General features: G+C 64.8%; 106 protein-coding genes and 1 tRNA gene (1 of these 107 running past the window's edge). 86 read left to right on the top strand and 21 right to left on the bottom strand.

Annotated elements, in window-relative coordinates:
• Positions 1-208, top strand: the end of a protein-coding gene (locus ACCD11_RS10775; RefSeq protein ID WP_007835208.1) for a sulfite oxidase heme-binding subunit YedZ. Its footprint begins 449 nt before the window's first position; only the last 208 of its 657 coding nucleotides appear in the window; its start codon lies off the left edge, out of view; the stop codon is at positions 206-208.
• 10 nt (positions 209-218) lie between these two features.
• On the opposite strand, the gene lysA is transcribed toward ACCD11_RS10775, so the two are convergent.
• Together lysA and lptM are read right to left on the bottom strand one after the other, a co-directional pair.
• Positions 219-1505 (bottom strand): diaminopimelate decarboxylase, encoded by a 1287-nt coding sequence (gene lysA / locus ACCD11_RS10770; RefSeq protein ID WP_413313836.1) that lies wholly within the window; start codon positions 1503-1505, stop codon positions 219-221.
• Positions 1502-1774, bottom strand: coding sequence for an LPS translocon maturation chaperone LptM (gene lptM, locus ACCD11_RS10765; RefSeq protein ID WP_413313835.1), 273 nt, complete (start codon positions 1772-1774; stop codon positions 1502-1504). The genes lysA and lptM overlap by 4 nt, the downstream gene beginning before the upstream one ends.
• A 12-nt stretch (positions 1775-1786) precedes the next feature.
• Here lptM and cyaY point away from each other — a divergent pair, with 12 nt between their 5' ends.
• Positions 1787-2119 (top strand): iron donor protein CyaY, encoded by a 333-nt coding sequence (gene cyaY / locus ACCD11_RS10760; RefSeq protein WP_007835211.1) that lies wholly within the window; start codon positions 1787-1789, stop codon positions 2117-2119.
• Between the two features lie 16 nt (positions 2120-2135).
• Here cyaY and ACCD11_RS10755 read toward each other — a convergent pair whose 3' ends face one another.
• Positions 2136-4550: a penicillin-binding protein 1A gene (locus ACCD11_RS10755; RefSeq protein ID WP_413313834.1), complete on the bottom strand. Its 2415-nt coding sequence runs from the start codon at positions 4548-4550 to the stop codon at positions 2136-2138.
• Positions 4551-4790: 240 nt separating this feature from the next.
• Here ACCD11_RS10755 and ACCD11_RS10750 point away from each other — a divergent pair, with 240 nt between their 5' ends.
• The 32 genes from ACCD11_RS10750 (at position 4791) to hisA (ending at position 36969) form a co-directional block, all read left to right on the top strand.
• Complete coding sequence (locus ACCD11_RS10750; RefSeq protein ID WP_007835214.1) at positions 4791-5870, top strand: pilus assembly protein PilM; 1080 nt, start codon at positions 4791-4793, stop codon at positions 5868-5870.
• Positions 5867-6487: a PilN domain-containing protein gene (locus tag ACCD11_RS10745; RefSeq protein ID WP_007835215.1), complete on the top strand. Its 621-nt coding sequence runs from the start codon at positions 5867-5869 to the stop codon at positions 6485-6487. The genes ACCD11_RS10750 and ACCD11_RS10745 overlap by 4 nt, the downstream gene beginning before the upstream one ends.
• A gap of 6 nt (positions 6488-6493) precedes the next feature.
• Complete coding sequence (locus ACCD11_RS10740) at positions 6494-7171, top strand: type 4a pilus biogenesis protein PilO (RefSeq protein ID WP_007835217.1); 678 nt, start codon at positions 6494-6496, stop codon at positions 7169-7171.
• Positions 7168-7707 carry a pilus assembly protein PilP gene (locus ACCD11_RS10735; protein WP_007835218.1) on the top strand — a complete coding sequence of 180 codons (540 nt, stop codon included), beginning with the start codon at positions 7168-7170 and terminating at the stop codon, positions 7705-7707. The genes ACCD11_RS10740 and ACCD11_RS10735 overlap by 4 nt, the downstream gene beginning before the upstream one ends.
• Entirely contained in the window at positions 7704-9854 is a 2151-nt protein-coding gene (pilQ, locus tag ACCD11_RS10730) for a type IV pilus secretin PilQ (protein WP_413313833.1), read from the top strand. The genes ACCD11_RS10735 and pilQ overlap by 4 nt, the downstream gene beginning before the upstream one ends.
• Before the next feature lie 23 nt (positions 9855-9877).
• Positions 9878-10426, top strand: coding sequence for a shikimate kinase (locus tag ACCD11_RS10725; protein ID WP_042673659.1), 549 nt, complete (start codon positions 9878-9880; stop codon positions 10424-10426).
• Between the two features lie 35 nt (positions 10427-10461).
• The gene (aroB, locus tag ACCD11_RS10720; RefSeq protein ID WP_413313832.1) at positions 10462-11574 is read left to right on the top strand and encodes a 3-dehydroquinate synthase; all 1113 of its coding nucleotides are present in this window, start codon (positions 10462-10464) and stop codon (positions 11572-11574) included.
• Entirely contained in the window at positions 11571-12701 is a 1131-nt protein-coding gene (locus ACCD11_RS10715) for a deoxyguanosinetriphosphate triphosphohydrolase (protein ID WP_007835227.1), read from the top strand. Before aroB ends, ACCD11_RS10715 begins: the two co-directional genes overlap by 4 nt.
• Positions 12698-13945, top strand: a complete 1248-nt coding sequence (locus tag ACCD11_RS10710) for a CynX/NimT family MFS transporter (protein WP_413313831.1) — start codon at positions 12698-12700, stop codon at positions 13943-13945. Before ACCD11_RS10715 ends, ACCD11_RS10710 begins: the two co-directional genes overlap by 4 nt.
• Positions 13942-14517: a DUF1415 domain-containing protein gene (locus tag ACCD11_RS10705; RefSeq protein ID WP_413313830.1), complete on the top strand. Its 576-nt coding sequence runs from the start codon at positions 13942-13944 to the stop codon at positions 14515-14517. Before ACCD11_RS10710 ends, ACCD11_RS10705 begins: the two co-directional genes overlap by 4 nt.
• Positions 14514-15401: a class I SAM-dependent methyltransferase gene (locus tag ACCD11_RS10700; RefSeq protein WP_007835234.1), complete on the top strand. Its 888-nt coding sequence runs from the start codon at positions 14514-14516 to the stop codon at positions 15399-15401. Before ACCD11_RS10705 ends, ACCD11_RS10700 begins: the two co-directional genes overlap by 4 nt.
• A 134-nt stretch (positions 15402-15535) precedes the next feature.
• A complete protein-coding gene (locus tag ACCD11_RS10695; protein ID WP_007835236.1) occupies positions 15536-16231 on the top strand; it encodes a transposase in 696 nt (231 codons plus the stop codon).
• A gap of 185 nt (positions 16232-16416) precedes the next feature.
• Positions 16417-21171, top strand: a complete 4755-nt coding sequence (locus tag ACCD11_RS10690) for a glutamate synthase-related protein (protein WP_007835238.1) — start codon at positions 16417-16419, stop codon at positions 21169-21171.
• A 170-nt stretch (positions 21172-21341) separates the two neighbouring features.
• Entirely contained in the window at positions 21342-22820 is a 1479-nt protein-coding gene (locus ACCD11_RS10685) for a glutamate synthase subunit beta (RefSeq protein ID WP_413313829.1), read from the top strand.
• Positions 22821-22886: 66 nt separating this feature from the next.
• Positions 22887-23750: an ABC transporter ATP-binding protein gene (locus ACCD11_RS10680; protein ID WP_413313828.1), complete on the top strand. Its 864-nt coding sequence runs from the start codon at positions 22887-22889 to the stop codon at positions 23748-23750.
• Complete coding sequence (gene mlaE / locus ACCD11_RS10675; RefSeq protein WP_007835242.1) at positions 23747-24529, top strand: lipid asymmetry maintenance ABC transporter permease subunit MlaE; 783 nt, start codon at positions 23747-23749, stop codon at positions 24527-24529. Before ACCD11_RS10680 ends, mlaE begins: the two co-directional genes overlap by 4 nt.
• Positions 24530-24665: 136 nt before the next feature.
• Positions 24666-25157 (top strand): outer membrane lipid asymmetry maintenance protein MlaD, encoded by a 492-nt coding sequence (gene mlaD / locus ACCD11_RS10670; protein WP_007835243.1) that lies wholly within the window; start codon positions 24666-24668, stop codon positions 25155-25157.
• Between the two features lie 26 nt (positions 25158-25183).
• A complete protein-coding gene (locus tag ACCD11_RS10665) occupies positions 25184-25924 on the top strand; it encodes a VacJ family lipoprotein (RefSeq protein WP_413313827.1) in 741 nt (246 codons plus the stop codon).
• A gap of 162 nt (positions 25925-26086) precedes the next feature.
• Complete coding sequence (locus ACCD11_RS10660) at positions 26087-26743, top strand: phospholipid-binding protein MlaC (protein ID WP_413313826.1); 657 nt, start codon at positions 26087-26089, stop codon at positions 26741-26743.
• A 12-nt stretch (positions 26744-26755) separates the two neighbouring features.
• Positions 26756-27031 carry a lipid asymmetry maintenance protein MlaB gene (locus ACCD11_RS10655; protein ID WP_007835246.1) on the top strand — a complete coding sequence of 92 codons (276 nt, stop codon included), beginning with the start codon at positions 26756-26758 and terminating at the stop codon, positions 27029-27031.
• A 164-nt stretch (positions 27032-27195) separates the two neighbouring features.
• Complete coding sequence (locus tag ACCD11_RS10650) at positions 27196-28143, top strand: ABC transporter ATP-binding protein (protein ID WP_007835247.1); 948 nt, start codon at positions 27196-27198, stop codon at positions 28141-28143.
• Positions 28144-28234: 91 nt separating this feature from the next.
• Entirely contained in the window at positions 28235-28990 is a 756-nt protein-coding gene (locus ACCD11_RS10645) for an ABC transporter permease (protein ID WP_042673676.1), read from the top strand.
• Between the two features lie 20 nt (positions 28991-29010).
• Positions 29011-29253 (top strand): BolA family protein, encoded by a 243-nt coding sequence (locus ACCD11_RS10640; RefSeq protein ID WP_007835251.1) that lies wholly within the window; start codon positions 29011-29013, stop codon positions 29251-29253.
• Between the two features lie 41 nt (positions 29254-29294).
• Entirely contained in the window at positions 29295-30596 is a 1302-nt protein-coding gene (gene murA, locus ACCD11_RS10635; RefSeq protein ID WP_007835252.1) for a UDP-N-acetylglucosamine 1-carboxyvinyltransferase, read from the top strand.
• On the top strand, positions 30593-31234 hold the full coding sequence (hisG, locus tag ACCD11_RS10630; RefSeq protein ID WP_007835253.1) for an ATP phosphoribosyltransferase: 642 nt from the start codon (positions 30593-30595) through the stop codon (positions 31232-31234). Before murA ends, hisG begins: the two co-directional genes overlap by 4 nt.
• 11 nt (positions 31235-31245) lie before the next feature.
• Positions 31246-32568 carry a histidinol dehydrogenase gene (hisD, locus tag ACCD11_RS10625; protein WP_413313825.1) on the top strand — a complete coding sequence of 441 codons (1323 nt, stop codon included), beginning with the start codon at positions 31246-31248 and terminating at the stop codon, positions 32566-32568.
• 38 nt (positions 32569-32606) lie between these two features.
• Positions 32607-33440 (top strand): hypothetical protein, encoded by an 834-nt coding sequence (locus ACCD11_RS10620; RefSeq protein WP_413313824.1) that lies wholly within the window; start codon positions 32607-32609, stop codon positions 33438-33440.
• A gap of 5 nt (positions 33441-33445) precedes the next feature.
• Entirely contained in the window at positions 33446-33793 is a 348-nt protein-coding gene (locus tag ACCD11_RS10615; RefSeq protein WP_157632216.1) for a hypothetical protein, read from the top strand.
• Entirely contained in the window at positions 33790-34881 is a 1092-nt protein-coding gene (gene hisC / locus ACCD11_RS10610) for a histidinol-phosphate transaminase (RefSeq protein WP_413313823.1), read from the top strand. Before ACCD11_RS10615 ends, hisC begins: the two co-directional genes overlap by 4 nt.
• The gene (gene hisB / locus ACCD11_RS10605) at positions 34878-35486 is read left to right on the top strand and encodes an imidazoleglycerol-phosphate dehydratase HisB (protein WP_413313822.1); all 609 of its coding nucleotides are present in this window, start codon (positions 34878-34880) and stop codon (positions 35484-35486) included. The genes hisC and hisB overlap by 4 nt, the downstream gene beginning before the upstream one ends.
• Before the next feature lie 19 nt (positions 35487-35505).
• Positions 35506-36165 (top strand): imidazole glycerol phosphate synthase subunit HisH, encoded by a 660-nt coding sequence (gene hisH / locus ACCD11_RS10600; protein ID WP_413313821.1) that lies wholly within the window; start codon positions 35506-35508, stop codon positions 36163-36165.
• 63 nt (positions 36166-36228) lie between these two features.
• Positions 36229-36969 carry a 1-(5-phosphoribosyl)-5-[(5-phosphoribosylamino)methylideneamino]imidazole-4-carboxamide isomerase gene (hisA, locus tag ACCD11_RS10595; RefSeq protein ID WP_007835261.1) on the top strand — a complete coding sequence of 247 codons (741 nt, stop codon included), beginning with the start codon at positions 36229-36231 and terminating at the stop codon, positions 36967-36969.
• A gap of 256 nt (positions 36970-37225) precedes the next feature.
• Here hisA and ACCD11_RS10590 read toward each other — a convergent pair whose 3' ends face one another.
• Positions 37226-38149 carry an amino acid ABC transporter substrate-binding protein gene (locus ACCD11_RS10590; protein WP_413313820.1) on the bottom strand — a complete coding sequence of 308 codons (924 nt, stop codon included), beginning with the start codon at positions 38147-38149 and terminating at the stop codon, positions 37226-37228.
• A gap of 8 nt (positions 38150-38157) precedes the next feature.
• Positions 38158-39462: a dicarboxylate/amino acid:cation symporter gene (locus tag ACCD11_RS10585; protein WP_413313819.1), complete on the bottom strand. Its 1305-nt coding sequence runs from the start codon at positions 39460-39462 to the stop codon at positions 38158-38160.
• A gap of 173 nt (positions 39463-39635) precedes the next feature.
• On the opposite strand from ACCD11_RS10585, the gene ACCD11_RS10580 reads away from it, so the two are divergent.
• The 9 genes from ACCD11_RS10580 to tatC all read left to right on the top strand — a co-directional run bounded on the left by ACCD11_RS10580 (position 39636) and on the right by tatC (position 44516).
• Positions 39636-40469, top strand: a complete 834-nt coding sequence (locus ACCD11_RS10580; protein WP_056586058.1) for a D-hexose-6-phosphate mutarotase — start codon at positions 39636-39638, stop codon at positions 40467-40469.
• A gap of 22 nt (positions 40470-40491) precedes the next feature.
• The gene (hisF, locus tag ACCD11_RS10575; RefSeq protein WP_007835271.1) at positions 40492-41277 is read left to right on the top strand and encodes an imidazole glycerol phosphate synthase subunit HisF; all 786 of its coding nucleotides are present in this window, start codon (positions 40492-40494) and stop codon (positions 41275-41277) included.
• A gap of 41 nt (positions 41278-41318) precedes the next feature.
• The gene (hisI, locus tag ACCD11_RS10570) at positions 41319-41708 is read left to right on the top strand and encodes a phosphoribosyl-AMP cyclohydrolase (RefSeq protein ID WP_413313818.1); all 390 of its coding nucleotides are present in this window, start codon (positions 41319-41321) and stop codon (positions 41706-41708) included.
• Entirely contained in the window at positions 41705-42097 is a 393-nt protein-coding gene (locus tag ACCD11_RS10565) for a phosphoribosyl-ATP diphosphatase (protein ID WP_413313817.1), read from the top strand. Before hisI ends, ACCD11_RS10565 begins: the two co-directional genes overlap by 4 nt.
• 13 nt (positions 42098-42110) lie before the next feature.
• Complete coding sequence (locus ACCD11_RS10560; protein WP_007835277.1) at positions 42111-42500, top strand: DUF4870 family protein; 390 nt, start codon at positions 42111-42113, stop codon at positions 42498-42500.
• Positions 42490-42849 (top strand): histidine triad nucleotide-binding protein, encoded by a 360-nt coding sequence (locus ACCD11_RS10555; protein ID WP_007835279.1) that lies wholly within the window; start codon positions 42490-42492, stop codon positions 42847-42849. Before ACCD11_RS10560 ends, ACCD11_RS10555 begins: the two co-directional genes overlap by 11 nt.
• A 65-nt stretch (positions 42850-42914) precedes the next feature.
• Positions 42915-43157, top strand: coding sequence for a Sec-independent protein translocase subunit TatA (tatA, locus tag ACCD11_RS10550; RefSeq protein WP_007835282.1), 243 nt, complete (start codon positions 42915-42917; stop codon positions 43155-43157).
• 16 nt (positions 43158-43173) lie between these two features.
• The gene (gene tatB / locus ACCD11_RS10545) at positions 43174-43641 is read left to right on the top strand and encodes a Sec-independent protein translocase protein TatB (RefSeq protein ID WP_007835284.1); all 468 of its coding nucleotides are present in this window, start codon (positions 43174-43176) and stop codon (positions 43639-43641) included.
• Between the two features lie 65 nt (positions 43642-43706).
• Positions 43707-44516: a twin-arginine translocase subunit TatC gene (gene tatC / locus ACCD11_RS10540; RefSeq protein WP_056586067.1), complete on the top strand. Its 810-nt coding sequence runs from the start codon at positions 43707-43709 to the stop codon at positions 44514-44516.
• Between the two features lie 27 nt (positions 44517-44543).
• Here the strand turns inward: tatC and ACCD11_RS10535 are convergent, their stop codons facing one another.
• Positions 44544-45710: a trypsin-like peptidase domain-containing protein gene (locus ACCD11_RS10535; RefSeq protein ID WP_007835300.1), complete on the bottom strand. Its 1167-nt coding sequence runs from the start codon at positions 45708-45710 to the stop codon at positions 44544-44546.
• 296 nt (positions 45711-46006) lie between these two features.
• Here ACCD11_RS10535 and ACCD11_RS10530 point away from each other — a divergent pair, with 296 nt between their 5' ends.
• The 3 genes from ACCD11_RS10530 to pdxA all read left to right on the top strand — a co-directional run bounded on the left by ACCD11_RS10530 (position 46007) and on the right by pdxA (position 49231).
• Positions 46007-47356 (top strand): MFS transporter, encoded by a 1350-nt coding sequence (locus tag ACCD11_RS10530; RefSeq protein ID WP_413313816.1) that lies wholly within the window; start codon positions 46007-46009, stop codon positions 47354-47356.
• Complete coding sequence (locus tag ACCD11_RS10525; protein ID WP_007835304.1) at positions 47353-48126, top strand: Nif3-like dinuclear metal center hexameric protein; 774 nt, start codon at positions 47353-47355, stop codon at positions 48124-48126. The genes ACCD11_RS10530 and ACCD11_RS10525 overlap by 4 nt, the downstream gene beginning before the upstream one ends.
• Before the next feature lie 64 nt (positions 48127-48190).
• Positions 48191-49231 (top strand): 4-hydroxythreonine-4-phosphate dehydrogenase PdxA, encoded by a 1041-nt coding sequence (gene pdxA, locus ACCD11_RS10520; RefSeq protein ID WP_413313815.1) that lies wholly within the window; start codon positions 48191-48193, stop codon positions 49229-49231.
• Here the strand turns inward: pdxA and mscL are convergent.
• Positions 49228-49659 carry a large conductance mechanosensitive channel protein MscL gene (mscL, locus tag ACCD11_RS10515; protein ID WP_413313814.1) on the bottom strand — a complete coding sequence of 144 codons (432 nt, stop codon included), beginning with the start codon at positions 49657-49659 and terminating at the stop codon, positions 49228-49230. The genes pdxA and mscL overlap by 4 nt on opposite strands.
• Before the next feature lie 537 nt (positions 49660-50196).
• Between mscL and ACCD11_RS10510 the strand changes: the two genes are divergently transcribed.
• From ACCD11_RS10510 to ACCD11_RS10420, 19 genes are all read left to right on the top strand, one after another.
• Complete coding sequence (locus ACCD11_RS10510) at positions 50197-51273, top strand: polysaccharide biosynthesis/export family protein (RefSeq protein WP_413313842.1); 1077 nt, start codon at positions 50197-50199, stop codon at positions 51271-51273.
• A 130-nt stretch (positions 51274-51403) separates the two neighbouring features.
• The gene (locus tag ACCD11_RS10505; protein ID WP_413313813.1) at positions 51404-52705 is read left to right on the top strand and encodes a nucleotide sugar dehydrogenase; all 1302 of its coding nucleotides are present in this window, start codon (positions 51404-51406) and stop codon (positions 52703-52705) included.
• A 24-nt stretch (positions 52706-52729) separates the two neighbouring features.
• Positions 52730-53677, top strand: a complete 948-nt coding sequence (locus tag ACCD11_RS10500; protein ID WP_413313812.1) for a Gfo/Idh/MocA family protein — start codon at positions 52730-52732, stop codon at positions 53675-53677.
• A gap of 17 nt (positions 53678-53694) precedes the next feature.
• Positions 53695-54285: a DapH/DapD/GlmU-related protein gene (locus ACCD11_RS10495; RefSeq protein ID WP_413313811.1), complete on the top strand. Its 591-nt coding sequence runs from the start codon at positions 53695-53697 to the stop codon at positions 54283-54285.
• Entirely contained in the window at positions 54282-55367 is a 1086-nt protein-coding gene (locus ACCD11_RS10490) for a DegT/DnrJ/EryC1/StrS family aminotransferase (RefSeq protein ID WP_413313810.1), read from the top strand. The genes ACCD11_RS10495 and ACCD11_RS10490 overlap by 4 nt, the downstream gene beginning before the upstream one ends.
• Positions 55368-55374: 7 nt before the next feature.
• Positions 55375-56799 (top strand): oligosaccharide flippase family protein, encoded by a 1425-nt coding sequence (locus ACCD11_RS10485; RefSeq protein ID WP_413313809.1) that lies wholly within the window; start codon positions 55375-55377, stop codon positions 56797-56799.
• Entirely contained in the window at positions 56799-58094 is a 1296-nt protein-coding gene (locus ACCD11_RS10480; RefSeq protein WP_413313808.1) for a hypothetical protein, read from the top strand. The genes ACCD11_RS10485 and ACCD11_RS10480 overlap by 1 nt, the downstream gene beginning before the upstream one ends.
• A 66-nt stretch (positions 58095-58160) precedes the next feature.
• Complete coding sequence (locus tag ACCD11_RS10475; protein ID WP_413313807.1) at positions 58161-58898, top strand: AAC(3) family N-acetyltransferase; 738 nt, start codon at positions 58161-58163, stop codon at positions 58896-58898.
• A gap of 4 nt (positions 58899-58902) precedes the next feature.
• A complete protein-coding gene (locus tag ACCD11_RS10470) occupies positions 58903-60045 on the top strand; it encodes a hypothetical protein (protein WP_413313806.1) in 1143 nt (380 codons plus the stop codon).
• Positions 60039-61145 (top strand): glycosyltransferase family 4 protein, encoded by a 1107-nt coding sequence (locus ACCD11_RS10465; RefSeq protein WP_413313804.1) that lies wholly within the window; start codon positions 60039-60041, stop codon positions 61143-61145. The genes ACCD11_RS10470 and ACCD11_RS10465 overlap by 7 nt, the downstream gene beginning before the upstream one ends.
• A 21-nt stretch (positions 61146-61166) precedes the next feature.
• Entirely contained in the window at positions 61167-62645 is a 1479-nt protein-coding gene (locus ACCD11_RS10460) for a hypothetical protein (protein ID WP_413313803.1), read from the top strand.
• Positions 62646-62656: 11 nt separating this feature from the next.
• Complete coding sequence (gene wecB / locus ACCD11_RS10455; RefSeq protein ID WP_413313802.1) at positions 62657-63748, top strand: non-hydrolyzing UDP-N-acetylglucosamine 2-epimerase; 1092 nt, start codon at positions 62657-62659, stop codon at positions 63746-63748.
• Positions 63745-64962 carry a glycosyltransferase family 4 protein gene (locus ACCD11_RS10450; RefSeq protein WP_413313801.1) on the top strand — a complete coding sequence of 406 codons (1218 nt, stop codon included), beginning with the start codon at positions 63745-63747 and terminating at the stop codon, positions 64960-64962. Before wecB ends, ACCD11_RS10450 begins: the two co-directional genes overlap by 4 nt.
• Positions 64963-65100: 138 nt before the next feature.
• A complete protein-coding gene (locus ACCD11_RS10445) occupies positions 65101-66258 on the top strand; it encodes a DegT/DnrJ/EryC1/StrS family aminotransferase (protein WP_413313800.1) in 1158 nt (385 codons plus the stop codon).
• A complete protein-coding gene (locus tag ACCD11_RS10440) occupies positions 66258-66851 on the top strand; it encodes a sugar transferase (protein WP_413313841.1) in 594 nt (197 codons plus the stop codon). The genes ACCD11_RS10445 and ACCD11_RS10440 overlap by 1 nt, the downstream gene beginning before the upstream one ends.
• A 72-nt stretch (positions 66852-66923) precedes the next feature.
• Positions 66924-67292 (top strand): VanZ family protein, encoded by a 369-nt coding sequence (locus tag ACCD11_RS10435; protein ID WP_413313799.1) that lies wholly within the window; start codon positions 66924-66926, stop codon positions 67290-67292.
• Between the two features lie 240 nt (positions 67293-67532).
• Positions 67533-67967, top strand: coding sequence for a low molecular weight protein-tyrosine-phosphatase (locus ACCD11_RS10430; RefSeq protein ID WP_413313798.1), 435 nt, complete (start codon positions 67533-67535; stop codon positions 67965-67967).
• Positions 67964-70222, top strand: a complete 2259-nt coding sequence (locus tag ACCD11_RS10425) for a polysaccharide biosynthesis tyrosine autokinase (RefSeq protein WP_413313797.1) — start codon at positions 67964-67966, stop codon at positions 70220-70222. Before ACCD11_RS10430 ends, ACCD11_RS10425 begins: the two co-directional genes overlap by 4 nt.
• Positions 70223-70419: 197 nt before the next feature.
• A complete protein-coding gene (locus tag ACCD11_RS10420) occupies positions 70420-72414 on the top strand; it encodes a polysaccharide biosynthesis protein (RefSeq protein ID WP_413313796.1) in 1995 nt (664 codons plus the stop codon).
• A 60-nt stretch (positions 72415-72474) separates the two neighbouring features.
• Here the strand turns inward: ACCD11_RS10420 and ACCD11_RS10415 are convergent, their stop codons facing one another.
• The 3 genes from ACCD11_RS10415 to ACCD11_RS10405 all read right to left on the bottom strand — a co-directional run bounded on the left by ACCD11_RS10415 (position 72475) and on the right by ACCD11_RS10405 (position 76618).
• Entirely contained in the window at positions 72475-75492 is a 3018-nt protein-coding gene (locus ACCD11_RS10415; protein WP_413313795.1) for a YjbH domain-containing protein, read from the bottom strand.
• Positions 75489-76115, bottom strand: coding sequence for a YjbF family lipoprotein (locus tag ACCD11_RS10410; RefSeq protein WP_413313794.1), 627 nt, complete (start codon positions 76113-76115; stop codon positions 75489-75491). Before ACCD11_RS10410 ends, ACCD11_RS10415 begins: the two co-directional genes overlap by 4 nt.
• Before the next feature lie 134 nt (positions 76116-76249).
• Positions 76250-76618 carry a hypothetical protein gene (locus ACCD11_RS10405; RefSeq protein ID WP_413313793.1) on the bottom strand — a complete coding sequence of 123 codons (369 nt, stop codon included), beginning with the start codon at positions 76616-76618 and terminating at the stop codon, positions 76250-76252.
• Positions 76619-76940: 322 nt separating this feature from the next.
• Between ACCD11_RS10405 and ACCD11_RS10400 the strand changes: the two genes are divergently transcribed.
• The 7 genes from ACCD11_RS10400 to ACCD11_RS10370 all read left to right on the top strand — a co-directional run bounded on the left by ACCD11_RS10400 (position 76941) and on the right by ACCD11_RS10370 (position 82319).
• Positions 76941-77672 (top strand): LuxR C-terminal-related transcriptional regulator, encoded by a 732-nt coding sequence (locus tag ACCD11_RS10400; protein ID WP_413313792.1) that lies wholly within the window; start codon positions 76941-76943, stop codon positions 77670-77672.
• Positions 77673-77871: 199 nt separating this feature from the next.
• Positions 77872-78489 carry a ubiquinol-cytochrome c reductase iron-sulfur subunit gene (petA, locus tag ACCD11_RS10395; RefSeq protein WP_007835356.1) on the top strand — a complete coding sequence of 206 codons (618 nt, stop codon included), beginning with the start codon at positions 77872-77874 and terminating at the stop codon, positions 78487-78489.
• 14 nt (positions 78490-78503) lie between these two features.
• Positions 78504-79940 carry a cytochrome b gene (locus tag ACCD11_RS10390; RefSeq protein WP_007835358.1) on the top strand — a complete coding sequence of 479 codons (1437 nt, stop codon included), beginning with the start codon at positions 78504-78506 and terminating at the stop codon, positions 79938-79940.
• A 35-nt stretch (positions 79941-79975) separates the two neighbouring features.
• Positions 79976-80752 carry a cytochrome c1 gene (locus tag ACCD11_RS10385; RefSeq protein ID WP_007835359.1) on the top strand — a complete coding sequence of 259 codons (777 nt, stop codon included), beginning with the start codon at positions 79976-79978 and terminating at the stop codon, positions 80750-80752.
• A 95-nt stretch (positions 80753-80847) separates the two neighbouring features.
• On the top strand, positions 80848-81459 hold the full coding sequence (locus ACCD11_RS10380) for a glutathione S-transferase N-terminal domain-containing protein (protein WP_007835362.1): 612 nt from the start codon (positions 80848-80850) through the stop codon (positions 81457-81459).
• Between the two features lie 157 nt (positions 81460-81616).
• Complete coding sequence (locus ACCD11_RS10375) at positions 81617-82192, top strand: ClpXP protease specificity-enhancing factor (RefSeq protein ID WP_413313791.1); 576 nt, start codon at positions 81617-81619, stop codon at positions 82190-82192.
• 51 nt (positions 82193-82243) lie between these two features.
• A tRNA-Thr gene (locus ACCD11_RS10370) sits at positions 82244-82319 on the top strand.
• A 40-nt stretch (positions 82320-82359) separates the two neighbouring features.
• On the opposite strand, the gene ACCD11_RS10365 is transcribed toward ACCD11_RS10370, so the two are convergent.
• From ACCD11_RS10365 to ACCD11_RS10330, 8 genes are all read right to left on the bottom strand, one after another.
• Positions 82360-84516, bottom strand: a complete 2157-nt coding sequence (locus ACCD11_RS10365) for an SWIM zinc finger family protein (RefSeq protein WP_413313790.1) — start codon at positions 84514-84516, stop codon at positions 82360-82362.
• Positions 84513-85637, bottom strand: coding sequence for a VWA domain-containing protein (locus ACCD11_RS10360; protein WP_413313789.1), 1125 nt, complete (start codon positions 85635-85637; stop codon positions 84513-84515). Before ACCD11_RS10360 ends, ACCD11_RS10365 begins: the two co-directional genes overlap by 4 nt.
• Positions 85634-88072: a DUF5682 family protein gene (locus tag ACCD11_RS10355; protein ID WP_413313788.1), complete on the bottom strand. Its 2439-nt coding sequence runs from the start codon at positions 88070-88072 to the stop codon at positions 85634-85636. Before ACCD11_RS10355 ends, ACCD11_RS10360 begins: the two co-directional genes overlap by 4 nt.
• A 144-nt stretch (positions 88073-88216) precedes the next feature.
• Positions 88217-89353 (bottom strand): ATP-binding protein, encoded by a 1137-nt coding sequence (locus ACCD11_RS10350; RefSeq protein WP_413313787.1) that lies wholly within the window; start codon positions 89351-89353, stop codon positions 88217-88219.
• A 122-nt stretch (positions 89354-89475) separates the two neighbouring features.
• Positions 89476-93624: a WGR and DUF4132 domain-containing protein gene (locus tag ACCD11_RS10345; protein WP_413313786.1), complete on the bottom strand. Its 4149-nt coding sequence runs from the start codon at positions 93622-93624 to the stop codon at positions 89476-89478.
• A gap of 187 nt (positions 93625-93811) precedes the next feature.
• On the bottom strand, positions 93812-94621 hold the full coding sequence (locus ACCD11_RS10340) for an SDR family NAD(P)-dependent oxidoreductase (protein ID WP_413313785.1): 810 nt from the start codon (positions 94619-94621) through the stop codon (positions 93812-93814).
• Positions 94622-94753: 132 nt separating this feature from the next.
• Entirely contained in the window at positions 94754-96565 is a 1812-nt protein-coding gene (gene recJ / locus ACCD11_RS10335; RefSeq protein WP_413313784.1) for a single-stranded-DNA-specific exonuclease RecJ, read from the bottom strand.
• On the bottom strand, positions 96562-97524 hold the full coding sequence (locus tag ACCD11_RS10330) for a hypothetical protein (RefSeq protein ID WP_413313783.1): 963 nt from the start codon (positions 97522-97524) through the stop codon (positions 96562-96564). Before ACCD11_RS10330 ends, recJ begins: the two co-directional genes overlap by 4 nt.
• A 142-nt stretch (positions 97525-97666) precedes the next feature.
• Here ACCD11_RS10330 and ACCD11_RS10325 point away from each other — a divergent pair, with 142 nt between their 5' ends.
• The 3 genes from ACCD11_RS10325 (at position 97667) to ACCD11_RS10315 (ending at position 100386) form a co-directional block, all read left to right on the top strand.
• Positions 97667-98923 carry a lipoprotein-releasing ABC transporter permease subunit gene (locus ACCD11_RS10325; RefSeq protein WP_413313782.1) on the top strand — a complete coding sequence of 419 codons (1257 nt, stop codon included), beginning with the start codon at positions 97667-97669 and terminating at the stop codon, positions 98921-98923.
• Entirely contained in the window at positions 98916-99677 is a 762-nt protein-coding gene (gene lolD / locus ACCD11_RS10320) for a lipoprotein-releasing ABC transporter ATP-binding protein LolD (protein ID WP_007837479.1), read from the top strand. Before ACCD11_RS10325 ends, lolD begins: the two co-directional genes overlap by 8 nt.
• 94 nt (positions 99678-99771) lie before the next feature.
• Positions 99772-100386: an ATP-dependent Clp protease proteolytic subunit gene (locus ACCD11_RS10315; protein ID WP_413313781.1), complete on the top strand. Its 615-nt coding sequence runs from the start codon at positions 99772-99774 to the stop codon at positions 100384-100386.
• Between the two features lie 17 nt (positions 100387-100403).
• Here the strand turns inward: ACCD11_RS10315 and ACCD11_RS10310 are convergent, their stop codons facing one another.
• Complete coding sequence (locus tag ACCD11_RS10310) at positions 100404-100793, bottom strand: RidA family protein (protein WP_007837475.1); 390 nt, start codon at positions 100791-100793, stop codon at positions 100404-100406.
• A 191-nt stretch (positions 100794-100984) separates the two neighbouring features.
• On the opposite strand from ACCD11_RS10310, the gene ACCD11_RS10305 reads away from it, so the two are divergent.
• The 9 genes from ACCD11_RS10305 to ACCD11_RS10265 all read left to right on the top strand — a co-directional run bounded on the left by ACCD11_RS10305 (position 100985) and on the right by ACCD11_RS10265 (position 110556).
• Positions 100985-102562: an ABC transporter substrate-binding protein gene (locus ACCD11_RS10305; RefSeq protein ID WP_413313780.1), complete on the top strand. Its 1578-nt coding sequence runs from the start codon at positions 100985-100987 to the stop codon at positions 102560-102562.
• 31 nt (positions 102563-102593) lie between these two features.
• Entirely contained in the window at positions 102594-103535 is a 942-nt protein-coding gene (locus tag ACCD11_RS10300; RefSeq protein ID WP_007837473.1) for an ABC transporter permease, read from the top strand.
• Positions 103536-103538: 3 nt separating this feature from the next.
• Positions 103539-104378: an ABC transporter permease gene (locus ACCD11_RS10295; RefSeq protein ID WP_007837472.1), complete on the top strand. Its 840-nt coding sequence runs from the start codon at positions 103539-103541 to the stop codon at positions 104376-104378.
• Positions 104378-105415: an ABC transporter ATP-binding protein gene (locus ACCD11_RS10290; protein WP_413313779.1), complete on the top strand. Its 1038-nt coding sequence runs from the start codon at positions 104378-104380 to the stop codon at positions 105413-105415. Before ACCD11_RS10295 ends, ACCD11_RS10290 begins: the two co-directional genes overlap by 1 nt.
• A 157-nt stretch (positions 105416-105572) precedes the next feature.
• Positions 105573-106556 (top strand): ABC transporter ATP-binding protein, encoded by a 984-nt coding sequence (locus tag ACCD11_RS10285; RefSeq protein ID WP_413313778.1) that lies wholly within the window; start codon positions 105573-105575, stop codon positions 106554-106556.
• Entirely contained in the window at positions 106553-107854 is a 1302-nt protein-coding gene (locus ACCD11_RS10280; RefSeq protein ID WP_413313777.1) for an amino acid deaminase, read from the top strand. Before ACCD11_RS10285 ends, ACCD11_RS10280 begins: the two co-directional genes overlap by 4 nt.
• A 10-nt stretch (positions 107855-107864) precedes the next feature.
• Positions 107865-108776 carry a MurR/RpiR family transcriptional regulator gene (locus ACCD11_RS10275; RefSeq protein WP_007837465.1) on the top strand — a complete coding sequence of 304 codons (912 nt, stop codon included), beginning with the start codon at positions 107865-107867 and terminating at the stop codon, positions 108774-108776.
• Entirely contained in the window at positions 108773-110245 is a 1473-nt protein-coding gene (locus ACCD11_RS10270) for an N-acyl-D-amino-acid deacylase family protein (RefSeq protein WP_413313775.1), read from the top strand. The genes ACCD11_RS10275 and ACCD11_RS10270 overlap by 4 nt, the downstream gene beginning before the upstream one ends.
• A gap of 125 nt (positions 110246-110370) precedes the next feature.
• On the top strand, positions 110371-110556 hold the full coding sequence (locus tag ACCD11_RS10265) for a hypothetical protein (RefSeq protein WP_007837463.1): 186 nt from the start codon (positions 110371-110373) through the stop codon (positions 110554-110556).
• Positions 110557-110579: 23 nt separating this feature from the next.
• Here ACCD11_RS10265 and ACCD11_RS10260 read toward each other — a convergent pair whose 3' ends face one another.
• Positions 110580-111503, bottom strand: coding sequence for a LysR family transcriptional regulator (locus ACCD11_RS10260; RefSeq protein WP_007837462.1), 924 nt, complete (start codon positions 111501-111503; stop codon positions 110580-110582).
• Positions 111504-111643: 140 nt separating this feature from the next.
• Here ACCD11_RS10260 and ACCD11_RS10255 point away from each other — a divergent pair, with 140 nt between their 5' ends.
• Positions 111644-112540 (top strand): transporter substrate-binding domain-containing protein, encoded by an 897-nt coding sequence (locus ACCD11_RS10255; protein ID WP_007837461.1) that lies wholly within the window; start codon positions 111644-111646, stop codon positions 112538-112540.
• A gap of 3 nt (positions 112541-112543) precedes the next feature.
• A complete protein-coding gene (locus ACCD11_RS10250; protein WP_413313774.1) occupies positions 112544-113839 on the top strand; it encodes an aminotransferase class V-fold PLP-dependent enzyme in 1296 nt (431 codons plus the stop codon).
• Positions 113840-113901: 62 nt separating this feature from the next.
• On the opposite strand, the gene ACCD11_RS10245 is transcribed toward ACCD11_RS10250, so the two are convergent.
• The coding region (locus ACCD11_RS10245) for a SulP family inorganic anion transporter (protein WP_413313773.1) at positions 113902-115343 on the bottom strand (1442 nt) is incomplete at its 5' end.

Here is a 115343-nt window from a genome sequence, read left to right as displayed (position 1 = left end):
CAAGCTGGTCTACGTGATCTCGGGGCTCGGGCTGCTGCACTTCTTCTGGATGCGCGCGGGCAAGAACAACTTCGCGGAAGTGTTCGTCTATGCCGCGATCATTGCCGCGCTGCTCGCGTGGCGGGTGTGGAATTTCGCGAGCAAGCGCAAGGCGAAGCCGCCCGTGGTGGCGGTGCGCGGCAGCGAGAAGCCGCTGCGCACCGGCTGAGCACCGGCAATCAGCCGTCGATCTCGGCGCGCAGCTGGTCTTCCATCGTCTCGCGGCGGCGGATCAGCTTGGCGGTGGCGCCGCTCACCAGCACTTCGGCGGCACGGCCGCGCGTGTTGTAGTTGCTGGCCATGCTCATGCAGTACGCGCCGGCCGACAGCACGGCCAACAGGTCGCCGGCCACCACGTTGAGCGCGCGGTCGCGGCCGATCCAGTCCCCGCTTTCGCAAACCGGGCCGACCACGTCGTAGGTCGGTGCATCGCCGGCGCGGCTGCGCAGCGGCACGATGCGCTGGAAGGCCTGGTACATCGCGGGGCGCGGCAGGTCGTTCATGGCCGCGTCGACGATGCAGAAGTTCTTGTCTTCACCGGGCTTGGTGTAGAGCACCTCGGTCACGCAGACGCCGGCATTGCCGACCAGCGAGCGGCCGGGTTCGATCACCAGCTTGCGCTGGCCGAAGTTGCGTGCGTCGAGCTTGGCGAGCAGCTGCCGCCAGAGCGCATCGGCCTTGGGCGGCGCTTCGCCGTTGTAGTCGATGCCCAGGCCGCCGCCGAAGTCCAGGTGATGGATCGGCACGCCGGCTGCCTCGATCGCCTCGACCAGGTCCAGCACGCGATCGCAGGCGTCCAGGTAGGGCGAGGCTTCGGTGATCTGCGAGCCGATGTGGCAGTCGATGCCCACCACCTCCAGGCCCGGTAGCCGCGCGGCGTGCCGGTACGCCTCGACCGCGCGGTCGTGCGCGATGCCGAACTTGTTGCCCTTGAGGCCGGTGGAGATATAGGGGTGCGTCTTGGGATCGACGTTCGGATTGATGCGGATGCTGATGGGCGCGCGCTTGCCCTCGGCCAGCGCCACCTCGTTGAGCACGTCGAGCTCGGCTTCGCTCTCGACGTTGAAGCAGGCGATGCCGGCGGCAAGGGCCTCGCGCATTTCCGCGCGGGTCTTGCCGACGCCCGAGAAGATGATCTTCTTCGGATCGGCGCCCACGGCCAGCACGCGTGCCAGCTCGCCGCCCGAGACGATGTCGAAGCCGCAGCCGGCCTGCGCGAACACGCGCAGCACGCCGAGAGACGAGTTGGCCTTCATCGCATAGCAGATGAGGGCGTCGCGGCCCTCGAAGCCGCGCTGGTAGGCCGCGAGGGCATCCAGCATCCATTGCTTCGAGTAGACGAAAAGAGGGGTGCCGTGCTCGCGCGCCAGCGCTTCGAGCGCGACGCCTTCGACGTGCAGCGCGCCGTCGCGTTGCGCAATGTGCGGCTGGCCGGGCAGGGCGATGGAGTTGATGCCGGCACTCATTTGCGCGGTTCCGTGCTGTTGCTGGCCGGTGCGCTGGCGGCCGCGGCCGGTGCGGGCGCTGCCTCGCTGGAGCTGGACGAAGAGGACCGCAGGCTCTCGGGCGTCATGAGCTGCGGCAGCGTGGCTCGTCCGGCGGCGGCAGGATCGGTCGGCAGGTACAGCGCACCGCGCTGTCCGCAGGCAACCAGGGCGGTGGTGCCTGCAGCGAGGCAGACCATGAGCGCAGCGCGGGCGCGGGTGCTCACTAGAATTTGGCGAACGTTCAACATAGCGAAATTGTAATGACCGACACCGAGTACATGGACCGCGCCGAAGCCGCGCTCGCCGCCATTGAGCAGGGATGCGACCGCATCAACGATGCGACCGACGCCGACGTCGACAACCAGAGGGTGGGCGGGATGATCACGATTTCATTCCGCAACGGCAGCCAGTTGATCGTGAACCTGCAGAAGCCCCTGCAGGAAATCTGGCTTGCCGCGCGTTCCGGCGGCTACCACTACCGCCACGACGGCCAGGCGTGGGTCGATACCAAGACCGGGGAAGAATTCTTCGGCAACCTGTCGCGTGAAGCGACCCTGCAGGCAGGCCAGCCGCTGACGTTCGCGGCCGCCTGACTCTTCTTCTTCGTCGTCAGTTGCGGAACAGGTCGAGGATGCGGTTGCGCTCCTCGGGCGGGGCCGGCGGGCTCACCGGGGCGCCGGTCAGGGCTTCCACCGGCGCCGCAGTCGCGGATTCCACGCCCAGGCTTGCCACGCCGCGTCCCGGCGCGTAGTCGTCGTAGTACCACTCGCCGCCCACGTTCACGATGCCGGAAGGCGGTGCGGTGGCGATGTCGGTCACGGGGATGCCCTTGATGGCGGTCTCCATGTAGGCGATCCAGATCGGCAGGCTCAGGCCACCGCCGGTTTCGCGGTCGCCCAGGTTGCGCGGCGTGTCGTAGCCGATCCACGAAATGGCCGTCATGGTGGGCTGGAAGCCCGCGAACCACGCGTCGAGCGAGTCGTTGGTGGTGCCGGTCTTGCCGTACAGGTCGGGGCGCTTGAGCGTCGCCTGTGCCTTGGCGGCGGTGCCGGCACGGGCCACCGACTGCAGCAGCGTGTCCATGATGAAGGCATTGCGCTGGGGAATCGCGCGGTTCGCCTCGTTGAGCACCGAGGGTTGCTTGTCGACCAGCACCTTGTCCTTGTGGTCGGTGATGCGGGTCACGAGGTACGGATTGACGCGGTAGCCGCCGTTGGCGAACACCGAGTAGCCCACCGCCATCTGCATCGGCGTGACCGAGCCGGCACCCAGCGCCATCGGCAGGTAGGCCGGGTGCTTTTCCTTGTCGAAGCCGAAGTTGGTGATCCACTCCTGCGCGTAGCGCGTGCCGATGGACTGCAGGATGCGGATCGACACGAGGTTCTTCGACTTCATCAGCGCGGTGCGCATCGACATCGGGCCGTCGTAGCCGCCGCCGTAGTTCTTGGGCTCCCACGGCTGGCCGCCGGTGGTGCCGGCGTCGAAGAAGAGCGGGCCGTCGTTGATGACCGTGGCGGGGGTGAAGCCCTTCTCGAGCGCCGCCGAATAGATGAACGGCTTGAAGCTCGAGCCCGGCTGGCGCCAGGCCTGCGTGACGTGGTTGAACTTGTTCTTGCCGAAATCGAAGCCGCCGACCAGTGCCTTGATGGCGCCGTCGCGCGGGTCCATGGCGACGAACGCGCCTTCCACTTCGGGCAACTGCGTGATCTCCCAGGTGTTCTTGGGCGTCTTCACCACGCGGATGACTGCGCCGCGGCGGATCTTGATGTTGGGCGGGGCCTTGTCGGAGAGGCCGGACTGCGCGGGCTTGAGGCCCTCGCCGGTGATCTGCACGGGGTCGCCGTTGCCGCGCACGGCATCGATCTGCTTGAGCGTGGCCTTGAGGACGACCGCGGCCATCACGTCGCCGTTGTCGGGGTGGTCGTTGAGTGCATCGTCCACGGCCTCGTCGAGGTCCTTGGCGTCGTTGGGCAGGTCAACGAACTTCTCGGGGCCGCGATAGATCTGGCGACGCTCGTAGTCCATGATGCCCTTGCGCAGCGCCTTATAGGCCGCGGCCTGGTCGGCTGCCACCAGCGAGGTGTAGACCTTGAGGCCGCGCGTATAGGTGCTGTCGCCGTACTGCGCGTACATCAGCTGGCGCACCGTTTCGGCCACGTATTCGGCATGCAGGCGGTTCGGGTCGGCGGCGTCGCGCAGGTGGAGTTCCTCCTTCTTGGCTTCGGCGGCCTGCTCGGCGGTGATGAAGCCGGCTTCCTGCATGCGGTCGATCACGTAGAACTGGCGGCCGCGCGCGCGTTGCGGGTTGTTGACCGGGTTGTTCGCGCCCGGCGCCTTCGGCAGTCCGGCCAGCATGGCAGCCTGGGCAATCGTGAGGTCCTGCAGCGGCTTGCCGAAATACGCTTCGGAAGCGGCGGCAAAGCCGTAGGCGCGGTTGCCGAGGTAGATCTGGTTCAGGTAGATCTCGAAGATCTGGTCCTTGGTGAGCAGGTGCTCCAGCTTGAAGGTCAGCAGCACCTCATAGATCTTGCGGGTGAGCGTCTTCTCGGAGCTCAGGTAGACATTGCGCGCCACCTGCATCGTGATGGTCGATGCGCCCTGGCTCTTCACGCGGTTCATGTTCGCCAGGCCCGCGCGCACCATGCCCTTGTAGTCGACCCCGCCGTGGTCGTAAAAGCGCGAGTCTTCGGCCGCGAGCACGGCGTCTTTCACGACCTTCGGAATGGCCGAGATCGGGGTGAGGTTGCGGCGCTCCTCGCCGAACTCGCCGATCAGGGTGCCTTCGGCCGAGAAAACCCGCAGCGGCAGCTTGGGCCGGTAGTCGGAGAGCTCACTGATGTCGGGCAGGTTCGGGTATGCGACCGCCAGGGCCACCGCCACCACGCACAGCACCGCGAGCACGCCGGCAGCGGCAATGCCGAACCCCCAGAAGAAAAAGCGCAACAGCCATTTCAGCCAGGTCGGGCGCTGGGACTTGGGGGAGGGGGTCTTGGCTGGCCCTTTGGGGCTTGAGGTTTCTTGCATGGAGGGCCGGAGAGTCACCCGACATTATAAAAAGCCGCTCTCTTTGCACGATCCGATCTTTTGTTGCTGCTGCATCGCTCTAATTCAAAAGTTACAAAATGCAGATTTGACGTCAGGTTTTGACAACGCTTGAGGGTTTTGCCCCCCGCGGTTGCTTGGTTGCCGCCACGCCTGCTGCTAGCATGCAACCGAACGCATTTTTTTCTATTGGTTACAAATACAGGGGGAGAGGGACCTAACTTGGCTGCTCTTGGATCATTGTTTCGTCGTCAGAACGCTCCCCTGCTGGGGCTGGATGTCAGTTCGTCCAGCGTCAAGCTGGTCGAGCTCGGCCGTGAGGCCAGCGGCAAGCTGGTTCTGGAACGCTGCGCCATCGAACCCCTGGAACGTGGCTGGATCACCGACGGCAACGTCGAGAAGTTCGACGAAGTGGCGGAAGCCGTCCGGCGCGTCGTCCGCAAGAGCGGCACGCGCACCCGCAACGTGGCGCTCGCGCTGCCGCCCTCGGCCGTGATCACGAAGAAGATCATTCTTCCGGGCGGCATGAGCGAGCAGGAACTCGAGATCCAGGTCGAGTCCGAAGCCAACCAGTACATCCCGTTCTCGCTGGACGAAGTCAGCCTCGACTTCTGCGTCACGGGGCCGAGCACCACGTCCGCAGGCGACGTGGAAGTGCTGATCGCCGCGTCCCGCAAGGAAAAGGTGCAGGACCGCGAAGGCTTGGCGGAAGCCGCCGGCCTGAAGGCGATGATCCTCGACGTCGAGTCCTATGCCTCGCGCCTGGCGACCGCCCGCCTGATCGAACAGCTGCCCGGCAAGGGCGTGGACTCGATCGTGGCGCTTTTCGAAGTGGGCGCCTTCACCACCAGCATGCAGGTGCTGCGCAACCAGGAAGTGCTGTACGACCGCGATCAGGCGTTCGGCGGTGCCCAGCTGACGCAGCTGATCGTGCGCCAGTACGGTTTTTCCGCCGAGGAAGCCGAAGCCAAGAAGCGCAGCGGAGACCTCCCCGACGACTACGGCTCCGGCGTGCTCAAGCCCTTCGTGGAGGGCATCGCGCAGGAAATCGCGCGTGCGCTTCAGTTCTTCTTCACGAGCACGCCGCACAACCGCGTCGACTACGTGCTGCTGGCTGGCGGCTCGGCGTCGCTGCCGGGCCTGACCAACGCAGTCACGCGGCAGACCTCGTTTGCCTGCTCTCTGCTGAACCCCTTCGACGGCATGGACTTCAGTTCGAACATCCGTGAAAAGAAGGTCCGTCGCGAAGCGCCGTCCTACCTGACCTCTTGCGGGTTGGCCATGCGGAGGTTCCTGCAGTGATCCTCATCAATCTGCTTCCGCACCGCGAAGCTGCACGCAAGCGGCGGCGCGAGGCCTTCTTTGGCACCTTGGGTGCTGCAGCGGTGCTCGGCCTGCTGATCGCCGGCCTGGGCTACCTCTGGTTCGAGGCCCAGATCTCGGCGCAGCAATCGAAGAACGGCTTTCTCCAGGCCGAGATCAAGAAGCTTGAAGTCGAGATCAAGGAGATCTCGACGCTGCAGGAAGAAATCGCAGCGCTGCGCGCGCGCCAGCAGGCCGTCGAAGACCTGCAGGGCGACCGCAACCTGCCCGTGCACCTGCTCAACGAACTGGTTCGGCAGCTGCCCGACGGCGTCTACCTGACCAGCATGAAACAGGACAACCAGACGGTCACGCTGCAGGGCATGGCGCAGTCGAACGAACGGGTTTCGGAACTGCTGCGCAACCTGGGCAACAACAGTCCCTGGCTGGTCAAGCCGGAGCTGGTCGAGATCACGTCGGCGAACGTGAACCTGACCCCGCGCGACCAGCGCCGCGTTGCGAACTTCACGATGCGCATTGGCCTGAAACGCCCCACCGATGCTCAAAAGGCCGCTGCCGACAAGGCCGTGGCTGCGGCGGCGCAATCCAAGGGGTAACGGAACATGGCAAGCAATCGCCCCTCCCAGAAAATAGATGTCGGCGCTGCATTGCAGCGTTTCGGCGAGCAGTTCCGCGGGCTCAACCCGAACGATCCGTCGATGTGGCCAGCGGTGCCGCGGTACGCGCTTTGCCTGGCGGTCACCGCCCTGGTGCTGGTCGCCCTGTGGTTCGTCTGGCTGACCAACTCGAACGACGAGCTCGAGAGCGAGCGTTCCAAGGAAGTCGCGCTGAAGGCCGACTACCAGAAGAAGGTGGCCCAGGCGGCCAACCTCGAACTGCTGAAGAAGCAGCGTGAACAGGTGCAGCAGTACGTGACCCTGCTCGAGAAGCAGCTGCCCAGCAAGGCCGAAATGGACGCCCTGCTGTCGGACATCAACCAGGCAGGCCTCGGTCGCAGCCTTCAGTTCGAGCTGTTCCGTCCGGGGCAGGTGTCGGTCAAGGACTATTACGCCGAGCTTCCGATCGCCGTTCGCGTGACCGGGCGGTACCACGACATGGGCGCCTTTGCCGCCGACGTCGCGGGCCTCTCGCGCATCGTGACGCTGAACAACATCACCGTCACCCCGCAGAAGGACAAGGACGTGCTGACGATGGACGCCACCGCGCGCACCTTCCGCTACCTCGACGAAGACGAGCGGGCTGCGCAGAAGCGCGCCGCCGCACCGAAGGCGAAGAAATGAAGATCGCCGCCAAAGTACTGTGGCTGACACTGGCCGCGCTGGGCTTGAGTGCCTGCGACTCCGGGCAGGACGACCTGCAACGCTGGATGGCCGAGCAGCGCGCCCAGGTGAAGCCCTCGGTGCCGCCCATTTCAGAGCCCAAGAAGTTCACGCCGCAGACCTACACCGAGGCCTCGTCGTTCGAGCCCTTCAACATCCTGAAGCTGACGCAGGCGCTGCGCCGCGAATCGAACCAGCCGAGCACTTCGGAGCTGATAGCGCCCGAACTGGCACGCCGCAAGGAGGCGCTCGAAGCCTTCCCGCTCGACTCGATGGCAATGGTCGGCAGCATGAACCGCAACGGCCAGCCAGTGGCGCTGGTCCGTGTCGACAAGCTGCTCTACAAGGTTCGCGTCGGCGAATACCTGGGACTCAACTACGGGCGCATCACCCGTATCAACGAAACCGAAGTCGCCTTGCGTGAGATCGTGCAAGACGCCGCCGGTGAATGGATCGAACGCGTCGCGACGCTGCAGCTGCAAGAGAGTGCGAAATGAACCAAAAGAAATCAACGATGGCACAGTGGCTGCGCGCTGCCGGCCTGGGTCTGCTGGCCTTCGGTGCATTGGCCGTGGCCCATGCGCAAAACGCCATCCAGGCCGTGACCAGCTCGACCCAGTCGGGCGCGGAAGTGATCCGCATCGATCTGGCGCAACCACTCACGGCGGTGCCTGCCGGGTTCGCCGTCCAGACGCCGGCCCGCATTGCGCTCGATTTTCCGGGCGTCACGAATGCCATCGGCCGTTCCGCGATCGAAGTGAACCAGGGCAACCTGCGTTCGGTGAACGTCGTCCAGGCCGGTGAACGCAGCCGCGTGGTGCTGAACCTGAAGCAGGCCACCGCGTACAAGGCCGAGATCCAGGGCAATTCGCTGCTGGTCATTCTCGAGCCGGTGGCCGGCTCGGCGCTCGTCGCGTCTGCCGGCACGACCTTCGCGGAAAACCGCAACCGGGACATGCTGCCGCTGCGGGACGTCGATTTCCGCCTTGGCGCCGACAGCACCGGCCGGGTCATCGTCGATCTTCCGAACAACCAGGTCGGCGTCGACGTCAAGCAGCAGGGCAAGAACCTCGTCGTGGAGTTCACCAAGTCGACGCTGCCCGAGGGCCTGCGCCGCCGCCTCGACGTGGCCGACTTCGGAACGCCGGTCCAGCTGATCACTTCGCAGCAGTCGGGCGACCGCGTGCGCATGACGATCGAGGCCAAGGGCGACTGGGAGCACAGTGCCTACCAGAGCGAGAACCAGTTTGTTGTCGAGGTCCGCGCCCGCAAGGTCGATCCGACCAAGTTGACGCAAGGCGTGGGCTACAACGGCGAAAAGCTGTCGCTCAACTTCCAGAACATCGAAATCCGTTCGCTGCTGCAGGTGATTGCCGACTTCACGAACTTCAACATCGTGACCTCGGATTCGGTGAACGGCGCGCTGACGCTGCGGCTGAAGGACGTGCCCTGGGATCAGGCCCTCGACATCATCATGCAGGCGAAGAACCTGGGGATGCGCAAGAACGGCAGCGTGCTGTGGATTGCGCCCAAGGATGAAATCAACGCCAAGGAAAAGCTCGAATTCGAGGCCAAGGCCGCGATCGAGAACCTGGAGCCGCTGCGCACCCAGTCGTTCCAGCTCAACTACACCAAGGCGATCGCGATTGCGCAGGGGCTGACCGGCACGGGTGCCTCGTCCGGCGGCGGTGGCGGTGGCGGTACGACGACTCGCATCCTGAGCCCTCGCGGCAGCGTCATCGCCGAGTCGCGCACCAACCAGCTCTTCGTGTCGGACGTTCCGTCGCGCCTGGCCCAGATCACCGATCTGATCCAAAAGCTGGACATCCCGGTTCGCCAGGTGTTGATCGAGGCCCGCATCGTCGAAGCGTCCGATACCTTCGGCAAGTCGCTCGGCGTGCGGCTGGGCGGCGGCATCGCTGGCGAGCGCTTCGCATCGTCCGCCGGCAACCGCGCATTCGCCAACCTCGGCGCGATGCCCGTCGTCACGGCGGGCACCAATGGCGGAGCCAGCACGGCCACCTCCACGTTCACCAACTCCAACTTCATCAACCTCCCGGCGGGCGATGCGGGCGGCACGGGCAACGCGGCAGGCACCTTCGCGATCTCGCTGTTCAATTCGAGCTTCTCGCGCATGCTGAACCTCGAAATCTCGGCGCTCGAAGCCGACGGCAAGGGCAAGCTGGTGTCCAGCCCCCGCGTCATCACGGCCGACCAGACCAAGGCGCTGATCGAGCAGGGCGAGGAAATTCCGTACCAGCAGGCCACGTCCAGCGGCGCCACCTCGATCTCGTTCCGCAAGGCGGTGCTGAAGCTGGAAGTCACGCCGCAGATCACGCCGGAAGGCAACATCATCCTGACGCTGGACGTGAGCAAGGACGCCCGGGGCGTGAACACGTCGGCGGGTCCGGCCATCAATACCAAGCACGTGCAGACCGAAGTGCTGGTCGAGAACGGCGGCACGGTCGTCATCGGTGGTATCTTCGAGCTCACCGAAACCAATGACGAATCGCGCGTGCCGGTGCTGGGTGAAGTGCCCTACCTGGGGGCACTGTTCCGCAAGCGCGAACGCGTTGCCAACAAGACCGAAATGCTCGTCTTTATCACTCCGAAGATGATTACCGACCGCAACGCCGCGCGCTGACGCGCGGGCGTAGCAGCCACCGCGTGGCGGTCGCACTCGTCGGCTTGCCCGGCGCCGGAAAATCCGCAGTGGGCCGGCGCCTGGGGATGCGGCTGGATCTCCCCTTCATCGATACCGATCACGTGATCGAGCAGCGCATCGGCTGCTCGATCCGCGATTACTTCGAGCGCGAAGGCGAGGTGGCTTTCCGGGATCTCGAGCAAACCGTCATTGCCGAGCTGGCGGCCAATGCCCACGGCGTGCTGGCCACCGGCGGCGGTGCGGTGCTGCGGGAGGCCAACCGCAACCAGCTGCGCGATCACTTCCACGTGATCTACCTGCGCTCCTCCCCCGAAGACCTGTTCCGGCGCCTGCGCCACGACGTCAAGCGCCCCCTGCTGCAGGTGGCTGACCCGTTGGGACGGCTGCGGGAACTGCACGATGCGCGCGACCCGTTCTACCGGGAAACCGCTCACGACGTGGTCGATACCGGCCGTCCCACGATCGCGATGCTGGTGAACATCATCGTGATGCAGCTCGAGCTGGCGGGCATCGTCGAGCCGGGCGCCCATCCGGAAGAGCCCACTGCCTGAACCTGTGCCGGCTGCAGCGCCTAAACTCGCTGCCCATGTCCCTGCCCGTACTTTCCGCCCCGACCGAACGCGTCGACATCCAGCTCGGCGACCGCAGCTACCCGATCCTGATCGGTGCCGGCCTGCTGGACGATCCCCTTAGCTTCGCCGCCACGCCCGCCGCCGCCACGGCCCTGATCGTCAGCAACACCACGGTGGCGCCGCTCTATGCCAAGGCGCTGCAGGGTGCCCTGGCGGGCCGTTTCCGCACGGTCCACCTGCTGGAGCTGCCCGACGGCGAGGTGCACAAGAACCTGCAGACGCTGAACCTGATCTTCGACGACCTGCTGGGTCACGGCAGCGACCGCAAGACCGTGTTGTTCGCCCTGGGCGGCGGCGTGGTGGGCGACATGACGGGCTTTGCCGCCGCCAGCTACATGCGCGGCGTGCCTTTCGTGCAGGTGCCAACCACGCTGCTGGCGCAGGTCGATTCCTCGGTCGGCGGCAAGACGGCCATCAACCACCCGCTCGGCAAGAACATGATTGGCGCGTTCTACCAGCCGCAACTGGTGGTCTGCGACCTGGCCACGCTGCAGACCCTGCCGCCGCGCGAACTCAGTGCCGGATTGGCCGAAGTCATCAAGTACGGCCCGATCCACGACATGGCGTTCTTCGACTGGATCGAAGCCAACATCGACGCCCTCGTCGCGCGGGAGCCGGCCGCGCTGGCCTATGCCGTCAAGCGCAGTTGCGAAATCAAGGCGCTGGTGGTCGGGCAGGACGAGCGCGAAACCGGCCTGCGCGCGATCCTCAATTTCGGCCACACCTTCGGCCACGCGATCGAGTCGGGCCTCGGCTATGGCGAATGGCTGCACGGCGAGGCCGTGGGCTGCGGCATGGTCATGGCGGCACGGCTGTCGCAGCGGCTCGGCGGCGTCGATGCCGCCTTCGTCGAACGGCTCACGCGCCTGATCGAGCGGGCTGGCCTGCCGATCGTGGGTCCTGCGCTGGGCGCGGACCGCTACCTGGAACTGATGCGCGTCGACAAGAAATCGGAGGCCGGCGAGATCCGCTTCGTGGTGATCGACCGGCCCGGCTCCGCCCTGGTCCGCAGCGCACCCGACGCGCTCGTGCGCGAAGTGCTTGCGCAGAGCTGCGCGGCGCAATGAGCCTCGCGGCCTATGCCTGCCTGCCCGCGCGGTCGCGCGGCCGCCGGCATGCCGAGCCGCCCGCGCCCACGCGCGACGCTTTCCAGCGCGACCGCGACCGCATCGTGCATTCCACGGCCTTTCGCCGGCTGGTCTACAAGACGCAGGTGTTCCTGAACCACGAGGGCGACCTGTTCCGCACCCGGCTCACGCACTCGCTGGAAGTCGCCCAGCTCGGCCGTTCGATCGCACGGGCCCTGCGCATCAACGAAGACCTGGTCGAGGCGATCGCCCTGGCGCACGACCTGGGCCACACGCCCTTCGGCCATGCGGGCCAGGACGCGCTCAACGAGTGCATGGCTGCGCACGGCGGCTTCGAGCACAACCTTCAGAGCCTGCGCGTGGTCGATGCGTTGGAGCATCGATATCCGCAGTACGACGGACTGAATCTCAGCTTCGAGACCCGCGAAGGCATCCTCAAGCACTGCTCGCGCGCGAACGCCGAACGCCTGGAGGCGGCCGAACCGCACGGCGTGGCCCGGCGTTTCCTCGACCGCACCCAGCCGGGGCTGGAGGCGCAGCTGTGCAACCTTGCCGACGCCATTGCCTACAACGCCCACGACATCGACGACGGCGTGCGCTCGGGGCTCATCGGCGTCGAGCAGTTGTCCGAAGTCGAGCTGTTCGAGCGCTACCGCCGCGAGGCGCTCGCCGAGCATCCGCAGCTGCAGGGCCGCCGCGTGCTCTACGAGACCATCCGGCGCATGCTGAGCGCGCAGGTCTACGACGTGATCGATGCGACCCGCGCGGCGCTCGAGGCCCTCGCACCGGCCGACGCCGACGCGGTGCGCAAGGCTCCGCCTGTCGTCGCATTCAGCGCCGCCATGCAGGCCCAGTCGGAAGACCTCAAACGCTTTCTTTTCCGCAACCTCTACCGGCATCCCCAGGTCGCCCAGACCACCGACCAGGCGCGCGACGTGGTGCAGGAGCTGTTCGAGGCCTATCTCGAGCGCAGTGCCGAGATGCCTGCTTCCTATGCCGAGCGCCACGACAGGCACCGTGCCGTGGCCGACTACATCGCCGGCATGACAGATCGTTTCGCCATGCGCGAACACGAGCGGCTCACGGGGCGCCGGGGCATCGCGTGAGTCCATCCGCAGCCCGGCCGCGCGTTCCCGCCGCCGCCCTGGCCGTCCTGCTGGGCGGCGTCAGCGCGGCGTTGCACCTGGGCAAGCTGCCGCCCGCCGTGCCGGCGCTGCAGGCATCGCTCGGCATTGGCCTGGTCGAGGCGGGATTCCTGCTGTCGCTGGTGCAGGTCGCGAGCATGACGCTGGGGCTGCTGGTCGGGCTCGCGGCGGACACCATCGGCTTGCGACGCAGCATGCTGACGGGCCTGGCAGTGCTAACGGTCGCCAGCCTGCTGGGCGGCATGGTCGCCGGGGCGCACGCCGTGCAATGGCTGCTCCTGCTGCGTGCCGTCGAAGGCATCGGTTTCCTGCTGACGGTCATGCCGGGGCCGGGGCTGATCCGCGCCCTGACCCCGCCGGGTGCGGACAAGGCGGCGCTGGGCCTCTGGGGTGCCTACATGCCGCTCGGCGTGGCCCTCGCGCTGCTGCTGGGCCCGGCCCTGATCGCCTGGGGTGGATGGGCGGATTGGTGGTGGACACTGTCGATCGTGTCGGCCGGGGCCGCACTCTGGCTGTGGCTGGCGGTGCCAGCCGACCGGCTTCGCCCCGCCGTGGCGAGCCACGAGGCCGCCGGCGGCTGGTCTGCGCGCCTGCGTGCCACGGTCGGTGCGCGCGCGCCCTGGCTGGTGGCGCTGACCTTCGCCGTGTACTCGTCGCAATGGATGGCGGTGATCGGCTTCCTGCCCGCCATCTATGCCGGCGCGGGTGTACCGGCCGCCTGGAACGCGGTGCTCACCGCGCTCGCAGCCGCCATGAACATCGTCGGCAACATTGCAGGCGGCCGCTGGCTGCAGCGCGGCGTGGCGCCGGAGCGACTGCTGCAGCTCGGTTTCCTGACGATGGCGCTCGGGGGCGTGGCCGCCTTCGCGCAGGCAGGGCAGGGCCCGGACGCCTTGGGCCTGCCGCCCGCGCTGCGCTACATCGCCGTGTGCGCGTTCTCGCTGGGCGGCGGCATGGTGCCGGCCACGCTGTTCCTGCTGGGTGTGCGGCTGGCACCGGGGCCCTCCACTGTGTCCACGACGGTCGGCCTCATGCAGCAGGCGTCCTCGCTCGGCCAGTTCCTGGCCCCGCCCGCAGTGGCGTGGATGGCTCATCGCGTTGGCGGCTGGCACTGGACCTGGACCGCCACGCTGGCTTGCTCGCTGGTCGGCATGGCGATCGCGCGGCGCCTGGGGCGGATTCGCCCTGCGGCGGAGATGGCATGACCCACCCGGCGACAATCGCATCTGCCCAGGCCGAAGCCGACACGCGGCGCTGGCTCGAACGCGCGGTGATCGGCCTCAACCTGTGCCCGTTCGCAAAGGCCGTGCACGTGAAGGCGCAGGTCCACTACGCCGTATACGAGCCGGCCGAGGAGACCGGCCTGATGGACGAGCTTCTTGCCGAAGCAAAAGAACTCGCTGCACTCGACGCCGCCGTGCGCGACACCACCCTGCTGATTGCACCGAACACCTTGGCCGACTTTCTGGACTTCAACGACTTCACGGCGCGTGCCGAACGCCGGCTTGCGCGCGCCGGTTTCGACGGGGTGTTCCAGCTGGCGAGCTTTCATCCGCGCTTCCAGTTCGCCGGCACCGATGCCGACGACATCGGCAATGCCACCAACCGCGCGCCGTACCCCACGCTGCACCTGCTGCGCGAAGACAGCGTGAGCCGCGCGGTCGAGGCGTTTCCCGAGGCCGAGGCCATCTTCGAACGCAACATCGACACGCTCGAAGCACTGGGCTCCGAAGGCTGGGCGGCGCTCGACGTCGGCCCCGGGAGCGCCAAGCCATGAACACGAACAACGCGACAAGAACCGTGAAAACGAACAAGGCCGCCAAGGCCGACGCAGAGCTGGCCGACGCGCTGCGCCCCGGCCAATCCATCGAACTGCTCAAGGAACTGCACATCCTGACCCGCGAGGGCCGGCTCAACCAGGACTCGCGGCGCAAGCTCAAGCAGGTCTACCACCTGTTCCAGTTCATCGAGCAACTGCTGCGCGAGTTGCCGGAAGAGGGCGCGGGCGCGACGCTGGCCGACCATGGCGCAGGCAAGTCGTACCTCGGCTTCATCATCTACGACCTTTTTTTCCGGCCGCGGCAGGGCAGCGGCCACGTCTACGGCATCGAGACGCGCGGCGAACTGGTCGAGCGCTCGCGCGCGCTGGCGCAGCGCCTGGGCTTCGAGCGCATGTCGTTCCTGAACCTCACCGTGGCCGAGTCGGCGCAGGCGAGTGAATTGCCGGCGCAGATCGACGTGGTCACCGCGCTGCATGCCTGCGACACCGCGACAGACGACGCCATCGCCTTCGGCCTGGCCAAGAAAGCGCGCTGCATGGTGCTCGTTCCCTGCTGCCAGGCCGAAGTGGCCGCCTGCCTGCGCGAAACCAAGGCGCTCGCACTGTCGCGCACCCCGCTGGCCGAGCTGTGGCGCCATCCGCTGCACACGCGCGAAATCGGCAGCCAGCTCACCAACGTGCTGCGCTGCCTGTATCTTGAAGCCAACGGCTACAGCGTCACGGTGACCGAGCTGGTCGGCTGGGAGCACAGCATGAAGAACGAGCTGATCCTGGCGCGCTACACCGGGCAGCGCAAGGCAAGCGCGGCCACGCGGCTGCGCGAACTGCTGGCGCAGTTCGGACTCGACGCTCTGGGCGATACGCGCTTCCGCCTGTCCTGAAAAAATTCGGGCTGCGCGGCGTGGAATCGATTCGGGAATACCGCGCAACCGGCTCTGCCGGGCCGCTGGTGTGGCCCCCGGTCGGGGGAAGGCGAAGCGACATGCAGCGCGCGCAGCCTGGGGGCGAGCAATAGATGGCCCGTCTTCCCCGACTCACCCTGGCCGGCATGCCGCACCACGTGATCCAGCGCGGCAACAACCGCCAGCCGATCTTCGTGGACCGCGCGGACCGCGAGAAACTGCTTGCGCTGCTGGCCGAGAACGCCGCGCGTTTCGGCATCGCGCTGCACGCCTACGTGCTCATGGACAACCACTTCCACCTGTTGGCCACGCCCGACAGTCCCACCGGCCTGCCCCAGTTCATGCAGTCGGTGGGACGCAGCTACGTGCGCTACTTCAACGACCGCCATGGCCGCAGTGGCACGCTGTGGGAGGGCCGCTACCGGTCCACGCTGATCCAGACCGACCGCTACCTGCTGACCTGCATGGCCTACATCGACCTCAACCCGGTGCGCGCGGGCATGGTGGCCGATGCGCGCGACTTTCCCTGGTCCAGCCATGGCCACTACGCCGGACTGCGGCACGACCGCCTGCTGACCCCCCACCCGCTGTATTGGGAGCTCGGCAACACCCCGTTCGCGCGCGAGGCCGCGTATGTCGAACTGGTGCGCGGCGGGGTGCGTGCGGCCGACCAGCGCGCGCTGACCGAGGCGACATTGCGGGGCTGGGCCGCTGGCGACGACGACTTTCTCGACAGCCTGCAGAAGTCCACCGACCGCCGGGTAGTCAAAGCCAAGGCCGGTCGGCCGCCATCGAACACTTCATCCTGAGGTGAAAAAGCAGCGTCGGCTGGCTGACGCATTGGTTCTTTTGCTCCTTTTTTTAATATGTCCCCAATTTAATTCTGACTAGATAACTCAAGATTTAATAGGAATCTGACCCCTATTAAAGTGTTTGGCATTCTTTGTGCATCGCAATATGCTCCATTTCCCTGCGAAAACTGAAGGAGCGCGCCATGACGACGGCTGCCGAGATCAAACATCTCCAAGAACACGGTCTGTATTCCGGTGCCGACGAGCACGATGCCTGCGGCGTCGGCTTCGTGGCCCATATCAAGGGCGAGAAGAGCCACGCCATCGTGCTGCAGGGCCTCAAGATTCTCGAGAACCTCGACCATCGCGGCGCAGTGGGCGCTGACAAGCTGATGGGCGACGGTGCCGGCATCCTGATCCAGTTGCCCGACCACCTGTACCGCGAAGAAATGGCGAAGCAGGGCGTCACGCTGCCCCCGCCGGGCGAATACGGCGTCGGCATGATCTTCCTGCCGAAGGAACACGCCTCGCGCGAAGCCTGCGAGCAGGAAATGGAACGCGCCATCAAGGCCGAAGGCCAGGTGCTGCTCGGCTGGCGCGACGTGCCGGTCAACCGCGACATGCCCATGTCGCCCACCGTGCGCGAAAAGGAACCGCTGCTGCGCCAGGTCTTCATCGGCCGCGGCAACGACGTGATCGTGCAGGACGCGCTGGAACGCAAGCTCTACGTGATCCGCAAGACCGCCAGCGCCAACATCCAGCGCCTGAAGCTCAAGCACAGCAAGGAATACTACGTTCCCAGCATGTCGAGCCGCACCGTGGTCTACAAGGGCCTGCTGCTGGCCGACCAGGTGGGCACCTACTACCTCGACCTGCAGGACAAGCGCTGCATCTCGGCCCTGGGCCTCGTGCACCAGCGCTTCTCCACCAACACCTTCCCCGAGTGGCCGCTGGCCCATCCGTACCGCTACGTCGCCCACAACGGCGAAATCAACACGGTCAAGGGCAACTACAACTGGATGAAGGCGCGCGAAGGCGTGATGTCGTCGCCCGTGCTGGGCGCCGACCTGCAGAAGCTCTACCCGATCAGCTTCGCGAACCAGTCCGACACCGCCACCTTCGACAACTGCCTCGAGCTGCTGACGATGGCAGGCTACCCCATCAGCCAGGCCGTGATGATGATGATCCCGGAGCCCTGGGAGCAGCACGCCACCATGGACCCGCGCCGCCGCGCGTTCTATGAATACCACGCCGCCATGCTCGAGCCGTGGGACGGCCCGGCCTCCATCGTGTTCACCGACGGCCGCCAGATCGGCGCCACGCTCGACCGCAACGGCCTGCGCCCCTCGCGCTACTGCGTCACCGACGACGACCTCGTCATCATGGCTTCCGAATCCGGCGTGCTGCCCGTGCCCGAGCAGAAGATCGTGCGCAAGTGGCGCCTGCAGCCCGGCAAGATGTTCCTGATCGACCTGGAGCAGGGCCGCATGATCGACGACGAGGAGGTCAAGGCCACCCTCGCCAACAGCAAGCCCTACAAGCAGTGGATCGAGAACCTGCGCATCAAGCTCGACAGCGTCAAGGCCGAGCCGGTCTCGGCGCCGCTGAGCCAAGTTGCATTGCTCGACCGCCAGCAGGCCTTCGGCTACACCCAGGAAGACATCAAGTTCCTGATGAGCCCGATGGCGCAGGCCGGCGAAGAAGGCATCGGCTCCATGGGCAACGACAGCCCGCTGGCCGTGCTCTCCAGCAAGAACAAGCCGCTGTACAACTACTTCAAGCAGCTGTTCGCGCAGGTGACCAACCCGCCGATCGACCCGATCCGCGAAGCGATCGTGATGTCGCTGGTGTCCTTCATCGGCCCCAAGCCCAACCTGCTGGACATCAACCAGGTCAACCCGCCGATGCGGCTCGAAGTGAGCCAGCCGATCCTCGACTTCGCCGACATGGCGAAGCTGCGCGACATCGGCAAGTACACGCAGGGCAAGTTCAAGAGCTACGCGCTCGACATCACCTACCCGCTCGCATGGGGCGACGAAGGCGTCGAAGCCAAGCTGGCCTCGCTGTGTGCCGAAGCGGTGGATGCCATCAAGGGCGGCCACAACATCCTGATCATCAGCGACCGTGGCGTGAGCCCGACGCAGGTGGCCATCCCTGCCGTGCTGGCCCTCTCGGCCGTGCACCAGTACCTGGTTCGCGAAGGCCTGCGCACCACCGCCGGCCTCGTGGTCGAGACCGGTTCGGCGCGCGAAGTGCATCACTTCGGCGTGCTCGCGGGCTACGGCGCTGAAGCCGTGCACCCGTACCTCGCGATGGAAACCCTGGCGGCCATGCACGCCGACATGCCGGGCGAGCTGAGCGCCGACAAGGCGGTCTACAACTACGTCAAGGCCATCGGCAAGGGCCTGTCGAAGATCATGTCGAAGATGGGTGTCAGCACCTACATGAGCTACTGCGGCGCGCAGCTGTTCGAAGCCATCGGCCTGAACAGCGAGACGGTGAACAAGTACTTCACCGGCACCGCCAGCCGCGTGGAAGGCATCGGCGTCTTCGAGATCGCCGAGGAAGCCATCCGCATGCACAAGGCCGCCTTCGGCGACGACCCGGTGCTGGCCCACATGCTCGACGCCGGCGGCGAATACGCCTGGCGTACGCGCGGCGAGGAGCACATGTGGACGCCCGACGCCATCGCCAAGCTGCAGCACAGCACGCGCGCCAACAACTGGAACACGTACAAGGAATACGCGCAGCTCATCAACGACCAGAACCGCCGCCACCTCACGCTGCGCGGCCTGTTCGAGTTCAAGATCGATCCGGCCAAGGCGATTCCGGTGGACGAGGTCGAATCGGCTGCGGAGATCGTCAAGCGTTTCGCCACCGGCGCGATGTCGCTCGGCTCGATCAGCACCGAGGCGCACGCCACGCTCGCGATTGCCATGAACCGCATCGGCGGCAAGAGCAACACGGGCGAGGGCGGTGAAGACCCGGCGCGCTACCGCAACGAACTCAAGGGCATCCCGATCAAGCAGGGCGACACGCTCAAGAGCGTGATCGGCGCGGCCAACGTCGAGGTCGACCTGCCGCTCGCGGACGGCGACTCGCTGCGTTCGCGCATCAAGCAGGTCGCGTCGGGCCGCTTCGGCGTCACCGCCGAGTACCTGCACTCGGCCGACCAGATCCAGATCAAGATGGCCCAGGGCGCCAAGCCGGGCGAGGGCGGCCAGCTGCCGGGCGGCAAGGTCACCGAATACATCGGCAAGCAGCGCTATGCCGTGCCGGGCGTGGGCCTCATCAGCCCGCCGCCGCACCACGACATCTACTCGATCGAAGACCTGGCCCAGCTCATCCACGACCTGAAGAACACCGCGCCGCATGCGAGCATCAGCGTGAAGCTGGTGAGCGAAATCGGCGTCGGCACCATCGCGGCCGGTGTGGCCAAGTGCAAGAGCGACCACGTCGTGATCGCCGGCCATGACGGCGGCACGGGCGCATCGCCCTGGTCGTCGATCAAGCACGCGGGCAGCCCGTGGGAAATCGGCCTGGCCGAGACGCAGCAGACCCTGGTGCTCAACCGCCTGCGCAGCCGCATCCGCGTGCAGGCCGACGGCCAGATGAAGACCGGCCGCGACGTCGCCATCGGCGCGCTGCTGGGTGCCGACGAGTTCGGCTTCGCCACCGCGCCGCTGGTGGTCGAGGGCTGCATCATGATGCGCAAGTGCCACCTGAACACCTGCCCGGTGGGCGTGGCCACGCAAGACCCGATCCTGCGCAAGAAGTTCTCGGGCAAGCCCGAGCACGTCGTCAACTACTTCTTCTTCGTTGCGGAAGAAGTGCGACAGATCATGGCCCAGCTCGGCATCCGCAAGTTCGACGACCTGATCGGCCGCGCCGACCTGCTCGACATGCGCAAGGGCATCGAACACTGGAAGGCCTCGGGCCTCGACTTCAGCCGCCTGTTCGCGCTGCCGAATGTGCCGGCCGAGGTGCCGCGCTTCCATGTGGAGAACCAGGACCATGGTCTCGAACGCGCGCTCGACGTGAAGCTCATCGAGAAGTCGCGTCCCGCCATCGAGAAGGGCGAGAAGGTGCAGTTCATCGAGGTGGCGCGCAACGTCAACCGCTCGGTGGGCGCCATGCTTTCGGGCGCACTGACCAAGGTGCATCCGCAGGGCCTGCCCGACGACTCGATCCGCATCCAGCTCGAAGGCACGGGCGGCCAGTCGTTCGGCGCCTTCCTGGCGCGAGGCATCACGCTGTACCTCATCGGCGACGCCAACGACTACACGGGCAAGGGCCTCTCCGGCGGCCGTGTGGTGGTGCGCCCCAGCCTCGAGTTCCGCGGTGAAGCGGCGCGCAACACCATCGTCGGCAACACGGCGCTGTACGGCGCGACCACCGGCGAGGCCTACCTGTGCGGCGTGGCCGGCGAACGCTTCGCCGTGCGCCTGTCGGGCGCCACGGCGGTCATCGAAGGCACCGGCGACCACGGCTGCGAGTACATGACCGGCGGCACGGTGGCCGTGCTCGGCAAGACGGGCCGCAACTTCGCGGCCGGCATGAGCGGCGGCGTGGCCTTCGTCTACGACGAGGACGGCCAGTTCGCCACGCGCTGCAACCTCTCGATGGTCTCGCTCGACAAGGTGCTGACCTCCGCCGAGCAGACCGCCAGCGTGCATCGCAAGATCTGGCACGGCGGCGTGACCGACGAAGCGCAGCTGAAGAAGCTGCTCGAAGAGCACCACCGCTGGACCGGCAGCAAGCGCGCGCGCGAACTGCTCGACAACTGGTCGGTGTCGCGCACGAAGTTCGTGAAGGTGTTCCCGAACGAATACAAGCGCGCGCTCGCCGAACTGCACGACCGCAAGGTCGAGCTCACGAGCAGCGGCAACAACGCGCACATCGGCCTCGAGCCGCATGCGCTGGCCCCCGCACCGCAAACGGCCCCGGCCGCAGCTTGAAGATCAACCAAAACAGAATGAATCCCTGTACGGCATGCAGCGCGTGAAACAGTCACAGCCCCTTCGGGGAACACCGCGGAACCGGCTTTGCCGGGCCGCTGGTGTTGCCCCCTTGAGGGGGGAGGCGGCTACACGCAGTGAGCAAGCAACGGGGGTGTAAAGGAATCACGATGGGAAAGATCACCGGCTTCATGGAGCATGAGCGCGTCGAGGAGGGCTACAAGCCCGTCGACGAGCGCGTCAAGCATTACAAGGAATTCGTCGTCGGCCTGAACACCGAACAGGCCAAGGTGCAGGGCGCGCGCTGCATGGACTGCGGCACGCCGTTCTGCAACAGCGGTTGCCCGGTCAACAACATCATTCCGGACTTCAACGACCTCGTGTACCGCAACGACTGGCAAAACGCCTTCGCGGTGCTCGACTCGACCAACAACTTCCCCGAGTTCACCGGCCGCATCTGCCCCGCGCCCTGCGAGGCGGCCTGCGTGCTCAACGTGAACGACGACCCGGTCGGCATCAAGTCGCTGGAGCACGCGATCATCGACCGCGCCTGGGACGAAGGCTGGGTGGCGCCGCGCGCCGCCAAGCACAAGACCGGCAAGAAGGTGGCGGTGGTGGGTTCGGGCCCGGCCGGCATGGCGGCCGCCCAGCAACTGGCGCGCGTCGGCCACGACGTGACGTTGTTCGAGAAGAACGACCGCATCGGCGGCCTGCTGCGCTACGGCATCCCCGACTTCAAGATGGAGAAGTCGCACATCGACCGGCGCGTCGAGCAGATGAAGGCCGAAGGCGTGACCTTCCGCACCGGCGTGATGGTCGGCGCCGCGAAGGATCCGCTGGGCAAGGGCTCCAAGGTCACGAACCTCGCCAAGGAAACCGTCACGCCCGAGCAGCTGCAGAAAGAGTTCGACGCCGTGGTGCTCACCGGCGGCGCCGAGCAATCGCGCGACCTGCCGGTGCCCGGTCGCGACCTCGACGGCATCCATTTCGCGATGGAGTTCCTGCCGCAGCAAAACCGCGTCAACGCGGGCGACAAGGTCAAGGGCCAGCTGCGCGCCGACGGCAAGCACGTGATCGTCATCGGCGGCGGCGACACCGGCTCCGATTGTGTGGGCACCAGCAACCGCCACGGCGCCGCGAGCGTCACGCAGTTCGAACTGATGCCGCAGCCGCCCGAGGAAGAAAACCGCCCGCTGACCTGGCCGTACTGGCCGATCAAGCTGCGCACCAGCTCCAGCCATGAAGAGGGCTGCGAGCGCGAGTTCGCGATCTCCACCAAGGAGTTCATCGGCGAGAAGGGCAAGGTCACCGGCCTGAAGACCGTTCGCGTCGAATGGAAGGACGGCAAGATGCAGGAAGTGGCCGGCAGCGAGCAGGTGCTCAAGGCCGACCTCGTGCTGCTCGCCATGGGCTTCATCAGCCCCGTGGCCACCGTGCTCGATGCCTTCGGTGTCGAGAAGGATGCACGCGGCAATGCCAAGGCGACGGTCGACTTCATCGGGGGCTATGCCACCAACGTGCCGAAGGTATTCGCCGCCGGCGACATCCGCCGCGGACAGTCGCTGGTGGTCTGGGCGATCCGCGAGGGCCGTCAAGCTGCCCGCGCGGTCGATGAATTTTTGATGGGATTCAGCGACTTGCCTCGCTGATTTTTGTTTCAGTTTCGCGGGCCCGGGTTTGTCCCCGGTATCATCCGCCGGAAACCGCATGCCGGGATGCCTGAAAGGGCGCCCGGCTTTTTTATTGAGATGGACCCAGCCGCACCACTGCCACATCCCTTTGTAGAGTTCCGCGACGTTACGTTCGGCTACGGCGCGCGCGCCATTCTCGACGGCGTGTCCTTCACCGTGCCGCGCGGCAAGGTGACGGCCCTGATGGGCGCATCGGGCGGCGGCAAGACCACCGTGCTGCGCCTGATCGGCGGACAGCAGAAGGCGCAGCGCGGCGAGGTGCTCTTCGATGGTCAGGACGTCGTCAGGTTCGACGCGACGGCGCTTTACGCGGCGCGGCGCCGAATGGGCATGCTGTTCCAGTTCGGCGCGTTGTTCACCGACATGAGCGTGTTCGACAACGTGGCCTTCCCGCTGCGCGAGCACACCCAGTTGTCCGAAGCGCTGGTGCGCGACATCGTGCTCATGAAGCTCGATGCCGTCGGCCTGCGCGGCGCGCGCGACCTGATGCCCAGCGAGGTGTCGGGCGGCATGGCGCGGCGCGTGGCGCTGGCGCGCGCGATCGCGCTCGACCCCGATCTCGTCATGTACGACGAGCCCTTCGCCGGCCTCGACCCGATCTCGCTCGGCACGGCGGCGCGGCTGATCCGACAGCTCAACGACACGCTCGGACTCACCAGCATCATCGTGTCGCACGACCTCGAGGAAACCTTCCGCATCGCCGACCACGTGATCATCCTGGCCAACGGCGGCATTGCCGCGCAGGGCACGCCCGACGAAGTGCGCGAGAGCGACGATCCGCTGGTCCATCAGTTCGTCAATGCGCTGCCCGACGGGCCGGTGCATTTCCACTACCCCGGCGTCAGCATCGAAGACGACTTCGGCAATGTGGAAGGAGGGCGCTCATGACCTGGTGGAAACCAGCCGACCTCGGCTTCGCGGTGCGCCGCCATCTGGCCAACCTGGGCTATGGCGCGAAGCTTTTCACGCGCCTGATCGGACCGGGCGCGCAGATCATGCGCCGGTTCGGGCTGGTGCGCGACCAGATCCATTTCCTGGGCAACTACTCGCTCGCGATCATCGGCGTGTCGGGGCTGTTCGTCGGCTTCGTGCTGGGGCTGCAGATGTACTACGCGCTGCAGCGCTACGGCTCGTCCGAAGCGCTCGGCCTCCTGGTCACGCTGAGTCTCGTGCGCGAGCTCGGGCCCGTGGTGGCGGCCTTGCTCTTCACCGGACGCGCCGGTACGTCGCTTACCGCGGAGATCGGCCTCATGAAGGCCGACGAGCAATTGAGCGCCATGGAGATGATGGCGGTCGATCCGGTGCAGCGCATTCTCGCGCCGCGCTTCTGGGCCGGCGTGATCACCATGCCGCTGCTGGCGGCTGTGTTCAGCGCGGTGGGCATCATGGGCGGCTACGTGGTGGGCGTGCTGATGCTGGGCGTGGACCCGGGCGCGTTCTGGGGCCAGATGCAGGGCGGCGTCGACGTATGGCGCGACGTCGGCAATGGCGTCATCAAGAGCATCGTCTTCGGCTTCACCGTGACCTTCATCGCACTGCTGCAGGGCTACGAGGCCCAGCCCACGCCCGAAGGCGTGTCGCGCGCGACCACGAAGACCGTGGTCACGGCATCGCTGGCGGTACTGGGGCTCGACTTCCTGCTCACCGCGATGATGTTCAGCATATGAACGAGTACACCCCCAGGCTTGCCCACTTCGTGTGGCCTCCTACCCCCTTGCAGGGGGCAACACCTGCAGCCCGGCAAAGCCGGTTCTGCGGTGTTTCTCGAATGAGTCAATCCGTAGGCATTTAGGAAGAGTCGATATGCAACGTTCCAACAACGACATCTGGGTGGGCCTGTTCGTGCTGATCGGCGCGGCGGCGCTGCTGTTTCTCGCGCTGCAGTCGGCCAACCTGCTGAGCCTGAATTTCCAGAAGACCTATGCGGTCACCGCGCGCTTCGACAACATCGGCGGGCTCAAGCCCCAAACCGCGGTCAAGAGCGCGGGGGTCGTGGTCGGCCGCGTGGAATCCATCGCCTTCAACGACAAGTCCTTTCAGGCCGACGTGACGCTGGCTTTGCAAAACCGTTACAGTTTTCCCAAGGACAGCTCGCTCAAGATCCTGACCAGTGGCCTGCTCGGCGAGCAGTACATCGGAATCGAGGCGGGCGCCGAGGAGAAGGCACTGCAGGCCGGCGACACCATCACTTCGACCCAATCGGCCGTGGTGCTGGAGAACCTGATCAGCCAGTTCCTGTACAGCAAGGCGGCCGAAGGCAATTCTTCGACGCCTGGAACAGCCAATAAGAAATGAAAACACGAGCCCCTCTTTTTGCTGCTATGAATAACGTAGCAAGCCATGCGCGCTGGATGAGCGCAGCAGCCGTCTTTGCGCTGGTGGCCGGTTGCGCCACCGGCCCCAACGCCAATCCGGCCGACCCGTTCGAGCCATTCAACCGCGGTGTTTCGCGCTTCAACGACACCGTCGACGACGCGGTGCTCGTCCCCGTGGCCACGGCCTACCAGAAGGCGCTGCCCTCGATGGTGCGCACCGGCGTGAACAACTTCTTCTCCAACATCGGCGATGTCTGGAGCCTGGCCAACAACGTGGCCCAGTTGAAGCTGCAGAATAGCGCCGAGACCTTCATGCGGCTGAACGTCAACACCTTCTTCGGCCTCGGCGGCCTGCTGGACGTTGCGACCGAAGCGGGCATTCCCCGCCACGAGGAAGACTTTGGCCAGACGCTGGGCTACTGGGGGGTCGGCTCCGGCCCATATGTCGTGCTGCCGCTGCTGGGCCCCTCGACGGTGCGCGACACTGCGGCCAAGCCGCTCGACATGTACGGCGATCCGCTGGGCCATGTGAGCGACATCCCCTGGCGCAATTCGCTGACGGTGCTGCGCGTCGTCGACACGCGTTCGCAGTACCTGCGCGCCGGCCGCCTGCTCGGCGACGCGGCGCTCGACAAGTATTCGTTCACGCGCGATGCGTTCCTGCAGCACCGCCGCAGCCAGGTCTACGACGGCAATCCGCCCAGCGATGGCGGCGGCAGCGACGGCAGCGACGGCAGCGACAAGTAAGCCGAGGAGCAGCATGGAGGGAAGGCTGCTTGCATCCGGTTGCAAGGCTTCACCTCCCGGACAGGAACCCGGTCGGCCCCATGCGCCTCGAATCCGTTCCTGTTTCAGCATCCGGCTTTTCCGGATGCCTGTGGATTTTCAAATTTGAATGAGGGACTCTCCATGAACGACAAGACCTTGCAACGTCGCGATCTCGGCCGCCTGGTGCTGGCCGGTGCCCTGCTGTTCGGTGCGGCTTTCGCATTCGTCCTGCCCGCCCGTGCCGCCGACGAAGCGCCCGATGCGCTCGTCAAGCGCCTCTCGACCGACGTGCTCGAGACGATCAAGGCCGACTCGTCCATCAAGTCGGGCGACGTCAACAAGATCATGCTGCTGGTCGACAGCAAGATCATGCCCAACGTCAACTTCCAGCGCATGACGGCCTCGGCCGTCGGCCCGGCCTGGCGCACGGCCACGCCAGAGCAGCAGAAGCGCCTGCAGGAAGAATTCAAGACCCTGCTGGTGCGCACCTATGCCGGCGCGCTCGACCAGGTGACCGACCAGACCGTCACCATCCGTCCGTTCCGCGGCTCGCCCGACGACAAGGACGTGCTGGTGCGCACCGAGGTCAAGGGCCGCGGCGATCCGGTCCAGCTCGACTACCGCCTCGAGAAGACCCCCGGCCAGGGCGCCGGCTGGAAGGTCTACAACCTGAATGTGCTGGGCGTCTGGCTGGTCGACACCTACCGCACCCAGTTCGCGCAGGAAATCAACAAGAGCGGTGTCGACGGCCTGATCGCCGCACTGGCCGCGCGCAACAAGGGCAACGGCAAGAGCTGACCGGAGCGCACGATGCTGGTCCTGCCGACCCGACTCACCCACGACGAGGCCCCCGCCTGCATGCGCATGCTGCAGCAGGGGCTGAAGGGCCAGGTCGACTCGTCGTCCACCGTGGTCGACGCGACCGCGCTGGCCCAGTTCGATTCGTCGGCGCTGGCCGTGCTGCTCGAATGCCGGCGCGAATCCAGCGCCCTGGGACGCGGCTTTTCCGTCAAGGGCCTCTCGCCCCGGCTGCGCGAGCTGGCCGCGCTGTACGGCATTGCGGGCCTTTTGCCCGCGGCGCCCTGACATTGTTGGCCCCCCGGCTTTTCACTCCGCTTTGCTGCGTGTAATTCGCCACCCCCCGAGGGGGACGCGCGGCCCGCCTTGGGGCGGCCCGGCGGCGGCCGCATGAGGGTATCGGGCCGCTGCGCGGCAGCTTGTAAAGCGGCCCCTTAAAATCGCGGGCTCCCATGCCCGCGATCTCATTCCAATCGGTCTCCAAGACCTATCCCCCCTCCAGACAGCAGAAAGCCCAAGGCAAGCAAGGGCTGAAGGCGGTCGACGAGGTCAGCTTCCAGATCGAGCCGGGCGAGTTCTTCGGCCTGCTCGGCCCGAACGGCGCGGGCAAGACCACCCTCATCAGCATGCTCGCGGGGCTTTCGCGCCCCACGGCCGGCGCCATCAGCGTCCACGGCTTCGACGTGCAGCGCGATTACGCCGAGGCACGCCGCCAGCTCGGCATCGTGCCGCAGGAGCTGGTGTTCGACCCCTTCTTCAACGTGCGCGAATCGCTGCGCATCCAGTCGGGCTACTTCGGCATCAAGAACAACGACGACTGGATCGACGAGCTGCTGCACAGCCTGGGCCTCGCCGACAAGGCCGGCGCCAACATGCGCCAGCTTTCGGGTGGCATGAAGCGCCGCGTGCTTGTGGCGCAGGCGCTGGTGCACAAGCCGCCGGTGATCGTGCTCGACGAGCCCACGGCCGGCGTCGACGTCGAATTGCGCCAGACGCTCTGGCAGTTCGTCGCCCGGCTCAACAAGCAGGGCAGCACCGTGCTGCTGACCACCCATTACCTCGAAGAAGCCGAGGCGCTGTGCAGCCGCATCGCGATGCTCAAGCTCGGCAAGGTGATCGCGCTCGACCGCACCAGCGAACTGTTGAAGTCGGCCGCGAGCAACGTACTGCGCTTCAAGACCGACGCCATGCTGCCCTGGGCCATCGCCCAGCATGCGCGCATCACCGGGCGCATCGTGCAGCTGCCGGCGCAGAACGCCCATGAAGTCGAACAACTGCTGGCCGCGATCCGCGAAGCCGGCGTCGCGGTGGAAGACGTGGAAATGCGCAAGGCCGATCTCGAAGACGTGTTCATCGACCTGATGGCCGGCGAGCAGACGCCGCTGGAGGTGGCGCGATGAGCGCCGCGCCGGGCCGCCCCAAGCAAGCGAAGCTCCCCCTCGGGGGGAAGCGAGGACACGCAGTGCCGAGCAAGGGGGCTCCATGATGGCCGTGACCGGTTGGCGCGCGCTGCTCTACAAGGAGACGCTGCGCTTCTGGAAGGTCGGGTTCCAGACCGTCGGTGCGCCGGTGCTCACCGCGCTGCTGTACCTCATGGTGTTCGGCCATGTGCTCGAGGGCCGCGTGACGGTCTACGGCACCGTCGGCTACACGGCCTTCCTCGTGCCGGGCCTCGTGATGATGAGCGTGCTGCAGAACGCGTTCGCCAACAGCTCGTCCTCGATCATCCAGAGCAAGATCATGGGCAACCTGGTGTTCGTGCTGCTCACGCCGCTGTCGCACTGGGGCTGGTTCTTCGCCTACGTGGGCTCGTCGGTCATCCGCGGGCTGGCCGTGGGGCTGGGCGTGTTCGCGGTCACGGTCTTCTTCGCGATGCCGAACTTCGTGGCGCCGGTCTGGATCGTCGTTTTCGCGCTGCTGGGCGCCGCGATGCTCGGCACGCTCGGGTTGATCGCCGGCCTCTGGGCCGAGAAGTTCGACCAGATGGCGGTGTTCCAGAACTTCCTGATCATGCCCATGACCTTCCTGTCGGGCGTGTTCTATTCGATCGGCTCGCTGCCGCCTTTCTGGCAGAGCGTGAGCCACCTGAACCCGTTCTTCTACATGATCGACGGCTTCCGCTACGGCTTCTTCGGCGTGAGCGATGCATCGCCCTGGCTCAGCCTGGGCATCGTCGGCACCGCGTGGCTGGCGGTGAGCGCCATCGCTGTCCATCTCCTGCGCATCGGCTACAAAATCCGAGGCTGAACGCTTCTTCTCCAGACCCCATGACCGCCGAACAACTCCAGGCCCTGATCCAGTCCCACCTCCCGTGCGAGCACATCACGCTCGAGGGCGATGGCCGGCATTGGTATGCCACCATCGTCTCGGCCGAATTCGAGGGCAAGCGCGCGATCCAGCGCCATCAGCGGGTCTACGCCACCCTCGGTGCGAAAATGCACACCGACGAGGTGCATGCGCTTTCGATGAAGACCTACACGCCGGCCGAATGGGCGGCGGTGGAAAAATAACTCCCCGGCCCTCGCAGGCCCCTGATTTCGCTGGAATTTCGATGGACAAACTTCTGATTCGCGGCGGGCGAGAGCTCCGCGGCGAAGTACTCATTTCCGGCGCCAAGAACGCCGCGCTGCCCGAACTGTGCGCGGCGCTGCTGACCGACCAGCCCGTGACGCTGCACAACGTGCCGCGCCTGCAGGACGTGTCGACCATGCTCAAGCTGGTGCGCAACATGGGCGTCGTGGCCGAGCGCGGCCAGGATGGGAAGGACGGCGGCACGGTGCGCCTGAATGCCGGCGACCTGAACAACCCGGAAGCGCCTTATGAGCTGGTGAAGACCATGCGCGCCTCCGTGCTGGCCCTGGGTCCGCTGCTGGCGCGCTTCGGCCATGCCAAGGTGTCGCTGCCCGGCGGCTGCGCCATCGGCTCGCGGCCGGTCGACCAGCACATCAAGGGCCTGCAGGCCATGGGCGCCGAGATCGTGGTCGACCACGGCTACATGGTCGCGCGCCTGCCCGAAGGCCGCACCCGCCTGAAGGGCGCGCGCATCCTGACCGACATGGTTACCGTCACCGGCACCGAGAACTTTCTGATGGCCGCCGCACTGGCCGAGGGCGAGACGCTGCTCGAGAACGCCGCGCAGGAGCCCGAGATCGTCGACCTGGCCGAAATGCTGATCCGCATGGGCGCCAAGATCGAAGGCCACGGCACCAGCCACATCCGCATCCAGGGCGTCGAGAAGCTGCACGGCTGCGAACACGCCGTGGTGGCCGACCGCATCGAGGCCGGCACCTTCCTGTGCGCCGTCGCGGCCACGGGCGGCGAGGCCTTCCTGCGCCACGCGCGCGGCGACCACATGGACGCCGTGATCGACAAGCTGCGCGACGCGGGCTGCACCGTCGCCTGCGAGAAGGACGGCGTGCGCGTCAGCTCCAAGGGTCCGGCCTGCGAACATCTGAAGGCACAGAGCTTCAGCACCACCGAATACCCCGGCTTCCCGACCGACATGCAGGCCCAGTTCATGGCCCTGAACGTGATCGCGCGCGGCGCCTCGATGGTCACCGAAACCATCTTCGAGAACCGCTTCATGCACGTGAACGAGATGGTTCGCCTGGGCGCCAACATCCACGTCGAGGGCAAGGTCGCGATGGTCGAGGGCGTGCAGCAGCTCTCGGGCGCGACCGTGATGGCCACCGACCTGCGCGCTTCGGCCAGCCTGGTCATCGCCGGCCTCGTGGCCGAGGGCGAAACCCTGATCGACCGCATCTACCACCTCGACCGGGGCTACGACCGCATGGAAGCCAAGCTGCGCGGCCTGGGCGCCGACATCGAACGACTGACCGGAGCCGCCGCATGATCACCCTGGCGCTTTCCAAGGGCCGCATCTTCGAAGAAACGATGCCCCTGCTGGCGGCCGCCGGCATCGAGGTCACCGAAGACCCCGAGAAGTCGCGCAAGCTCATTCTTGGCACCACCCGCCCCGACGTTCGCGTGGTGCTGGTGCGCGCCTCCGACGTGCCCACCTACGTGCAGTACGGCGGCGCCGACCTCGGCGTGACCGGGCTCGACGTGCTGCTCGAACACGGCAACCAGGGCCTGTACCAGCCGCTCGATCTGCGCATCGCGGCCTGCCGCCTCAGCGTGGCCGTGCGCGCCGACTACGACTACGCCTCGGCCGTGAAGCAGGGCTCGCGCCTGCGTGTGGCGACCAAGTACGTGGGCCTGTCGCGCGACTTCTTCGCCAGCAAGGGCGTGCACGTCGACCTGATCAAGCTCTACGGCAGCATGGAGCTGGCGCCGCTCACGGGCCTGGCCGACGCCATCGTCGACCTGGTTTCGACCGGCAACACGCTCAAGGCCAACCACCTCGTCGAGGTGGAACGCATCATGGACATCAGCGCCCGGCTGGTGGTCAACCAGGCGGCGCTCAAGCTCAAGCGCGAGCCCATCCGCCGCATCATCGACGCGTTCGCGTCGGCCATTCCTTCCGCCTGAACATCACGCACATGACTCTGAAAGCAGCCCCCGCCCGACTGTCCACGACTTCAGCCAGCTTCGACGCTGAATTCAAGGCGCGGCTGCATTGGTCCGCGGACGCGGATGCGGCCATCGAGAAGGTGGTGGCGGACATCCTCGCCGACGTTCAAACGCGTGGCGACGTTGCGGTGCTGGAGTACACGAATCGCTTCGACAAGCTCGACGCGAAGACGCTGCCCGAGCTGGAGCTGACCCAGGCCGAACTGAAGGCCGCCTTCGAGTCGCTGCCCGCAGCGCAGCGCGACGCGCTCGAAGCCGCCGCACGCCGCGTGCGCAGCTACCACGAGGCCCAGAAGAAGGCCTCGGGCGAGAGCTGGAGCTACCGCGACGCCGACGGCACGCTGCTCGGCCAGAAGGTCACGCCGCTCGACCGTGTCGGCATCTACGTGCCGGGCGGCAAGGCCGCCTATCCGTCGAGCGTGCTGATGAACGCCATTCCCGCGCACGTCGCGGGCGTCGCCGAAATCATCATGGTCGTGCCGACGCCGAAGGGCGAGAAGAACCAGCTCGTGCTGGCCGCCGCCTACGCGGCCGGCGTGACGCGTGCCTTCACCATCGGCGGCGCACAAGCCGTGGCCGCGCTGGCCTACGGCACCGCGACCGTCCCCGCCGTCGACAAGATCACCGGTCCCGGCAACGCCTACGTGGCCGCAGCCAAGCGCCGCGTGTTCGGCACCGTGGGCATCGACATGATCGCGGGCCCGAGCGAAATCCTCGTGTTGGCCGACGGCACCACGCCGCCCGAGTGGGTGGCGATGGACCTGTTCAGCCAGGCCGAGCACGACGAGCTGGCGCAGAGCATCCTGCTGTGCCCCGACGCCGCCTACATCGACCGCGTGCAGGCCGAGATCGATCGCCTGCTGCCCACCATGCCGCGCGCCGAAATCATCGCCGCCTCGCTCAACGGCCGCGGCGCGCTGATCCACACGAAGAGCATGGAAGAGGCCTGCGAGATCAGCAACCGCATCGCGCCCGAGCACCTGGAAGTCAGCAGCAGCGAACCGAATCGCTGGGAGCCGCTGCTGCGCCACGCCGGCGCGATCTTCCTGGGCGCCTTCACCAGCGAGAGCCTGGGCGACTACTGCGCCGGGCCGAACCACGTGCTGCCGACCAGCGGCACGGCGCGCTTCTCGAGCCCGCTGGGCGTCTACGACTTCCAGAAGCGCTCCAGCCTGATCGAGGTCAGCGAGGCCGGCGCCCAGGCGCTCGGCCCGGTCGCCGTCACGCTGGCCGAGGGCGAGGGCCTGCAGGCGCACGCCGAGGCCGCCCGCATGCGGCTGCGTAAGATCTGAACTCCAACAACAACCCGTCCTCGGGAGGAGCAAGCAAGATGATCGGTCGTCTCTTCGGTTCGCGCCTGTTCAGGTTCGCCGCGACTGCCATTGCGGGGGCCGCGCTGTTGGCCGCCTGCAGCCAGATGCCGCAGGCTCCGCGCGAATCGGCCGCCGCCAGCGCCACGTCCAGCGCCGCCGCGCCGGCCGCACCCGCGCCGCAGCTTGGCACGCAATGGGGCGAGGGCATCGAATCGAAGACCCGCACCGTCGTCGCCAAGCGCCTGTCCGACCGGCCGGACGACGTGGCCTCGGTGGGCTACAACGAGGCCTCCGCCGTGCGCCGCGCGGTGGGCAGCAATCCCGAGCGGCGGCTCAACCTGCTGCTGGCCGATGGCGATGTCGAATGGTCCGTGCTCGACGAGGACGGCCGTCCGCTGCCCCTGCAGCGCACCCGCCGGGGCAGCGGCGGGGAGGACATGTTCCGTCTCGCCGGTGTCGAAGGCGCGCGCTACACACTGCGCTTTCGCAACCTGAGCGAGCGCAGCTACGAAGTGATCGCCACCGTCGACGGCCTCGACGTGCTCAACGGCAAGCCCGGCAGCATGCGCAACGGCGGCTACGTGCTGCGGCCGCTGCAGTCGCTGACCATCGAGGGCTTTCGCAAGAGCCAGAACGAGGTGGCCGCCTTCCGTTTTTCAGCGCCCGGCCGCGCCTACGCTGCGAACACCGAAGCCGGCGACGTGCGCAACGTCGGCGTGATCGGTGCAGCGCTGTTCGAGCTCGAAGAGCGCGACACCCCGCGCCGCCAGCGCCGCGGCGCCGACCCGTCGCAGCCCAGCGCCTTCCCGGCCGACGGCGCCTACGCGCCTCCGCCGCGCTACCGCAAGTGATGCCGATGAAGCGTGCCGCGTTCCTGCTGCTCGCACTCGCCGTCGCCTCCGGCGCGCAGGCCATGAGCATCCGCGAGCTGCGCACGCTCGAGGCCAACGAAAAGGAGGGCAAGGCCTACGCCAGCTACTACCTGGTCGGCGTGCTCGAAGGCCTGCGCGAAGGCGTCGAATCTTCGCAGCGCAACGGCCAGAAGCCGCTGTTCTGCGTCGAGGGCCGCCGCCTCGAACCCTCCATGGCCCGTTCGCTCTACCAGACCGAGCTGACCCGCAACGCCGACAGTTACGAAGCCGACATGCCCGTGCAACTGGTCATGTCCGGCGCCCTCAAGAACAGCTATCACTGCACCCGATGACCGCTCCCGAATCCGCTCGCCCGCCGTTCGACCGCATCCGCCACGACGTGCGGGCCATGCATGGCTATGCGGTGCAGGACGCGCGCGGCTTCATCAAGCTCGACGCCATGGAAAACCCCTTCGGCCTGCCGCCCGCGCTGCAGGCCGAACTCGGCACGCGGCTCGGCGCGCTGGCGCTCAACCGCTACCCCGGCGACCGTGGCGCCGACCTGCGCAGCGCGCTGGCGGCACATGCGCAAATGCCTGAAGGCTTCGCGCTGATGCTGGGCAACGGGTCGGACGAACTGATCTCGCTGCTGGCCATCGCCTGCGACCTGCCGGGTGCGGCCGTGCTGGCACCCGTGCCCGGCTTCGTGATGTACGCCATGAGCGCGAAGCTCCAGGGCCTGAAGTTCGTTGGCGTGCCGCTCACGGCCGACTTCGAGCTCGATGAGGCCGCCATGCTGGCCGCCATCGAGCGCGAGAAGCCCGCCATCGTCTATCTCGCGTACCCCAACAACCCGACCGCCAACCTCTGGGACGACGCCGTCCTCGAGAAGATCGTCGAAGCCCAGGGCGCGCAGGGCGGCCTGGTGGTGATCGACGAGGCCTACCAGCCCTTTGCCGCCCGCAGCTACATCGACCGGCTGGCGAAGCACGGCCACGTGCTGCTGATGCGCACGCTCAGCAAGTTCGGGCTGGCCGGCATCCGCCTGGGCTACATGATGGGTCCGGCCGCGCTGGTCGCCGAGATCGACAAAGTGCGCCCGCCCTACAACATCAGCGTGCTCAACTGCGAGGCTGCGCTGTTCGCGCTGGAGCATGCCGACGTGTTCGAGGCCCAGGCCCGGCAGATCCGCGAGGAGCGCGAGCGCCTGATGACGGGGCTCGGCCGCCTGCCCGGCGTGAAGACCTGGCCCAGCGACGCCAACATGATCCTCCTGCGCGTGCCCGATGCCGCCAGGACTTTTGAGGGTATGAAGGCTCGCGGCGTTCTGGTGAAGAACGTTTCTAAAATGCATGAACTGCTCGCGAACTGCCTGCGTCTCACCGTCGGAACGGCCGACGAGAATGCGCGGATGCTCGCGGCACTCGAAGCCTCACTATGACCACCCCCCAGATTGCCGATCGCACAGCGACGGTCACCCGCAACACCGCCGAGACGAAGATCACCGTCAGCGTGAACCTCGACGGCACCGGCCGCGCCAAGCTTTCCACCGGCATCGGCTTCTTCGACCACATGCTCGACCAGATCGCCCGCCACGGGCTGATCGACCTCGACATCGACTGCAAGGGCGACCTGCACATCGACGGGCACCACACGGTGGAAGACGTGGGCATCACGCTGGGCCAGGCCGTGGCCAAGGCCGTCGGCGACAAGAAAGGCATCCGCCGCTACGGCCATGCCTATGTGCCGCTCGACGAGGCGCTGAGCCGTGTCGTCATCGACTTCTCGGGCCGTCCGGGCCTCGTGATGCACGTGCCTTTCACCAGCGGGATGATCGGCACCTTCGACAGCCAGCTCACCTACGAGTTCTTCCAGGGTTTCGTGAACCACGCCTTCGTCTCGCTGCACATCGACAACCTCAAGGGCGTCAATGCGCATCACCAGTGCGAGACGGTGTTCAAGGCTTTTGCGCGCGCCATGCGCGGCGCGCTCGAAATCGATCCCCGCTCCGTCGGGGTCATTCCATCGACCAAGGGTTCGCTCTGAAGCCCGCCAGCGAACAGCTATGAAATCTGTAGCAGCAAATACCGTCGCGGTCGTCGACTACGGCATGGGCAACCTGCACTCGGTGTCGCAGGCCGTTCGCCATGCGGCCGACCAGGTGGGCGTGGAGGTGTTCGTCACCTCCGACCCCGACGTGGTCCGCAAGGCGACCCGTGTGGTGCTGCCGGGGCAGGGCGCCATGCCCGACTGCATGCGCGAGCTGCGCGACTCCGGCCTTCAGGAATCGGTGCTCGAAGCGGCCGCCAGCAAGCCGCTGTTCGGCGTGTGCGTGGGCATGCAGATGATGCTGTCGCATAGCGACGAAGGCCCGACCGACGGCTTGGGCCTCATTCCAGGTGAAGTCGTCAAATTCGACCTGGCCGGGCGCCTGCAGGCCGACGGCAGCCGTTTCAAGGTGCCGCAGATGGGCTGGAACCAGGTGCGCCAGGCCCAGCCGCATCCGGTGTGGGCGGGCGTGCCCGACCTGAGCTATTTTTACTTCGTGCACAGCTTCTATGCCCGTCCGGCGGACCCCAAACACAGCGTGGGCGAGGCGGAATACGGCGCGAGCTTTACCGCGGCCATCGCACGCGATAACATTTTTGCCACCCAGTTCCACCCGGAGAAGAGTGCGGACCACGGGTTGCAGCTCTATCGCAATTTCCTCCACTGGAAACCCTGAACCTATTTTTCCGACCGGGCCGACACTCCCACAGCCCGGATCCCGCACACTCGCGTCACTTCCATGCTCCTCATTCCCGCCATTGATCTCAAAGACGGCCACTGCGTTCGCCTCAAACAGGGCGACATGGACCAGTCCACCATCTTCAGCGAAGACCCTGCCGCCATGGCCCGCAAGTGGGTCGAGGCCGGCGCGCGCCGGCTGCACCTGGTCGACCTGAATGGCGCCTTCGCCGGCAAGCCGCAGAACCACGCGGCGATCAAGGCGATCCTGAAAGAGGTGGGCGACGACATCCCGGTGCAACTCGGCGGCGGCATCCGCGACCTCGACACCATCGAGCGCTACATCGACGACGGCCTGCGCTACGTGATCATCGGCACCGCCGCGGTCAAGAACCCCGGCTTCCTGAAGGACGCCTGCAGCGCCTTCGGCGGCCACATCATCGTGGGCCTGGACGCCAAGGACGGCAAGGTCGCCACCGACGGCTGGAGCAAGCTCACGGGCCACGAGGTGGCCGACCTGGGCAAGAAGTTCGAGGACTACGGCGTCGAATCGATCATCTACACCGACATCGGCCGCGACGGCATGCTCTCGGGCATCAACATCGAGGCCACCGTCAAGCTCGCGCAGGCGCTGACCATCCCCGTGATCGCCTCGGGCGGCCTGTCGAACATGGCCGACATCGACAAGCTCTGCGAAGTCGAGTCCGACGGCGTGGAAGGTGTGATCTGCGGCCGCGCGATCTACTCGGGCGACCTCGACTTCGCCGCCGCGCAGGCCCGCGCGGACGAACTGGCGGCCTGACGCATTGCCGGCGCCGCCCTGGGCGGGCGTGCCGGTTCCTGTTCAGGCTCGGCTTCATCGAGGTCTTGATCGCCTGCCAGCAGGCTCAGCATGACCCCGGCCAGGACGATGGCCAGTCCGAGTACCGCCACTGCTTCCAGAAAGAATTTCATGGCGCCATGCCGTTGAGATGCCCCAGGGTTCCTCAGGCAATTGGATGAAATCCTCCTGACCGTTCGCTGAGTAAGAAAACGTCAGGCCGCGCCCTGAAAAGAAGCTATTCGGACTTCACCGACATCGTCTGGATGATCGTTTCCAGCTGCTCGCTCATCGGCAGATTGATGCTCTCCCCCGAAGGCAGCTTGCGCAGGAACCAGCGCTTGTACTGCCGATGGATCTCGCCGTCTTCCGCCAGTACCTGGAAAGTGTCGATGACCAACTTGTTCAACTGCGGATCGTCCTTGCGGTACATGATCCCGTAGGGGTCGTAGGAGAGGAAATCGCCGACCACCTCATAGTTGGCCTTGGCGGCGTCCTGCGCGATCAGGCCGTAGAGCAGCACGTCGTCGGTCGCGAAGGCGTCGGCCTGGCCGCTCTTCACCAGCGCGAACGACTCCGCGTGGTCGCGCGCCACCCGCAGGTCGATGTTCAGCTTGAACTTTTCCGACAGGTCGCGCAGCGTCTTCTCGTTCGTGGTGCCGGCCGTCACCGCCACCTTCTTGCCCGCGAGGTCGCGGAACGACTTGATCGGCGAGCCCTTCTTCACCAGCACCTTGGTACCCGAGACGAACATCGTCGGTGAGAAGCTCACGCGCTTCTGGCGCTCGAGGTTGTTGGTGGTCGAGCCGCATTCCAGGTCGACCTTGCCGCTCGCGACCGCGTCGATGCGCGAGTCGGGCGTGACGGGCACCCACTTGATGGTGAGGCTCTTGTTCACCGCGTCCTCGATGGCCGTCACCAGCGCGCGGCAAAGCTCGATCGAATAGCCGATCGGCTCCTTGCGCGCATTGAGGTACGAGAACGGCACCGACGATTCGCGGTAGCCGATGGTGATGGCACCCGTCTCGCGCGCCTTGGCAAGAGTGCCGGTCAGCGCGGTGGGGGCTTGCTCCTGCGCCTGTGCCGGCCTTGCAGGCACGAGCATGGCGGCCGTCAGCAGCAGTACGGCGAGAAAAACCGACGGCGTGGCCTTGGGCTTCATGGCGCGCCTCACGCGTGTGCGGGGTGGGCGAGGGTGGCCGCCGCCTCTTCGTCGATCGCGCGGGCGTTGACCTCGGCATCGCGCTCGGACATCAGTTCGCCCTCCCACTTGGCGACCACCGCGGTGGCAATGGAGTTGCCCACCGCATTGGTGGCCGAGCGGCCCATGTCGAGGAAAGTGTCCACGCCCAAAATCAGCAGCAGGCCGGCTTCGGGAATGTCGAAGTGGTTCAGCGTGGCGGCGATCACCACCAGCGAGGCGCGCGGCACGCCGGCCATGCCCTTGGACGTGAGCATGAGGATCAGCAGCATCGTGATCTGCGTGCTGATCGGCATGTGGATGTTGTAGGCCTGGGCGATGAAGAGCACCGCGAAGGTGCAGTACATCATCGAGCCGTCGAGGTTGAACGAGTAGCCCATCGGCATCACGAAGCTCGAGATCTTGCGCTTCACGCCGAAACGGTCGAGCGCCTGCAGGATCTTCGGGTAGGCCGCTTCGGAGCTCGCGGTGGCGAACGACAGCAGGAAGGCTTCCTTGATGAGTACCAGCAGCTTGAACACGCGCGGGCCGAGGAACAGGAAGCCCGCCAGGATCAGCACGCTCCACAGCACGAACAGGCCCAGGTAGAAGTCGCCCATGAACACCGCGAACTTCAGCAGGATGCTCAGGCCGTTGACAGCCACCGTGGCGGCCATGGCGGCCAGCACCGCCAGGGGGGCGAGCTTCATCACGTAGCCGGTGATCTTGAGCATCGCGTGCGACAGCTCCTCGATGGCCGCCACCAGTGTCTTGGCCTTGTCGCCCAGCGAGGCCAGCGCCACGCCGAAGAACATCGAGAACACCACGATCTGCAGGATCTCGTTGTTCGCCATGGCCTCGACGAACGACTTGGGCACCGTGTGGCTCACGAAGTCCTTCAGCGTGAACTTGGCGGTGGCCAGGTTGGCCGAGGCGCCGATGTCGGGCAGCGGCAGGCCCAGGTTCTCGCCGGGCTTGAGCAGGTTGGCCATGACCAGGCCGATCACCAGCGAGATCAGCGAGGCGGTCAGGAACCAGCCGATGGCCTTGCCGAACACGCGGCCGACCGACTTGGCGTCGCCCATGTGCGCGATGCCCACCACCAGCGTGGAGAACACCAGCGGGCCGATCAGCATCTTGATCAGGCGCAGGAACACGTCCGAGACGATGGAGACGTAATCTGCAATTTCTTTCGCGGCCTTTTTGTCCGGAAAGCTCGAGAAGATCATGTAGCCGACGACGATGCCGAGCACCATCGCGATCAGGATCCATGCGGCCATCGGCAGCTTCTTCATGCGTATCCCCTTTTTGTCTGTCGTGTGAGAGTGATTTTCGAGTGCACGGGGCCGACTTGCATGCTGTCCCCCGATGCAAGCGGCCACAGGGTATCCAAGAAGGCCCCGTGCACGCAATGGGCCCTTGATGCCAATTCCGTGCCACCGCGCGGTCGCTGCCTACAATTCCGGGCATGGAAACCAGCCTGATCGAGTTCCGCGGCCAGCCCGCCATCCGCGCCACGGGCGCCGATGGAAGCACCCTGACCGTTGCATTGCATGGCGCCCAAGTGCTCTCGTGGGCCACGGCCAGCGGGGTGGAGCGACTTTATCTGAGTCCGCGCGCGGTGTTCGACGGGCAGGCCGCCATTCGCGGCGGCGTGCCCATCTGCTGCCCCCAGTTCAACCAGCGCGGCATGCTGCCCAAGCATGGATTCATGCGCAATTTGCCTTGGTCGCAAGCGGCCGCCGATGCGCCGCAGACGCTGCGGTTGACGCTGCGCGACAACGAAGCCACCCGGAGGCTCTGGCCGCACGCTTTTGAGGCACGGCTGGAAGCGACCCTGTCCGCCGGCGGGCTGCGCACCACGCTCACGCTCGTCAACATCGACCATGCGCCCTGGACCTTTGCGGCCGCGCTGCACACCTATCTGCGCGTCGACGACATCGCCCACGTGCGCCTCGAAGGCCTGCAGGGCGCCAACCGCTGGGATTCGCTGCGCGACGACCGTCATGTGGAAACCGCCGCGGCGCTGCATTTCGACGCGGAATTCGACAGCGTCTACGCTGCACCCGCCAAGCCGCTGCGCCTCGTGCAGCCAGGCAGCACGCTCGAAATCGCACAAAGCGCGAGCTGCAGCGAAACCGTGGTCTGGAACCCCGGTGCCGTGCTCGGAGCGAAACTCGCCGACATGCCCGAAGACGGCTTCCGCCACATGCTCTGCGTCGAGGCGGCCCGCATCGACGAGCCCGTCCTGCTGGCGCCCGGCGCCCAATGGCAGGGCTGGCAACAGCTCCGCGTTCTCTGATCTCCTACCGGTTCATTTTTTCATGCTTGCCAAACGCATCATTCCCTGCCTCGACGTCACCGGCGGCCGCGTCGTCAAGGGCGTCAACTTCCTCGAACTGCGCGATGCGGGCGACCCCGTCGAGATCGCCGCGCGCTACAACGCGCAGGGCGCCGACGAACTCACCTTCCTCGACATCACCGCCACCAGCGACGGACGCGACCTGATCCTGCCGATCATCGAGGCCGTGGCTTCGCAGGTCTTCATTCCGCTGACCGTGGGCGGCGGCGTGCGCACCGTGGCCGACGTGCGCCGGCTGCTCAACGCGGGCGCCGACAAGACCAGCTTCAACTCGGCCGCCATCTCGGATCCGCAGGTGATCAACGACGCCTCGCAGAAATACGGTTCGCAGTGCATCGTGGTCGCCATCGACGCCAAGCGCCGCAGCCCCGAAGAGGCCGCCACGCGTGGGGCGGGCTGGGACGTGTACAGCCACGGCGGGCGCAAGAACACCGGCCTCGACGCCGTCGAATGGGCCGCCGAGATGGCGCGCCGCGGCGCCGGCGAGATCCTGCTCACCAGCATGGACCGCGACGGCACCAAGAGCGGCTTCGACCTGGAACTGACCCGCGCCGTGAGCAATGCCGTCAACGTGCCGGTGATCGCCTCGGGCGGCGTCGGCAGCCTCGACGACCTGGCCGACGGCATCCAGACCGGCGGCGCTGATGCAGTGCTGGCGGCCAGCATCTTCCACTACGGCGAGCACACGGTGGGCGAGGCCAAAGCCCGCATGGCCGCGCGGGGCATTCCCGTGCGGATCGACCGTTGAACGTGCCTCAAGGGTCTTTTCCCATCCCCGACAATACCGCGATGAATTGGCTCGATGAAGTGAAGTGGGATGCGAGCGGCCTGGTGCCCGTGATCGCGCAGGAACAAGGCAGCAACGACGTGCTGATGTTCGCCTGGATGAACCGCGAGGCGCTCGAAAAGACCGCCGAGCTCGGCCGCGCGGTGTATTTCAGCCGCTCGCGCAACAAGCTCTGGTTCAAGGGCGAGGAATCGGGCCACGTGCAGACCGTGCACGAGATCCGCCTCGACTGCGACAACGACGTGGTGCTGCTCAAGGTCACCCAGCTCGGCCACGAGCCCGGCATCGCCTGCCACACCGGCCGCCACAGCTGCTTCTTCAGCAAGTACGAGAACGGCGGCTGGACCGTGGTCGAACCCGTCTTGAAAGACCCGGAGTCGATCTACAAATGACGGCCACAGTGAACCACAGCACCTCCGACGCCCTTGCACGCCTTGCCTCGGTCATCGAAAGCCGCCTGCCCGCGCGCGGAGGCGATCCCGAGAAGAGCTACGTCGCGCGCCTGTTGCACAAGGGCCCCGACGCCTTCCTCAAGAAGATCGGCGAGGAAGCCACCGAGGTCGTGATGGCCGCCAAGGACGCCGACCACGGCGGCGACCGCTCCAAAATAGTGAACGAAGTGGCCGACCTATGGTTCCACACCATGGTGGCGCTGGCGCACTACGGTTTTTCCCCCGCCGACGTCACCGCGGAACTCGAGCGTCGCGAGGGCACCAGCGGCATCGAGGAAAAAGCGCTGCGCAAGGTGCAGGCGCGGGAATCCGAAGCCTCCAACGATTGAAAGGACATCGACCATGGCCAACGACATCGTGAACGTGGAACCCGACGACTCCCTCAAGACCTGGGGCTGGGTCAGTTACATCCTGCACCTGATCGTGGCCATCGGCGCCGTCGTGCCGGGGGCGCAGGCCTCCGTGCTGCTGCTGCTGATTGCGCTGGTGATCGACTTCGTCAAGCGCGACGACGCGGCCGGCACCTGGCAGGCATCGCACTTCAGCTGGCGCATCCGCTCGGTGCTGTGGGCCGGCCTGCTGTACATCGTTACTTCGTGGCTCTGGCTGCTGTTCTTCGTGCCGGGCTGGATCGCCTGGAGCCTGATCTCGCTGTGGTTCCTGTACCGGATCGTGAAGGGCATGATCCGCATGAACGACGGCCGTCCCATGGAACCCAAAGATGTCATCTGACCCGAACTGCGTCTTCTGCAAAATCATCGAAGGCAAGATCCCCTCGCGCAAGGTCTACGAAGACGACGACCTGTTCGGTTTTCACGACATCTCGCCCTGGGCGCCGGTGCATTTCATGCTGGTGCCCAAGAAGCACATCGCTTCGATGGCGCAGCTCACGCCCGACGACTCGGCCCTCATGGGCAAGATCATGATCCTGGCGCCCAAGCTGGCGCTGGAGCAGGGCTGCAGGCCCTATCCGGACGGCGGCTACCGGGTCGTCGTCAACACGGGCAGCGAGGGCGGCCAGGAGGTTCACCATCTCCATGTCCATGTCATGGGCGGCCCCCGCCCGTGGCTTCGCGGTTGAGTGGCGTTAGTCCAAACTGTCACATTCCGCCCGACTAAAATCGGACACATTCTTAGGAGTTCTCCATGGGTTCTTTTTCCATCTGGCACTGGCTGATCGTGCTGCTCGTCGTGGTCATGATCTTCGGCACCAAGAAGCTGCGGAACATGGGTTCGGACCTTGGCGGCGCCGTCAAGGGCTTCAAGGACGGCATGAAGGACGGTTCGTCCGACGCCGCCACCCCGCCGGCCCCCACCCAGCAAGTGACTGGCCAGCCGGCCAACAGCGACAAGTCGACGATCGACGTCGAAGCGCGTCAGAAGTCCTGAGCGCGGGCAGCAGCACGTGCTCGACCTCGGCATTGAGAAGCTGGCGCTGATCGGCGTCGTGGCGCTGATCGTCATCGGTCCGGAAAAGCTGCCGCGCGTGGCCCGCACCGTCGGCACCTTGCTCGGCAAGGCGCAACGCTACGTGAACGACGTCAAGGCCGAAGTCAACCGCTCGATGGAGCTCGACGAGCTCCGCAAGATGAAGACCACCGTCGAGGATGCGGCGCGCGACGTCGAGCACAGCATCCACACCGGCGCGAGCGAATTCGAGAAGCAGTTCAGCGGTTCGGGCGAAACCCTCTCGGCGCTGGCCGAACCCGAGCCGTCGCCGCCCGAATACAAGCATCCCCGCAAGAACTGGCGACTGAAGCAGGGCGCCACGCCGCAGTGGTACAAGGCGCGCAACGGCGTGCGCACCAAGGCGCTGTCGGGTGCCGCGCGTGTCGCGCGCTTCCGCCCGCACACGATCAACAAGATCAACTAGCGTCCCCCACCACCGCGTTCCGCGAGCGCCGCACGCCGGCCGACGTCACGCTATCTTCTTTTCCAATGGCCGATTCCGACAACAAGAACAAAGACAAAGAAGACGAACTGGCGGGCACCGAACAGCCGTTCGTGGCGCACCTGGTCGAGCTTCGCGACCGCCTGCTCTACTGCGTCTATGGCCTCGTGGTCGCGGGCATCCTGCTGGCCATCTGGCCCGGCCCGGGCGGGTTGATCGACCTGATCGCGATGCCGATCAAGGCGCACATGCCGCACGACGCGAAGCTCATCGCCATCGGCGTGTTCTCCCCGTTCTTCGTGCCGCTCAAGGTACTGATGATGGCGGCCGTGCTGCTGGCGCTGCCCTGGCTCATGTACCAGGCGTGGATGTTCGTCGCGCCCGGGCTCTACAGCCATGAAAAGAAATTCGCGCTGCCGCTGATCTTCTTCGGCAGCCTGCTGGCCTATGCCGGCATTGCCTTCGTGCAGCTCTTCGTGCTGGACAAGATGTTCAGCTTCATCCAGCGCTTTGCGCCCGCAGCGGTGCAGGCGACGCCCGACATTTCGTCGTACGTCGAGGCCATCCTGTCGCTGTACATCGCCTTCGGCGTGGCCTTCCAGGTGCCGATCGTCGTGATGCTGCTGGTGCGCTTCGAGATGGTGACCATCGAGAAGCTCAAGTCCTTCCGCGGTTACTTCATCGTGGTCGCGTTCGTCGTGGCCGCGGTGCTCACGCCGCCCGACGTGGTGTCGCAGCTGGCGCTGGCGGTGCCGATGTGCCTGTTGTACGAGGTGGGCATCATCGGTGCCAAGTACTTCGCCAGTGCCGCCAGGAAGCCCGAGGAAGACGAAAGCGCCGATTCGGCGCAGTCCTGACCTGCCGGCTGGCCTGACGGCAGCCCGTTATTCGGGCTGCTGCTGATTCGGTACCTGCCGCACCGGGCTCTTCGGCCGCAGGCCCGGCATCACGTCCAGTTCCATCTTGTCGCTGCCGCGCTGCAGCGCAAACCTCGCGGTGCTGCCGGGCTTCAGGCCGGCCACCGCGGTCAGCAGCGCCTGCACGTTGTCCGTCTTCTTCTCGCCCACCGAGGTGATCACGTCGCCGGGTCGGATGCCGGCCTTCGCGGCCGGGCCGTTCTGCAGCACGCCGGTGATGATCACACCGGTGTCCGCCTTCACGCCGAAGGTCTCGGCGAGTTCGGGCGAGAGTTCGTTCGGCTCCACGCCGATCCAGCCGCGGCGCACCTGGCCTTCCTTCACGATCCCTTCGAGCACGATCTTGGCCATCGACACCGGAATGGCGAAGCCGATGCCCATGCTGCCGCCCGAACGCGAATAGATCGCGGTGTTGATGCCCTGCAGGTTGCCGTTGACGTCGATCAGCGCGCCGCCCGAGTTGCCAGGGTTGATGGCCGCGTCGGTCTGGATGAAGTTCTCGAAGTTGTTGATGCCGAGCTGGTTGCGCCCCAGCGCCGAGACGATGCCGCTGGTCACGGTCTGGCCGACACCGAATGGGTTGCCGATGGCCAGCACCTGGTCGCCCACCTGCAGCGCGTCGGAGTCGCCCAGCACGATCGCCGGCAGCTTGTCGAGCTCGATCTTCAGCACGGCCAGGTCGGTGTCGGGGTCGGTGCCGATCACCTTGCCGCGCGCGTGGCGGCTGTCGTTGAGCGTTACCTCGATCTCGTCGGCGCCCTCGACCACGTGGTTGTTGGTGAGGATGTAGCCGTCGGCGCTCACGATCACGCCGCTGCCCAGGCCCACCTGGGGCTGGTCGTCCTGGTCGCCGAAGAAGAAGCGGAACCACGGGTCGTTGCTGCGCGGATGGCGTTGCGCGGCCTTGCTGGTGTTGATGCTCACCACCGCCGGCGAAGCCTTCTTGGCCGGCACGCTCAGGCTGCCGGCCGTCGGGATGTTCGGGTTGCCCGCGGGCGCCTCGACGATCGACACCACGCCGCCCAGCGAGGTCGCGCGCTTGTGGATCCACTCGGGCTTGAGCGTCGCGACGACGAAATAGGCCGCGAGCAGGACAGTCACGGCTTGTGCAAAGAGCAGCCAGGTGCGTTTCATGAAAGATTGGTGAAAAAGACGTTGGAAGGCTGCCGTGGAGCGCAGCGATGTTGTCAATTGTCCCTCAACCGCACGGAACAGAAACCGCGCCACGCGGTCGAGATTGGGCTGGCTGCACTGCGTGAATCCGGGTTAACCCGTAGCATCGCTCCACAGGTCCCACCCGGCCCATGTTTCCCCGGCCTCCCGCGCTGCCCACCCGGCGGAAGCGGCCAGGCATTTCGTCGGCGCGCCATTTTTCCGTTTTCTCACCTGGTTTCGCGGGCTGGCGCGCGGTCACGACCTTCCTGCCAGCCATGACTTCACAAGCAACCCTCCCTGACGGCGCGCAGCCGGCACCGGCACGCACGCTCGGTTCGAGCGACTACAAGACCCTCGGCCTGTCCGCCCTCGGCGGCACCCTGGAGTTCTACGACTTCGTCATCTACGTGTTCTTCGCCACCGTGCTCGGGGCGCTGTTCTTCCCGGCCGACATGCCCGACTGGCTGCGGCAGCTGCAGACCTTCGGCATCTTCGCGGCCGGCTACCTGGCGCGCCCGGTGGGCGGCATCGTCATCGCGCATTTCGGCGACATCTTCGGCCGCAAGCGCATGTTCACGCTGTCGATCTTCCTGATGGCGGCGCCCACGCTGGTGATCGGCCTGCTGCCGACCTACGCGAGCATCGGCGTCGCGGCGCCCCTGCTGCTGGCCATGCGCGTGCTGCAGGGCGCGGCCATCGGCGGCGAGATGCCCGGCGCCTGGGTGTTCGTGGGCGAGCACGTTCCGGCCAGGCGCTACGGCTTCGGCATCGGCATGCTGACCTCGGGCATCACCGGCGGCATCCTGCTGGGCTCGCTGGTTGCGGTGGCCATCAACCGGCACTATTCGCCGGTGCAGGTGAGCGAGTTCGCCTGGCGCCTTCCCTTTGTGCTGGGCGGTGTGTTCGGGCTGGTGTCGGTGTACCTGCGCCGCTTCCTGCACGAGACGCCGGTGTTCAAGGAGCTGGCCGGGCGCCGCAGCGTGGCGCGCGAGATGCCGCTGCGCACCGTGCTGCGCGAGCATCGCCTGGCCTGCGTGTACGTTGCGCTGCTGACCTGGGTGCTGTCGGCCGCCATCGTGGTCGTGGTGCTGTACACGCCCACCTACCTGCAGAAGGTGCACCACATTCCCGCCGCGCTGGCGCTCGAAGCCAATGCGCTCGCCACGCTGACCCTGACGCTCGGCTGCATGCTGGCCGGCTGGGCCAGCGACCGCATCGGCACGCGCACCGTCATGCTGATCGGCTGGGGCGGCCTGTTCGCCACGGCCTATCTGTTCTACAGCGGGCTGCCCGGCACGCCGTCGACGCTCTATGCTCACTACGCGCTGGTGGGCTTGTTCGTGGGCACCATCGCCACGGTGCCGATCGCGGGCGTGCGCGCCTTCCCGGCGCCGGTGCGCTTCACCGGCCTTTCGTTTGCCTACAACATGTCGTACGCGGTCTTCGGCGGACTGACCCCGGTGATCCTCACGCTCTGGCTGCAGCGCGACACCATGGCGCCGGCGCACTACGTGGCAGCGCTGGCCGGGCTGGGCTTCCTGCTGGCGCTGTTGCCCCTGGCCGCTCGTGGCCATGCCATGCGGGATGGCGCGGCCATCGCGGGCGGCGCGACAATGGCGCGATGAGCACCACCCGCCACGAACTGCTTCACGCATTCGACCTGCTGCTCGCCCCCGGGCGCTTCAAAGACTACGGACCCAACGGCCTACAGGTCGAAGGGCGCACCGTGGTGCGCAAAATCGTTTCGGGCGTAACCGCCAGCCGCGCGCTGATCGAGGCCGCGATCCACGCCGATGCCGATGCCATCTTCGTCCACCATGGCCTGTTCTGGCGCGGCCAGGACGGCTGCGTCACCGGCTGGATGAAGCAGCGCCTGGGCCTACTGCTAGGTGACGACGTCAATCTCTTCGCCTATCACCTGCCGCTCGATGCGCATCCCGAACTCGGCAACAACGCACAGCTCGGCCTGCAACTGGGGCTCGTGGCCCATGCTGGATCGGCCGGGCGCTTCGGCGAGCAGGAACTGGGTTTTCTCGGCGCGCAGGAAAACGGCGAAGGCTTCGCCAACGCCAAGGCGCTCGCCACCCATGTCGAAAAAGTGCTGAAAAGACCGGTCACACTCGTCGACACGGCGCATCGCGCCATCAGGAACATCGCGTGGTGCACCGGCGGCGCGCAGGGCTACTTCGAAGCCGCCATCGCGGCCGGGGCCGACGCCTTCATCACCGGCGAGATCTCGGAGCCCCAGGCCCACTACGCACGCGAGATGGGCGTGGCCTTCCTGGCCTGCGGGCACCACGCCACCGAACGTTACGGCGCGCCAGCCGTGGCCGGGCACGTTGCGGCGCAGCTCGGGCTGAAGCACGAGTTCATCGACATCGACAACCCGGCATGAGCGCAGCGCCGGGTCGCCCCAAGCAAGCTTGCACCGCAGTGCGGAGCACGGAGGTGCCTTTCCAATGAGCGCTGCCATCGCCATCACCCTCGGGGATCCCGCGGGCATCGGCCCCGAGATCATCGCCAAGGCCTTTCGCGACGCGCCCGATGCAACGCATGGCGCGTTCGTTGCCGGCGATGTGGGCACGATGCGCAAGGCCTCGCAGGCGCTCGCAGCACCTGGGCTGCCGGCATGGCCGGTGCTGGAAATCGAAACCGCCGCCGAAGCCGCGACGGTGCCGCCGGGCTGCATTCCCGTACTGCAGGTGATTGCGCCGCCATCGCCAATCGAGCTGGGCCAGATCAGCGCCGAAGCCGGCCGCGTGGCCGGCGAATGCGTCGTCTGGGCCGCGCGGGCCGCGCTGCGCGGCGAAATCGGCGCCATCGTGACCGCGCCGCTGCACAAGGAAGCGCTGTCGGCCGCCGGCTTTCCGTACCCCGGCCATACCGAACTGCTGCAGGCCGAGGCCGCCGCCCACCTGGGCCGCACCCTGGCCGACTTGCCGGTGCGCATGATGCTGGCCAACGACGAGCTGCGCACCGTGCTCGTCAGCATCCACATGTCGCTGCGCCACGCCATCGAGGCGGTGCATTTCGACGGTGTGCTCGAAACCCTGCGCATCACCCACCGCGCGCTGACGCATGCCCTCGGCCGCGTGCCGCGCATCGGCGTGGCGGGGCTCAACCCGCATGCGGGCGAGGGCGGCCTGTTCGGTTCGGAAGAGCGCGAGATCATCGCGCCGGCCATCGAGGCCGCGCGCGCCGAAGGCATCGACGCCAGCGGCCCCTATGCGCCCGACACCGTCTTCATGCGTGCGCGCGCCAGGCAGGGCGTGCCGTCCAGCGGCGAGTTCGACGTGGTGGTTGCGATGTACCACGACCAGGGCCTGATCCCCGTCAAGTACCTGGGCGTGGAGAAGGGCGTGAACGTGACGCTGGGACTGCCGCTGGTGCGGACCAGCCCCGACCACGGCACCGCGTTCGACATCGCGGGCACGGGCCTGGCCGATGCTTCGAGCCTCGTCGAGGCGCTGCGCATGGCCCGCGTGCTGAGGGGCGCTTAAGGGCGCTTGAGGCTGTCGCGGATTTCGCGCAGCAAGGTGATGTCTTCTGGCGTTGCGGCGGGAGCAGGCGGCGCGGCCTCTTCGGTCTTCCGCAGCTTGTTGATCTGCTTGACCATCATGAAGATGATGAAAGCAAGGATCACGAAGTTAACGGCCACGGTAATGAAGCTGCCATAAGCCAGTACCGGAACGCCGGCCTTCTTCAGGTCTGCCAGTGTGTTCGCCACGCCGGGGGGCGCGGTGCCCAGCACCACATAGAGGTTCGAGAAATCGAGCTTGCCGAACACCACGCCCACCAGCGGCATGATGATGTCGCCCACCAGCGAGTCGACGATCTTGCCGAACGCGGCGCCGATGATCACGCCCACCGCGAGGTCGATGACGTTGCCCTTGACGGCAAATTCCTTGAATTCACTGAGGATGCTCATGATTCAAAAGGCTGCTGGAGCTCTGCTGTTGAAAGAGCGTCGAGTATGCCCGCGGAAGCGCGCCGAGATCAGCTGCCCGGCGTGAAGCATTCGGCGCATTTGATCTATTTGCCTCATCCGCGATGCGGAAAGAAAAGTGCGTGCTTAGGTGTACCCAGTTTCAGTAGTTTTAGTTACAAAAGGAAACAGGGCCCCCGTGGTGACTCATCCGAGCGAGGTGCCACTGTTAGGATCACGCCCGCCGCTACGACAAGCGGACCGGTATTGACATGCAGTTGCATGTTCCCGGTTCAGCGCCTCCACGAGGCACTCTGCGCCCTGGCAGTGCCCAGCAGTGTGCCTGCGGTAACCACGAATTGTGAAAAAGAATTGCACCGCAATGAGTGCATGCGTAGTTTTTATCGCCTGGCAATTTTGGCGCTAAAAAATTGGAATTTCCTTGGGGGATCGGAATTGAGAAGAAATGCAAATGTCCTGAAGTTGGCTTCGACACTGGCATGTGTGGTGGTGCTTCAAGGCTGCGCGGTCGTGCCGGGCATGGGCAACGTGGAGCCCTACGAGGCAGGGGGCGAACTGGCATCCCAGTTCCGCTATCTTCCCGACGAGGCGCCCGAAGGCCAGATTACCCCCATTTCCCTCGCGCTCGTGCGCACGCTGGCGCAAGCGGCCCCGAAGGGCGTTCCGCCTGAGGTCAATGCGCTGTTCGGCAAGAGCGAGCGCTACACCATCGGCCCCGGCGACGTGGTGGGCGTCATCGTTTACGACCACCCCGAACTGCTGCCGAATGCCGGCGCCGTCATTTCGCAGGCTGCGGACCCGACGGGCGTGCAGGTGGCCCCCGGCTTCATTGTCGATTCCGACGGAGAGGTCGCCTTTCCGTACATTGGCCGCGTGCGGGTGGCCGGGCTGAGCGAGGGCGACGCCTCCGACCTGATCGGCAAACTGCTCCTTCCGCACATCCGCGACCCGCAAGTGACCGTGCGCATCCAGTCGTTCCGCAGCCGCCGTGCGTATGTAGAAGGCGAAGTGCGCACCCCCGGCTCGCAGATCTTCACCGACGTGCCGATGACGCTGAACGAAGCCATCAACCGGGCCGGCGGCATTACGGCCGCGGGCAACCGCTCGGCGGTCACGCTCATTCGCAACGGCCAGTCGATTCGGATCGACATGACCAGGTTGCGCGAAGCCGGCTACGACGGCAACAGCATTCCGCTGAAAAACGGCGACACCGTGCGCGTGGCCAACCGGGAAGACGACAAGGTCTTCCTCATGGGCGAAGTCGTGGCCCCACTGGCGTTGCCCATGCGCAGCAACGGCCGCCTCAGCCTGAGCGAAGCGCTGGGCGAAGCCGGGGGCACGTTGAACTCCACCGCCAACGCCGGCCAGATCTACGTCATTCGCCAGGGCGCGACGGGCGCACCCGCCATCTTCAACCTCAATGCGCGGAACCCGGCAGCGCTTGCCATTGCGAGCCAGTTCAGGCTGCAGTCGCAGGACGTGGTCTATATCGACCCCGTGCCGCTGGTCAAATGGAACCGCGTGGTCAGCTTGATCCTGCCGTCGGCGACGGTGGCCAACGCCGCCAGCGAGATCTACGTCAGGCACGCGAACTGAAGCCCGGGCTGTTCCTTCTCTGACGAGATGCGAGAAGTGATCGGGCCCTTGAAGGCAGCGATTCAGGTGCGATAGGGCGACGGCTTCCATCGAGAGGGCGCTGTCGAAGTTCTTTTCCAGTGTTCCCATCATGCAAGCCATACATCCAAATCAACCCATTGCAATCATCGGCCTTGGTTATGTGGGCCTTCCCCTTGCCGTGGAGTTCGGCAAGAAGCGTTCCGTCGTTGGCTTCGACATCAATGCCAAGCGCATTGCCGAACTTCAGGGGGGAAGTGATCACACCCTGGAAACCACGCCTGAGGAACTGAAGGCCGCCACGCGACTGGCCTTCACGTCGCACGCTGACGACCTGCGCGACAGCGCCGTCTTTATCGTGACTGTGCCGACGCCCATTGACGATGCCAACCGGCCCGACCTGACCCCCTTGGTGAAGGCCAGCGAAACCATCGGCAAGGTGATGCGGCAAGGCGCGATCGTGATCTTCGAGTCGACCGTGTATCCGGGCGCCACCGAGGAAGTCTGCGTGCCTGTGCTGGAAAAGTTCAGCGGCAAGAAGTTCAACGTCGACTTCTTCTGCGGCTACAGCCCGGAGCGGATCAATCCGGGGGACAAGGTCAACACGCTCACCAAGATCAAGAAGATCACCAGCGGCAGCACCCCTGAAGTCGCAGACGTGGTCGATGGCCTCTACAACGAGATCATCACCGCGGGCACGCACAAGGCTGCCAGCATCAAGGTGGCCGAGGCCGCCAAGGTGATCGAGAACACGCAGCGCGACCTGAACATTGCATTGGTCAACGAACTCTCCGTGATCTTCGAGCGCCTGGGCATCGACACGCTCGATGTGCTCGAAGCCGCAGGCAGCAAATGGAACTTCTTGCCGTTCCGTCCGGGCCTGGTGGGTGGGCACTGCATCGGCGTGGACCCCTACTACCTGACGCACAAGGCAGAACAGGTCGGCTATCACCCCCAAGTCATTCTGGCTGGCCGTCGCATCAACGACAACATGGCCCGCTATGTTGCCCGCAACACCATCAAGCTGATGTTGAAGAACGGCATGGACGTGCCTCGCTGCCGCATCGGCGTGCTGGGCATCACCTTCAAGGAAAACTGCCCGGACATCCGCAACAGCAAGATCGTGGACATGGTGCGCGAGTTCGAGGCGTGGGGCGCTTCCGTCGAAGTCGTGGACCCATGGGCTGACGCCGAAGAGGTCGCCCATGAGTATGGCCTTCAGTTCGGCAAGGTCGATGCGGAGCATCCTGTCGATGCCCTCGTTGTCGCCGTCGGTCATAACGAATACCGCAGCGCGACGATGGCCGAACTGCGTGCCCTGTGCCGTGGCGAGCAGCCCGTGCTGGTCGACGTCAAGAGCCTGTTCAGTTCGCAGGAGGCCCGTGACAGCGGCTTCTCCGTGTTCCGCCTGTAAGTCATTTCCCGCTTCTTCTTCGACATGAAAAACTTTGCACTGATCGGCGCCGCCGGATACATCGCCCCGCGCCACATGCGTGCCATCAAGGACACGGACAACCATCTTGCGGTGGCCTACGACATCAACGATTCGGTCGGCATCATCGACAGCATTTCGCCGCAGAGCGAGTTCTTCACCGAGTTCGAGCGCTTCTACGAGCATGCGCAGCAACTCAAGCGCAACCTCGCGACCGCGCTGGACTACGTGGCGATCTGCAGCCCCAACTACCTGCACCATCCGCACATTGCTGCAGGCCTGCGCCTGGGTTGCGACGTGATCTGCGAAAAGCCACTGGTACCCACGCCCGAGCTGGTCGATGAGTTGGAGCGGGTTGAAAAGGAAACCGGCAAGCGCGTCTTCAATATCCTGCAGCTGCGCCATCACGACGCCATCCTGAAGCTGCGCGACAAGGTGGCAGCGGCGCCCGCGGACACCAAGTTCGACGTCGAGCTGACCTACATCACCTCGCGCGGCAAGTGGTACATGGAAAGCTGGAAGGGCGACAACCGCAAGTCGTTCGGCGTGGCGACCAACATCGGCGTGCACTTCTACGACATGCTGCACTTCATCTTCGGCAAGCTGCAACGCAACGTGGTGCACTACAGCGGCACGGCAAAAGCGGCGGGCTACCTCGAATACGAACGCGCGCGCGTGCGCTGGTTCTTGTCCATCGATGCCAACGACCTGCCCGCCGATGTGAAGGGCAAGAAGACCACCTTCCGCAACATCGACATCAGCGGCGAGAAGCTCGAATTTTCGGAAGGCTTCACCGACCTGCACACGGTGAGCTACAAGGAAATTCTGGCCGGTCGTGGCTATGGCCTCGAGGATGCACGTCACTGCATCGAGACCGTCAACGTGATTCGCAGCGCCACGCCCGTCCAAGGCGAGCAGGGCGAAGTGCATCCGTTCGTGCGGCATCTCGCCTGACGCGCCGCGAGTCCGGAATGGCATACAAAGCTCACCCCACCGCGATCGTCGACGAGGGCGCCCGCATCGGCGACGGCACCCGCATCTGGCATTGGGTGCACATCAGCGCGCAGGCTTCCATCGGCGAGGGCTGCTCGCTCGGCCAGAACGTCTATGTAGGCAACGACGTTTCCATAGGCAACAACGTCAAGATCCAGAACAACGTCAGCGTGTACGACGCGGTGACGCTGGAGGACGACGTGTTCTGCGGACCGAGCATGGTCTTCACCAACGTCTACAACCCGCGCTCAGCCGTCACGCGCAAGGACGAATATCGCCGCACCCTCGTGAAGCGGGGCGCCACGCTGGGCGCCAACTGCACCATCGTCTGCGGCAACACCGTGGGCGAATTTGCCTTCATCGGCGCGGGTGCCGTGATCAACAGGAACGTGCCGGCCTATGCGCTCATGGTCGGAGTGCCCGCCAAGCAGATCGGCTGGATGAGCGAGTTCGGCGAACAACTCGCACTGCCACTGCAAGGTGCAGCTGAAGCCGTTTGCGCGCACACCGGCGCGCGTTATGTACTCGACGGCAATGCCGTGACCAAGCTGGAAGCCAAGGCACCATGATCGAATTCATCGACCTCAAGACTCAGCAAGCCCGTATCAAGGACCAGATCGACGCGGCCATCCAGCGCGTGCTGGCACACGGTCAATACATCCTCGGCCCTGAAGTTGCCGAGTTGGAAGAGAAGCTTGCGGCCTATACGGGCGCTAGGCATTGCATCACTGTGGCCAACGGCACTGATGCCTTGCAGATCGCGCAAATGGCGCTGGGCATCGGGCCGGGCGATGAAGTCATCACGCCGGGCTTCACCTACATCGCCACTGCCGAGACGGTGGCGCTGCTGGGTGCCAAGCCGGTGTACGTGGACATCGATCCGCGTACCTACAACCTGGACCCGGCGCTCTTGGAAGCTGCGATCACCCCGCGGACCAAGGCCATCGTCCCGGTGAGCCTGTATGGCCAGTGCGCCGACTTTGACGCCATCAATGCGATTGCCGCCCGACACGGGATCCCTGTGATCGAGGACGCGGCGCAGAGTTTTGGCGCTACCTACAAGGGGCGCAAGAGTTGCAACCTCAGCACCATCGCGTGCGCCAGTTTCTTCCCCAGCAAGCCACTGGGCTGCTATGGGGACGGCGGGGCCATCTTCACCAACGATGACGAACTGGCCAAGGTGATGCGGCAGATTGCCCGGCATGGGCAGGATAGGCGGTACCACCATGTTCGGGTGGGGGTGAATAGTCGGTTAGATACGCTGCAAGCGGCTGTACTGCTGGCTAAGCTTGAGATCTTCGATGATGAAATTGAAAACCGTCAGCGCGTGGCCGCCGAATACAAGCGCGTTCTGGATGAGATGAGCATCGTCGCTACCCCTTATATCGAGCTGAATAATCAAAGCGCTTGGGCGCAATACACCGTGCGAGTTGCTAATCGCGATTCATTACAGGCAAGGTTGAAAAATGTCGGTGTACCAACTACCGTTCACTATCCGACTCCGCTAAACCAGCAGCCGGCGGTAGCCGATAGGCAGGCAAATCTTCCAATTGGAGACGCAATAGCTAAAGAGGTGCTGAGTTTGCCAATGCATGCATATCTGACCTCGGGCGATCAATTAAAAATAGCTTCAGTACTGGCTGAGAATTAAGAATTAAATGTCAGTTCAACACGCTGTCGTGACGTTGCGTGCCAAATTGCAGTCTATCGGGCGTGGCAGCTTTTTGCGCTCAGTAGGGGTACTGGTGAGCGGTACGGCCTTCGCGCAAGCTCTTACCTTCTTAGCACTCCCCTTCGTAACCCGGCTATACACGCCTGCAGATTTCAGTGCTCTCGCAGTCTTTGTCTCAGTCTTGTCGATTATTTCCGTAGCGGCCTGTCTGCGTCTGGAAATTGCTATCCCGTTGCCAGAAAGCGACGAAGATGCTGCTCAGTTGCTCGCGCTGGCGTTGCTGACCTGCACCGTTATTTCGGCATTTGCAGGTATTGCCGCCTGGTGTTTCCCATTGCAGATCGCAATCCTCACAGGGCAGCCTGTACTTAGGCCGTATTTATGGATGCTGCCATTAAGCATTTGGATGGCGAGCGCATATTCTGCAATTCAATATTGGTCGACACGAAAAAAAAAATTTGGCGCCATCGCCAAGACTCGCATTAACCAAGCCATCAGTGGAATTGGAGTTCAAATCGGATTGGGCTGGTTAGGTTTCGCGCCGGCCGGTTTGTTGCTAGGGCAAATGATTAATAGCGGTGCGGGCTTGCTGGGCTTGCTGCGAAATACCGTACGTGAAGATCGTGCGAGCCTTCAGCGCATTAGCTGGTTTGGTATGCGCCGAATGTTTCGGCAATATGAGCGATTTCCCAAATATTCAACATTCGAGGCATTTTCTAATAATGTCGGTGTTCAATTGCCAGTTATTATTATCGCGACCCTGGCGACTGGGCCGGAGGCCGGATACTTGATGCTGGCGACTCGTGCAATGGCTGCTCCAATGTCCTTGATTGGCAGCGCCGTTTCTCAAGTCTATCTATCTCGTGCCCCGGAAGAACTACGTGCCGGAAGGTTGGCCGATTTTACCTCTCAGATTATCGGTGGCTTAGCAAAAGGCGGAATTGGGCCTTTGCTATTCGCGGGAATCCTGGCGCCATCCTTGTTTATTTTGATATTCGGGGAAAAATGGCAACGCGCCGGCGAATTGGTTGCATGGATGACGCCCTGGTTTATCGTGCAACTGCTGGCGTCCCCAGTGTCCATGACTCTACATGTAACGGGAAATCAGCGAACCGCCCTAGGCTTGCAATTCGTCGGGCTTATATTGCGGGTTGGAGCAGTAGCGATTTTTGGCTCCCTCCAACCCGCGTTGGTTGTCGAGGCTTACGCAATTTCAGGGTTTATTTTCTATTGCTTATACCTATACGTGGTGATGCGTCATTCAGGTATTAGTTTTTCGATGCTCAGTAGAGAGTTATCGTCGAGTGCAAAAATTGTTTCGCTTTGGATTATGGGGGCGGTCGGCTTAACATTTGGCTCCCCATGGTTGGCAGCACTCGGAAAAACCCTTATGAATATGGGAGGTCGCTGATGCGAGCCGCTCGCCCAATGAATTTTAGGCTCATAAAACAGTTTGGGCTGTATTCTGTTTTCTTTTTGTCTTTTATATTTATATACAAGATATACATCACCGATTTGTATGGCTACATGGGGTATGTTGATGAGTTGTCTGTCTCAAATTTTCCTCTGTCGTTCATGGCCATCGCTTTTTGTATAGTGCTGGCAGATCGTCCTCAAAAACCCTCCGGCCTATTTCTTCATTTTGCCCTTGCAACCATTGTTTTGCCCTCAATGGTTCTGTACTGTGCCGCAAGCTTGCCATTTTATTATTATTTTACGGTTGTATCTGGGTTTGCAGTGATGGCCGTTGCGTCTCGATGGGTGACGATGCCTAGGGTGGTGATTTTTGATCGCGTGAATGTGGATTGGCTTCGAATATTTGTCGTGATTTCGGTTTCCTCCGTCGCGGCAATTTTGATGCTGGGTGGCGCTCGATATCTTAATTTTGATCTGTCCGCCGTATATGACTTCCGAGAGGATGCCGCAAAAAACTTGCCCGCGATATTTCACTATATTGACCCCGTAGTGGGGAAGGTGGTTATTCCTTTTGGGATGGTCTTTTCTGTGCTGGCAAGGCGCTGGATTTACGCTCTAGTATTCACCGGCTGCTCTGTTTTACTTTTTTCGCTGACGGCTAATAAAGCACTGTTGTTTTACCCTGCAATAGTATTTATCGTATATAGAATTTCAGAATCAACCGCGGTTATTAAGTATTTTTTGCTTGCTTTGATCTTTGGACTGGTTATCGCAGGAGTCGATTTTTACTATTTCGACGTAAACAGTGGAACACCATGGTTTGGAAATCTTTTTGTCCGGCGAGCGTTGCTGATGCCATCAATGCTGAATTGGTTTTATTTGGACTGGTTTTCTAGGAATGATTTTTATTATTGGGCCGACTCGAAGTTGAGTTTTGGCTTGGTAAATGCTCCAAACTCTTTGCGTTTCGTTAATTTAATAGGCTCGGAGTATCTTGGAGGCGAGAACACCTCGGCTAATGTGGGTTGGTTGGGGAGCGGCTATGCGAATGCTGGACTAATGGGTGTATATCTATATTCTTTTTTGACCGGCCTGATTTTTTCGCATCTGAATTCCTATGCAAAAAAAATGGGCTCGAAGCTCATAGTTTCTCTTTTTGCGGTTCCCGTGCTAACAATTTTGACTTCGACAGATCTCTTGACAATTTTTTTGACACACGGATTTCTTTTTGCTCTGATCGTCATTGGACTGGTAAAGCCTACTACTGACAAAAGACCGATGGCGACTTGACCGATTCGGAAATGAAAGAGCGATTCTTGTTTGCTCAGGAATTTTCAATTTTGATCGAATTCAAAGATGCTTGAAGCTATATCCGAAATTCTTTATGTGAGAGCATCTCTAAAACCCCTTGCGCGTCAAATCCGCAATGAAGGAGGTGTATTAAATTATTTGCATTCGAAGATTTCCTTCAGGGAATTGATTGCGCCCCATTTCTTTAGCGCTAGACCGATTTGGAGGCGATCTACCAACTCGGTACAACCTTTGAAAACAAATTCTGGTGCCCTTGGGAAGTTCGTCGCAAATTGCCCTGGAGCCGTATTGAGCCGGCATCCAACCCATACATTTGCTGGTGTCGGAGCCAAAGTGATTGATGTACTCCAAAGGCATGATGCGAACACCTCGTGTTTCGAACCCCTAAGTGAGTTGGTCAATCGACATGACTTTTCAATGCTTTTGCTGGGCTGTTTAGAAGAAAGCCCTGGATTTTCTACCGTTCATGTCGCGCAAAATCGGCTCGGATTAAGTCAGAAACATCTACTACGGTTTCTACTGCGATGGGACCACATCGGGGTAAGCGGAGTTTCACAAACTGCGACTGAGGCTCCTGGGTGCAGCCTTTCTTTTGATAAGTTCTATCCATATTACGAAGCCGATGCGAATCTAATTCGCGGTGAATGGGATGGTGTCAACTGGTTATTTGTGCCTTCGGCGCGTCGAGCCTTGCAAACGGAACTCGCGCTGCTTCGCGGCCAAGGTAGATTCGTCGACTGCGGGCGCTTGACCTGCGCGAGTTGTCGGTTTCGTTGGTATTGAAGAAATGCATACCTTTTCAGAGGCTATCAATTTGCATGCGGGCCTTCCATTGGGAGGATATATCGGTGATCGACTTTCAGCGAGCGAAAATAATGCTCTTGAAGTTAATGGATTTTCCTTTAACGACTCGGTTACTGGTAATTCCGTCGAAATTTGCTCGATTGATGCGCTTTATGCTGGAGATCTTATCAGCGCAGCTAAGCGAAATGAAGGTGCGCGAATTTTTGCCGCCAGTCATACTCACTACGCACCGATGCTCGATAGCAGCAAGCCAGCTTTAGGAGTTGTCGCAAATGAAGCTATAGATCAATATGCGCGAGCAATCGATATAGCGACACGAAGAGAGGTTGCACCTGATGTGTGTCGAATTTATCGAGCTGAGGTGCCTGTGCCTATATATCGACGATTTGATGTGCCAGATACCGCACTTAACCGCTTGTTGACGAGCCGGGCTGGTATGTATCCAAACTCATCTCAAAATATAGACCGGAAGCTCTACATTTTTGAGTTTGCGCGGGAAGACGCGGCATTATTCACAATGGTGTTGCATGCATGTCATCCGGTATCTAGACATGATCCGATGCTGCTTTCCCCCGACTATATCGGGGCTGTGCGCAATGCCGTCCGCAGGCGATTTTTTTCCGAACCGTGCCTTTTTCTACTGGGGTGCGCAGGCGACATTCGACCAGGGTTGGCGCGCAAACGCATTTCTTGGATGCCGCGGAGTCGTTTTAATTGGCGATTTGAATGGCCCGTTAGGGTTGAAAGCGAAACGGCAGTCGACGATGCCTATACAGCCGCTGTCAACTCGGCCTCACTCTGGAAAACCATACCATTAAAGGAAAACACATTAATGGTTGAAAACCGAAAGTTGTCGCTTACAGCGGTTGGCAATGTTGAAATTCCTCGTTTGTCGGTTGCCGGCATTCTGCATTTTGAATTTGTGCCGTTCGAAGTTTCTCATCATTTCCATTTAGATGCGCAAAAGAAGGACCCAATGAAATTTATCGTGTCGTGCGCCAATCATACTTTGGGTTATCTGCCGCATCCAAATCAGTTTTCGGCGGGCGGCTATGAGGTAGATGGTTCACGAATCTTCATGAGTCTGGCGGAGCGAATTGAGTTTAAAGCGGGCGTGCCATGGTGAGTCGTGTCGCGCATCTAAGTACCGCACATGGCCGTAGAGAAGTGCGTGTCCACCTGAAGGAGTGCAATAGTCTCGCGGCAGCCGGATATGAAGTTCATTACATAGTGGCGGATGGTTTGGGCGATGAACGCGTAGGCGCCGTGCAAGTTCATGACATTGGAGCTTCTCAGGGACGGTTCCAGCGGATGTTAATTCGTCCATGGAAAATGCTCTGGGCTGCAAGAAAATTGCGCGCGAGGCTATATCATTTTCACGATCCTGAGATTTTGCTCATCGCGCTTTTTTTGCTGATTGGAGGAGCTAAAGTAATTTATGACAGTCATGAGGATGTTCCTCGCTCGCTCTTGAGTCGCGCCTGGATTCCCAAATTGACGCGAAGGATTTTGTCTTTTATATTTGAGGCGTTCGAGAATTTCGTGGCGCGCCGAATCTCGGCCGTAGTAGGCGCAACTCCACATATCGCTGCACGCTTCGCGAGGTTGAATAAAAGGGCAGTTGATATTAACAACTACCCTCTGTGTAGTGAAATTGAAAAAATGGTAGACCGAAAAGGAAATGAGCGCACGGTCTGTTATTTGGGCGGCATCGGCCGCGTTCGAGGAATTGAAGAGATGATTCGCGCACTGGAGCACACGGACGCGAAATTAATACTCGCAGGTCCATTTGAGAGTGCAGAAACCGAGCTAGCTATGCGTGCATTGCCCGGCTGGGGCAAGGTCGACTATCGCGGAAAAGTAAGCCGAGCTTCGGTTCGAGAAATTATGGCGGCTTCGTCTGCCGGATTGGTGTTGTTCCATCCAGAGCCAAATCACGTCGATGCTCAACCCAATAAACTGTTTGAGTACATGTCTGCTGGGCTCCCCGTAATAGGTTCAGACTTTCCATTGTGGCGGAATCTTATCAAAGAGAATGATTGTGGTCTGTGTGTAGATCCTCTTAACCCCGCAGAAATCGCCAGCGCCATCAATTCGTTGATTGATGATTCCAAACGCGCAGCGCGTTTGGGTCAAAATGGGCGGCATATTGTTTTAACCAAGTGCAACTGGTCGGTCGAGGAGGGGAAATTATTTAATCTTTATGAGTCTTTGCTCGGAATGTAGGACTTCGAAGCTAAGTTCGTCATGGACTTTAAGAAGATTTTTTTCATCTTTTGCATAGTATTTTTTAACCTTCTTCCTGGCAGCGCGCGCGCTGAGAGTGCCTACGAATGCGGCGGCGCTGTTGAGGAGGCCAGTTGGAGGTTGTGGGATCAGCATGCTAGATCTTTGCTGCGAAATCAATTTTTAGATCGCCGTTTGCTGCAAATGGGTGACAGCTACGCTCTCTACGATATTCAAGTGTATTTTCAGAACTTGGAGGCAATGGCAGAACGCTGTGGTAGGTCAAGTCGTCTTATTGAGTTCGCTGATGATTTGATGGTTGCCTATGATGCACTCGAGGCGTTGAATAACGGTTCAAATGACCGCGTGTGGGTATGCAAGGGTGGTTCAACTTGCAAGGGAAACGGCCGACTGATCGGGAAGGAGGTGCCACTTGTTAGTGCGCAAGGCTTGGGGTTAATGAGCGCTCTAGCTGCTGCTTTGGCAAATTCGAAAGATTTCGGAGCTCGTTCTCATCCGTTTGTCATAAAAACAGCAAGCGTTAGTGCTCAGCATTTGCTCCGCTGGGGAGGGATAAAAGCACGCGAAAGATGGCGGAATTTAATCGATGCGAAGCCAGACGACGTAAAAAATGCAAACTCTGAATTGCTTTTTAGTGATCAGGAGTTGTGGCAAATAGCTATTTATGCAAATTTGGCCAAAATCTATACTGCACGGCCTGCTTTGGAATTTAATTCAGATCGGCATCGTAACGAACAACCGAATGAGTCGATCCAGGTTTTACTTCATTTGTTTAAATCTCGGGTTAGTTTCAAAATTGTTCCTAATTCGAGACTTGGTCGAGTGCGTACGGCGGAAATTGATCGGGGATTTTGGCGCATGTATGGTGATAGTCGCTACGCCGGGTATGAGGGATCGATAAAGCCAATAATCTGTGATCGAGGGGTGAGCAATGGCAAAGCAGAGCTAGTGGTCGATGGGAAGGACGTTCCGATAGTTCCCGATATCGGCTGGGATTTTAGTCATGCACGTAGGTTGGTTCATGTGCTAACCGCATTGCAGGGCAGCCAACTGGCCATGCAGCAAATCTACGGATTGCGCTCAAGCGATTTCCCCGACGCAGATCTTGCTCAAGCATTCGCGGCGCAGCTCGTCGTAAGCATCTGGAATGGCGATAAAGATGCTCCTTTGTTCGCCAACTATTGGAGCGGTGCAAATGGATGGTATCGAGCGACCTATGAGAATGGCTCGAAATCCTGTAGCTCCGGCTATCCGCCGTTTGGTTTGACGGAAGCGTTTGCAACCGGCGGCTACGCGGTCTGGGCAAAATACTACCCGGCAATTGACGAAATCGCACACTCGATTTACATCTTGACGATTGGCAAGAATAATGCAAGTTCTGCGTATATCGAAAATTATTTCAGCGGCATGACATCCAAGGTGAGCAGCGGCAGTCGCATGATCAATCAGTTGATGTTTTGGCCTTCAATGGTTCATTGAAATAATAAATTATGAAAATTGTTACCATCCTAGGTGCCCGTCCTCAATTCATTAAAGCTAGTGTCGTAACTGCTGCTATAGCCGCTGTTAAAAATATGACCGAAGTTGTGGTGCATACCGGTCAACATTTTGACGCCAACATGTCAGATGTTTTTTTTGATGAGCTGGGAATGCCTCCGCCGCAATACCAACTGGATATCCATGGCGGTGGGCATGGCGAGATGACGGGGCGGATGCTTATGGGTATCGAGAAGGTATTATTAGGTGAGCAGCCGGATGTTGTTTTGGTTTACGGAGATACAAATTCCACCCTAGCTGGCGCATTGGCGGCAGCCAAACTAAAAATTCCAGTGGCGCATGTCGAGGCAGGATTGCGCAGCTTCAACATGGAAATGCCTGAAGAAATTAATCGGATCCTTACTGACCGAATATCTCATTGGTTGTTTACGCCGACCGAAATGGCAGCCCGGCATTTAAGGCGTGAAGGCTTTCAAGAAGAACGAATTATTTCGGTCGGTGATGTCATGTTCGATGTTGCTTTACATCACGGTGCGCGAGCGCGATCTGCGGGCGGGCTTTTGGCGAATCTTGGACTGAAACCTGCTTCGTATGTCTTGGCCACTATTCACCGTGCTGAAAATACAGACCATCCTCAACGATTAAATATTATAGTTGATGCATTGGAACGAACTTCCAACTTTATGCCAGTGGTTTGGCCGCTGCACCCTCGAACTCGGGCCATCCTTCAACGGTCGGGACGCCTTAAGGACTCACCGCGAGATTTGCACTTGATCGATCCAGTTAGTTATCTGGGTATGGTGCAATTGGAGAAATACGCATCGGTGATTGCGACGGATTCTGGTGGTGTTCAGAAAGAAGCTTTTTTTTACCAAGTCCCCTGTGTTACTTTGCGAGACGAGACCGAATGGGTGGAATTGATTGACGCAGGTTGGAATCGGCTGGCATCACCTAAGGACGCAATGTCGCTTGCGGCGGTGATTCAAGAGGCGGCAGGTTCAAAGGGCAGTGAAGTTTCGCCATATGGCACGGGGAAGGCGGCGCATGCGATCGTGGCTCGTCTAGAAAGCACAGTTCTGGCATGAATATATTGCTGGTCAATCATTATGCGGGCTCCACGCGACATGGCATGGAGTTTCGACCCTTTTACCTGGCACGCGAGTGGGTACGTGCAGGACATAACGTCCAGATTGTTGCGGCTTCGTATTCACATGTTCGAACAATTCAGCCGAAATTGAATGATGTAGCGCTTAGCGAAAATGTGGAAGGTATTGATTACCATTGGTATAACACGCCAGTCTATAAAGGAAATGGAATAGGCCGGGTAAAAAACATGCTCTCGTTCATGTGGGCGCTGTGGTGCGACGCAAAGCGGTTGGCACTTGAAATTAAGCCTGATGTGGTTATTGCGTCCAGCACCTATCCCATGGATATTTGGCCTGTTCGACGAATCGCCAAATTCAGTGGCGCTAAGCTTGTATATGAGGTACATGACCTATGGCCGCTATCTCCCATGGAGCTAGGCGGGATGTCGCGGTGGCATCCGTTCATCGTCTGGGTGCAGATGGCGGAAGACTACGCCTACCGTTGTGCGGACAAAGTGATTTCTATTTTGCCGAAAACCAAGGAATACATGTGTGCCCGAGGTATGGCGCCAGAGAAATTTGCATATGTACCTAATGGAGTAGACGAGGAAGAATGGGCCGAACCTATCGATATGCCTGAGGACGCAAAGGATTGTCTTAGGATATTGAGGAATAAAAATCTGCCTTTGGTTGGCTACGCCGGAACACACGGTTTGGCCAATGCTTTAGATGTGCTTTTAGACGCTTCCACCCACTTGAAAGGAAGGGCCGAGTTGGTGTTGGTGGGCAACGGACCTGAGCGAAATGCGCTGCTTCAGCGGGTCGCAAGCGAAGGGTTGTCCAATGTCACAATGCTGCCAGCAATCCCAAAAAAATCGATACCAAGATTTCTTGATGCTATAGATATTGCATATATCGGCTGGCACCCCAATCCTCTTTATCGTTTTGGCATATCACCAAACAAACTCATGGACTATATGATGGCCGGAAAACCCATTGTTCATTCCGTGAGTGCTGGTAACGACCCTGTGGCCGATGCGGCGTGTGGGTTTACTGTCCCGCCATCTGATCCGAGAGCGATTGCCGAGGCCGTATTGAAGATGGTGGAAATGCCGAAGGAAGAGCGGGATTTTTTGGGATCAAAAGGCCGCGAGTTTATTCTTGGCAAGCGGATTTACTCTGTTTTGGCTAAGCAATTTTTGGAGCAAATTTAAAATTCAAATATTGGATATTTCCTTGAATTGAAAGCGTGGTCTGTATCTATTCTCGTGCTCCAATTCATTGTGAATGGAATGAATTTTTTGCAGGCTTTGGATTGTGTAAATTATTCCTGTTGGAATCGCTAATTTAAAATGACTAATCACAATTTTTTGCAGTTTGCACTTCCAGAGATTGGCGAAGAAGAAATCGCTGAAGTTGTCTCCGCTTTGCGTTCAGGCTGGGTTACCACCGGACCGAAAACGAAGCAATTCGAAGCCGACTTTGCCGAGTTTCTTGGAGGCCGTGTAGAGGCGATCGCCGTCAACTCCGCAACCGCAGGACTTCACCTTGGGCTTGAAGCGCTTGGCGTTGGTCCCGGTGACGAGGTCATCACGACCACCCACACGTTTACTGCAACGGCCGAGGTCATCCGCTATCTGGGCGCTGATCCGGTGTTTGTCGATATCGATGCAAACACTCTTTGTATCGACGTGGATGCTGTCGCGGCGGCTATCACGCCTCGTACAAAGGCCATCATCCCTGTCCACTTTGGCGGCCGAGCTGCAGATATGGGGCGCCTTCTTGAGCTGGCGCGAAAGCACAATCTGCGGGTGATGGAAGATGCGGCGCACTCTTTGCCGACGACTAGCAATGGCAAGATGATAGGAACGTTGGACAGCGACGTGACGGTCTTTAGCTTTTATGCCAACAAGACCATCACCACTGGAGAGGGGGGCATGTTGGTCACGCGGGATCCTGCAGTCGCTAACCGAGCTCGCGTGATGCGACTGCATGGCATCAATCGGGATGCCTTCGACCGCTTTACCTCGAAGGCCCCGAGTTGGTACTACGAGGTTGTTGCACCCGGCTTCAAGTACAACATGACGGATATTGCGGCCTCTCTGGGTATACATCAGCTGAGGAGAGCCCAAGCTTTCCAGCAGAAGCGAACTCGGATAGCCACACTCTACGACGCGGGACTAGCGGAGATGCCGATCATTCGCCCGCCTCATGCAGCGCCGGGCGATATTCACTCTTGGCATCTTTACGTTATTCAATTGGATGAAACCGTCGAGGTTTCGCGTGATCAGGTCATCGAGCGACTATTCGAGCAAGGGATTGGTTGCAGTGTTCACTACATTCCTCTGCATCTACAACCCTACTGGCGTGACACATACAAGCTGACGCCGGCGATGTTCCCAGTGAGCCAGCGCGTCTACGAGAGAACGTTGACTCTGCCGCTCTATACGCGCATGAGCGAGTCCGATGTCGCGCGCGTGGTTGCGGCCGTGCAACGGGCGATACGGTGATTGCAAAGCGCTGGTTCGATGTGGTTGCGAGTGGGCTTGGACTGCTGGTGCTGGCGCCTTTTTTTCTGGGCGTTGCGGTTTCGATCAAGCTGGGCTCGGCAGGCCCAGTCTTTTTCAGGCAGGAACGAGTGGGACGCCATGGGCGAACGTTCCGTATTCACAAATTCCGGACCATGGTGGCAGAGGCGCCGCGGCGTGGATTGGAAATTACTGTTGGCACGGACGCTCGCGTGACGCGCGTCGGCCAAGTGCTGCGAAAGTACAAGCTGGATGAGCTTGCGCAGTTGATCGACGTGTTCCTCGGAGATATGAGCTTGGTAGGCCCTCGTCCTGAAGTGCCGCGCTACGTCTCCTGCTATCCGGCCGATGCCCGCGAGATTGTTCTGTCTGTAAAGCCGGGCATCACAGACTGGGCATCGATTGAGTACAAGGACGAAAGCGAGATTCTCGGCAGGGCTGTTGACCCGGAGGCTGCGTACATAAATGAGGTGCTTCCCGTCAAGATTCGCTACTACATTGACTATGCAAAAAACAGAACTTTCTGGGGCGATGTGCGGATTATTTTTGCGACGCTTGTCGCCGTGGTGCGCTAGCCGTTTCGGAGTCAAGGGTGAAGCCGAGTTCACTTCTTCGCGCACCCACGATCTACTTCTGCAAGCGGATACATGAAGCGGCCTGCGCTGCCGCTGCGATTTCCAGCCCCAGGAGCCGGCGTATGGCGCGGATTGTTTGCAGTTATCTTGTTGGCTGTGCTCGTGCTGAGTTTGCTGCCTGCTTCGGTGCCGTTACCCACAACGGGCTGGGACAAGAGCAACCACCTTCTGGCTTTCGCGGTGTTGGGATGGCTGGGTCGCTGGTCCTGGCCTTGTCGTACCCCGACGGTCCTAGGGGGCCTACTTCTCTATGGCGCATTTATCGAACTGCTGCAGTCGCTCACACCGGATCGTGTGGCGGAGCTCGCGGATCTAGTGGCCGATGTGTTCGGATTGATTCTCGGAATGGCTCTGAGTCTGTTCATCGTCGCAAGGCGCTGATGCGGATTGGCCTGCTTGGGCCGACCGTGAATGGCAAACCTGCGTCGATTTCGGGCCGCCTAAATTTGGGCTGTGCTACTCGTTTTTCGCGTGCCCCGTGTGAGTCGCAAGTGGTTGGGGCTTGTTGGCGAACTGGCAACTAAAATGCCGTCTGAATGAGGGAGTTTTTCTGATTGTGATTTATCGTCTTTTGCGGCCGCAGCTGGTACATACGGCGAACCTGAAGTATCGGCTTGCGCCATGAAGTCAGTCTTGGTCGTATGTATCGGCAACATCTGCCGCAGCCCGATGGGAGAGGCCTTGATCGCCGCTGCCTTGCCGCAGCTCGAGGTAGCTTCGGCTGGCGTTGGTGCGCTGGTGGGGCAGCCGGCTGATCCCATTGCGCGTCAACTCATGGCCGAGCGCGGGCTCGACATCGAGGCCCACCGCGCGCGCCAACTGACCAATCTGATGTGCCAGCAGGCCGATCTGATCCTTGTCATGGATGAAGAGCAGCGGCTGCAAATCAACCAACGTTACCCGCTCACGCGCGGCAAATTGTTCCGTCTGGGTGAGGTTGCGCGCGTCGACATCCCCGACCCCTATCGCCTGGGCCGACTGGCCTTCGAGCAAGCCCTGCAACTCATCGATGCCGGCGCCAGTGCGTGGGTCGAACGCATTAGAAAACTCTCATGACTTCCCTTGCTTCCCCATCTGCCTCGTCGGTTGCCGTTGCCGGGCCTCTGCGCGACGACGACGACGATGTAATTCACCTGTCCGAATACCTGGACATTCTCATCGACCGCAAATGGTTGGTGGCGAGCATCACGTTCGTCGCCGTCGCGCTGGGGGTCGCTTACGCGTTGCTGGCAACGCCCATTTATCAGTCCAATCTGCTGGTCCAGGTCGAAGACTCTGCGCCCGACGCGAAGAGCTTTCTGGGAGATACCGGGGCACTGTTCGATGTAAAGACACCAGCCATTGGCGAAATTCAGATCATCCGGTCGCGAATGATCATGGGCGGCGCGATCGAGGCAACGCGCTTGTACATCGATGCGCAGCCGCGCTATACGCCGCTGATCGGCGAGTGGCTCGCCCGCCGTGCCAAGGAGCTGTCGGAGCCGGGTTTTCTGGGGGTGAGCGGTTATGTCTCGGGCACGGAGGCGATCAACATCGCCAAGTTTGATGTTCCCTCAAAATTTGAAGACCAGAAGCCTTTCACCGTCACCGCGCAAGCCGATGGCCAGTACACACTTGCGCACCCTGATCTGGCCGAACCGCTGACCGGCACGGTCGGCAAGTTGCTGAGTCAGCAGGTGTCCGGCGGCGCGATAGTGCTCATTGTCTCGCAACTCGACGGCAAGCCTGGCGCGCAGTTTGTCGTTTCTCGCGCTTCCGTGCTTGCCACGACCGAGGATCTGCAAAAGCGAGTGCAGCTCAGCGAGCAGGGCAAGCAGTCGAACGTAATCAGCGTGACCTTGGAAGACAGCGATCGCGATCGCTTGCGTCGCATCCTTGATGCAATCGGCGCGCAGTACGTGCATCAAAACGTCGAACGCAAGGCAGCCGAGGCAGAGAAGACGCTCGAATTTCTCGATCGGCAGTTGCCCGAGTTCAAGAAGCAGCTCGAAGGCTCTGAAGATGCGTACGCAAATTTCCGGAACAAGAACGGAACCGTTGCCTTCGATGAGGAAGCCAAGGCAATCTTGAGCCAGGCGGTGCAGCTGGAGACCAAGAAGCTCGAGTCAGAGCAGTTGCGACGCGAACTGCTCTCGCGCTTCACTGAGACGAACCCCAAGGTGCGCGTGATCGACGGGCAAATCGCTGCCTTCCGCCATGAACTCGATGGCATCGACCGTCGCGTGAGCGCCATGCCGGTTCAGCAGCGGGACGCATTGCGGCTGGAGCGAGACGTTCGCGTCAACGGCGAGCTCTACAAATCGCTGCTCAACAGCTCGCTGCAGTTGCGCCTCGTCAAGGAAGGCAAGGTCGGCAACGTGCGCTTGCTCGACAAGGCCACCGAGCCCAAGAGGCCCGTGAAGCCACAGAAGCAGTTGGTTGTGGCGTTGTCACTGGTGCTGGGGTTGTTGGCAGGCATCTCGCTGGCCATCCTGCGCAGCAAAATGGCCAACGGCATTCGGAATCCTCAAGAGATCGAAGATCGTCTCGGATTGAACGTCTATTCCGTTGTCCCTCTTGCCGTCGAACAGGAGAAGATTCTCCAGCGCATTGCCGGTGGTGCCGGCGGTGTTCAATTGCTGGCCATCACCGAGCCGGGAAGTGTCGCCATAGAGAGCTTGCGCAACCTGCGCATCTCCCTACAGCTGACCTTGATGGAATCCGGGAACAACCGGGTGCTCATCACTGGTGCGACGCCGGGCGTGGGCAAGAGCTTTGTTTCCGGCAACTTCGCAGTGATCATGGCGCAGGCCGGCAAACGCGTGCTGCTGATCGATGCCGACTTGCGCAAGGGGCACATTCAGAAAGCCTTCGGCCTTCCACGGCAGGGCGGCCTCGCCGATGTATTGGTGGGAGACCTGACCACGGAGCAGGCGATCCATGCCCAGGTTGTACCTAACCTCGATGTTCTTACGACCGGTAACTACCCAGTTAACCCGGCGAACATGATGTTGTCGTCCAGGCTGGGCGACTTGCTGAATGCCATGTCTGCCCAGTACGACCTGGTGGTGATCGACAGCCCACCGGTGTTGGTTGCGGCTGATGCCGCGGCAGTGGCTGCACATACCGGGGCCATCCTGCTGGTTGCTCGCGACGGCCTCACGCAACTTGGTGAACTCAACGAGAGCGTCAAGCGCCTGGCGCACGCGGGGCAGCAGGTTAACGGCGTGGTCTTCAATGGCATGGACCTCTCGCGCAGGCACTACGGAAGCTACGGCTACAAGTACGGTGGCTACCGCTATACCGAGTACAAGTACAAGGAAGCGGCTTGAGTTTGCAGCTTGTACTGAGCATGGCTTCGGTTCGAAGAAAGGGAAATCTTCTTCAGTACCACGTCACCTGCCTCGACACAAACAATACACAAACTCACATCTGACCGTGGCGGAATACCCAGAACAGGGGGTGTGCCCTGGTATTTCTTCACAGAAAATGAAGAAATGAAACAACGCTTCCGGCGGGTGGAACTCAGGTGATCAATCGTTTGGCTGCCCCGCTGCTTGCGCTGCCACGTCCTGCCAAACGCTTGCTGGCATTGGCCGTGGATGCGGTTTTGTGCTTGCTGTGCGTTTGGCTCGCATTCAGTTTTCGGTATGAGCAATGGGTAACCCTGCGCGGGGTGCAATGGTCCGCGCCGGTCATGGCCGTGGTCTTGGCGCTGCCGCTCTTTGTGGTCTTCGGCTTGTACCGGGCGATCTTTCGCTATGCCGGCAGCGCTGCATTGATGGCGATCGTGCGGGCCTGCACTGTGTTCGGCCTCGGCTATGCACTGATGTTCTCCGTGGTCGGCGTGAAGGGCGTGCCGCGCACGGTGGGCATTCTGGCGCCGCTGTTGCTCTTCCTCGCGATTGCGGGTTGCCGCATGTTTGCGCGTTATTGGTTGGGCGGCCTGTACATGAGCGCGCTTCATCGCAAAGCCCTTCCGCAAGTGGTGATCTACGGTGCCGGCGGCGCCGGTCTACAGCTGGCCGCGGCATTGGCACAAAGCCGCGAAATGATGCTTTGCGCTTTTGTGGACGATGCGGCCCACCTTCAAGGCAACACGCTCAATGGCGTGCGAATTCACTCGGTTGAATGGTTGGAGCAGAACGCCACCAAGCAGGGTATTACCGATGTGCTGCTGGCCATGCCTTCGGCCAGCCATCTGCGTCGTGTTGAAATTTTGAATCGGCTCTTGCCGCTGCGTCTGCATGTGCGCACGTTGCCGGCCCTGGCCGATCTGGCCAACGGCAGGGTGCAAGTCAATGACCTGCTCGAGGTGGATATCGAAGATCTGCTGGGCCGCGATCCGGTGGCACCGGTGGCCGACTTGCTGCACAAGCACATTCGCAGCCAGGTGGTCTTGGTTACCGGGGCTGGTGGCTCCATCGGCAGCGAGCTTTGCCGGCAGATCGTGCAGCTTTCGCCATCGGTCCTGCTGCTGGTGGACTTGAGCGAATACGCGCTCTATGCCGTTCACCAGGAGCTCGAGGAGCTTGCACCTGAAGTGCGCGTCATCCCGCTCCTGGCCTCGGTGTGCGATGCCCGCCGGCTGCGCGAGATCATGCATGCGTGGCGCCCTGACACGGTCTATCACGCGGCCGCCTACAAGCACGTGCCCCTCGTCGAACACAACCCGATCGAAGGCGTGCGCAACAACGCGATCGGCACGCTCACTGCGGCGCGAGTGGCAATGGAGTGCAAGGTCCGGCGCTTCGTGCTGGTCAGCACGGACAAGGCCGTTCGGCCGACCAACATCATGGGGGCCAGCAAGCGGTTGGCTGAAATGGCGTTGCAAGGGTTGGCGCAGCAGAGTACCGACACCTGTTTCTCGATGGTCCGTTTCGGCAATGTGCTCGGTTCCAGTGGTTCGGTGGTGCCACTGTTTCGGCGCCAGATTGAAGCCGGTGGGCCAATCACGCTCACGCATGCCGACATCACGCGCTATTTCATGACGATTCCCGAGGCCGCCCAGCTGGTGATCCAGGCGGGCGCAATGGCCTGGGGCGGCGACGTTTTCGTGCTCGACATGGGTAACCCGGTGCGCATCATCGATCTGGCGCGTCGGCTGGTGGAACTCTCGGGGCGCACCGTGCGCGACGAGGCAACGCCCGAAGGCGACATCGAGCTGTACATCACCGGCTTGCGCCCCGGCGAGAAGCTGTACGAAGAGCTGCTGATCGGCAACAACGCCATGCCCACGGCTCATCCGCGCGTGATGAAGGCGCACGAAAATTGCCCACCTTGGGAAGAGCTTTGGCGCCAGTTCGATGTGCTGAACGCAACGCTTGAAAGCAGCGACGTTCCAGCCTTGAAGGCTGCGCTGAAGCAGATGCTGTCCGGCTATCAGCCGCACCTGGAAGTGGTCGACTGGGTGCACATGGAGCGGCATCGTGTGCGGCCCGCGAGCCAGCCACTTGCCATCGAGCATCATCATCGCCCCGACGATGGTGGCAAGCCCGCATCCCCGATCGCGATAGCCGCCTGACTTTCTTCTCTGCTCGCCAAGTGCGAGATTCGATAGCCAGGCTTCTCTCGCAAGCCGCGGTTATTGAGCCGGTCCGAAATCCAGAATGTTGTCCCCCGCCTTGGGCTTGTTGTCGTCCGGCGGCGAGAAGCTGAACGCCCTCGGGTCCCGCGAGGTCGTCATTTCGTAGAGCGGGTTGATTCGTCCCAGCTTTGCGCCACCGTCCCGCACCAGGGGAGCCCAGGTGAAGTTTGCGGAGAACTTGCTGGACCGCGGCAGCAGCGCGTCGAATGGCAGCGAAATGTAGATGCCCTTGTCGAAGCTGCCTTCGCCGAACCGCGCCGCCGACACATTGGTCTTGGTGGCATAGGCGCCGATCGTCACGCCGTTGTCGAAGCGGCGGCTGATGTCGATGGACACGCCGCGATCGCCGGCCAGGTACTGGCCCACGCTGACCCTGGCTTGCACGCCGTTCCAGCCGGTGTCCCAGTACAGGGTGGCATGGCCGGTGTTGACCTTGTAGTCGCGCAGGCCGAAGTCCTGCGCAAAGTCGCGCTGCCGCACATGGTTGATGTCGACGCCCAGGGCAAACTTGCTGCGCCACGGCCGGTACAGCCATTCGGCGCCGACGCCCGCGAACATGGGTTCGAGCGCACCGCCATACACGCTGTAGTACTGGTCTTCGTTCAAGCGGCCCACGTGGGTCAGCTGAAGCACCGGCATGGTCAAGCGCTTCGACGTGACGTACTCGCGCTGGAAGGTTCGCACGCGCGGCAGGTTGCTGGGCGCGGTGTAGGTGAACTTGTCGAAGTTGTCCACCAGTCGCCAGTTCAGCGCGGCATTCACCCAGGTGCTCCGCGTAAAGCGGTACTCGGCCGTTGCCTGGACACCGAGCTGGTAGAGCACGAAAGCATCGGGCCCGCCCAGGATCTGCGAGAAGCTGGGGGTCAACCCGAAGAAGAATTTCTGGGGACGATGCTCCCAGGCAGCCATCGCGGGTTCGGTGGGCTGCAAGGTGTTCGTTGCCGCGGTTGTGGCCGCGTTCTTCGACGGAAACTCGAGGAGCCGGTCTTCGCTGTTGTCCTGCGGCGGTGCGTACTCGCGTTGGCTGACGGCCCGTTTCTCGGCGGGCGTTTGTGCCCGGTAGTGCGCCGTCACCCATTCGGCCCTGTCCACAACCTGTGCGTGCATGGCCAGGCCGCGTTCGTTGTAGTGCAGGATGAACGTCTTTGCCGACGCCGGTGCATCGCGATGCAGCACGGCAATGATCTGCTGCACGCGCGCTTCGCGATAGACGGTGTTGCTCTCGGTGATCCAGACGTGCAGGCCGCTGCCTTGCGGCGCGATGCGCTGGACCGTCCATTCGGTACGGGACTCGATCTCGGCAGCCGTGGATGCCCACCCGGGTGGATTCGCGGGTGCTTCCGGCGTAAAGCGTGGCTGGGGCGGATCGGCGACCTTGCTGGATCGCATCGATGCGACGTTGGTCGACAAGGTAATGCCAACCATCACCTTGTTGCCGCGCTCGAAGCCGGCACTGAAGGCCACGTTCGGCGAGTAGCGGTACTCGAGGCCGATGTTGAAGGGGGAGCGTTGCCGCTGGTTGTTGTTCTGCGGCTCGTGCTGGTAGTCGTTGCCTTCGTACTCGAGCTTGACGGTCAGCGGCTCCCAGGGCGTGCGCCACGCCACGCCGCCGAACAGGGCCGCAGGGCCGCGGAAGTAGGAGCCGAAGTTCGCCTCGCCACCTGTCGATGATGAACGACCGGGGCGCGTTCTGAATCGGCTGCTCAGCGCGATCAGCGGGTTGCGGATGTTGCCGCTGCTGCCCAGGTATCCCCAGCCGATGCCAAGGCTGAAATCCAGGTCGCCGTGGCGCTTGTTGGCAACCAGGTATTCGGAAGAAAACAGGCCTGTACCACCGAGATCTCGAAAACCCAGCGCTAGCTCGGGCACGTATGCAGATTCGCGAAGAAGTCGCACCTTCATGTCGATGCTCTTGTCTTTATAGCTCTGGCCAGTAGTGCTGACGGCGTACGCCCGATCGTTGACGGATGTATAGCGGAAGCCGCCTTCCAACCAGTCGAGCGGTTGGAACATGAAATTGAGCCGTGTATATGGCGCAACGTTGGTCAGGGAGGTCCGGAAGTCGCCGGCCTGGCCCATTCGGGCTGTGGGCGTCTGCAGCAAGCCGGTTTCGCCCCAGTCGTTGCCGCTGGCGCGGTAGGGCTGGTATTGCGGAACGGGCTGCGGGCGCACGGATGCCGTGGTTGAAGGGGCTGCCGCAGCCTGCGGATCCATCCGCGCGGGCGATGCCGCCGCGAGGGTGTCATTGCCTTGTGGCGCAGGTCCCTGCGTTGCCAGGAACTTGATGATTCCCTCGGATGCGGCGACCAGGTCGGCCATGTCGCGCGGCGCGGCCCAGATCCACGCGCCCGGGGCCGGCTCATCGGAGGGTTGGCTGTTCCATGGCGCAACGCCCACGCGAGCGGTGCGGCCGTCGGGCTGGGCAACCCATGCCCAGTCGTAGGAGCCCACGGGTTCGCATGCCGTGACGTAGTCCCATGCGGACCGGCCGGCTTCGTGCGCCACGTGGCAAAGCTCGCCGTTCGGTCGGACGATGGCAACGGTCTTCAGGTCGGCCGGCGGCGCGACGAGTTGCTGGCCGGCGCTCAGGACCGGGTCTTCTTCCGGATGGGCCTGCAGCCATCGCGGGTCGACCACGCCGAGCGCCACCCGGCCGGTGACTGGCATTTGCTGCAGCCAGGTGATCAGCTTCAGCCGCTCGACCTGATCGGCCCGCGCCGCGAGCCGGTTCGCTGCTTCGATGCGAACCAGCAAGGTGTTCTTGAGGAATTGCTGCGCGAGTCGCTCCTGCGGGACCCGCCATGCAAGGCCGGGCGCAGCGGCACCCTCGGGCTGGCGCAGTAGCCAGGTGCTCAGGCGTTCGCCGGGGCGCACGTCGGCATCGCTGGCCGGCGCGTTGGCTGCGGTCTTGTCCCAAGTCTGTGCCAGCGCACTGAAATTCGCCGCCAACGCGCAGGCGACGGCCACGTGACGAGGCCAGTGGTGTTTGCTGCGCGTGCGAATCGGGGCTCTCATGTCCCGGCGCCCGCCGGAGAGCCGGCTGCTGGCGCGGGAGGTGTCCACCGCTCGAAGCTCATGCAGAAGTCGTTGGAAATGCATTGCTCCGAGTACACGACTTGAGGCGTACCTGAAAGAAGCGAGACGGCAAAGCGCGCGTTCGGCAGCGAAGAATTTGCGGGCAACGACACGCTGCGCTCTTCATACCATTGCAAGGAGTTGGCGGCAGTCCCGGAGAGGGCGCTGTCGCCGGGCGGTGCGATCGGTGTACGAACGACTTCATCGCGAATGCCGAAGCGATAGCCCGGCATGAGATCCCGCTCGCGCCTGTACCGCTGCTCTTGCGCAGCAGAAGTGCCCGGGTCGGCTTGCCATGAAGGAAGTGAAGAGAAGCGCACGGTGCGCCAGTCGATGCTGAGGCCGGTGGTTCCTGCCAAGTGGCCGTTCAGGAGCTTGACGACCTCACCGGAGCTGCTGTACCAGACTTCCACCGGCCCTTCGGCGCGCCTGTCGACATAGCCGAGGACCATGAAAATGGTTCGGCCGTCAATGACGGTTTTCAGGTAGCGGTAGTTGGGATTGAAGTTGGGTTGCGCCGATTCGGGTGCTCCTCGATAGAGGAGGCGAGCCGTATCCAGCATGGCAGAAGATCCGGAGGAGCAACCGCCAACGCCCAAACAAAACGTTGCCCAAAGGCAACGTTTCAAGAATCGCGTGGCGGAACCTACGCGCGGACTTTTCAGCGAATGCCCTCCCAAGGGGAGGGCACGCAGCATTAACGCGTGCCGGTGGTACCAGTGGTGCCGGTGCCTGTCGTGCCGCCAGGGCCAATGCCGAAGCCGCCGCCAGAATTGCCACCGTTGCTGCTGCCCAGGGCGGCAGCGAGCGCCACGCCGGCGGCAACGCCACCCACCACTTGGGGGCTGACTCGTCCGACTGCGGCATTGGTGGCGCCACCAGCGCCGGCCGCGCCCTGGATAATCTGTGCTCTATCGCTCGCACCGGGGGTTTGAGCAAAAGCAGAAGAAGTTGCCAGAACGGCCAAGGCCATGGCCGTTGAGAGCTTGAAAATCGTCATGCTGATCCCTTGAAATTCGGTGTTTATCGCAAAGAGGTTAACAGCATCATAAATGTGCCGCAACAAATTCCCCCGCCTGCTACAGCGGGGGACGGACGCAGTCGTGACTTTCGCCCGGGCGTGTTTCGCGGTGCTACGTAACGCATTCGATGCGCCGGACGTAACGGCGATGGCGCGACAAGCAGGCTGCTGCCGGTCGCCGCTTGAAATTCACATTGGCAGCATCGCATTCCTCAATGAAATCAAGGCATTCGACGTGGCGGAGGTATTTGCAACTCAAAGTGCTCTGCGTAGGCATTGTTCCTGCAGTGTCTGAAACGAAAGTGAGCATTTCTAGTTCGGAGCTGTCGCCATGAGTGTTGCTTGTCATCCGTTGTCTTCACAGTCGATGCTGGAGCTCGAAGCGCCCAGGAATTCCTACGGCGGCACTTTTCGCAGTGCCTTGATCGTTGAGGAAGACATCGCCATGGCCGAGCGCATGCGGCGCATCCTGGGCGGACTTGCGCCAGGTCGGCGCGTGGTGGTCGCGTCCACTCAGGCGGAAGCCCGCAACCTGCTGGCAGCGCTGCCCTATGACCTGATGCTGGTCGACATGAATCTGCCGGCCCGCGACGGGGTGTCGTTGATTCAACATGCCCGCCAGTCCTATCCCTGGATCGAGAGTGTCGCCATGTCGGCGGCCGACGACCGCGAACTGGTGGATGCCGCCATTGCCGCGGGAGCCGTGGGCTACTTGCTGACGGAGGCAGACGACGCCGAACTGGCCTTTCAGCTGCGCTCGATCGAACGTGGCGGTGCACCGATGGACTCGCGCGTCGCGCGCCGTCTCCTGGGCACGATCGCGGCATCGGCCAGGACGAAGGGCATTGCTCCATTCGCGGCCATTTCGCCTCCGCAACCGCGGCCCCGGCCGCAGCCGGCGTCCGGTTTGTTGTCGCCGCGCGAACTCAACGTGCTGCGGTTGATCGCGCAAGGGTGGAGCAACCGGCAGATCGCAGAGTCGGTCTTCCTGTCGGTCAACACGGTCGAGTTTCATGCCAAGAGCATCTACCGCAAGCTCTCGGTGAAATCCCGGACCCAGGCGGTTCACGAGGCGACGCAGCACGGCCTTCTGAACTGAGGCCGGTGCGCTCGTGCCGCCTGCTTGCGGGCGGCGGCCGGTCCACGCCATGGCGCGCAATGCCCGGTCGCGCGCCTGTACGCCGCTTCCGCGGGTTGGGGCCCGTTGAAAATCCATCCGGCGCCCCGCTACAATCCTTGGTTGACCTTGCTACGGTTAAGGTTGGCCCTGCTCCAGCGAAGAAGACAAGAGGATCCCCATGAGTGACATGACCTCCGGCTCGCCCCGGATCGACACAAGCAAGCGGACGTGGTTGATCGCATCCAGCTGTGCCGGCGTAGCGGGCGGCGTGGCCACCGCCATTCCCTTTGTGAGCACTTTCCAGCCTTCCGAGAAGGCCAAGGCTGCGGGTGCTGCGGTCGAGGTCGATATCTCGACACTCAAGGTCGGCGAGAAAATGACCGTCGAATGGCGGGGCAAGCCGGTCTGGATCCTCAAGCGCACCCCCGCGCAGGTCGCGGAACTCCCCAAGCTGGATGGCCAGCTGGCCGATCCCCTCTCCAAGCGCCACCCCGACGAATTCACCCCCAAGTACGCGCAGAACGAGCACCGCTCGATCAAGCCCGAAGTGCTGGTCGTGGTCGGCATCTGCACCCACCTGGGCTGCTCGCCGAGCGACCGCTTCCAGGCCGGCCCGCAGCCCTCGCTGCCCGCCGACTGGGAAGGCGGCTTCCTCTGCCCCTGCCACGGTTCCACGTTCGACCTGGCCGGCCGGGTCTTCAAGAACAAGCCTGCGCCCGACAACCTGCCGGTGCCGCCGCACATGTACCTGTCGGACACCAAGCTCCTGATCGGTGAAGACTCCAAGAAGGCCTGAGGCGGAACAAGAACATGGCTGAATTCCACGAGATTTCCCCCAACGCACCCGCCGGCGAGAAGCTGCTGAACTGGGTCGACAACCGCTTCCCCCTCACCAAGCTCTGGAACGACCAGTGGGGCAAGTACTACGCGCCGAAGAACTTCAACTTCTGGTACATCTTCGGCTCGCTGGCGATGCTGGTCCTGGTGATCCAGATCGTCACCGGCATCTTTCTCGTCATGCACTACAAGCCCGACGCGAACCAGGCGTTCGCATCGGTCGAGTACATCATGCGCGACGTGCCGTGGGGCTGGCTCATCCGCTACATCCACTCGACGGGCGCCTCGGCGTTCTTCATCGTGGTGTACCTGCACATGTTCCGCGGCCTCATGTACGGCAGCTACCGCAAGCCGCGCGAGCTGATCTGGGTGTTCGGCTGCGCGATCTTCCTGTGCCTGATGGCCGAGGCCTTCATGGGCTACCTGCTGCCCTGGGGCCAGATGTCCTACTGGGGCGCCCAGGTGATCGTGAACCTGTTCGCCGCCATCCCCTTCGTCGGCCCAGACCTGGCCCTGCTGATCCGCGGCGACTACGTGGTGAGCGACGCCACGCTGAACCGCTTCTTCAGCTTCCACGTGATCGCCGTGCCGCTGGTGCTGCTCGGCCTGGTGGTGGCCCACCTGATCGCACTGCACGAAGTGGGGTCGAACAACCCCGACGGCATCGAGATCAAGGCCAACCGCGGCCCCGATGGACATCCGCTGGACGGCATCCCGTCGCATCCGTACTACACGGTGCACGACATCTTCGGCGTGGTGGTGTTCCTCACGATCTTCTCGGCGGTGATCTTCTTCGCCCCTGAAGCCGGCGGGTACTTCCTCGAGTACAACAACTTCATTCCGGCCGATTCGCTGAAGACGCCGAACCACATTGCCCCGGTCTGGTACTTCACGCCGTTCTATTCGATGCTGCGCGCGACCACCGACGACATGGTCAACGTGTTCGCGCTGATCATCGCTGCAGCCGCCATCTGGAACTTCGTCAAGGGCAAGTCGGGCATGGGCCTGAAGATCGCCGGCGTCGTCGTTGCGGCTGTCGTGATCTTCCTGCTCAAGAACTTCGACGCCAAGTTCTGGGGCGTGGTGATCATGGGCGGCTCGGTCATCATCCTGTTCTTCCTGCCCTGGCTCGACCACAGCGAAGTCAAGTCGATCCGCTACCGTCCGGGCTGGCACAAGTATGTGTATGGCCTGTTCGTCTTCTTCTTCCTGATCCTGGGCTACCTGGGCATCCAGCCGCCCGGCGTCTGGGGTGAGCTGGCCATCGGCTCGTTCAAGCTGGACATCGCGCAGACCATCTCGCAGATCGGCACGCTCGTGTACTTCGGCTTCTTCCTGCTGATGCCGTGGTGGAGCAGCAAGGGCGAGTTCAAGACCGTGCCCCAGCGCGTGGTCTTCGCCGCCCATTGAGAACCACAAGCGCCAAGAGAGCTGAGAGAAACACGATGAAGAAGAAAAGCATTTCCGGCTGGCTCGCGGTCCTGGGTCTTGCACTGGGCCTGACCTTCTCCGCGGCGGCATCGGCCGAGTCCGAGGGCATTGCGTGGGACAAGGCACCCAACAAGACGACCGACGTGGCAGCCTTGCAGAACGGCGCCAAGCTGTTCGTCAACTACTGCCTGAACTGCCACTCGGCTGCCTTCATGCGCTACAACCGCCTGCAGGACCTCGGCATCACCGAGCAGCAGATCAAGGACAATCTCCTGTTCTCGACCGACAAGGTCGGCGAGACCATGAAGGCGAACATCGATGCCCGCCAGGCCAAGGAATGGTTCGGCACCACGCCCCCTGACCTGACCCTGGTCGCCCGCTCGCGCGCCGGCCACGGCGGCACCGGCGCCGACTACCTCTATACGTACCTTCGCACCTACTACCGCGACGACACCAAGGCCACCGGCTGGAACAACCTCGTGTTCCCGAGCGTCGCCATGCCGAACCCCCTGTGGGAACTGCAGGGCGAGCGCCGACCGGTCTACACCAAGATCGAACAGCACGGCCATGAGGCCGAAGTGTTCAAGGGCTGGGAGCAAGTCACTCCCGGCACCCTGACGCCCGTGCAGTACGACCATGCGGTCGGCGACCTGGTGAGTTACCTGCAATGGATGGCCGAACCGGCACAGAACACCCGCATCCGCATCGGCGTGTGGGTGCTGCTGTTCCTGGCCATGTCGGTGGTTTTCGTGTGGCGACTGAACGCCTCGTACTGGAAAGACGTCAAGTAGTTCCGTCCACGCCGACCGGGCGCCTCGTGCATCCGGTCCCACAGAGTGGGTTGCCAACGCGACCCACTCTTTTTGATTTTTAGGAGTCTCTCGCCATGATGGTCTTGTATTCAGGAACGACCTGCCCCTTTTCCCACCGCTGCCGCTTCGTGTTGTTCGAAAAGGGCATGGACTTCGAGATCCGCGACGTCGATCTCTACAACAAGCCCGAAGACATCAGCGTGATGAACCCGTACGGCCAGGTGCCGATCCTGGTCGAGCGCGACCTGATCCTGTACGAGTCGAACATCATCAACGAGTACATCGACGAGCGCTTCCCGCATCCCCAGCTGATGCCCGGCGACCCGGTCGACCGCGCCCGCGTGCGCCTGTTCCTGCTCAACTTCGAGAAGGAACTCTTCGTGCACGTCTCGACGCTCGAGAACCGCACCACCAAGGGCAACGAGAAGGCGCTGGAAAAGGCCCGCTCGCACATCCGCGACCGCCTCACGCAGCTGGCCCCCGTGTTCCTCAAGAACAAGTACATGCTGGGCGACAACTTCTCGATGCTCGACGTGGCCATCGCGCCGCTGCTGTGGCGCCTGGACTACTACGGCATCGACCTCAGCAAGAACGCGGCACCGCTGCTGAAGTACGCAGAGCGCATCTTCTCGCGCCCGGCCTATATCGAGGCGCTGACTCCGTCTGAAAAGGTCATGCGAAAGTAATTAAGATCGCCCCCAGGCTTCGCGCACTTCGTGTCGCTTCGCCAACCCCCTTCCGGGGGCAACACCAGCGGCCCGGCAGAGCCGGTTCCGCGGTGTTCCGCGAAGAGACAGTGGCCAATTCGAGGCCGCGATTTCGCGATTGCACGGTACCAATTTCATGATCAACGCGCTCGAGTCGTCCTCCACCCGCCCGTACCTCATCCGGGCGCTGTACGAATGGTGCACCGACAACGGGTTCACGCCCTATGTCGCGGTGCAGGTCGACGAGACCGTCCAGGTGCCGCGCGAGTACGTGAAGAACGGCGAGATCGTGCTCAACATCAGCTTCGACGCGACCAGCTCGCTCAAGCTCGGCAACGATTTCATCGAGTTCAAGGCCCGTTTTGCGGGCAGTGCGCGCGAAATCAGCGTGCCGGTGGGGCGCGTGATCGCGATCTACGCGCGCGAGAACGGGCAGGGCATGGCGTTTCCGGCGCCGGCGCCATCGCTCGGCACCGAGCAAGGCGATGTGCCGTCGTCCGCCGCATCGCCGTCGCCCCAGGGCCAGACCCGCATGCCCTTGCGTGACGCCTCGCGCGGCACCGAAGGCGATGCCGGCAAGATCGTCCATCTGGTGACGGGCGAGGACGCCGACGAAGCCATCGACACCGGCTTGCCCGCCGATCCCGACGACGAGCCGCCGCGCCCGCCGGCCGGTGGCGGCGCCCGGCCGTCGCTCAAGCGCATCAAGTAGCAGCGGCCGGCCACCCCGGCTGGCGCCACTAGAATCACGCATTGGAATTTCGCCGCTTTAGCTCAATTGGTAGAGCACCCGCCTTGTAAGCGGAAGGTCGTCAGTTCGATTCCGACAAGCGGCACCACGCAAAGAACCCCTGGGTCTTCACCGGCCCAGGGGTTTTTTCATGCCGAAGCCGATTGCGCCACGCCCTGCATCAGCAGACCCAGCATCGCCAGTTGCGCCACCAGCGTCGGCCGTTGCGCCGACCGCAGGTTCTCGAGCACGGCCTCCAGCAAGCCCGCACTTCGCCCCAGACCGGCCTGCTTCAGCCGCAGCACCTGCGCCTGCGCTCGCGACAGCGCGCCGCCGCCCTGATGGCGCAGGCCCTGGCGCAGCCACAGCGCCAGCAGTTCCAGCGTGTCGCCAGCCAGCGCGTTCAAGGCGGGCACGTCCTCGGCATCGCTGCGAAGGCCCAGCGGCTGTGGCGCCACTGCCTCGACCTGGAGCACCACGGCACGTTGCGCCGTCAGCAGGCTCAGCGGCTGCATCACCGCCCGATCGCCCTGCAGATGCACGGTGCCGGCCACGGCGCGCAGCGGGCCGTATTCGCCGGCAAGCGCGCGGGCCAGCGCATCGACGGCGCCGGGCGCGACCGCGCGATGCGGCAAGGCCAGGTGCAGCCAGTCGCGTTCGTTGTTGTCGTCTTCGGCCGGGGCTTCGTCCGACCCTTCCGGTGCTGCCTGCTTCAGCCGCGCATGCAGCACCTGCGCCGCCGCATCCCAGTGGCACGACACCGCCTCCATGCGCTCGAACGCCACCACATGCAGCTGCCCCGATGCACCCGCCGACGCGCCGCCCGCGGCCTGCCGCGGCCGCACGAAGTCGGGAGCTGCCTCGCGCAGATGTGCCACCAGCGCGGCCACGCTGTCCTGCCGCAGTGGTGCGACGAGGTCGTCCCACGACTTGGGCGACAGCGGCAGCACGCCCGTCTGCCGCGCGCCGGCCGTGATGTCGACGAGCCCGTTGGCGCGCCGTGTCGCGGTCTTGGTGATGACCTGCCCGCTCGCCAGTTGCCGCAGCGGAAAGCCCGCGACGCGCCGGTTCATCAGGGCCTGCGCGGTGCCGCCCGCGGCGGCATCGGCCGCGCGCGACCACTGACGCTCCAGCACGGTCACGTTCTGCGTGTCGGGGTCCGCGAACAAAACGCTCGCGCCCTCGGCGGCGTCGTCGGACCAGAGCTCGGCCCCGAGCGACACCAGCCGCAGGTGATCGAGCGCGACCTCGCCCTTGACGCCGATGCCGAGGATCCGGCTGGCCGGCAGCGCGGGCCGCGTCTGTGGCCGCGCGGCATGCGCCGCCGCCTGCAATCGCGCCCACAGCTCGGTCAGTACGCGCACCAGCCGCAGCGGCTCGAAGCGGCTGCTGCGCGCGTGCTGGGCCTGCAGCAGTTGCCAGAGTTCGTCGAGCGCATCGTCCACCCAGCTCCAGGCCAGCGCGCGCGCCTGGTCGCGCACGGCCTCGAAGCGGGCCGCGAGCGCCATCAGCGGCTGGCTCGAACCGTCGAGCCAGAGCGACAGCAGCAGGGTGTCGATCTGCGCACGCAGCGCAACGGCGGCTTCGCCCTGCATCGCCGCCGGTTGCGGCACCGGGTCCGAGGCGGTCGCGCCTGCCGAAGCGGGCGGCGACACCTCGAGCAGCACCTCCGCCGAACCGGGCGCCAGCGGCCCGGCCTGCCGGAATGCCCACACCGCGATCACCACGTGCGCACAGCCGCTGCCCTGCTTGCAATCGCAGCGCGCATGAACCAGCGAGCTGCGCGAGAAGAAGCGCACGCTGCACATCGGCAGCCGCGCCACCGGCGGCGCACTGGCGCTGCGCCAGGCCTGCACGCCGACCACCGGACGCGCGGCGGCGAGCTTGTTCGCCTGTTCGAGCACGGAGGGTGCGAGGCTGGCGGCCAGCGCGGCATCGTCGAACTGCGCGGGGCTCCATGCGCCGTCCGGCTCGGTGGCTTCCTGCGCGTCTTCGGGCGCATCCGCCTGCGCCGACGCTGCCTGCGCCTGGTAGGCCAGCACCAGCATCACCCGATGCCGGCACATGCCGCTGGCGGGGCAGCTGCACTGCGCGTCGCGCAGCGTGCGTCCCGGCGGCAGGCTGGTGCGCACGCCGTCGTCGAACTGCGCCTGCACCACGCCGTCGGCGCCGGTCTCCAGCTTCGGCAGCAGGCCGGCCGCCACGTCCTTCTGCGCGCGCTTCACGAAGCCCGCGTTGGCCAGCGCCGTCAGCGCCTCGGGCGTCAGCTCCAGCAGGTCGGCCCGCCATGCCGTGGTGCCGCTCATCCCTGCACCTTCTCGGCCAGCCAGCCGGCCAGCTGGCCCGGCGTCATCGCGCCGATCTGCGCGCCTTCGCGTACCAGCCGCGCGGCCATCTCGCGGTCGTAGTTGGGTTCGGCCTTGGAGTCGAGCGCCGCCAGGCCCAGCACCTTCGCGCCGGACTCGACCAGCGCCTTCACGCGGCGCACCAGCTCGTGCTCGCTGCCGCCTTCGTAGAAGTCGCTCACCAGCACCACGATGCTCTTCGAGGGATTGGCGACGAGCGTCTGCGCATACGCCACCGCCTTCGCGATGTCGGTGCCGCCGCCGAGCTGCACCTTCATCAGCAGCTCGACCGGGTCGGACACGTCGGCGGTCAGGTCGACCACTGCCGTGTCGAAGGCCACGAGCCGCGTGCGCATGCCGGGCAACTGCCACAGGCAGGCGGCCATCACTGCGCTGTGGATCACCGAGTCGACCATCGAGCCGCTCTGGTCGATCAGCAGGATGATGTCCCACGGCTCGGCGTGCCGCTTCGTGCGGCTGATGAACACCGGCCGCTCCACGTAGAGCTTGCGGCGCTGCGGGTCGTAGCGGTGCAGGTTGGCGGCCAGCGTCTGCCTGAAGTCGAAGTTGCGCGCGACCTTCATGCGCGAGCGGCGGCGCCGGTCGCGGCTGCCGCTGAAGGCCTGGCGCACTTCGGTGGCGAGCTTTTCCATGATGCGGCGCACCACCTCGGCCACCAGCTTGCGCGCGGCCGCGAGCACCTCGGGGTTCATCAGGTGCTTGGTGTGCAGCACTGCGCGCAGCAGAGATTCGGAGGGCTCGATGCGCTCGAGCACCTCGAGGTTGGTCACCACCTCGTCGATGCCGTAGCGCTCGACCGCGTCCCGCTCCAGCCGCTCGATCACTTCCTTCGGAAAGAGCGTGTGGATGGTGTTGATCCAGTCCGGCGTGCTGAGTGCCGAGGGGCCCAGGCCCGCGCTGCGTTCGCCACGGCTCGCGCGGTCGGAGTCGCGGCCGTAGAGCCAGTCGAGCGCGGCATCGGCGGCCTGCGCCGCGGCGCTCAGGCCGCCGCAGGCCGATTCGGCCGGGTCGCCCAGCAGCAGGCGCCAGCGCTGCAGCGGATCGGGAATGTCGAGGCTCATAGGCGGGGGGCTTCCTCTGTGTCTTCGAGCGCCACGCCCCAGGCCGCGAGGCGCGCAAGCACCGCGTCTTCCACGCGGCGGGCCTCGGCCAGCTGTTCGGGTGCAGCCTCTCCCGCACGGTGGGCGGTGAGCGTGCGGCGCGAGAGGTGCGTGGCGTCGTGCAGCGCCAGCACCTGGTCGGCCAGCAGCCCGCGTTCCTGCGGCGGCAGCCAGGCGAAGGCGGCGCGCAGGCTGGGCATGGCGCGCACGAAGTCGGCGTTGTCCAGGGCCTGCACGGTACGGTCCATGCCGGCGACGAAAGCGGGTTCGGACGCGAGCACTTCGCGCGCCAGCGCCAGCAGCCCGGTGAGCGCATCGCCGAGCACGGGGGCGGGGAGAGAGTGCAGCAGTTGCATCGCCTCGGCCACGCCATGGTCGTCGTGCGTTTGCGCGTTGGCGGTGCGTCCGGCCAGGCTCAGTGTGGCACCGAGCGCCGCGCCGCGGCTCACCGCAGCGGCGCTGGCGTCGGCGGCCTTGCGCTGCCACACGGCGAGCGCGCGGGCCGGCTCCACGTCGAGCAGCGACGGCGCGTGCGCGTTGTGCGCATGGTCCTGCGCGTGGGCCAGCACGTCGGCCACGATCCGCCGCAGCGCAAGATGGCCTTCGAGGTGGGCCTGCATGTCGGCCGGTGCGATGTCCGCGGGCGGCTCCAGCAGCCACAGCGCGCGGTCGAAGCCCGACTCGATCACCACGCGCAGCACGGGCGCATCGGCCATGCCCAGCATCTGGCCGTGCCGCAGCAGCGTGTGCAGCACCGACAGCGCAGGGCCGAGTGCCTCGAAGCGCGGCTCGTTGGCAACGGCGCCCTGCAGTTCGCGCAGCAGCGCATCGCTGAGCGCCGACAGCCCCGCCCATGCGGCCTGGTTGAGGCCGTCGGCGAGCGGGCCGATGCGGCCGTGGGCCTGGCGCAGATCGTCTTCGAGCCGGGCGCGCGCTGCATCGTGCAGACTCGCGCCCCAGGCGCCGGCCTCGATCATCGCGGCCTGCTGCTCCAGCGGTTCGCTCAGCGACCACAGCTCGGTGCGCTCGCCCGACATCGCGAGCTTCGGCCCTTGGGTGCGGCGCACGCCGGGCAGCCGCAGGATAGCCAGGCGGTGCAGCACGCGGCTTTTCGCGCGGTCGGCTTCGAGCAGCAGGTCGAGCTTGATCTGGCCGCGCAGCACGACGCCGTGCGCCGCGAGTTCGGCCCGCACCGCGGCCACCAGCGGCGGCTGCGGTGTGCCGGGCGCCAACTGTCCGACGGTGTCGCCGGCCAGCACGTCCATCGCCTGCACCAGCACGGGATCGGTGCCGGGGCGGATCGCGCCGCGGTAGGTCCAGGGCAGCGGCGCGTCGAGCGCGTCCTTCACGAGCGCACCGGCCAGTGCGTCGAGCCAGTCGGAGCGCAGCGGCTTCTCGTGGCCGCGCAAGCGCGCGAGGCCCTGCGCGCGCAGGTGCACGGCCATCAGGTCGGCGGTGGAGGCGGGGAGTTTCTTCTCGCGCAGGCGCTGCATCACGTGCTGCAGCGCGCGGTGCGCGGCGCCTTCGGGGCCGTGGTCCCAGACCCACTGGTAGTAGGCGGGGGAGGGCATGCCCGAGGCATAGCCTGCGAAGGCGTCGAGGCGCTTGAAGGTGTAGGGCACGAGGTAGGAGCCGAATCGCAGCGCGGTGTCGGCGTCGTGCGTGTCTTCTTCGTCGGTGGATTCGAGCGAAGGCTGCGGCGTGGCGGGCAGCTCCGCAGGCATGCCTTGCCACAGCCGCGCCAGCGCGGGCGCGTGATAGCCGCCGCACACCACCAGCGCCTGCGCGCGGCCGGGTTCGCCCGGCTGCGCCATCGCCCAGGCGATCCAGCGCGCCATCATGGCTTCGCGCGCCTGGTTGCCCTGCGAGCCGCGGTCTTCGCCGCGCAGGTGGTCGAAGTAGGTCGAGAGGCGCTGCGCCAGCTCGGCCGCATCGCAGCCGTCCTCGAACAGGTGGTCCCACAGCGCATCACGGCCCTGCACCGAGAGCTTCTCCGTCAGCGCGCGCTCGTAGGCTTCGGCGCGTTCCTCGTGCTCGTGGTCGGCCACGTCGGCATAGCGGTTCTCCATGCGCGAGAAGGCGTCGTGCCAGGCCGGCAGGTCGATGAAGCGCACCGCGGCGCCGACTTCGCGCGCGACCTGCAGCGCCTGCCACTCGGGCGAATGCTCGGCAAAGGGCGACCACGAACCGCGGTGCGTGTCATCGCCCGAGAGATAGCTGTAGATCGCCACCGGCAGCCGGTGCGGCAGGTACAGCTCGTCGAGGCGTTCGTTGAAGTCGGCCGGGCCCTCGATCAGCACGTACGCGGGGCGCAGCGTGCGGATGCGCTCGGCCACCAGCCGCGCGCAGGCCGGGCTGTGGTGGCGCACGCCGACGATGTGAAGCGATTCGCTCATCCTCGTCACCGATGGCGCGCCAAGCGAAGCGAGGGCCCTTCGCGGAACACCGCGGAACCGGCTTTGCCGGGCCGCTGGTGTTGCCCCCTGCAAGGGGGTTGGCGAAGCGACACGGAGTGCGCGAAGCCTGGGGGTTTGCTCATGTCAAGGCAGGCGGTGGCGGGCGTCGTAGTACGCGCGCCAGTGCGAGCCGCTTCGCTTCGCCGCCTTCTGCTCGAAGTAGCGCCGCAGCTTGGCGCGGTCGTCGGCGTTGTCCTTCACCACCGTGCCGGCGATGCAGTCGACCAGGTCGGCCGGCGAGCCCTCGCGCTGTTCGAGGAACCATGCGCGCACGCCGACCGCATGCGCCACGTTCACCGCCTCGGCGGTGGACATCACGGCGGTGAGCCGGTCCATCGCCGCGTCGCCCGCGTTGCCGTTGTCGCCCTTCGCGGGTGCGCCGCGCAGGTCGCGGAAGGTGGACACCAGCAGCTCCAGCACGGGAGCGGGCACGGTCTTCGGAATGCCGCTCTGCGCGAGCAGCCGCGTGGACGATTCCTGCACCAGCGCCAGCTCGCGGTCGAAGTCGAGGATGGGGAACACCGTCTCGAAGTCGAAGCGCCGCTTCAGCGCCGCGCTCATCTCGTTGACGCCGCGGTCGCGCGTGTTGGCGGTGGCGATGATGTTGAAGCCCTCGCGCGCATAGAGCATGCCGTGCTCGCCCGACAGCTCGGGCACCGCCATCACGCGGTCCGACAGCATGCCCAGCAGGCAGTCCTGCACCTCCAGCGGCGCGCGGGTGATTTCCTCGAAGCGCACCACCTGGCCCTGCTGCATGCCGAGGTACAGCGGCGCCGGCACCATCGCGCGCGGGCTCGGGCCTTCGTTGATGAGCAGCGCGTAGTTCCAGCCGTACTTGATCTGGTCCTCGGTGATCGAGGCGCCGCCCTGGATGGTGAGCGTCGAGACGCCCGAGATGGCCGTGGCCAGCAGCTCCGACAGCATCGACTTCGCCGTGCCCGGCTCGCCCACCAGCATCAGCCCGCGGCCGGTGGCCAGGGTGACGAGCATGCGTTCGATGCTGGCCACGGGCGCGACGATCTTGGGTGCGATGCCGAGCGCCGCATCGCCAAGGATGAACGAGCGCGCGGCCTTCAGGCCCAGCACCCAGCCGGGCGGGCGCGGGTCGGTGTCCTGCGCGCGCAGCCGTGCGAGCTGTTCCGCGTAGAGGATCTCGGCCGGCGGGCGCTGCAGTTGCTGCGGCGCAGTGCCGGTGTCCTTGGTCGTGTTGTTGATGGCCATCTTTGATTCGGTCAGGTCAAGTTCGGGGAACACCGCGGAACCGGCTTTGCCGGGCCGCAGGTGTTGCCCCCTGCAAGGGGTTGGCGAAGCGACACGAAGTGCGCGAAGCCTGGGGGTGTACCTTATGCCGCCCGCAGGCCTTCCATGTCGCGGATGAGTTCGCTGGCGGAAATCGGGTCGAGCAGGTGCAGCGCCTCCGCATCCTGCATGTCGCCCCAGCCCGAGGGCTTGCCCACCTGCACCTGGCCCAGCTTCTGCTCGGGGTATTCGTCCACCATGCCGACGATGATGCCGGGGTCGAGGCTCAGCTCGATCACGCGGCTCGTGCCCAGCGGCTTGCTGAAGTACCAGATGCAGCCCGAGTCCTGCGCCTGGCCGCGCCGCCAGCCCTTGTTGGCCAGCCCCAGCACGCGGCCGGTGGGCACCTTGACGTCTTTCCAGCGCTCCAGCTTCAGGCTCTTCTTCTCCTCGTCGGACAGCGTGTAGACGTCGCGGCCGATCTGCGCGAAGGGCTGCAGCAGCTCGTAGTCGGCGAACACCTGGCCGAAGGCGGCGGCATCGGCGGCGGGCAGTTCCAGCGCGTGCGGCACGCCGATGCGGATGTTCTCGCCCACGGGCAGCTCGAACGGATCGTCTTCCGCGGTGGTGAAGCTGCCGTCTTCCGCCACGCGGAAGCAGGCCTGCAGCGTGCCGCCATAGCTGGCACCGCCTTCCACCGCGTACACCCCCCAGATCAGCCGCTGCACGATGTGGCGCACCAGCGGGTGCTCGACCAGGAAGGTGCGGAACACCTCGGGCGTCCAGCGGCGGCGTGCGCACATCGCCACCTCGAGGCGCAGCAGCTGCTGGCTGGCGATGGTGCGCACGTCCTTCTTCAGCAGCTTGAAGCGCTCGACCGCTTCCTTGCCCAGTTCGGCGTCGTCCGTCTTCTTGGGCTTGGGCAGGTCGGGCAGGCGCGCGCCGTCGGTGCCGTCGGCGCCGGTCTCGCGCACATAAGGCTTGAGCGACTCGTCGAAGCCGACCTTGAAGGCGCGCGGACCGAAGTCCAGCAGCATGGTGCCCTGTTCGTCGAGGCCGAGGTCGGGCGCGAGCCGGTCCTCGAGTTCCTCGGTGCTGAGGCCGCGCGCCTCGGCGATGGCGTCGATCTTCTCGCGCGCCTTGTCCTGCAGGCCCTTGAACTTGACCTTCTGCGCGATGCCGTTGAGCAGCATCAGCGCGACGTCGCTGCCGATGGCGGCCAGCACGTCGAGCCCGGTCACGGCGCGCGCATGCGCGGCCTCGCCGGGCCAGGCGCGGATGAAGGGCGTGAGCTTGCGCGCGGTGTCGTCGTTGCCCAGCAGGCCGAGCGTGGTGAGCGCCCAGCCTTCCTTGCTGGGGCCGCCGGCTTCGAGCCAGGCGGTGAAGGCGTCCCAGGCGAACTCGGCCAGCGAGCCGGGATCGCAGGCCTCCTTGGCCACGGCGATGCCGCCGTAGATTTCCTCGTTGGTCGGAAAGGTCAGCATCTGGCCCAGATGGTCGAGCGCGTCGTCGGGCAGCGCCTTGCCGTTTCGCAGCACGGGCCGGCGCCAACCGCGCGGCTGCCAGAACTCGGGCAGCTTCGCGCGCCGGGTGGGAAAGCGGTCGAGCGGGCTTTCGTCGAGCACGGCGCGCAGCGCTTCCACCACTTCGGGCTTGCCGTAGCGGCCGGCCACGTCGAGCAGCAGTGCCTCGTGGCCGTTGGCCTGCAGCAGGCGCAGAGCGGAACCCGCGCAGTCGCGCGCCTCGCCGGCCTTGCCGAGCGCCGGCGCGATCAGGCCGGCTGCGCTGTGCTCGGGATACTTCAGCAGCCATTCGCGGCCTTCGGCGCGCAGCGTCTTGAGCTTGGCGAAGGCGCGCGCGGCCGGCGCGGCCAACTCGACGGCGCCGTAGTTCAGGGCGTACGAGAGGTTGTCGGTGGGCTTGGATCGCACCATGGCCACCAGGCCGGGCAGCACCGCGAGGCCGTGGGTGGCCAGGATCAGGCCGATGCCGTCGCTTTCGGCCTCCCCCGCGACGGCGTTCCAGAACGGCACGCCGATCGCCGCCGGCAGCAGCGTAACGAAGCTCGCGTGGAAGTTGAACCAGTAGTAGCGGTCCTTCTTGCGCTCGGCCACCATCTCGCGCCAGCTGGCGACCAGCGCGCCGGCGTCGCCGGCCGCAACGGCCGCGGCGGCGGCCTTGGCGAATGGCACAAGGCTGTGCCTGCCCTTGTCGAAGCCCAGTTCGTCGAGCAGCACGTCGACGCTCTTGCGCGCGGCGTCGTGGCGACCCGTTTGCCATGAATTCACGCGCTGCGCGCTCTCGCGCTTGCCTTCGCCCCATCGCTCCACCGGTGCCAATGCCAGCGGCTCCAGCACCAGTGTGCCGGCCGCCTTCTTCTGCACCTTGGCGAGCCAGGGCGGCGCGGTCAGCACGCCGGGCAGTTCGCTCGCATCGGCCACCTCGGCGGGGCCGGCCAGGAGCGCCAGCTGCCGGTCGATCACCGCCTGTGCACCCGCATCGAGCCAGGGCCGCAAGGCCGGCAGGGATGCGCCATGCGCGCGCAGCAGCCGCGTGAGGCCGGGCGTGACGAGGTTGGCGTCCTTGCCACCGGCCGCGACGAGCCGCGACAGCGCGGGAATGGCCGCCATCGGCCAGCGGTCGACGGCCAGCGCCAGCCGCGCCAGCGCGCCCTTCGAACTGCCTGCCACGCGGGCCAGCGCCAGCACGGCTTCGGGCGTGCCGATGCAGGCCAGCGCGTCGCCCGCGTGGTCGTCCGCGGCGCCGCGCTCCAGCACCGGCACGGCATCCACGCCGCGCTCCTGCACCAGCGTGCTCGTCATGGAGCCGCTGCCCCAGAAGCCGCTCGAATAGCTCAGGCGGACCTTCGCGGCCAGCGCGATGGCGTCGGGGTCGGTGGCCGTCAGCAGCAGCCAGTGCGTGGTCTCGGGCGTGTTCTTGTCGGCCGCCAGCGTGTGCACGAGCGCGTTGGAGATTTCGGGGGCGTCGGGCAGCAGCATTGCCAGCGCGGGCTGGCGGGCCGGGTGAACCTTGGGAAGGCCGGCCTCGATGCGGTCGCGGCAGTCCTGCCAGACCTCGGGGGCGGCCAGTGACAGATGCGCGCGCAGCGCCTGTTCGCCCGTTCCCAGCGGACCGTAGTAGGAGCTGCCCATCTGGCGGGCGACGGCGGCGCAGAAGCTGTACCGGCGCTTCTTCGTCGCCCGGTCGTAGGTGGACTGCACTTCGATCTGCTGGGCGGCCAGCAGGATGTCGATGGTGTCCGGCAGTCCGTACTGCTTGACGAGGTAGTGCACCACCACTTCGCCCATCTCGTTCGCGTTGTAGTTGCCGCCGGTGCCCAGCGCGAACGCCAGCAGCAGGGTGTCGGCCTCGGCGTCGGCCGCGGGGGTGGGCTGCGTGCCGCGGTCGATCACGCGCTGGGCAACCGCGCGCAAGGCCGCGTCGGTGGCGCTCGTGTCGACGTCGAGGTCGAGCTTGCGCCGCACAGGCAGCCAGGCTGCGGCGGGGCTCGGCGTTTCGTCGAAGGGCTTTGGCGGAAAGCGCCGCGAAGGGAAGGCTGCGCGCTGCATGTCGGGCGACAGCCGGATGGGCTTGCCGGCGGCGAGCCAGGGCGGCGCGTCGCCGTCCGCGGGCGGCAGTTCGGCGGCGGGCGCTGCCAGGGCCGCGGACGACGCGGCCGGTGCATTGGCGCCCAGCTCCTTGGCGATGGCCTGGGCGTTCTTGGCCGGCGTGCAGCTGGTGCCCCAGCCGTACAGCAGGCCCGTGGACTGAAGCCGCTTGAAGGCGAGCGCCGCACCTTGCTCGCTCACGCCATGCTGGCGCTTGAGCGTTGCGGTGGAGAGCGTGTCGCTGGAGGTCAGCGTGCCGGTCTCGATCTGAGCGCGCACGGTTTCGAACACGCGGTCGGCCTGGCTGTCGATGCCTTCGGTGGGGGCGGCAGCCTCTGCGCTCGCGGCGGCCTTCGCGGCGGGCGGGGCCGCAGTCTTTTCCGTTGCCGTCTCGGCCTTCGGCTTCGCCTCGGTCTTGCCGATGGCCGTGCCGGCGGCCACGCCCACTTCGGCGTAGCCCTTGCCCGTCTTCTCGGCCACCAGCTTGGTCAGCGCGGTGGCGGCCTTGGTGGCGTCGGCGAACGACTTGGTCTGGCTCTGGCCCGCGGTGCCGATGCGGCCCCAACGGATGTTGAGTTCGGCGTCTACCTGCTCGACTTCCCAGAATTTGCTGGCGGTTCCCTCGATCAGTTCAAAGCGGCGCATGGAAAAAACATCCTCCTGTATGTTCGCCGCAGAGGATAAGGGGCCGGCGTGAAAGCTCGGCCCAGAGCAACGAGAAGATTTCGCTTCGCGCGTCGGTGGATACGAAAAAAATATTCACCTGCTTCGGGGTTGCCGATGGCGGCCCCGCAGCAGCGCCCGCCGGAGCGCCGCGCTCCGGAAGAAAAGATCAGACGAAGGGCCTGGCCTGCTGCTCCGCGCTGCCGGGCTCGGCGATGCGCCGGTGCTGCTCGGCCAGCCTGGGCGCCGGCATCACGCGCGACAGCGCCACCTGCATCTTGTTGCGCCATCCCGCGATCACGCCGCTTTCGCCGCGCATCATCGCCTCGAAGCCGGCCCGCGCCACCTCCGCCGGGTCGGCCTTGTCGCTCTGCTGGGCCACGCGCGTGTCGAGCATGTCGGCGCGCGCGAAGAAGTGGGTGTCGGTCACGCCCGGCATCAGGCAGGTGACCGAGACGCCGGTGCCCTTGAGCTCGTTGCGCAGGGCCATGGCGAACGAGTCGATGAAGGCCTTGCTGCCGTTGTAGACGGCCTGGAAGCTGCCCGGCTGGAACCCCGCGATCGACCCGGTGATCAGGATGCGCCCCTGCCCGGCCTCGCGCATGCCGCGGCCCACGCACTGCACGAGGTAGATGGTGCCGGTGATGTTGGTGTTGATGACATGCTGCACGTCGTGGAAGTCCTGATCGAGGAAGCCGTGGCCCAGCCCGTGCCCGGCGTTGGCGAACAGTGCCGCGATCGGCCGGCCTTCGGTGGCGGCGAGCAACGTGTCCACGCCGTCGCGGGTGGCGAAGTCGGCGCGCACCGCGGCCACATTGGCGCCGAGCACGCGCAGTTCGGTCTCGGCCTGTTCCAGCGGCTCGTCGGCACCGATCAACAGGTCGTGGCCGCGGCGCGCGGCCAGCAGCGCGAGCTGGAAGCCGATGCCGGACGAGGCGCCGGTCACCACGGCAAGGGGGCGGATGTCGTTGGGTTGCATGTCGGTCTCCTGATGAAGTGAATGAACCTTCTTGGACCACCCTAGGAACGCCGGCTTGCCGCACGCGTAGGAATCCGTCCCGACTGCCCGCCCGCCATGGCATGCGATTGCAGGCTTTTCCAGGGACAGCGCCTAGAACTCCGCCCCTTCGACCAGGAACCGCAGCCGCCGCACGCCCTGCCATTCGTCGGCATCGAGCCGGAACGCCAGCTTCACGCGCGGCGGCAGCGGCTCGGTGTGGCTGAACCAGATCGCGTCGATCGGCTGGCCCTGGTGCCTGAGTTTCAGCGACAGGTGCTTCTCGCCCACCAGCCGCTGCGACACCACCTCCACCTCTTCGCTGAAGGTCGGCGGCGCGAAGCCCTGGCCCCACACCTCGCGGTGCAGCGTGTCGACGAGGTCGATGCGCATGTACTCGCGCGAGATCGGTCCATCGGTCTCGATCTGCCGCGTGAGCGCGGCTTCGGCCAGCCATTCGCCGGCGACCTGCGCGAAGCCTTTCTCGAAGGTCTCGAAGTGCTCGCGCGCGACCGTGCAGCCGGCCGCCATCGCATGGCCGCCGAAGCGCAGCAGCACGCCCGGATGGCGCTTGGCCACGAGGTCGAGCGCATCGCGCAGGTGGAAGCCCGGAATCGATCGGCCCGAGCCTTTCAGCTCCTGCTCCTTGCCGGGCGCGCCGCTGGCGGCGAAGACAAAGGTCGGGCGGTGGAAGCGGTCCTTGATGCGCGAGGCCACGATGCCCACCACGCCCTCGTGGAAGCCCGCGTCGAACACGCTGATGGCCGGCGGCGGCGCTTCGATGCCCTCGCCATCGGTGGCGAACAGCGACTCTGCCAGCAGCAGCGCCTGGTCGCGCATGCCGCCCTCGATGTCGCGCCGCTCGCGGTTGATGCCGTCGAGCATGCGCGCGAGTTCCTCGGCGCGGCCCGCGTCGTCGGTCAGCAGGCATTCGATGCCCAGCGTCATGTCGGCCAGCCGGCCGGCGGCATTGATGCGCGGGCCGAGTGCGAAGCCGAAGTCGAAGGTGGTGGCGACGCAGGCATTGCGGCCCGCGGCCTTGAACAAGGCGGCAACGCCCGCAGGCATCGCACCGGCGCGGATGCGGCGCAGGCCCTGTGCCACGAGGCGGCGGTTGTTGGCGTCGAGCTTCACCACGTCGGCCACGGTGCCGAGTGCGACCAGCGGCAGCAGCGCGTCGAGCTTGGGTTGCGGTTTGCCTGCCCCCCGGCTTGCCACTTCGTGTGCTTCGCCACCCCCCGAGGGGGAGGCTGGCCCGCCTTGGGGCGGCCCGACGGCGGGCGCAGGCGTGTCGAACACACCACGCCTGCGCAGCTCGGAGCGCAGCGCGAGCAGCACGTAGAACATCACGCCGACACCAGCAATGCTCTTGCTCTCGAATTCGCAGCCAGGCTGGTTCGGATTCACCAGCACGTCGGCCGACGGCAGCTCGGGGCCGGGCAGGTGGTGGTCGGTCACCAGCACCTGCAGGCCGCGCACCTTGGCGGCGGCCACGCCTTCGACGCTGGCGATGCCGTTGTCGACGGTGATCAGCATGTCGGCGCCGCTGTCGGCCACGCGCTCGGCGATGGGCGGCGTGAGCCCGTAGCCGTCGACCACGCGGTCGGGCACGAGGTAGCTCACGTGCTTCGCGCCCAGCAGGCGCAGGCCGCGCACGCCGACCGCGCAGGCGGTGGCGCCGTCGCAGTCGTAGTCGGCGACGATGCACAGGCGCTTGTCCTGCGCGATGGCGTCTGCCAGCAGCACCGCGGCCTCGTGCGTGCCGCGCAGCGTGTCGGGCGCCAGCAGGCGCGCGAGGCCGTCATCGAGTTCTTCCTTGGCACGCACGCCGCGGGCGGCGAACAGCCGCGCGAGCAGCGGGTGCACGCCGGCTTGCTCCAGCGCCCAGACGGTGCGTGGCGGGATCTCCCTGGCGATGATTTTCATAGCGACTCCAGCACGACCGATGCGCGCTTGCGGTCGAACAGGCTCCTGGCCCAGCCAGCCAGGCCGCGCGGCTGCACGGTGTAGCGCTGCGCCGCGCGGTCGCCGCACAGCGTGAGGGACACCTCGGCGCCACCCGTGTAGCCGGCCAGCAGCGAGGCGACCGGGCCGGCGTCCAGCGCATGCCAGGCGGCAGCCCAGCCCATGCCGTCGTCGCGCAGGGCGGTTTCGCGCAGTGCATCGCTCACTGCCGGCACGGCTGCGGGCGCAACCTCGTGCTTCAGTGCGCCGGTGCCGCTGAGCCAGAAGGAGTTGATCGGCGGCACGCCGCGTGCGGCGCGGTCGTCGTTCACGCGCTGGGTGTACAGCAGCATCTGCATTTCGTTCTGCAGCCGGCGCAGCGGCCGTGCCGAGTCGCCGAGCGGCGACCACTGCGAGATCGGGTAGCCTACTGCGCGGTCGAGGGAGGCAGTGGCCAGGCCGTCGAAGATGGGGGCGCGTGCCAGCCATCGGCCGGGTACGGGGGAGGGGTGCAGCGCGATGCCGTCTTCCTCGAAGAAGGGGCGCGCGGCTTGCAGCAGCGCGGCCGATTCGGCGGCGTCGATCTCGATGGCGGACGGATCGCCCAGCACCACGTCGTCGATGCCGACCTGCCAGTTGCACAGCGTGACGAGGCCCCAGCCATCATGGTCGTTGGGCGCGGCGATGCCCAGTTGCCGCGCTTCGAGCGCAGCCCAGGGAATGCAGCCGTCGGCCGCGGCGATGCCCGCTGCCCGGGCCAGCGCGCGTTCGTGCGGAGGCGAGCGCGTGCTTTCGTCCTGCGTGTCGGTATCGGTAAGCGTGAGCCGCGCCAGCAAGGTTTCGAGATTGGGGAGCCGCAAGGTGGGCAGCGCAGCGCGGCATGCAGGGGAACCGCGGCCGGCAAAGGGAATCAACAGGTGACGTGGGAGGGTTTCGGCCATCTCCCTATTGTCCGGGAAGCCCCAAGGGAATCCGGGATGCCACAATTCCGCCGATGACCTACCCCCTCGCTCCTCACTTCGTGTATTCGCTGCCCCCCGAGGGTGGGCAAATTCCCCTTGAGGCGGCTCGGCGGGGAATTTGATGCGACTTCCCTATGAACTGCAGCTCGGCTGGCGCTACACGCGCGCAGGCCGGGCGACGCGGCGCAACGGCTTCATCTCCTTCATCTCCGGTGTCTCGATGCTCGGCATCGCGCTTGGCGTGGCGGCGCTGATCATTGTGCTCAGTGTGATGAACGGCTTCCAGAAGGAAGTGCGCGACCGCATGCTCGGCGTGGTGTCGCACATCGAGATCTTCTCGCGCGACGGCCAGGCGCTGCAGAGCCTCGACACGATCACGGCCGCTGCCCGCAAGAACCCCGAGGTGGTCGGCGCAGCGCCCTTCATCAACACGCAGGCGCTCATTGCGCGCGGCGAGGACATGAAGGGCACCATCGTGCGCGGCATCGATCCCAAGCTCGAGCCCGAAGTCACCGACATCAACGGCATCGCCTCCAAGGGCACCTTCGACAAGCTGGTGCCGGGCGAATTCGGCATCGTGCTCGGCGCGGAGCTGGCGCGTTCGCTCTTCGTGCAGCCGGGCGACCAGGTCACGCTGGTGGCGCCGGGCGGGCAGGTCACGCCGGCGGGCGTGGTGCCGCGCCTGAAGCAGTTCACCGTGGTCGGCACCTTCGACTCGGGCCACTACGAATACGACTCGGCGCTCGCCATGGTCCACGAGCAGGACGCGGCCAAGGTGTTCCGCCTCGAAGGGCCGACCGGCATCCGCCTGAAGCTCAAGAACCTCAACGAGGCACGCGACGTGGCCGACCAGCTGGCCGTGACGCTGCCGGGCGAGTTCCTCATCCGCGACTGGACGCGCCAGAACAAGACCTGGTTCGCGGCCGTGCAGGTCGAAAAACGCATGATGTTCATCATCCTCACGCTGATCGTGGCGGTGGCGGCCTTCAACCTGGTGTCCACGCTGGTGATGACCGTGACCGACAAGCGCGCCGACATCGCCATCCTGCGCACGCTGGGCAGTTCGCCGCGCAGCATCATGGGCATCTTCGTGGTGCAGGGCGCGATGGTGGGCGTGATCGGCACCGTGGCCGGCCTGCTGCTGGGCCTGGGCATCGCCTACAACATCGACGTGATCGTGCCCTTCCTGGAGCAGCTGTTCCATGCGAGCTTCCTGCCGAAGGACATCTACCTGATCAGCAAGATGCCGAGCGATCCGCAGCAAAGCGACATCGTGCCGATCGCGATCATTTCCCTGGTGCTGGCCTTCGTCGCCACGCTGTACCCGAGCTGGCGCGCCAGCCGCGTGAACCCGGCCGAGGCGCTGCGCTATGAGTGAACTGACCCCCACGCTCGGCACTGTCGTGACCTCGCTGCCCTCCGAGGGGGCCGCTATTGGCTTGGGGCGGTCCGGCGCCAACAGTGTCGTTCTGAAGGCCCGCGGCCTCACCAAGCGGTTCCACGAGGGCAGGCTGGACCTGACCGTGCTGCACGGCGTGGACCTCGACGTGCACGCCGGCGAAACACTGGCCATCGTCGGCGCATCGGGCTCCGGCAAGAGCACGCTGCTGCACCTGATGGGCGGGCTCGATGCGCCCACGACGGGCAAGGTCGAGCTGCTCGGCAAGGACATCGCGCACGCCGACGCGGCCGAGCAGGGGCGGCTGCGCAACCAGCACCTGGGCTTCGTCTACCAGTTCCATCACCTGCTGCCCGAGTTCAGCGCGCTCGACAACGTGGCCATGCCGCTGAAGATCCGCCGCGTGGAGCCGCATGCGGCCGCGCAGTCGGCGGCGAAGATTCTCGAAAGCGTGGGCCTGGGCCAGCGTTTGCATCACCGTCCGGCCGAGCTGTCGGGCGGAGAGCGCCAGCGCGTGGCGATCGCGCGTGCGCTGGTCACGCAGCCGGCCTGCGTGCTGGCCGACGAGCCCACCGGCAACCTCGACCGCAGCACGGCGGACACGGTGTTCGCGCTCATGCTCGACCTCGCGCACCGGCATCGCACGGCGTTCGTGATGGTCACGCACGACCAGGACCTGGCGAAGCGCTGCGACCGGGTGCTGCAGTTGGTGGCGGGGCGGCTGGCGGGGTGATTCGGGCCGGCCTGGCACGACCGGCCCAATGCCGCGAAACTGGGGCTTGTCCGTCAAGACAGCCCGACAGTCCAAAACCACAGGAGCCTGCTTCATGCTGCCCATGTTCTCAATGGAATCCGAAGACGACACCAAGCCCGCGGCCACCGCCGAGCCGCGCAACTCCTACCTGGAGGAGAAGGCCTTCAAGTCGCGCACGCTGCTGATCTTCGGCACCGTCACAGATTCGGTGGCCGCCGATGTGACGCGCCGGCTCATTGCGCTCGATGCCGACAGCGCCGACAAGCCCATCGACATCCTCGTGAGTTCGCCCGGCGGGCACCTGGAGTCGGGCGATGCCATCCACGACATCGTGCGTTTCATCAGCGCGCCGGTGAACATGATCGGCACCGGCTGGGTCGGCAGCGCGGCCACGCACCTGTTCCTGGCCGTGCCGCGCGAGCGCCGCGTGTGCCTGCCCAACACGCGCTTCCTGATCCACCAGCCCAGCGGCGGCGCGGGCGGGCAGGCGACGGACATCGCAATCCAGGCGCAGGAAATCATCAAGGCCCGCCAGCGCATCGCGCACGAGATCGCGCGCGAGACCGGCAAGCCCATCGACGTGGTGCTGGCCGACATCGAGCGCGACCGCTGGCTGTCGGCTGCGGAGGCCGTGGAGTACGGCCTGGTCTCGCGCATCATCCAGCGCAAGACCGAGTTGAAGGGCTGAAGTCCGCTCCCGCGTCCTCAGGCCTTCGGCTTGTAGGCCACCACGTCGATCTCGACCTTGGCGTCGACCATCAGCCGCGCCTCGGTGGTCGAGCGCGCCGGCTTGTTCTCGCCGAAGTAGCCCATGTAGATGCGGTTGAAGGCACCAAAGTCGCGCGCGTCCTGCAGCCAGACAGTGCTCTTGCACACGTCGTCGAGCGTGGCGCCGGCCAGCGCGAGCACGGTCTTGAGGTTTTCCATCACCTGGCGCGTCTGCGCCTCGATGCCGCCCACCACGATCTCACCATCCTTGTTCGCCGGTACCTGGCCCGACACGTAGATGAAGTCGCCGGCGCGCACGGCCGGGGAGAAGGGGCGGGCCTGGCGGTCGGACGCGACGGGCGGGGCGCCGAGGTATTCGAGGGGCATGGAGACTCCTGAGAGGTGAAGAGTAGTGAAGGAAGGAGAGTCGCGAGTATCGCGCTCAATCTGAAAATCTCTTTCAGAGTAACCCTTAATCGAGGGTTAACACGGATGATTTGGCATGAATACTGCTTCAAAGTCCAGGCCGAAGAGAAATTTTCTTTCACAAACTCGCACGCCCCATGAAGGAGTTCCCCATGCCCCACGTCGGTCCTGTTGTCCAGCGCCTGCCCAAGCTGTCGAAGCGCAGCCTGCTGGGAGCTTCCCTGCTCGCGATGCTGTGCGCCGCGCTGCCCCATCAGCAGGTCCACGCCCAGGGCCCGCGCAACTTCGCCACGCTGGCGATGGTGGCCGAGCCGCAGACGCTCGACCCGATGGCCTCCACGGCCGACCTGGTCGGAACCATCATGCAGCACGTGTACGAGACGCTCTACACCTTCGACGCCAAGTGGAGCGTGGTGCCGATGCTGGCCGAAGGCATGCCGAAGATCTCGGCCGACGGCAAGACCTACGCCATCACCCTGCGCAAGGGCGTGATGCTGCACAACGGCCACGAACTCACGGCTGACGATGTGGTGGCCAGCCTGCAGCGCTGGATGGACCAGTCGCCGCGCGGCAAGGCCGTGGGCAAGGAGGTCGCCAGCCTCAAGGCCAAGGGCCCGCTGGCGGTCGAAGTCGTGCTGAAGGAGCCTTATGCACCGCTGCTGTCGCAGCTCGCGCTGCCCAGCGGCATGGCCGCGATCATGGCCAAGGATTCCATCGCCTCGCCGCTGAAGGACTTCGTCGGCACCGGCCCCTACAAGTTCAAGGAACGCCGCCCCGACCAGTTCGTGCTGCTCACGCGCTTCGACAAGTACAGCGCGCGCAAGGAACCGGCGAGCGGTTACGGCGGCAAGCGCGAAGCGGCGATCGAGGAGCTGCGCTTCGTGCCCGTGCCCAACGCCAGCACGCGTGTCGAAGGCGCGCTGGCCGGCCAGTACGACTTTGCCGACCTGCTGCCGGTGGAAGCACTGCCGCGCCTGGAGAAGTCGGGCGGCAAGACGGTGCCGATCATGACGCCCTCGTTCGGCTTCCCGTACCTCGTGCTCAACACCAAGGAAGGCGTGGCCGCCAGCCAGCCGGTGCGCCAGGCGATCCAGACCGCGCTCGGCGAAGGCGAGATGCTCGCGGCCGGCTTCGGCGACACGCGCTTCTTCGTGGCCGAAGGCAACCATTTCCCGAAGGGCTCGCCGTTCTATTCGGCGGCCGGTGCCGACCAGTACAACCAGCGCAACGCCGCCAAGGCGAAGGAGGCCGCGGCCAAGGCTGGCTACAAGGGCGAGCCGATCCGCGTGCTCACCAGCCGCCAGTACGACTTCCACTACAACATGGCGCTGCTGATGGCCGAGCAGCTCAAGCGTGCCGGCTTCAAGGTCGACCTGAACGTGGTCGACTGGGCCACGCTGGTGCAGCGCCGCAACGACCCCAAGCTGTGGGACATCTACGTCACGCATTCGGGCCAGTTCCCCGAGCCGATGCTCTCGCCGCCGCAGCTCGGCGACGGCGCACCCGGCTGGTGGGACACGCCCGCCAAGAAGACGGCGCTGCAGGCCTTCAACGTCGAGAGCGACCCTGCCAAGCGCGGCGCACTGTGGGGCAAGGTGCAGCAGGTGGTCTACGACGAGGTGCCGTACATCAACGTCGGCAAGTTCAACGGCCTGTCGGCAAGGAGCCCGGCGCTGGACAACTACCAGCCCGCGACCTGGCCGTTCTTCTGGAACGCCCGGATCAAGTAAGTAACGAGGCCGTTGAAGCAATAACCGCCCCATGATCCGCTACATCGCTTCCCGCGCCGCAGGCATGCTCGTCGTGCTCGCCATCGTGGCCGTGCTCGTCTTCGTGCTCACGCGCGCCGCATCGGGCGACCCGGTCTCGGTGCTGCTGGGCGACCAGGCCACCGCGGCCGACATCGCCCGCGTGCAGAAGGAGTACGGCCTCGACAAGCCGCTGCCCGTGCAGTTCGGCTACTGGCTGCGCGAGGTGCTGCAGGGCAATCTCGGCACCTCGATCTTCCTGCAGCGTCCCGTGACGCAGGCGCTGTGGGAGCGCTCCGAACCCACCACGCTGCTCGCGCTGATGGCCGTGGCCATCGCCGCGCTGATCGGCGTGCCCTGCGGCATCGTCTCGGCCGTGTTCCGCGGGCGCGTGGTCGACCAGCTGTTCACCGGCATCGCGATGCTGGGCGCGAGCATTCCGAGTTTCTGGCTGGGCATCGTGCTGATCCAGATCTTCGCGGTGTCGTTCGGCTGGTTCCCGGTGTCGGGCTACGGCGCGCCCGATGCGGCGCTGGCCGAGCGGCTGCAGGCGCTGGTGCTGCCGGCCACGGTGCTGGGCCTCTTGAACTCGGCGCTCATCATCCGCTTCACGCGCGCCTCGATGCTCGACGTGCTCGGCGAAGACTATGTGCGCACGGCGCGCTCCAAGGGCCTGAGCGAAAGCACGGTGGTGCTCAAGCATGCGCTGCGCAATGCGCTGGTGCCCATCGTCACGGTGATCGGCCTCACGGTCGCGCTGATGATCGGCGGCGCCGTCATCACCGAGACCGTGTTCGGCCTGCCCGGCGTGGGCAACCTGGTGGTCAGCGCCGTGCTGCGGCGCGACTACCCCGTCATTCAAGGTGCATTGCTCGTGATCGCCGCGATCTATGTGCTCATCAATTTCTCGATCGACCTGCTGTACGCAGTGGTCGATCCGCGCGTGAAGGTCTGAGCGATGCGCATGCCTCGAATGCTCCGCCAGCTGATGCATCGCCGCATCGTGATGGTTTCCGCTCTGGTGCTGCTGGTGATCGCCATCCTGGCGATCGGCGCTCCGCTGTTCGCCTCCATCGATCCCAACGACACGGCGGTGCTGCAGCGCCTGAAGGCGCCGAGCGCCGAGCACCTGCTCGGCACCGACGAACTGGGCCGCGACCTGTATTCGCGCATCGTGCACGGCGCGCGCTACTCGCTAGCCATCGCTGCGCTCACGGCGCTGGGTGCCGTTATCGCCGGCACGGTGCTGGGCCTGATGGCCGGCTTCTTCCGCCGGCTCGACGCGCCGCTGATGCGCGTGGTCGACGCGATGATGTCCTTCCCCGACATCCTGCTGGCCATTGCGCTGGTGGCGATCCTCGGGCCGTCGCTCATCAACACGGTGCTTGCGCTGGTGCTGGTCTACACGCCGCGTGTGGCGCGGGTGGTGCGGGCCTCGACGCTGGTGGTGCGCGAACTGCTGTTTGTCGAAGCGGTGCGTGCGCTGGGTGTGCGCACCTCGCGCATCCTGTGGCGGCACATCTTGCCGAACCTGATGTCGCCGATCCTGGTGCAGGTGTCGTTCATCTTCGCCTACGCCATCCTGGCCGAAGCGGGTCTGTCGTTCCTCGGCGTCGGCGTGCCGCCCGAGATCCCGACCTGGGGCACCATGGTCGCGGGCAGCCAGCAGTACGCGCACCAAGCCTTCTGGGTGGTGCTGTTCCCGGGGCTTGCGATCATCTTCACGGCGCTGTCGCTGCAACTGCTGGGCGACGGTGTGCGCGACCTGCTCGACCCGAAGCTCAAGAAGACATCGTGATGACGAACGCCAATCAAACACCACGTCTCACGGTCAGCAACCTGAGCACCAGCTTCCCCACCGAAGACGGCCTCGTGCGTTCGGTGGCCGACGTGAGCTTCTCCATCCAGCCCGGCAAGACCACCGCGCTGGTCGGTGAATCGGGCTCGGGCAAGTCGGTGACCAGCCTCACGCTGATGCGCCTTCTGCCCAAGACCGCGAACGCGCAGGTCAGCGGCAGCGCCGCGTTCGTGACGCGCGAAGGCAAGACGCTCGACCTGCTGCAGATCGGCGAACGCGAGATGCGGTCGCTGCGCGGCAACCAGCTGTCGATGATCTTCCAGGAGCCGATGACCAGCCTGAACCCGGTGTTCACCATCGGCGAGCAGATCGCCGAGAGCGTGCGCCTGCACAAGGGCCTCGATCGCAAGGCTGCTTTGGCGCATGCGCTGCGCATGCTCGAATTGGTCGAGATCCCGGCCGCAGCGCAGCGCATCCACGAGTACCCGCACCAGCTCTCGGGCGGCATGCGCCAGCGCGTGATGATCGCGCTGGCCATGGCCTGCGACCCGACGCTGCTGATCGCCGACGAGCCCACCACCGCGCTCGACGTGACCATCCAGGCGCAGATCCTCGAACTCATGCGCCGGCTGCAGGCCGAAACGGGCATGAGCATCCTGTTCATCACGCACAACCTCGGCGTGGTCGCGCACCATGCCGACGACGTGGTGGTGCTGTATGCGGGCCGCGTGGTCGAGAGCGCGCCCGTGCGGCCGCTGTTCGCGCAGCCCGAGCATCCGTACACGCAGGGCCTGCTGGCCTGCCTGCCGGGCAAGGCGCGGCTGCCGGGGCAGCCCAAGCCGAAGCGGCTGTTCGCGATTCGCGGGCAGGTGTCGAGCCCACTCGCGCCGCCGCCCGGCTGCGCCTTCGAGCCGCGCTGCGACCAGGCGCTGCCCGAATGCAGCACCGCGATGCCGCCGCTGATCGAAACACACCACGGCCGCCAGGCCCGCTGCATCCGCGTGCAGCCAGCGCAACCCCTGAAGAGGGTCGCATGAGAAGCGCACTGCCTGGCGTGTTGCTCCTTCCCCTTCCGGGGGAAGGCTGGGATGGGGGCAAGCGGCGTTCGTTCGGCGCAGTGCTCCATCCAGTGCCGTCGTGCCCCCACCCCAACCCTCCCCCGAAAGGGGAGGGAGCCAATACAAAACACCCACGATGACCACCGCCGTCCCCCTCATCGAAGTCCGCGGACTCAAGAAGTACTTCGGCAGCAGCGATCGCCCCGTGCGCGCGGTCGACGACGTGTCGTTCGCGATCCGGCACGGCGAGACGCTGGGCCTCGTCGGCGAATCGGGCTCGGGCAAGAGCACCATCGGCCGCACCGTGCTGCGCCTGCTCGAACGCACGAGCGGCCAGGTGCTGTACCGCGGCGACGACATCGGCACGCTGACGGGCGAACGCATGCGCAAGCTGCGCAGCAAGCTGCAGATCATCTTCCAGGACCCGTATGCCAGCCTGAACCCCAAGATGCGCATCAGCGCCATCCTCGGCGAGGCGCTGTCCACGCACGGCCTGCACAAGGGTGCGGCAGCACGCGACAAGCGCATTGCCGAGCTGCTCGAAACCGTGGGCCTGCGCGCCGAGCATGCGAGCCGCTTTCCGCACGAGTTCTCGGGTGGGCAGCGCCAGCGCATCGGCGTGGCGCGCGCTCTCGCGGTGGAGCCCGAATTCATCGTGGCCGACGAGCCGCTGTCGGCGCTCGACGTGTCGATCCAGTCGCAGGTCATCAACCTGCTGGCCGACCTGCGCGAGCGGCTGGGCCTGACGATGCTCTTCATCTCGCACGACCTCGACGTGGTCGAGTACCTGTGCGACCGCGTGGTGGTGCTGTACCTCGGCAAGGTGATGGAAGTCGCCACCACCGACGAGCTGTTCGCCCGACCCTCGCACCCCTACACCCAGGCGCTGCTGGCTGCGAGCCCGAAGCCCGACCCGGAGGTCGCGACCGAGCGCATCGCGCTGAAGGGCGACATTCCCAGCCCCATCTCGCCGCCCTCGGGCTGCGTGTTCCGCACGCGCTGTCCGCACGCCATCGAGGCCTGTGCGCAAACGGTGCCGCCGCTCGACGAGATTTCCGCCGGACACTACAGCGCCTGCATCCGCAAGGAATTGCTCTCCAACATTGCCGCACGACCATGACCGATACCGCCACCACCGATTTCAACGACCCGCTGCTGAGCTGCAGTTTCAAGGGCTACCCGCGCACGCAGCCGCCGCGCCGCCGCAGCGAGATCGGCGCTGCCGGCTGGAACGTGCTGGCAGGCGACCTGCCGCTGCCGCTGGCCGTGCTCAAGCGCGAGGCGCTCGAGCACAACCTCGCGTGGATGCAGTCGCGCGTGCGCGAATGGGGCATCGACCTCGCACCGCACGGCAAGACCACCATGTCGCCGCAGCTGTTCCAGCGCCAGCTCGACGCCGGCGCCTGGGGCCTGACCTTCGCGACCGTCACGCAGCTTGCCGTGGGCGTGGCGGCCGGCGCGCGCCGCACGCTCATCGCCAACCAGGTGGTGAGCGACGAAGACCTCGCGGGCATCCAGCTGCTGCTGGCCGACCATGCCGACCTGCGCATCGTGTTCCTGGTCGATTCGCTGGCGCAGCTCGCGCTGATCGAGGACTGGTCATCGCGCCATCCTGCGAGCGAGCCTTTCGAGGTGATGATCGAGATCGGCGTCGACGGTGCACGCACCGGCTGCCGCACGCATGAAGAAGCCGTCACGCTGGCCACGCGGCTGCGCGCCAGCAGCGCCGCGAAGCTCGTCGGCATCGAGACCTACGAAGGGCAGGGTGCGACCGGCGCCAGCGAGCCCGACACGGCCTACGCCAAAACGTTGATGGACCGCGTGGAAGCCGTCGCCCGTCATTGCGACACCGAAAAACTTTTCGAGACCGACGAGGTGCTGGTGTCCGCAGGCGGCTCGGCCATCTTCGACCTCGTGGCCGGGCGTCTCAAGCCCGCGCTCGGCGCGCCGGTGCGCGGCCTGCTGCGCTCGGGCTGCTACGTCACGCACGACCACGGGTTCTACAAGCGCATGGTCAGCGCGGTGGACGAGCGCCTGGGCTGCGGCTGCGGCGAAAGCCTGGTGCCGGCGATGGAGGTCTGGGCCACGGTGCAGTCGCGCCCCGAGCCCGGCCTCGCGATCCTTGCCGTGGGCAAGCGCGACATCTCCTTCGACCTGTCGCTACCCGTGCCCATCGCGCGTGCCGCGCGCGGCGTGCTGCAGCCGCACGCCGTGCCCGCCGGCTGGAAGATCACCGCACTCAACGACCAGCATGCCTACCTGCGCTGGGACGCGGGCGAGGAAGCCGAGGCGCCCAAGGTCGGCGACCGCGTCGGCCTCGGCATTTCGCACCCCTGCACGACCTTCGATAAATGGCACTGGATGCCTGTCGTCGAACAGGACTACCGTGTGAGCGACGCTGTCGCCATGCACTTCTGAACACGCACCGATGACTCCTTCCCTGCTTCAGAAAATCGGCGAGATCCGCAGCGACGCCCCGGCGACGCGGCGCGCGATTCTCGACCTGATCCTCGAAGACCCCGACCGCGTGCTCGAGGAAAGCTTCGAGCAGCTGGCCGAACGCTCGCGCAGCTCGGTGCCGACCATCATGCGCACCTGCCGCGACCTCGGTTTTGCCGGGCTGCGCGAGTTCAAGCTCGCGCTCGCGCAGGAACTGGCGCTGGGCGGCTCGCCGCTGCACCGCCGCGTCAACATCGAGGATGCGGCCGACGAAGTGGTGGGCAAGATCGCGCGCAGCGCGGCGGCCTCGGTCTCGGGCGTGCGCGGCCAGCTCGACATGCAGGTGCTCGACGGTGCAGTGGCCGCCATCGCGGCCGCGCCGCACGTCGACCTGTATGGCGCGGGCGCCACCTCATGGTTCATGGCCAACGACCTGCAGGCCCGGCTATTCCGCCTCGGCCTGTCGGCCAACGCCTGGGCCGACTATCACCTGCAGCAGGTGGCCGGCGCGGCGCAGCGCCCGGGCGGCGTGGTCATCGCCATCTCGCACGTGGGCGGCATGCCCTCGCTGCTCGACGCGGTGGACATCGCGCGCGGGCAGGGTGCCAAGGTGGTCGCGATCACCCGGCCCGGCACGGCGCTGGCGGCCAAGGCCGACTTTCTGCTCGGACTCTCGGTGCCGGACGACGCGGTAATGCACGTGGGCATCGACGCCTACCTGACGCACCTCACGGCCATCGAGATCCTCACCGTGCTCGTGGCCCAGCGCCGCGGCGAGCCCGCAGTGCAGCGCCTGCAGCGCGCGCGCGAGGCCTTCCAGCGCCATGGCATCGACGCCACCACGCATCCACTGCAGAGCTGGGATGGCGGCGGCATCAGCGGGGGAGGGCGAGCATCGTGAGCCAGGATTCCAAAGCCATCCTGCTCGAGGCCGGCCTCGTGGTCGACGGCTCGGGCGGCCCCTCGTGGCCCGGCGACGTGCTGCTGCAGGCCGACCGCATCGTCGCGCTCGGCGAAGGCCTGCGCGGGCGGCTGCCCGACGGCCTCGCGCTGGCCGACGTCGAGATCGTCGACTGCCGCGCCAAGGTCATCGCGCCCGGCTTCATCGACGCGCACACGCACGACGACGCCATCGTGCTGCGCGACCCGCTGTGCCTGCCCAAGGTGTCGCAGGGCATCACCACGGTGGTCACGGGCAACTGCGGCATTTCGCTCGCGCCGTACCGCACGCCGCAATCGAAGCCGCCTCTTACGCTGCTGGGCGCCGATTCGTTCAAGCACGCGACCATGGCGGAATACCGCGCGGCCGTCGATGCGAGGCAGCCCGCGCTCAACGTGGCCGCACTGGTCGGCCACACCACGCTGCGTTTCGCGACCATGCAGGCGCTGGACCGTCCCGCCAGCGCCGACGAACTGGCGCGCATGGAAGCGCTGCTCGACAGTTGCATGGCCGACGGAGCGCACGGCATGTCGTCGGGCCTGTTCTACGAAGAAGCCTTTGCCGCGCCCGCCGAGGAGGTGACGGCGTTGGCGCGCGTCGTGGCCCGCCACGGCGGCGTCTACGCCACGCACCTGCGCAGCGAGATGCAGCAGATCATCGAGGCGCTGCACGAGGCCGGCGACTCGGCCTTCAGCGCCGGCGTGCCGCTCGTCATCTCGCACCACAAGTGCGCCGGGCCGGCCAACTGGGGCCGTACCAGGGAAACCCTGCCGCTGATCGAGTCGCTGGCGCGGCGCCAGAAGATCGCGATGGACGTCTACCCCTATGTGGCCGGCTCGACCGTGCTGCGCGAGGACCTGGTCGACGGCGTGATCGACGTGCTGCTCACCTGGTCCGACCCGCATCCCGAGATGATGGGCCGGCTCATTTCCGACATCGCGCGCGAATGGGGCACCACCGAGCAGGAGGCCTGCCTGCGCCTGAAACCGGGCGGCGCCTGCTATTTCCAGATGCAGGAGGAAGACGTGGAGCGCGTCATCGCGCACCCGCTCACCATGATCGGCAGCGACGGCCTGCCGCACGACCGCCATCCGCATCCGCGCCTCTGGGGCGCCTTTCCGCGCGTTTTTGCGCGCTATTGGCGTCAACGCCGCCTTTTCACACTTGAACAGGCAGTGCACAAGATGACCGGCATGACGGCGCGCAACCTGCGCATTGCCGAGCGCGGCCTGCTGCGCCCGGGCGCCATGGCCGACGTGGTGGTATTCGACCCCGAGACCATCGCCGACACCGCCACCTATGAGCAGCCGCACGGTGTGAGCCTGGGCGTGGAACGGGTGTTCGTGAACGGCGTGCTGGCCTATCGGGGCGGCGAGGCCGAAGCCCGGGTGCTTGCGCGGGCGGGCCGGATGCTGGCGCGGGGGGCCTGAAGAGCGGGGCGGGGCGCCATATCTGGCCGGGAATAACCTCAAGACCTCTAAAGTTCTAACACTCTCGGCAAAAATCAGTCAAACTTGTACATCTTATTGGCCGTCGAATTCCGACAGGAGCAAAGATGGACAAGGACGCTGAAGGCCTTGGTGCTGATTTCGAGCTGTGGCAGCAGCTCACGGACGACTACGAAGCCGCGTTGGGCGCCCTGGCCCGGGGCGAGCCGGGCGCGCGAGAGCGGGTGGTCCGGTTGTCGTTGGCACTTCAGCAACTGCATCCGGACCTCTCCCCCGTCGACCACGACTGCTGAGGCACCGCACAAGATCGGCAAGCTCAGTCCCGCGCCGGCTCCTCTTCCGCCTGTGCCTGGAACATGCGAGTGAAATCGCAGCACGCCTGCGCCAGCATCACGATGGACGAGGTGAGCGCGCTGCGGTGCTCGCCCTTGTGCATCGCCACGTAGCGCACCACGGGCAGGGCTGGCGCCACATCGATCACCGTCAGCATGCCGGCCGCCACCAGCGGCTGCAGGCATTGGCGCGGCAGGTAGCTCACGCCCAGTCCCGACACAGTGAGCCCGGTCAGCGCCACCAGGTTGCTCACCACGATCACGTTGGCGGGCTGCACGCCCTGCTCCTTCATCCAGGCGTCATAGGCGCGGCCGGTGCCCGAGTTGTTGCCCTGCACCAGCATGCGATGCCGCGCGAGCTCGTGCAGCCGCACGGTGCCGCCGGCCGGCACCACGCCGGGCTTGCACATCCATGCGCTCGTCACCTGGCCGATGGCCTTGTGCTGCAGCCGCGAGTCGGCGAAGGTGTCGGGCACGATGACGAGGTCGAGTTCGTCGGCCAGCAGCTTGTCGCGCAGCTGCAGGCTGTCGTCCACGTCGGGCTCGAGGATCACCTTGGGGTAGTGCTGCTGGATCAGGCCGACCAGCCGCGGCAGCCACGTCATGGCGGTCAGCTCGGTCACCCCGATGCGGATGCGCCGCTCCACCACGCCGGGCTTGCCGAACTGCTCGATGGCCGCGTCGCGCTGCGCCAGCAGCTTCTGTGCGAGCACGTACATCTCCTCGCCCTTCTCGGTGAGCCGCGCGGTGCGCTGGCTGCGGTCGAACAGCTCGGTGTCGAACAGCTGCTCCAGCTCGTGCACCCGCTTGGAAATGGCCGACTGCGAGGTGTTGAGCTGGTTGGCCGCCTGCGCAAAGCCGCCGAGGCGGGCGATCCAGTACAGGGCTTCGAGTTGCTTGAAGGTCATCACGATCGCGGCTCCATCGATATGTGATTGATAGAACGCTTTTATTCATGCGATTCGATCACAAAAAATCGCTTTTAGAAATTCATCGCGAAGCCGAAGATTCGCCCGAGCCAACGTCATCGACTCTTCAAGGAACCACCATGGACCTCAGGAAACTGCCTCTCGCACTCGGCCTCATCCTCGCTTTCGCCTGCGGCGCCGCCAGCGCACAGGACGGCGGCACCCTGCAGAAGATCAAGGAGAGCGGCACGATCCAGATCGGCGCGCGCGACAGCCAGATCCCGTTCTCGTACAAGCTCAGCGCCGACAGCGCACCCATCGGCTTCACCAACGACATCTGCCTGAAGATCGTCGACGCGGTGAAGGCCAAGCTTGGTCTCGCGAAGATCGAGGTGCGCTACACCATGCTGAATTCGACCAACCGCATCCCGCTGCTGCAGAACGGCACCGTCGACCTCGACTGCGCCACCACCACCAACACCACGCAGCGCCAGCAGCAGGTCGACTTCGCGCCCAGCCACTTCGTGACCAACATCACCGCCGCCGTGAAGAAGTCCTCGGGCATCAACGCGCTGGCCGACCTCAACGGCAAGAACGTGGCCACCGTCTCGGGCAGCACCTCGATCCAGCTGCTGCGCGGCGCGCGCAAGAGCGGCGCCATCGAAGTCAACGAGATCGCCGGCAAGGACACCTCCGACGGCTTCCTGCTGCTGTCCACCGGCCGCGCCGATGCCTACGTGCTCGACGACGTGCAACTCGCCGGCATGGTCGCCAGCGCGACCAACCCCGGCGACTACAAGCTGCTGAAGGAGTCGCTGCGCCAGGAGCCCTACGGGATCATGCTGCGCAAGGACGATCCGCAGTTCAAGGCGCTGGTCGACGAGACCGTCACCGGCCTGATGAAGTCGGGCGCCATCGAGCAGCTCTACACCAAGTGGTTCCTCTCGCCGATTCCACCGAAGAACGCGAACCTGAACTTCCCGATGTCGGACGCGGTGCGCGAGATCTACAAGAACCCCAACAACAAGGGCGTCTGAGCGATGGATTCCAAGCTGTCTTCGAACCACCCCCACGGACTGGCCTTCTCCGACGCGCTCATGCGCGAGGTGAAGAGCCGCTTCCTGCAGGTCGACCACGACCACCACGGCCGCGAACGCCTGTACTTCGACAACGCGGGCGGCTCCTTCCGCCTCAAGGCCGCGGCCGAGCGCTTCGCGCAGGTCGACGCCATTCCCGACAACGCCGAGCGCATCCACGCCACGGCCGTCGAGCTGCAGGACATCCAGGCCAAGGGAAGCGCCGACCTGCGCACCATCCTCAACGCCACCGGCGGCAGCGTGTACGCCTCGCTCACCGCATCGGGCGCCATGTTCGACATGGTGCGCGCGGTGGCCGAGAACGTGCCGGGCACGAACATGGTCACCACCGTGCTCGAGCACCCCTCGGCCTTCGACGCGATGAGCCTGTATGCCGAGCGCCTCGGCCGCGAGCTGCGCGTGGCGAAGAGCAATCCGGTGACCGGCGGCGTCGACGTGGACGAGATCGTGCGGCTGGTCGATGAGAGCACCTGCCTGCTCAACGTGATCTACGCGTCGAACATCTCGGGCGCCAAGCTCGACATGGCCGAGATCGTGCGCCGCGCGCGCGAGATCAAGCCCGACCTGTACATCCTGGTGGACGCCGTGCAGCACGCGCCGCACGGCCTCATCGACCTGCAGAAGACGCCGGTGGACGGCATCAACCTCGCGCCCTACAAGTTCTTCGGCTGCCGGGGCTCGGGGCTGTCATGGATGTCCGAGCGCGCGGCCGTGCTGCCGCACCACAAGCTCGCAGGCAAGAAGCCCGGCTACTGGGACCTGGGCAGCGCCGCGCCGTGGCAGTTCGCGGTGCTCACGGAAATCGTCGACTACGTGTGCTGGCTCGGCGGGCACTTCGTCGACGCCACCGACCGGCGCGCGTTGTTCTCGGCAGGCATCACGCACATCGAACTGCACGAGCGCGCGCTGCTGGCAGTGCTTCTGGACGGCAACGAAAACGCCACCGGCATGCGCAAGCTCGAGGGCGTCAATGTGTTCCTCGACTACCAGGACCTGAGCAAGCGCGACCTGATCCTGGGCATCGGCTTCGACCGCATCGACTGCACGCAAGCCGTGGTCGAGTACGGCTTGCGCGGCGTGACAGTCTACGAGCGCGTGGCGACCAGCATCTACTCGAAGCGCATGCTCGAATCCTTCGGGCTCGCGGGCACGGTGCGGGTGTCGCCGCTGCACTGCAACTCCATCGCGGATGTGGAGAAATTCCTGCGCATCACGCGGGAGATCGCCGCGGACATCTGACTGTCATGAAGCGCCATGTTCAGTAGTCGGCATGCTTTTGGCGGGGTACCGCCCTGCCAAGGCTACTGCACCGCGTCGTCCACGCTCCACGGCGCATACACCTGCGCCTTCAGGTCGGGCGAATCCACCTTGGCCAGCAGGTCGCGCACGCCGTCCTTCACGCGCGCCAGTGACAGGCGCGCGCCACGCACGCGCACATAGGCCGCAAAGTCGCACAGCGCCTCGATGCTGGTCGCGTCGAGGTCCGGCGACTCCTCCAGGCTCAGCACCATGCGTTGCAGGCCCGGCGTCGCGTCGATGCGCGCACGGATCGACGCAAATACCGCATCCGCATTGCCGAAGAACAGCGGCACCTCGGGTCGCGCGATGAGCACGCCCGGCGGCACCACGGCCTCGGGGTGGCGTGCCGTGTCGACGAAGTCATGGCTCCCGCCCAGCCGCCCGAGCCAGCTGACGGTGGTGCGCGAGAAGCCGCGCAGCAGCAGCAGCAGGCTCACGCCAATGGCAGCCAGCAAGCCGTCGAGCACACCCAGCAGCAGCACCGCGGCCACCGCCACCAATGCCACGAGCCGGTCGCGCCGCCACTGGAAGTACGGCCGCAGTGCTGCCGGGTTCAGCGTGTGACTCACCGCGTGGATCACGATGGCCGCCAGCAGCGGCTCCGGTGTGTGCGCGATCCACGGCAGCAGCGTCAGCACAGCCACCAGCACCACCAGCCCCGCCACGATGCCGGCCGCGCGGCTCTGCGCACCGGCCGATTCGTTGGCCGACGTGGCCGAGTAGCCCGCGCCCACCGGCATGCCCTGGAACAGCGCCGACAGCAGGTTCGCGCCACCGAGCGCCAGCAGGTCGCGGTTGGCCGACACGTTGTCGCCGTGGCGCATCGCGAAGGTGCGGATCGAGCCGTACGACTCGGCATAGAGGATCAGCGCCATCGCAAAGGCCAGCCCGCCGAGGCTCTGCCATTGCGAGCGGTCGAGCTGAGAAACGCCCGGGTGCGAGAAGTCGAGCGAGATCGGCCCCACCGACGCCACGCCCCAGGCATGGCACAGCCCGCTCACGTCGAGCGCGATGCCGGCCACGATCACGAGCAGCGCCGCCGGCACCGCGCGCCATCGCGCGAGGCCGCGCAGCAGCACGAGCGCTACCAGCGCCATGGCCGCCCCCGCAAGGCTCCAGTGCCGCCATTGGCCCGCGAGCCCCGCGGCGAGCCGGAAGAAATCGCTGTGCGCCGGCTGCACCGCCAGCACCTTGGGCAGCTGCTTGACCACGATGGTCAGCGCAAGCCCCAGCGCGAAGCCACGCAGCACCGGTTTGGCGATCAGGCTCGACACCGCACCGAGCCTGGCAATGCCGGCGATGACGAAGAACGCCCCGGCCAGCAGCACGATGCCCGCGCCCATCGCGAGCCGCGTGGCCGCATCGACACCCGTCACCGACATGGTGGCCGCGAACAGCACCGCGGCGGAAGACGAGGTGGCCGAGACGATCGCGAAGCGGCTGC

Origin of the sequence: Variovorax sp. Varisp36, from assembly GCF_047304235.1 — a bacterium.
In the GTDB taxonomy this organism is placed as follows: domain Bacteria; phylum Pseudomonadota; class Gammaproteobacteria; order Burkholderiales; family Burkholderiaceae_C; genus Variovorax.
This window is presented reverse-complemented; position numbering and strand designations above follow the sequence as displayed.

Coding starts and splice junctions, on each gene's coding strand:
- lysA (WP_413313836.1), bottom strand. CDS start 1,505: ATGAGTGCCGGCATCAACTCCATCGCCCTGCCCGGCCAGCCGCACATT.
- lptM (WP_413313835.1), bottom strand. CDS start 1,774: ATGTTGAACGTTCGCCAAATTCTAGTGAGCACCCGCGCCCGCGCTGCG.
- cyaY (WP_007835211.1), top strand. CDS start 1,787: ATGACCGACACCGAGTACATGGACCGCGCCGAAGCCGCGCTCGCCGCC.
- ACCD11_RS10755 (WP_413313834.1), bottom strand. CDS start 4,550: ATGCAAGAAACCTCAAGCCCCAAAGGGCCAGCCAAGACCCCCTCCCCC.
- ACCD11_RS10740 (WP_007835217.1), top strand. CDS start 6,494: ATGGCAAGCAATCGCCCCTCCCAGAAAATAGATGTCGGCGCTGCATTG.
- ACCD11_RS10735 (WP_007835218.1), top strand. CDS start 7,168: ATGAAGATCGCCGCCAAAGTACTGTGGCTGACACTGGCCGCGCTGGGC.
- pilQ (WP_413313833.1), top strand. CDS start 7,704: ATGAACCAAAAGAAATCAACGATGGCACAGTGGCTGCGCGCTGCCGGC.
- aroB (WP_413313832.1), top strand. CDS start 10,462: ATGTCCCTGCCCGTACTTTCCGCCCCGACCGAACGCGTCGACATCCAG.
- ACCD11_RS10715 (WP_007835227.1), top strand. CDS start 11,571: ATGAGCCTCGCGGCCTATGCCTGCCTGCCCGCGCGGTCGCGCGGCCGC.
- ACCD11_RS10705 (WP_413313830.1), top strand. CDS start 13,942: ATGACCCACCCGGCGACAATCGCATCTGCCCAGGCCGAAGCCGACACG.
- ACCD11_RS10700 (WP_007835234.1), top strand. CDS start 14,514: ATGAACACGAACAACGCGACAAGAACCGTGAAAACGAACAAGGCCGCC.
- ACCD11_RS10695 (WP_007835236.1), top strand. CDS start 15,536: ATGGCCCGTCTTCCCCGACTCACCCTGGCCGGCATGCCGCACCACGTG.
- ACCD11_RS10690 (WP_007835238.1), top strand. CDS start 16,417: ATGACGACGGCTGCCGAGATCAAACATCTCCAAGAACACGGTCTGTAT.
- ACCD11_RS10685 (WP_413313829.1), top strand. CDS start 21,342: ATGGGAAAGATCACCGGCTTCATGGAGCATGAGCGCGTCGAGGAGGGC.
- ACCD11_RS10680 (WP_413313828.1), top strand. CDS start 22,887: ATGCCTGAAAGGGCGCCCGGCTTTTTTATTGAGATGGACCCAGCCGCA.
- mlaE (WP_007835242.1), top strand. CDS start 23,747: ATGACCTGGTGGAAACCAGCCGACCTCGGCTTCGCGGTGCGCCGCCAT.
- mlaD (WP_007835243.1), top strand. CDS start 24,666: ATGCAACGTTCCAACAACGACATCTGGGTGGGCCTGTTCGTGCTGATC.
- ACCD11_RS10665 (WP_413313827.1), top strand. CDS start 25,184: ATGAATAACGTAGCAAGCCATGCGCGCTGGATGAGCGCAGCAGCCGTC.
- ACCD11_RS10660 (WP_413313826.1), top strand. CDS start 26,087: ATGAACGACAAGACCTTGCAACGTCGCGATCTCGGCCGCCTGGTGCTG.
- ACCD11_RS10655 (WP_007835246.1), top strand. CDS start 26,756: ATGCTGGTCCTGCCGACCCGACTCACCCACGACGAGGCCCCCGCCTGC.
- ACCD11_RS10650 (WP_007835247.1), top strand. CDS start 27,196: ATGCCCGCGATCTCATTCCAATCGGTCTCCAAGACCTATCCCCCCTCC.
- ACCD11_RS10640 (WP_007835251.1), top strand. CDS start 29,011: ATGACCGCCGAACAACTCCAGGCCCTGATCCAGTCCCACCTCCCGTGC.
- murA (WP_007835252.1), top strand. CDS start 29,295: ATGGACAAACTTCTGATTCGCGGCGGGCGAGAGCTCCGCGGCGAAGTA.
- hisG (WP_007835253.1), top strand. CDS start 30,593: ATGATCACCCTGGCGCTTTCCAAGGGCCGCATCTTCGAAGAAACGATG.
- hisD (WP_413313825.1), top strand. CDS start 31,246: ATGACTCTGAAAGCAGCCCCCGCCCGACTGTCCACGACTTCAGCCAGC.
- ACCD11_RS10620 (WP_413313824.1), top strand. CDS start 32,607: ATGATCGGTCGTCTCTTCGGTTCGCGCCTGTTCAGGTTCGCCGCGACT.
- ACCD11_RS10615 (WP_157632216.1), top strand. CDS start 33,446: ATGAAGCGTGCCGCGTTCCTGCTGCTCGCACTCGCCGTCGCCTCCGGC.
- hisC (WP_413313823.1), top strand. CDS start 33,790: ATGACCGCTCCCGAATCCGCTCGCCCGCCGTTCGACCGCATCCGCCAC.
- hisB (WP_413313822.1), top strand. CDS start 34,878: ATGACCACCCCCCAGATTGCCGATCGCACAGCGACGGTCACCCGCAAC.
- hisH (WP_413313821.1), top strand. CDS start 35,506: ATGAAATCTGTAGCAGCAAATACCGTCGCGGTCGTCGACTACGGCATG.
- hisA (WP_007835261.1), top strand. CDS start 36,229: ATGCTCCTCATTCCCGCCATTGATCTCAAAGACGGCCACTGCGTTCGC.
- ACCD11_RS10590 (WP_413313820.1), bottom strand. CDS start 38,149: ATGAAGCCCAAGGCCACGCCGTCGGTTTTTCTCGCCGTACTGCTGCTG.
- ACCD11_RS10585 (WP_413313819.1), bottom strand. CDS start 39,462: ATGAAGAAGCTGCCGATGGCCGCATGGATCCTGATCGCGATGGTGCTC.
- ACCD11_RS10580 (WP_056586058.1), top strand. CDS start 39,636: ATGGAAACCAGCCTGATCGAGTTCCGCGGCCAGCCCGCCATCCGCGCC.
- hisF (WP_007835271.1), top strand. CDS start 40,492: ATGCTTGCCAAACGCATCATTCCCTGCCTCGACGTCACCGGCGGCCGC.
- hisI (WP_413313818.1), top strand. CDS start 41,319: ATGAATTGGCTCGATGAAGTGAAGTGGGATGCGAGCGGCCTGGTGCCC.
- ACCD11_RS10565 (WP_413313817.1), top strand. CDS start 41,705: ATGACGGCCACAGTGAACCACAGCACCTCCGACGCCCTTGCACGCCTT.
- ACCD11_RS10560 (WP_007835277.1), top strand. CDS start 42,111: ATGGCCAACGACATCGTGAACGTGGAACCCGACGACTCCCTCAAGACC.
- ACCD11_RS10555 (WP_007835279.1), top strand. CDS start 42,490: ATGTCATCTGACCCGAACTGCGTCTTCTGCAAAATCATCGAAGGCAAG.
- tatA (WP_007835282.1), top strand. CDS start 42,915: ATGGGTTCTTTTTCCATCTGGCACTGGCTGATCGTGCTGCTCGTCGTG.
- tatC (WP_056586067.1), top strand. CDS start 43,707: ATGGCCGATTCCGACAACAAGAACAAAGACAAAGAAGACGAACTGGCG.
- ACCD11_RS10535 (WP_007835300.1), bottom strand. CDS start 45,710: ATGAAACGCACCTGGCTGCTCTTTGCACAAGCCGTGACTGTCCTGCTC.
- ACCD11_RS10530 (WP_413313816.1), top strand. CDS start 46,007: ATGACTTCACAAGCAACCCTCCCTGACGGCGCGCAGCCGGCACCGGCA.
- ACCD11_RS10525 (WP_007835304.1), top strand. CDS start 47,353: ATGAGCACCACCCGCCACGAACTGCTTCACGCATTCGACCTGCTGCTC.
- pdxA (WP_413313815.1), top strand. CDS start 48,191: ATGAGCGCTGCCATCGCCATCACCCTCGGGGATCCCGCGGGCATCGGC.
- mscL (WP_413313814.1), bottom strand. CDS start 49,659: ATGAGCATCCTCAGTGAATTCAAGGAATTTGCCGTCAAGGGCAACGTC.
- ACCD11_RS10510 (WP_413313842.1), top strand. CDS start 50,197: ATGGGCAACGTGGAGCCCTACGAGGCAGGGGGCGAACTGGCATCCCAG.
- ACCD11_RS10505 (WP_413313813.1), top strand. CDS start 51,404: ATGCAAGCCATACATCCAAATCAACCCATTGCAATCATCGGCCTTGGT.
- ACCD11_RS10500 (WP_413313812.1), top strand. CDS start 52,730: ATGAAAAACTTTGCACTGATCGGCGCCGCCGGATACATCGCCCCGCGC.
- ACCD11_RS10495 (WP_413313811.1), top strand. CDS start 53,695: ATGGCATACAAAGCTCACCCCACCGCGATCGTCGACGAGGGCGCCCGC.
- ACCD11_RS10490 (WP_413313810.1), top strand. CDS start 54,282: ATGATCGAATTCATCGACCTCAAGACTCAGCAAGCCCGTATCAAGGAC.
- ACCD11_RS10485 (WP_413313809.1), top strand. CDS start 55,375: ATGTCAGTTCAACACGCTGTCGTGACGTTGCGTGCCAAATTGCAGTCT.
- ACCD11_RS10480 (WP_413313808.1), top strand. CDS start 56,799: ATGCGAGCCGCTCGCCCAATGAATTTTAGGCTCATAAAACAGTTTGGG.
- ACCD11_RS10475 (WP_413313807.1), top strand. CDS start 58,161: ATGCTTGAAGCTATATCCGAAATTCTTTATGTGAGAGCATCTCTAAAA.
- ACCD11_RS10470 (WP_413313806.1), top strand. CDS start 58,903: ATGCATACCTTTTCAGAGGCTATCAATTTGCATGCGGGCCTTCCATTG.
- ACCD11_RS10465 (WP_413313804.1), top strand. CDS start 60,039: ATGGTGAGTCGTGTCGCGCATCTAAGTACCGCACATGGCCGTAGAGAA.
- ACCD11_RS10460 (WP_413313803.1), top strand. CDS start 61,167: ATGGACTTTAAGAAGATTTTTTTCATCTTTTGCATAGTATTTTTTAAC.
- wecB (WP_413313802.1), top strand. CDS start 62,657: ATGAAAATTGTTACCATCCTAGGTGCCCGTCCTCAATTCATTAAAGCT.
- ACCD11_RS10450 (WP_413313801.1), top strand. CDS start 63,745: ATGAATATATTGCTGGTCAATCATTATGCGGGCTCCACGCGACATGGC.
- ACCD11_RS10445 (WP_413313800.1), top strand. CDS start 65,101: ATGACTAATCACAATTTTTTGCAGTTTGCACTTCCAGAGATTGGCGAA.
- ACCD11_RS10435 (WP_413313799.1), top strand. CDS start 66,924: ATGAAGCGGCCTGCGCTGCCGCTGCGATTTCCAGCCCCAGGAGCCGGC.
- ACCD11_RS10430 (WP_413313798.1), top strand. CDS start 67,533: ATGAAGTCAGTCTTGGTCGTATGTATCGGCAACATCTGCCGCAGCCCG.
- ACCD11_RS10425 (WP_413313797.1), top strand. CDS start 67,964: ATGACTTCCCTTGCTTCCCCATCTGCCTCGTCGGTTGCCGTTGCCGGG.
- ACCD11_RS10415 (WP_413313795.1), bottom strand. CDS start 75,492: ATGAGAGCCCCGATTCGCACGCGCAGCAAACACCACTGGCCTCGTCAC.
- ACCD11_RS10410 (WP_413313794.1), bottom strand. CDS start 76,115: ATGCTGGATACGGCTCGCCTCCTCTATCGAGGAGCACCCGAATCGGCG.
- ACCD11_RS10400 (WP_413313792.1), top strand. CDS start 76,941: ATGCTGGAGCTCGAAGCGCCCAGGAATTCCTACGGCGGCACTTTTCGC.
- petA (WP_007835356.1), top strand. CDS start 77,872: ATGAGTGACATGACCTCCGGCTCGCCCCGGATCGACACAAGCAAGCGG.
- ACCD11_RS10390 (WP_007835358.1), top strand. CDS start 78,504: ATGGCTGAATTCCACGAGATTTCCCCCAACGCACCCGCCGGCGAGAAG.
- ACCD11_RS10385 (WP_007835359.1), top strand. CDS start 79,976: ATGAAGAAGAAAAGCATTTCCGGCTGGCTCGCGGTCCTGGGTCTTGCA.
- ACCD11_RS10380 (WP_007835362.1), top strand. CDS start 80,848: ATGATGGTCTTGTATTCAGGAACGACCTGCCCCTTTTCCCACCGCTGC.
- ACCD11_RS10375 (WP_413313791.1), top strand. CDS start 81,617: ATGATCAACGCGCTCGAGTCGTCCTCCACCCGCCCGTACCTCATCCGG.
- ACCD11_RS10365 (WP_413313790.1), bottom strand. CDS start 84,516: ATGAGCGGCACCACGGCATGGCGGGCCGACCTGCTGGAGCTGACGCCC.
- ACCD11_RS10360 (WP_413313789.1), bottom strand. CDS start 85,637: ATGAGCCTCGACATTCCCGATCCGCTGCAGCGCTGGCGCCTGCTGCTG.
- ACCD11_RS10355 (WP_413313788.1), bottom strand. CDS start 88,072: ATGAGCGAATCGCTTCACATCGTCGGCGTGCGCCACCACAGCCCGGCC.
- ACCD11_RS10350 (WP_413313787.1), bottom strand. CDS start 89,353: ATGGCCATCAACAACACGACCAAGGACACCGGCACTGCGCCGCAGCAA.
- ACCD11_RS10345 (WP_413313786.1), bottom strand. CDS start 93,624: ATGCGCCGCTTTGAACTGATCGAGGGAACCGCCAGCAAATTCTGGGAA.
- ACCD11_RS10340 (WP_413313785.1), bottom strand. CDS start 94,621: ATGCAACCCAACGACATCCGCCCCCTTGCCGTGGTGACCGGCGCCTCG.
- recJ (WP_413313784.1), bottom strand. CDS start 96,565: ATGAAAATCATCGCCAGGGAGATCCCGCCACGCACCGTCTGGGCGCTG.
- ACCD11_RS10330 (WP_413313783.1), bottom strand. CDS start 97,524: ATGGCCGAAACCCTCCCACGTCACCTGTTGATTCCCTTTGCCGGCCGC.
- ACCD11_RS10325 (WP_413313782.1), top strand. CDS start 97,667: ATGCGACTTCCCTATGAACTGCAGCTCGGCTGGCGCTACACGCGCGCA.
- lolD (WP_007837479.1), top strand. CDS start 98,916: ATGAGTGAACTGACCCCCACGCTCGGCACTGTCGTGACCTCGCTGCCC.
- ACCD11_RS10315 (WP_413313781.1), top strand. CDS start 99,772: ATGCTGCCCATGTTCTCAATGGAATCCGAAGACGACACCAAGCCCGCG.
- ACCD11_RS10310 (WP_007837475.1), bottom strand. CDS start 100,793: ATGCCCCTCGAATACCTCGGCGCCCCGCCCGTCGCGTCCGACCGCCAG.
- ACCD11_RS10305 (WP_413313780.1), top strand. CDS start 100,985: ATGCCCCACGTCGGTCCTGTTGTCCAGCGCCTGCCCAAGCTGTCGAAG.
- ACCD11_RS10300 (WP_007837473.1), top strand. CDS start 102,594: ATGATCCGCTACATCGCTTCCCGCGCCGCAGGCATGCTCGTCGTGCTC.
- ACCD11_RS10295 (WP_007837472.1), top strand. CDS start 103,539: ATGCGCATGCCTCGAATGCTCCGCCAGCTGATGCATCGCCGCATCGTG.
- ACCD11_RS10290 (WP_413313779.1), top strand. CDS start 104,378: ATGACGAACGCCAATCAAACACCACGTCTCACGGTCAGCAACCTGAGC.
- ACCD11_RS10285 (WP_413313778.1), top strand. CDS start 105,573: ATGACCACCGCCGTCCCCCTCATCGAAGTCCGCGGACTCAAGAAGTAC.
- ACCD11_RS10280 (WP_413313777.1), top strand. CDS start 106,553: ATGACCGATACCGCCACCACCGATTTCAACGACCCGCTGCTGAGCTGC.
- ACCD11_RS10275 (WP_007837465.1), top strand. CDS start 107,865: ATGACTCCTTCCCTGCTTCAGAAAATCGGCGAGATCCGCAGCGACGCC.
- ACCD11_RS10265 (WP_007837463.1), top strand. CDS start 110,371: ATGGACAAGGACGCTGAAGGCCTTGGTGCTGATTTCGAGCTGTGGCAG.
- ACCD11_RS10260 (WP_007837462.1), bottom strand. CDS start 111,503: ATGACCTTCAAGCAACTCGAAGCCCTGTACTGGATCGCCCGCCTCGGC.
- ACCD11_RS10255 (WP_007837461.1), top strand. CDS start 111,644: ATGGACCTCAGGAAACTGCCTCTCGCACTCGGCCTCATCCTCGCTTTC.
- ACCD11_RS10250 (WP_413313774.1), top strand. CDS start 112,544: ATGGATTCCAAGCTGTCTTCGAACCACCCCCACGGACTGGCCTTCTCC.